Annotated in this window: 80 protein-coding genes and 1 pseudogene (2 of these 81 running past the window's edge); 36 read left to right on the top strand and 45 right to left on the bottom strand. The window is 60.4% G+C overall.

The window, feature by feature from the left end; translation table 11 throughout:
• The 3 genes from ACLH0I_RS00660 to ACLH0I_RS00650 all read left to right on the top strand — a co-directional run.
• Window positions 1-974, top strand: partial view of an IS110 family transposase gene (locus tag ACLH0I_RS00660; RefSeq protein ID WP_411384783.1) — the 3' portion only. 358 nt of this gene lie to the left of the window's left edge; 974 of the gene's 1,332 nt are visible here — the last part of the coding sequence; its start codon lies beyond the left edge, outside the window; it ends in the stop codon at window positions 972-974.
• A 180-nt stretch (window positions 975-1,154) separates the two neighbouring features.
• Window positions 1,155-2,348, top strand: a complete 1,194-nt coding sequence (locus tag ACLH0I_RS00655; RefSeq protein ID WP_411386014.1) for a DUF3142 domain-containing protein — start codon at window positions 1,155-1,157, stop codon at window positions 2,346-2,348.
• On the top strand, window positions 2,335-4,485 hold the full coding sequence (locus tag ACLH0I_RS00650) for a hypothetical protein (protein WP_411386013.1): 2,151 nt from the start codon (window positions 2,335-2,337) through the stop codon (window positions 4,483-4,485). Before ACLH0I_RS00655 ends, ACLH0I_RS00650 begins: the two co-directional genes overlap by 14 nt.
• A 178-nt stretch (window positions 4,486-4,663) precedes the next feature.
• On the opposite strand, the gene lpdA is transcribed toward ACLH0I_RS00650, so the two are convergent.
• Window positions 4,664-6,064: a dihydrolipoyl dehydrogenase gene (gene lpdA, locus ACLH0I_RS00645; RefSeq protein ID WP_411386012.1), complete on the bottom strand. Its 1,401-nt coding sequence runs from the start codon at window positions 6,062-6,064 to the stop codon at window positions 4,664-4,666.
• A 221-nt stretch (window positions 6,065-6,285) separates the two neighbouring features.
• Here lpdA and ACLH0I_RS00640 point away from each other — a divergent pair, with 221 nt between their 5' ends.
• The 5 genes from ACLH0I_RS00640 to cfaB all read left to right on the top strand — a co-directional run bounded on the left by ACLH0I_RS00640 (window position 6,286) and on the right by cfaB (window position 13,620).
• A complete protein-coding gene (locus tag ACLH0I_RS00640) occupies window positions 6,286-8,247 on the top strand; it encodes an SPFH domain-containing protein (protein ID WP_411386011.1) in 1,962 nt (653 codons plus the stop codon).
• The gene (gene hflC, locus ACLH0I_RS00635) at window positions 8,244-9,284 is read left to right on the top strand and encodes a protease modulator HflC (RefSeq protein WP_411386010.1); all 1,041 of its coding nucleotides are present in this window, start codon (window positions 8,244-8,246) and stop codon (window positions 9,282-9,284) included. Before ACLH0I_RS00640 ends, hflC begins: the two co-directional genes overlap by 4 nt.
• Entirely contained in the window at window positions 9,281-10,333 is a 1,053-nt protein-coding gene (gene hflK / locus ACLH0I_RS00630) for a protease modulator HflK (RefSeq protein ID WP_411386009.1), read from the top strand. Before hflC ends, hflK begins: the two co-directional genes overlap by 4 nt.
• Window positions 10,330-12,249 (top strand): heavy metal translocating P-type ATPase, encoded by a 1,920-nt coding sequence (locus ACLH0I_RS00625; RefSeq protein WP_411386008.1) that lies wholly within the window; start codon window positions 10,330-10,332, stop codon window positions 12,247-12,249. The genes hflK and ACLH0I_RS00625 overlap by 4 nt, the downstream gene beginning before the upstream one ends.
• Window positions 12,250-12,432: 183 nt before the next feature.
• Window positions 12,433-13,620 carry a C17 cyclopropane fatty acid synthase CfaB gene (cfaB, locus tag ACLH0I_RS00620; protein WP_411386007.1) on the top strand — a complete coding sequence of 396 codons (1,188 nt, stop codon included), beginning with the start codon at window positions 12,433-12,435 and terminating at the stop codon, window positions 13,618-13,620.
• Here cfaB and cls read toward each other — a convergent pair.
• Window positions 13,617-15,056: a cardiolipin synthase gene (gene cls, locus ACLH0I_RS00615; protein WP_250965404.1), complete on the bottom strand. Its 1,440-nt coding sequence runs from the start codon at window positions 15,054-15,056 to the stop codon at window positions 13,617-13,619. The two genes, cfaB and cls, sit on opposite strands and share 4 nt — an antisense overlap.
• Window positions 15,057-15,197: 141 nt before the next feature.
• On the opposite strand from cls, the gene ACLH0I_RS00610 reads away from it, so the two are divergent.
• The gene (locus ACLH0I_RS00610; RefSeq protein WP_411386006.1) at window positions 15,198-15,719 is read left to right on the top strand and encodes a DUF3617 domain-containing protein; all 522 of its coding nucleotides are present in this window, start codon (window positions 15,198-15,200) and stop codon (window positions 15,717-15,719) included.
• 93 nt (window positions 15,720-15,812) lie between these two features.
• On the opposite strand, the gene ACLH0I_RS00605 is transcribed toward ACLH0I_RS00610, so the two are convergent.
• The 5 genes from ACLH0I_RS00605 to ACLH0I_RS00585 form a co-directional block, all read right to left on the bottom strand.
• A complete protein-coding gene (locus ACLH0I_RS00605; RefSeq protein ID WP_250965402.1) occupies window positions 15,813-16,688 on the bottom strand; it encodes a metal ABC transporter substrate-binding protein in 876 nt (291 codons plus the stop codon).
• Between the two features lie 11 nt (window positions 16,689-16,699).
• A complete protein-coding gene (locus ACLH0I_RS00600) occupies window positions 16,700-17,566 on the bottom strand; it encodes a metal ABC transporter permease (protein ID WP_411386005.1) in 867 nt (288 codons plus the stop codon).
• Window positions 17,566-18,234, bottom strand: coding sequence for a metal ABC transporter ATP-binding protein (locus tag ACLH0I_RS00595; RefSeq protein WP_411386004.1), 669 nt, complete (start codon window positions 18,232-18,234; stop codon window positions 17,566-17,568). The genes ACLH0I_RS00600 and ACLH0I_RS00595 overlap by 1 nt, the downstream gene beginning before the upstream one ends.
• Window positions 18,231-19,127 carry a GTP cyclohydrolase FolE2 gene (folE2, locus tag ACLH0I_RS00590; RefSeq protein WP_411386003.1) on the bottom strand — a complete coding sequence of 299 codons (897 nt, stop codon included), beginning with the start codon at window positions 19,125-19,127 and terminating at the stop codon, window positions 18,231-18,233. The genes ACLH0I_RS00595 and folE2 overlap by 4 nt, the downstream gene beginning before the upstream one ends.
• A gap of 117 nt (window positions 19,128-19,244) precedes the next feature.
• A complete protein-coding gene (locus ACLH0I_RS00585) occupies window positions 19,245-19,637 on the bottom strand; it encodes a glutamine synthetase (RefSeq protein ID WP_411386002.1) in 393 nt (130 codons plus the stop codon).
• A gap of 143 nt (window positions 19,638-19,780) precedes the next feature.
• Between ACLH0I_RS00585 and zigA the strand changes: the two genes are divergently transcribed.
• Window positions 19,781-20,989, top strand: a complete 1,209-nt coding sequence (zigA, locus tag ACLH0I_RS00580; RefSeq protein ID WP_411386001.1) for a zinc metallochaperone GTPase ZigA — start codon at window positions 19,781-19,783, stop codon at window positions 20,987-20,989.
• Window positions 20,989-21,639 (top strand): DUF1826 domain-containing protein, encoded by a 651-nt coding sequence (locus ACLH0I_RS00575; protein WP_411386000.1) that lies wholly within the window; start codon window positions 20,989-20,991, stop codon window positions 21,637-21,639. The genes zigA and ACLH0I_RS00575 overlap by 1 nt, the downstream gene beginning before the upstream one ends.
• Here the strand turns inward: ACLH0I_RS00575 and ACLH0I_RS00570 are convergent.
• The gene (locus tag ACLH0I_RS00570) at window positions 21,636-21,989 is read right to left on the bottom strand and encodes an NADH:ubiquinone oxidoreductase (RefSeq protein ID WP_411385999.1); all 354 of its coding nucleotides are present in this window, start codon (window positions 21,987-21,989) and stop codon (window positions 21,636-21,638) included. The two genes, ACLH0I_RS00575 and ACLH0I_RS00570, sit on opposite strands and share 4 nt — an antisense overlap.
• A gap of 27 nt (window positions 21,990-22,016) precedes the next feature.
• Here ACLH0I_RS00570 and ACLH0I_RS00565 point away from each other — a divergent pair, with 27 nt between their 5' ends.
• The gene (locus tag ACLH0I_RS00565; protein ID WP_250965396.1) at window positions 22,017-22,982 is read left to right on the top strand and encodes a CobW family GTP-binding protein; all 966 of its coding nucleotides are present in this window, start codon (window positions 22,017-22,019) and stop codon (window positions 22,980-22,982) included.
• A gap of 12 nt (window positions 22,983-22,994) precedes the next feature.
• On the opposite strand, the gene ACLH0I_RS00560 is transcribed toward ACLH0I_RS00565, so the two are convergent.
• Window positions 22,995-23,417 (bottom strand): DUF3301 domain-containing protein, encoded by a 423-nt coding sequence (locus tag ACLH0I_RS00560; RefSeq protein ID WP_250965395.1) that lies wholly within the window; start codon window positions 23,415-23,417, stop codon window positions 22,995-22,997.
• Window positions 23,418-23,536: 119 nt separating this feature from the next.
• Between ACLH0I_RS00560 and pdxY the strand changes: the two genes are divergently transcribed.
• Window positions 23,537-24,409 carry a pyridoxal kinase PdxY gene (gene pdxY / locus ACLH0I_RS00555; RefSeq protein ID WP_250965394.1) on the top strand — a complete coding sequence of 291 codons (873 nt, stop codon included), beginning with the start codon at window positions 23,537-23,539 and terminating at the stop codon, window positions 24,407-24,409.
• A 135-nt stretch (window positions 24,410-24,544) separates the two neighbouring features.
• Here the strand turns inward: pdxY and ACLH0I_RS00550 are convergent, their stop codons facing one another.
• Window positions 24,545-25,030 (bottom strand): acyl-CoA thioesterase, encoded by a 486-nt coding sequence (locus tag ACLH0I_RS00550; protein WP_041023987.1) that lies wholly within the window; start codon window positions 25,028-25,030, stop codon window positions 24,545-24,547.
• 277 nt (window positions 25,031-25,307) lie between these two features.
• Here ACLH0I_RS00550 and ACLH0I_RS00545 point away from each other — a divergent pair, with 277 nt between their 5' ends.
• On the top strand, window positions 25,308-27,071 hold the full coding sequence (locus ACLH0I_RS00545) for a cation:proton antiporter (protein ID WP_186728409.1): 1,764 nt from the start codon (window positions 25,308-25,310) through the stop codon (window positions 27,069-27,071).
• Window positions 27,072-27,084: 13 nt separating this feature from the next.
• Here ACLH0I_RS00545 and ACLH0I_RS00540 read toward each other — a convergent pair whose 3' ends face one another.
• From ACLH0I_RS00540 to uvrD, 3 genes are all read right to left on the bottom strand, one after another.
• Complete coding sequence (locus ACLH0I_RS00540) at window positions 27,085-27,492, bottom strand: SMI1/KNR4 family protein (protein ID WP_003187120.1); 408 nt, start codon at window positions 27,490-27,492, stop codon at window positions 27,085-27,087.
• Window positions 27,493-27,632: 140 nt separating this feature from the next.
• Window positions 27,633-28,508: a Tim44 domain-containing protein gene (locus tag ACLH0I_RS00535; protein WP_411385998.1), complete on the bottom strand. Its 876-nt coding sequence runs from the start codon at window positions 28,506-28,508 to the stop codon at window positions 27,633-27,635.
• A gap of 304 nt (window positions 28,509-28,812) precedes the next feature.
• Window positions 28,813-30,996 (bottom strand): DNA helicase II, encoded by a 2,184-nt coding sequence (gene uvrD / locus ACLH0I_RS00530; RefSeq protein WP_411385997.1) that lies wholly within the window; start codon window positions 30,994-30,996, stop codon window positions 28,813-28,815.
• 261 nt (window positions 30,997-31,257) lie between these two features.
• Between uvrD and ACLH0I_RS00525 the strand changes: the two genes are divergently transcribed.
• The gene (locus ACLH0I_RS00525) at window positions 31,258-34,128 is read left to right on the top strand and encodes a putative bifunctional diguanylate cyclase/phosphodiesterase (protein WP_411385996.1); all 2,871 of its coding nucleotides are present in this window, start codon (window positions 31,258-31,260) and stop codon (window positions 34,126-34,128) included.
• Between the two features lie 76 nt (window positions 34,129-34,204).
• On the opposite strand, the pseudogene ACLH0I_RS00520 reads toward ACLH0I_RS00525, so the two are convergent.
• Window positions 34,205-34,518, bottom strand: a pseudogene (locus tag ACLH0I_RS00520) (hypothetical protein).
• A gap of 443 nt (window positions 34,519-34,961) precedes the next feature.
• On the opposite strand from ACLH0I_RS00520, the gene hexR reads away from it, so the two are divergent.
• Window positions 34,962-35,828, top strand: a complete 867-nt coding sequence (hexR, locus tag ACLH0I_RS00515) for a transcriptional regulator HexR (RefSeq protein WP_003187110.1) — start codon at window positions 34,962-34,964, stop codon at window positions 35,826-35,828.
• Between the two features lie 256 nt (window positions 35,829-36,084).
• Window positions 36,085-36,294 carry a PA3496 family putative envelope integrity protein gene (locus ACLH0I_RS00510; protein WP_080675527.1) on the top strand — a complete coding sequence of 70 codons (210 nt, stop codon included), beginning with the start codon at window positions 36,085-36,087 and terminating at the stop codon, window positions 36,292-36,294.
• Here the strand turns inward: ACLH0I_RS00510 and ACLH0I_RS00505 are convergent.
• Window positions 36,236-37,198, bottom strand: coding sequence for a LysR family transcriptional regulator (locus ACLH0I_RS00505; protein ID WP_411385995.1), 963 nt, complete (start codon window positions 37,196-37,198; stop codon window positions 36,236-36,238). The genes ACLH0I_RS00510 and ACLH0I_RS00505 overlap by 59 nt on opposite strands.
• Before the next feature lie 187 nt (window positions 37,199-37,385).
• Here ACLH0I_RS00505 and ACLH0I_RS00500 point away from each other — a divergent pair, with 187 nt between their 5' ends.
• The gene (locus tag ACLH0I_RS00500) at window positions 37,386-38,801 is read left to right on the top strand and encodes an acetyl-CoA carboxylase biotin carboxylase subunit (RefSeq protein ID WP_003187105.1); all 1,416 of its coding nucleotides are present in this window, start codon (window positions 37,386-37,388) and stop codon (window positions 38,799-38,801) included.
• Window positions 38,802-38,813: 12 nt separating this feature from the next.
• The gene (gene oadA, locus ACLH0I_RS00495; RefSeq protein ID WP_186710765.1) at window positions 38,814-40,622 is read left to right on the top strand and encodes a sodium-extruding oxaloacetate decarboxylase subunit alpha; all 1,809 of its coding nucleotides are present in this window, start codon (window positions 38,814-38,816) and stop codon (window positions 40,620-40,622) included.
• A gap of 63 nt (window positions 40,623-40,685) precedes the next feature.
• On the opposite strand, the gene ACLH0I_RS00490 is transcribed toward oadA, so the two are convergent.
• The 3 genes from ACLH0I_RS00490 to ACLH0I_RS00480 form a co-directional block, all read right to left on the bottom strand.
• Entirely contained in the window at window positions 40,686-42,815 is a 2,130-nt protein-coding gene (locus ACLH0I_RS00490; RefSeq protein WP_411385994.1) for an autotransporter domain-containing protein, read from the bottom strand.
• A 524-nt stretch (window positions 42,816-43,339) separates the two neighbouring features.
• Window positions 43,340-44,173: an amino acid ABC transporter permease gene (locus tag ACLH0I_RS00485; RefSeq protein WP_250965139.1), complete on the bottom strand. Its 834-nt coding sequence runs from the start codon at window positions 44,171-44,173 to the stop codon at window positions 43,340-43,342.
• Window positions 44,170-44,991: an ABC transporter substrate-binding protein gene (locus ACLH0I_RS00480; protein WP_411385993.1), complete on the bottom strand. Its 822-nt coding sequence runs from the start codon at window positions 44,989-44,991 to the stop codon at window positions 44,170-44,172. Before ACLH0I_RS00480 ends, ACLH0I_RS00485 begins: the two co-directional genes overlap by 4 nt.
• A gap of 113 nt (window positions 44,992-45,104) precedes the next feature.
• On the opposite strand from ACLH0I_RS00480, the gene ACLH0I_RS00475 reads away from it, so the two are divergent.
• The 3 genes from ACLH0I_RS00475 to ACLH0I_RS00465 all read left to right on the top strand — a co-directional run bounded on the left by ACLH0I_RS00475 (window position 45,105) and on the right by ACLH0I_RS00465 (window position 56,634).
• A complete protein-coding gene (locus ACLH0I_RS00475) occupies window positions 45,105-46,001 on the top strand; it encodes a homocysteine S-methyltransferase family protein (RefSeq protein WP_411385992.1) in 897 nt (298 codons plus the stop codon).
• Between the two features lie 265 nt (window positions 46,002-46,266).
• Window positions 46,267-51,162 carry a dermonecrotic toxin domain-containing protein gene (locus ACLH0I_RS00470; RefSeq protein ID WP_411385991.1) on the top strand — a complete coding sequence of 1,632 codons (4,896 nt, stop codon included), beginning with the start codon at window positions 46,267-46,269 and terminating at the stop codon, window positions 51,160-51,162.
• Between the two features lie 159 nt (window positions 51,163-51,321).
• The gene (locus tag ACLH0I_RS00465; RefSeq protein ID WP_411385990.1) at window positions 51,322-56,634 is read left to right on the top strand and encodes a dermonecrotic toxin domain-containing protein; all 5,313 of its coding nucleotides are present in this window, start codon (window positions 51,322-51,324) and stop codon (window positions 56,632-56,634) included.
• 48 nt (window positions 56,635-56,682) lie between these two features.
• Here the strand turns inward: ACLH0I_RS00465 and ACLH0I_RS00460 are convergent, their stop codons facing one another.
• The 3 genes from ACLH0I_RS00460 to ACLH0I_RS00450 are packed head-to-tail and all read right to left on the bottom strand — an operon-like array spanning window position 56,683 to window position 58,452.
• The gene (locus tag ACLH0I_RS00460) at window positions 56,683-57,351 is read right to left on the bottom strand and encodes a GNAT family N-acetyltransferase (protein ID WP_411385989.1); all 669 of its coding nucleotides are present in this window, start codon (window positions 57,349-57,351) and stop codon (window positions 56,683-56,685) included.
• 10 nt (window positions 57,352-57,361) lie between these two features.
• A complete protein-coding gene (locus ACLH0I_RS00455; protein WP_411385988.1) occupies window positions 57,362-57,808 on the bottom strand; it encodes an N-acetyltransferase family protein in 447 nt (148 codons plus the stop codon).
• A gap of 2 nt (window positions 57,809-57,810) precedes the next feature.
• Window positions 57,811-58,452 (bottom strand): FMN-binding negative transcriptional regulator, encoded by a 642-nt coding sequence (locus ACLH0I_RS00450; protein ID WP_411385987.1) that lies wholly within the window; start codon window positions 58,450-58,452, stop codon window positions 57,811-57,813.
• Between the two features lie 97 nt (window positions 58,453-58,549).
• On the opposite strand from ACLH0I_RS00450, the gene ACLH0I_RS00445 reads away from it, so the two are divergent.
• On the top strand, window positions 58,550-60,094 hold the full coding sequence (locus ACLH0I_RS00445; RefSeq protein WP_411385986.1) for a PLP-dependent aminotransferase family protein: 1,545 nt from the start codon (window positions 58,550-58,552) through the stop codon (window positions 60,092-60,094).
• A gap of 41 nt (window positions 60,095-60,135) precedes the next feature.
• Here the strand turns inward: ACLH0I_RS00445 and ACLH0I_RS00440 are convergent, their stop codons facing one another.
• The 8 genes from ACLH0I_RS00440 to ACLH0I_RS00405 form a co-directional block, all read right to left on the bottom strand.
• Window positions 60,136-64,740 (bottom strand): dermonecrotic toxin domain-containing protein, encoded by a 4,605-nt coding sequence (locus tag ACLH0I_RS00440; RefSeq protein WP_411385985.1) that lies wholly within the window; start codon window positions 64,738-64,740, stop codon window positions 60,136-60,138.
• Window positions 64,741-64,874: 134 nt separating this feature from the next.
• On the bottom strand, window positions 64,875-65,975 hold the full coding sequence (locus ACLH0I_RS00435) for a polyamine ABC transporter substrate-binding protein (RefSeq protein WP_411385984.1): 1,101 nt from the start codon (window positions 65,973-65,975) through the stop codon (window positions 64,875-64,877).
• Window positions 65,976-65,986: 11 nt separating this feature from the next.
• Window positions 65,987-67,018, bottom strand: a complete 1,032-nt coding sequence (locus ACLH0I_RS00430) for a histone deacetylase family protein (protein WP_122567621.1) — start codon at window positions 67,016-67,018, stop codon at window positions 65,987-65,989.
• A 165-nt stretch (window positions 67,019-67,183) separates the two neighbouring features.
• Window positions 67,184-67,777: a hypothetical protein gene (locus tag ACLH0I_RS00425; RefSeq protein ID WP_411385983.1), complete on the bottom strand. Its 594-nt coding sequence runs from the start codon at window positions 67,775-67,777 to the stop codon at window positions 67,184-67,186.
• Window positions 67,778-67,841: 64 nt separating this feature from the next.
• A complete protein-coding gene (locus ACLH0I_RS00420; RefSeq protein ID WP_411385982.1) occupies window positions 67,842-68,861 on the bottom strand; it encodes a hypothetical protein in 1,020 nt (339 codons plus the stop codon).
• 73 nt (window positions 68,862-68,934) lie between these two features.
• The gene (locus tag ACLH0I_RS00415; RefSeq protein ID WP_411385981.1) at window positions 68,935-69,495 is read right to left on the bottom strand and encodes a hypothetical protein; all 561 of its coding nucleotides are present in this window, start codon (window positions 69,493-69,495) and stop codon (window positions 68,935-68,937) included.
• Window positions 69,496-69,941: 446 nt separating this feature from the next.
• Complete coding sequence (locus ACLH0I_RS00410) at window positions 69,942-70,301, bottom strand: DUF6124 family protein (RefSeq protein WP_411385980.1); 360 nt, start codon at window positions 70,299-70,301, stop codon at window positions 69,942-69,944.
• A 617-nt stretch (window positions 70,302-70,918) separates the two neighbouring features.
• A complete protein-coding gene (locus ACLH0I_RS00405; RefSeq protein WP_411385979.1) occupies window positions 70,919-71,497 on the bottom strand; it encodes a plasmid pRiA4b ORF-3 family protein in 579 nt (192 codons plus the stop codon).
• Window positions 71,498-72,191: 694 nt separating this feature from the next.
• On the opposite strand from ACLH0I_RS00405, the gene ACLH0I_RS00400 reads away from it, so the two are divergent.
• A complete protein-coding gene (locus tag ACLH0I_RS00400) occupies window positions 72,192-77,258 on the top strand; it encodes a hypothetical protein (protein ID WP_411385978.1) in 5,067 nt (1,688 codons plus the stop codon).
• Between the two features lie 203 nt (window positions 77,259-77,461).
• Here the strand turns inward: ACLH0I_RS00400 and ACLH0I_RS00395 are convergent, their stop codons facing one another.
• The 5 genes from ACLH0I_RS00395 to tssI all read right to left on the bottom strand — a co-directional run bounded on the left by ACLH0I_RS00395 (window position 77,462) and on the right by tssI (window position 86,742).
• On the bottom strand, window positions 77,462-77,821 hold the full coding sequence (locus ACLH0I_RS00395; RefSeq protein WP_411385977.1) for a DUF6124 family protein: 360 nt from the start codon (window positions 77,819-77,821) through the stop codon (window positions 77,462-77,464).
• 1,125 nt (window positions 77,822-78,946) lie between these two features.
• Complete coding sequence (locus ACLH0I_RS00390; RefSeq protein ID WP_411385976.1) at window positions 78,947-79,570, bottom strand: hypothetical protein; 624 nt, start codon at window positions 79,568-79,570, stop codon at window positions 78,947-78,949.
• A gap of 5 nt (window positions 79,571-79,575) precedes the next feature.
• A complete protein-coding gene (locus ACLH0I_RS00385; RefSeq protein ID WP_411385975.1) occupies window positions 79,576-83,988 on the bottom strand; it encodes an RHS repeat-associated core domain-containing protein in 4,413 nt (1,470 codons plus the stop codon).
• A gap of 381 nt (window positions 83,989-84,369) precedes the next feature.
• Window positions 84,370-84,792 (bottom strand): DcrB-related protein, encoded by a 423-nt coding sequence (locus ACLH0I_RS00380; protein ID WP_411385974.1) that lies wholly within the window; start codon window positions 84,790-84,792, stop codon window positions 84,370-84,372.
• Window positions 84,793-84,810: 18 nt separating this feature from the next.
• Window positions 84,811-86,742: a type VI secretion system tip protein TssI/VgrG gene (gene tssI / locus ACLH0I_RS00375; protein WP_411385973.1), complete on the bottom strand. Its 1,932-nt coding sequence runs from the start codon at window positions 86,740-86,742 to the stop codon at window positions 84,811-84,813.
• 274 nt (window positions 86,743-87,016) lie between these two features.
• On the opposite strand from tssI, the gene ACLH0I_RS00370 reads away from it, so the two are divergent.
• The 3 genes from ACLH0I_RS00370 to ACLH0I_RS00360 are packed head-to-tail and all read left to right on the top strand — an operon-like array spanning window position 87,017 to window position 89,035.
• Window positions 87,017-87,451: a DcrB-related protein gene (locus tag ACLH0I_RS00370; protein WP_411385972.1), complete on the top strand. Its 435-nt coding sequence runs from the start codon at window positions 87,017-87,019 to the stop codon at window positions 87,449-87,451.
• Between the two features lie 35 nt (window positions 87,452-87,486).
• The gene (locus ACLH0I_RS00365) at window positions 87,487-88,752 is read left to right on the top strand and encodes a PAAR domain-containing protein (protein ID WP_411385971.1); all 1,266 of its coding nucleotides are present in this window, start codon (window positions 87,487-87,489) and stop codon (window positions 88,750-88,752) included.
• Between the two features lie 19 nt (window positions 88,753-88,771).
• On the top strand, window positions 88,772-89,035 hold the full coding sequence (locus ACLH0I_RS00360; protein ID WP_186710278.1) for a hypothetical protein: 264 nt from the start codon (window positions 88,772-88,774) through the stop codon (window positions 89,033-89,035).
• Window positions 89,036-89,241: 206 nt separating this feature from the next.
• On the opposite strand, the gene ACLH0I_RS00355 is transcribed toward ACLH0I_RS00360, so the two are convergent.
• The 11 genes from ACLH0I_RS00355 to tssA all read right to left on the bottom strand — a co-directional run bounded on the left by ACLH0I_RS00355 (window position 89,242) and on the right by tssA (window position 102,199).
• Window positions 89,242-91,182, bottom strand: a complete 1,941-nt coding sequence (locus ACLH0I_RS00355; protein WP_411385970.1) for a type VI secretion system tip protein VgrG — start codon at window positions 91,180-91,182, stop codon at window positions 89,242-89,244.
• A gap of 160 nt (window positions 91,183-91,342) precedes the next feature.
• Entirely contained in the window at window positions 91,343-94,033 is a 2,691-nt protein-coding gene (gene tssH, locus ACLH0I_RS00350; protein ID WP_186729959.1) for a type VI secretion system ATPase TssH, read from the bottom strand.
• Window positions 94,026-95,075 carry a type VI secretion system baseplate subunit TssG gene (gene tssG / locus ACLH0I_RS00345; RefSeq protein WP_198796199.1) on the bottom strand — a complete coding sequence of 350 codons (1,050 nt, stop codon included), beginning with the start codon at window positions 95,073-95,075 and terminating at the stop codon, window positions 94,026-94,028. The genes tssH and tssG overlap by 8 nt, the downstream gene beginning before the upstream one ends.
• On the bottom strand, window positions 95,039-96,898 hold the full coding sequence (tssF, locus tag ACLH0I_RS00340; protein WP_250962943.1) for a type VI secretion system baseplate subunit TssF: 1,860 nt from the start codon (window positions 96,896-96,898) through the stop codon (window positions 95,039-95,041). The genes tssG and tssF overlap by 37 nt, the downstream gene beginning before the upstream one ends.
• Window positions 96,895-97,407, bottom strand: a complete 513-nt coding sequence (gene tssE, locus ACLH0I_RS00335; protein WP_039593609.1) for a type VI secretion system baseplate subunit TssE — start codon at window positions 97,405-97,407, stop codon at window positions 96,895-96,897. Before tssE ends, tssF begins: the two co-directional genes overlap by 4 nt.
• Entirely contained in the window at window positions 97,401-97,838 is a 438-nt protein-coding gene (locus tag ACLH0I_RS00330) for a hypothetical protein (protein WP_250962945.1), read from the bottom strand. Before ACLH0I_RS00330 ends, tssE begins: the two co-directional genes overlap by 7 nt.
• Entirely contained in the window at window positions 97,838-98,287 is a 450-nt protein-coding gene (locus ACLH0I_RS00325; protein WP_207966139.1) for a type VI secretion system amidase effector protein Tae4, read from the bottom strand. The genes ACLH0I_RS00330 and ACLH0I_RS00325 overlap by 1 nt, the downstream gene beginning before the upstream one ends.
• A gap of 81 nt (window positions 98,288-98,368) precedes the next feature.
• The gene (locus ACLH0I_RS00320) at window positions 98,369-98,857 is read right to left on the bottom strand and encodes an Hcp family type VI secretion system effector (protein WP_250962946.1); all 489 of its coding nucleotides are present in this window, start codon (window positions 98,855-98,857) and stop codon (window positions 98,369-98,371) included.
• A 223-nt stretch (window positions 98,858-99,080) separates the two neighbouring features.
• A complete protein-coding gene (gene tssC / locus ACLH0I_RS00315; protein ID WP_122567584.1) occupies window positions 99,081-100,577 on the bottom strand; it encodes a type VI secretion system contractile sheath large subunit in 1,497 nt (498 codons plus the stop codon).
• Between the two features lie 2 nt (window positions 100,578-100,579).
• Window positions 100,580-101,086, bottom strand: a complete 507-nt coding sequence (gene tssB / locus ACLH0I_RS00310; protein ID WP_003177230.1) for a type VI secretion system contractile sheath small subunit — start codon at window positions 101,084-101,086, stop codon at window positions 100,580-100,582.
• 81 nt (window positions 101,087-101,167) lie between these two features.
• Window positions 101,168-102,199, bottom strand: a complete 1,032-nt coding sequence (gene tssA, locus ACLH0I_RS00305) for a type VI secretion system protein TssA (protein WP_411385969.1) — start codon at window positions 102,197-102,199, stop codon at window positions 101,168-101,170.
• Between the two features lie 416 nt (window positions 102,200-102,615).
• On the opposite strand from tssA, the gene tagH reads away from it, so the two are divergent.
• From tagH to ACLH0I_RS00260, 9 genes are all read left to right on the top strand, one after another.
• Window positions 102,616-104,091: a type VI secretion system-associated FHA domain protein TagH gene (tagH, locus tag ACLH0I_RS00300; protein WP_411385968.1), complete on the top strand. Its 1,476-nt coding sequence runs from the start codon at window positions 102,616-102,618 to the stop codon at window positions 104,089-104,091.
• Between the two features lie 68 nt (window positions 104,092-104,159).
• Window positions 104,160-104,666 carry a type VI secretion system lipoprotein TssJ gene (gene tssJ, locus ACLH0I_RS00295; protein ID WP_411385967.1) on the top strand — a complete coding sequence of 169 codons (507 nt, stop codon included), beginning with the start codon at window positions 104,160-104,162 and terminating at the stop codon, window positions 104,664-104,666.
• Window positions 104,667-104,681: 15 nt separating this feature from the next.
• On the top strand, window positions 104,682-106,016 hold the full coding sequence (gene tssK, locus ACLH0I_RS00290; RefSeq protein WP_411385966.1) for a type VI secretion system baseplate subunit TssK: 1,335 nt from the start codon (window positions 104,682-104,684) through the stop codon (window positions 106,014-106,016).
• Between the two features lie 6 nt (window positions 106,017-106,022).
• Window positions 106,023-107,333 (top strand): DotU family type VI secretion system protein, encoded by a 1,311-nt coding sequence (locus ACLH0I_RS00285; RefSeq protein WP_411385965.1) that lies wholly within the window; start codon window positions 106,023-106,025, stop codon window positions 107,331-107,333.
• Window positions 107,330-110,830, top strand: coding sequence for a type VI secretion system membrane subunit TssM (tssM, locus tag ACLH0I_RS00280; protein ID WP_411385964.1), 3,501 nt, complete (start codon window positions 107,330-107,332; stop codon window positions 110,828-110,830). The genes ACLH0I_RS00285 and tssM overlap by 4 nt, the downstream gene beginning before the upstream one ends.
• A complete protein-coding gene (gene tagF / locus ACLH0I_RS00275) occupies window positions 110,827-111,480 on the top strand; it encodes a type VI secretion system-associated protein TagF (protein ID WP_411385963.1) in 654 nt (217 codons plus the stop codon). Before tssM ends, tagF begins: the two co-directional genes overlap by 4 nt.
• Window positions 111,481-112,212 (top strand): PP2C family protein-serine/threonine phosphatase, encoded by a 732-nt coding sequence (locus tag ACLH0I_RS00270; RefSeq protein ID WP_186710243.1) that lies wholly within the window; start codon window positions 111,481-111,483, stop codon window positions 112,210-112,212. It abuts the gene before it with no gap.
• Complete coding sequence (locus ACLH0I_RS00265) at window positions 112,209-115,310, top strand: serine/threonine-protein kinase (protein ID WP_411385962.1); 3,102 nt, start codon at window positions 112,209-112,211, stop codon at window positions 115,308-115,310. Before ACLH0I_RS00270 ends, ACLH0I_RS00265 begins: the two co-directional genes overlap by 4 nt.
• Window positions 115,310-115,343 carry the beginning of an ABC transporter ATP-binding protein gene (locus ACLH0I_RS00260; protein WP_411387569.1) on the top strand. It continues 683 nt past the right edge of the window, so only the first 34 of its 717 coding nucleotides appear in the window; its start codon is at window positions 115,310-115,312; the stop codon falls past the right edge of the window. The genes ACLH0I_RS00265 and ACLH0I_RS00260 overlap by 1 nt, the downstream gene beginning before the upstream one ends.

The raw sequence follows: 115,343 nt of genomic DNA, 5'->3' as shown, positions 1-115,343 counted from the left end.
TACTCAGAGGTGCTTTCCGACCCGCTGATGATATTTGCTCGATGCGATCATTGGTTCGCCAGCGGGCCATGAAGGTTCGTGATCAAGCCAAGACCATCAACCGCATGCAAAAAGCCCTGACGCAGATGAATATTCAGTTAGCCAATGTCATCAGCAATATTGCTGGCGTGACAGGGATGAAAATCATCAAGGCCATCATCGATGGCGAGCGTGACCCTCAAGTCTTGGCCAACTTCCGAGACGGCCGTATCAAGGCCGATCACCAAACCATTGCCCGCAGCCTGCACGGTAACTGGCGAGTCGAGCATCTGCATGCTTTGGCTCAGGAGGTGGCTGCTCATGATTTCCTTGAGAAGCAGATTGCCGAATGTGATCAGGCCATCACTCAGGCACTTGATCGACTCCCAGTGCTGAACCATGAGCCCCCGCAACCCACCAAGCCACTGCGTAGCCCGCATCGCTCGGCAGATGAACAGGCCAGCTTGCACCAGGCACTTGTGAGAATCATGGGCGTGGACCTGACCGCGATTCCCACCATCGGAATCGAATCTGCCTTGGTTCTGGCGAGCGAAGTCGGACCTGATTTGTCGCGTTTTCCGACTGAGCAACATTTCAGTTCTTGGTTGGGGGTAGCGCCCTCAACCCGAATATCGGGGGGAAAACCCTTGCCCGGTCATGTCCCCAAGGTATTTAACCGGGCGGCACAAGCGTTGAAGCAGGCGGCCTCTAGCGCCCGCACCGATAAAAGTTTTATCGGTGCCAGTCACCGCGCCCGATTGGCTCGCATGGATACGGCCTGCGCCATTAAGGCTACGGCTCACCAGCTGGCCCGCCTGATCTACGCCATGCTGACCAAGGGACAGCCTTACGTGGCGCAGGATATGGACGAGTACGAGGCCAAAAGTCGTGATCGTCAGCTTAGAGCCTTACAGCGTAAGGCTACAAAGCTGGGTGTTCGATTGGTCGCGGCTTAAAAAGCTTTGGAGAACAAGGGGATGGATTTTGTTTGATGAGAGCTTGCTCCCGCTGGGTTGCGAAGCGACCCCCATTCGGTGGGCGCTGCGCACCCAAGCGGGAGCAAGCTCCCTCGCCACAGATATTCGCCAGGATCCGGGGGGCGTAATCTGCCAGACTTTTATGGATGGTAAGGCTTCATGACGTTTCTTTCCCGGCTCACCCTGGCCCTCGCCGCGTTGCTTCTAGGGGGCTGCGAACAATCCCCGGCGCCGGCCCTCGATCAACAACTCTATATCTGGCAACGCCAATGGACGCCGGCCCACGGGCTGGCGCTGCGCCAAAGCCAGGGTGACTTTTCCACGCTGCGGGTGCTGGCGTTGCAGGCGTTCCCCGGGGCGGGCTGGCGTCGTGCGCGGATCGATCCGGCCTTGGTCAAGGCGGACGGTCGTCCGCTGATCGCCGTGATTCGCCTGGACGGCCAGCTCAAGGCCCTGGACCAGGACGAAGTCATCGGGCAAATCCAGCAAGTGCTGGGCGATTGGCAAGCCCAAGGCCTGACCCCGGTGGGCGTGGAGATCGACCACGATGCTGGCAATGCGCGGTTGCCGGCCTATGGACAATTCCTCGGCCAACTGCGGCACAGCCTGCCGGCCAATCTGCGGCTCAGCATCACGGCGCTACCGGCCTGGCTCGACAGCCCCGCATTGCCGGGGTTGCTGGAAGCGGTGGACAGCAGCGTGCTGCAGGTCCACGCGGTGAGTGATCCACGGCAAGGCCTGTTCGATCCGAAACAGGCCCGACGCTGGGCACAACGCTGGGGTGAACTCACCTCGCGACCGTTTTACCTGGCCCTGCCGGCCTACGGCGTGGCGCTGCTGACCCAGGAGAGCGGCATGCCGGTGGTGGAAAGCGAAGTGCCGATCGATCGCGGCGGCGAGCGTCAGGAGTTGCTGGCCGATCCGCAACAAGTGGCCGGGCTTGCGGCAGATTTGCGGGCGGACCCGCCGCAACATCTTGCCGGGCTGATCTGGTTTCGCCTGCCCCTGGCCGGGGACCGACGGGCATGGAGCCTGACCACCCTCGGTGCTGTCGCTCGGGGCGATCATCTGGACAGTCGCCTGGCGTTGCAGTGGGAGCAGCAGGACGGCTTGTACGATATCCGCCTGGTCAACCAGGGCAATCTTGACAGTCCCTGGCCCCAGCGCCTGACGCTGACGGTCGGCGCCTGTGACGGTGTCGATGCCTTGGCCGGTTATACGTTGCAACAAACCCCCGGACTGCTTACCTTCACCCGCATTCAGGAAGGCCGCTTGGCGGCGGGTAGCCAACGGGCAATCGGCTGGGCGCGCTGTACGAAAATCGACCAAGGAGGTTTCAATGTTTACCCGTGAGTGGCCTCGTCATCTGCTGTGCCTGAGCCTGTGCCTGCCGTTGGGCCCGGCGCTGGCCTGCGGGCCGGATTTCCCGATGCGCCTGCTGGATAACCGCGCCCAGACGCTGGCGGAATTGCCCGAAGGCAGCTTTCGCTTCGAGGTCAGCCGTCTCGGCCAGGCGATTGCCGGGCTCAAGCCGGCCACCGAGGCGACGCGCAACCCGGACTACAGCTATGACGACCTGCCTTCCTACGTGGAGCAACGCACCAAGGCCGAACAGATTGGCCTGACCCCGCCGCAACAAGCGGTGGTGGAGCGCTTGCGCGCGTTGACTGACATCGACCAGGTGGCGGCTGAAGCGGCGAATCTGCCGGACGAGCTGCGCCTGTATGCGCTCGGCGCGGCGGCTTTTAATGTCGGTGAACATCAGCGCGCCGTGGAGGCCTTCCAGCAATTGCTGGCATTGCCCGCTGATCAACGTCGGTTGCGCAGCACCTGGGCCGCGTATTCCCTGGGACGGGCCTTGTTCGCCGTGAGCACCGAGGCGGGCAGTGGCGACCCCGTGGCCTTGCAGGACCAGGCGCGCGCAGCGTTTCGCCAGGCCCGGGAAATGAGCATTGCCGGCTTCAGCGATCCGTTGGAACTGGGTATTGCCAGCCTCGGTGAAGAAGCCCGGGTGGCCTACACCGCAGACGACTGGGACAGCGCCATCGGCCTGTACGCGATCCAGAACCTGCAAGGCTCACCGGTCGGCTACAGCTCGTTGCTGCAATTGGCACAAGGCTTGAGCGTCCAGCCAGATGAACGCTTGAGTGAATTGCTCAAGACCAAGTCGGTGCAACGGCTGGTCACCGCCTATCTGCTCAGCCGCGTCGGCTGGTGGGACGGTGAAGAACCTTCGGGTGAGAAAAGGCTGGTCAAGCTGTTACAGGCCAACGCTCGGGACAACCTGGACGATGCCGACCGTTTGGCGGCGGTGAGTTACCAGCACGGCGATTACGCCAGCGCCCAGGCATTTGTGCAAAAGGCTGCCGACACAGGCCTGGCCTGGTGGGTGCGCGCCAAGCTGGCCTTGCGCGAAGGCGACAAGGTGGCCGCGGCGGCAGCTTATGCCAAGGCTGCCCAGGCCTTTCCGAACGATGAGTCCTGGGGCAACCGTCGCACACCGGATTGGAACTACGAGTCGGTGCAACCCAAGTGCCGGGTCGAGGGTGAAAGCGCAATCCTGGCCTTGCAGCGCGGTGATTATCTGCAAGCCTTCGATCAGCTCTATCGCGGCCAGGGCAACTATTGGTATGACGCCGCCGCCGTCGCTGAGCGGGTGCTCACGGTGGAGGAGCTCAAGCAGTACGTCGACGCCCAAGTCCCGGCGCCACCGGCGTTGAGCCAGGCGGATCGAGACAACTACGTGCCGCTGCCCGTGGCCGCGAGCCTGCGCAATCTGCTGGGTCGGCGTTTGCTGAGGGAAGGGCGCTTTGATGAGGCGCCGGCTTATTTCGATAACCCGGACCTGCAGAACAAGGCCCGTGCCTATGGGCAGTTGCGCCAGGACGCGGAGTCCAAATGGTGGCCAACCCGGCGGGCCGAGGCGTATTTCGATGCGTCCCGGATGGCGCGTAAATGGGGCATGGAACTGCTCGGCTATGAGATGGCGCCGGATTACGCCAGCCTGGGCGGCAACTACAGCCTGGAACCGGTCGAGCTGAAGGTCGGGCCGCTGGTGGCCGAAGGTGAAGTGCAACGCCAGCAGGCCAGCGCCGCGCAGCCGGACGTGCGTTATCACTATCGGTTTGTCGCTACGGCGCTGGCGAGCCAAGCGGCGGATTATCTGCCCCATACCAGCCAGGCGTTTGCGGCGGTGCTGTGCAAAGCCGTGGGATACAACTCCAGCCTTGAAGAGCAAAGCGTGTTGTACCAGCGTTATGTGAAGGACGGTCCGTATGTGGTTTGGGCCGGGGATTTCGGCCATCAATGCCAGGAACCGGATTTCAGCTCGGCGAACAAACGCTACGTGACCCAGGCCTTGGACCCGATCCGCTCGACGCTGCGGCCTTACAAGGTTTGGCTGCAAGTGGGCGGGGCCGTGCTGGTGGTGGCGATGGCGTTGGGGCTGATCAGCCGGCGCCGGCGCAAGGCGCGGATGTCGGCCAGCTAAACTAACGGCCAGCCGAGCACAAATTGTGGCGAGGGAGCTTGCTCCCGCTCGGCTGCGCAGCAGCCGTCATTTTGCGAGTCCGCTGCCTGACCTGGGAAACGATGGGGAGCGCTTCGCGGTCCAGCGGGAGCAAGCTCCCTCGCCACAAAAGATTGTTCGCTCCAGCTTTGCGTTGTTCCTACATCTGCGTCGCCATCCCCTCCACGTTCATGGCCGCCTGGCGCAACGCCTCCGAGCGGGTAGGGTGGGGGTGGCAGGTCAGGGCAATATCCTCGGCCGAGGCGCTGAACTCCATGGCCACGCAGTACTCACCGATCATCTCGCTGACGCTCGGGCCCACCAGGTGCACGCCAAGGATTTCATCGGTGCGTTCATCGGCCAGGACCTTGGCGAACCCTTCGGTCTCGTGGTTGATCTTGGCCCGGCTGTTGGCGGTGAACGGAAACTTGCCGACCTTGTAGGTCCGGCCTTCAGCCTTGAGTTGTTCCTCGGTCTTGCCGACGCTGGCCAGTTCCGGACGGGTGTAGATGACGCTGGGGATCAGCCCATAATTGACCTCGGCGGCCTTGCCGGCGATCTGTTCGATGCAGGCCATGGCTTCGTCTTCAGCCTTGTGGGCCAGCATCGGTCCGGCCGTCACGTCGCCAATCACCCAGACGCCGGGCGCTTCGGTGCGGTGACGCTGGTTGGCGAGCATGCCGCGTTTGTCGGTGCTCAACCCGACGTTCTCCAGTCCCAGCCCTTGCGTGTAGGGCCGACGACCGATGGCGACCAGCACATAGTCGGCGTCCAGGGTCTGTGCTTCTCCGCCTGCCGCCGGTTCGACCTGCAATTGCACGCCGCTGGCCGAAGAAGCGGCGCCGGTGACCTTCGCACTCAACTTGAATTGGATGCCTTGTTTAGCCAAGGCCCGTTGCAAGGTCTTGCCAGCTTCGGCGTCCACGCCCGGGCAGATGCGATCCAGGTATTCCACCACGGTGACCTGGGCGCCCAGGCGCCGCCAGACCGAGCCCAGTTCCAGGCCGATCACGCCGGCGCCGATCACCACCAGATGCCGGGGCACCTCACCCAGGGACAAGGCACCGGTGGAGTCGAGGATGCGTTGGTTATCGATGGTCACGCCCGGCAGCGACATGGGCTCCGAGCCGGTGGCGATGACGATGTCCTTGGCGCTCAGTTCGGTCTTGGTCCCATCGTCAGCGGTGACGGTCACCTTGCCCGGCCCGTCGATGTGGCTCCAACCTTTGATCCAGTCGACTTTGTTCTTGCGAAACAGAAACTCGATGCCTTTGGTCAGGCTCGCCACGCTGTCGTCTTTCTGCTTCATCATTTGCGCAAGGTTGAGGGTGGGGCTGACCTCAATGCCCAGGTTGGCGAACTCCGCGCCCGTGGCCGCTTCGTACAGTTCCGAGGCATGCAGCAGCGCCTTGGAGGGCATGCAACCAACGTTCAGGCAGGTGCCGCCCAGGGTGGCTCGACCTTCGACGCAGGCGGCCTTCAGTCCCAACTGCCCGGCCCGAATCGCCGCGTTATACCCGCCAGGGCCGCCGCCCAGAATGACCACGTCGTAGTTGCTCATCGCTGTTCTCCCGCTTGGCCTGATAAAAAATTATGGCTGTAATATGAGCGTTTCCAGAGATTTCGGTCAAGGCTTAAGTCAAGCGGCCAGCGGGGGCCTTGCCATGAAGAATTCAAAACGGAAATTTCACAGCAATCGTTATAAGGTAACGACCTATAACAGCGTGTCGGTGGCGTCTGCCCACGGGCCCGGATTTTGATCGCCACAAGAGCTGGGGTGGTATGCAAGTCGATCTAGCTATCGAGGGGGCACAAGTCGCCGAATGGCCGCGTTTTCAGCGAGCGTCGTTCCAAGGGCGCCGCTTGAAACGGATCGCCTTCGCCTTGGGAAGCGTGGCGGGCGTGGGCCTGGTACTGGCGTTTTTTATCGGGGTGTTTTCGCCGCAATCGCTATGGCCAGCCTTGTTGGTCAGCCAAAGTGCGGGGCTACTGGTGCTGGTGGCAGGCTTGCAATCGGCCTGGTGGGTAACGTTATGGCGCAGCAAAGCGCTGTTGCCGGTTGTGGATAACCTGCCGATTGAAAACGTGCCTGTTGATAACCTGGGTTGGTATGAGCGGTTGCTGGACCGCATCGGCGCACGCTCGGTCGGCCTGCTCAAGCAAATCGGTGCGCCTACGCTGTGGCTGGCCGGTTGGGCGGTGCTGGCATTATTGAGCCTGGAGCAAGCCTGGGACTTGCAACTGCCCGCCGCCGTCCTCGGGGTCTCGGCCAGTGTGGGGGCGGTGCTGTCGTTGTTGTTGGCGTTCGGGTTATTGGTATTCGAGCGGCAATTGGCTCAGCAATCCACGGCGCAATGGCCGGAAGCGCCGGCGCTGGCGCAACTGACCCGAGTGGCGATCATCGTGCTGGTGCTCGGCGCCTTGTGCTTGCTGTTCGCCACCGAAACGTCGCTCTGGCCGATGCGCCTGGCGGTACTGATGGGGCTATTGCCGGGGCTGGTGGCGGCGGAGTTGTTGCTGCGCGCGGTGCTGTCCTTATTCATTCCGCGCCGGGACAGCCTGGAACCGACGCTGTTGGGGCGCAGCGTCATCGCCGATCTGCTGCGCTGGCCGCCGCAACCGTTGCTGGCCTTGCAGCATGAGCTGCACAACCGTTTTGGCATCGACCTGCGCCAGATCTGGGCCTTCAGCTACATGCGCCGGGCTTTTTTGCCGGTGTTGGCGCTGGTGGCGCTGGTGGGCTGGTTGTTGACGGGCGTACATGAGGTGCCGCTGCAAGGGCGGGGCATCTATGAGCGTTTCGGTAAACCGGTAGAAGTATTCGGTCCCGGTTTGCACGTCGCGTTGCCTTGGCCGTGGGGCAGGGTGCTCAACGTCGAGAACGGTGTTGTGCATGAACTGGCGACCAGCGTCGCGGATAACCGGGCGGTGGTCGAGGCTGCGCCGGCGGAAGGCCCGGCGCCGGCCATTGCCAATCGGTTGTGGGACGCCAGCCATGTGAACGACAAGTCCCAGGTCATTGCCAGCCGTCGTGCCAACCAACAGAGCTTCCAGATCGTCAACATGGACGTGCGGTTTGTCTATCGCATCGGCCTGACTGACGCCGCGGCATTGGCGGCGACCTACAACAGCGCCGATGTGCCAACGCTGATCCGCAGCACCGCTAGCCGCATCCTGGTGCATGAATTTGCTTCGCGCACGTTGGATGGTTTGCTGGGTGCGGACCGTGTCAGTCTGGCCGACGAAATTGGTCGCGCCGTGCAGGCGGATTTGCAGTCGCTCGACAGCGGTGTGGAAATCCTGGCGACGGTGGTGGAGGCGATTCATCCGCCGGCCGGTGCAGCCAATGCCTACCACGGCGTGCAGGCAGCGCAGATCGGCGCCCAAGCATTGATCGCCCGGGAGCGTGGTGCGGCGGCGGAACAGACCAACCAAGCGCAGTTGCAGGCCAGCATCGCCCATGACCAGGCCACTGCCACCGCCCAGGAAATCAACGCGACCGCCCACGCTGCCGATTTGCGTTTCAGCGCCGACCGCAAAGCCTACGCCACGGCGGGGCACGCTTTTATGCTGGAACACTATCTGAGCCAACTGAGCCAGGGCCTCGGCAATGCCCAGTTGTTGATTCTCGATCATCGCCTGGGCGGCAGCAGCAACGCGCCGACCATCGACTTGCGTACCTTCACGCTGCCGGCCGACCCCGCGTCGCCGCGTAACCCTGCCTCACCAGGAGCTGCCCATTGAGCCAGTCCTCTTCACACGGTCACCACGACCACGCCGGTCACGATCACGGCCATGGCGGTCATCACCACGGCCATCATCACCACCATCACGGCGATCCGCAGCAAGCCGGTCCGTTTCCTTGGCGACGGATGGGCTGGGCGGTGTTGCTGGTGACGTTCGCCGTCGCGGCCGCGAGCCTGGTGCAGGTGCGTTCGGGGGAGGCCACGGTCATCACCCGTTTCGGTAATCCGGCCCGGGTGTTGCTGCAACCCGGCCTGGGGTGGCGCTGGCCGGCGCCGTTCGAGGCGGCGATACCGGTGGACCTGCGATTACGTACCACATCCAGCGGCCTGCAGGACGTCGGCACTCGCGACGGACTGCGGATCATCGTCCAGGCGTATGTGGCTTGGCAGGTGCAGGGTGATCCGGACAACGTGCAGCGTTTCATGCGCGCAGTGCAGAACCAACCGGACGAAGCGGCGCGACAGATCCGCACGTTTGTCGGCTCGGCGCTGGAAACCACGGCCGCCAGTTTCGACTTGGCGAACCTGGTCAACACCGATGCCAGCCAGGTGCGCATCGCCGATTTCGAAGCCCAGCTGCGTCAGCAGATCGATCAACAATTGCTCACTACTTACGGCGTGCGTGTGTTGCAAGTCGGCATCGAGCGCTTGACCTTGCCCTCTGTGACACTGACCGCAACGGTGGATCGCATGCGAGCCGAGCGCGAGACGATCGCCACCGAGCGCACCGCCATCGGCAAGCGGGAAGCGGCGCAGATTCGCTCCGCCGCGGAACGTGATGCCCGCGTGATGCAAGCGGATGCGACGGTGAAAGCTGCCGATATCGAAGCGCAGTCCCGGGTAGAAGCGGCCGAGATTTATGGTCGGGCATACGCTGGTTCCCCGCAGCTCTACAACTTGCTCCGTTCGCTGGACACCTTGGGCACCATCGTCGGCCCTGGCACCAAGCTCATTTTGCGCACCGATGCCGCGCCATTCCGTGTGCTAGTGGACGGCCCTGCTTCCGTGGAAGGCAAAGGTGGAACACAACCATGAGTGTGGTTCCACGTGGAACAAACGAGTTATCCAGTCCGTGGATCCAGGCCGGGCGCCTGGCGTTCCTGGCGCTTTACGCCGTGACGGTGTTGGCGGCGTTGGCTTGGGTCTTTTCCAATGTGCGGCAAATCGATCCGCAGAATCGCGCGGTGGTCCTGCACTTTGGCGCCTTGGATCGAGTCCAGAATGCCGGTCTCTTACTGGCGTGGCCGCGTCCCGTGGAACAAGTGATCCTGCTGCCTGCCGCGGATCGGGTGCTTGAGCGGCGGGTGGAAAATCTGCTGCGCTCGGATGCGGCCTTGCAAGCCGATCGTGTCGCCAGTTTCGCCACGCCGGTCAGCGATGCGTTGGCCGGTTCTGGTTATTTATTGACCGGTGATGCCGGCGTGGTGCAACTGGATGTGCGCGTGTTTTACAAAGTCACCGACCCTTACGCTTTCGTCTTGCAAGACGAACACGTCCTGCCGGCACTGGATCGGCTGACGACTCGCAGTGCCGTGGCGCTGACGGCGGCCCGGGACCTCGACACTATTCTGGTGGCTCGCCCCGAACTGATGGGCAGCGATAACCAGGCCGCCGAACGGCGCGAGCGCTTGCGGGGTGATCTGGTGCAAGGCATCAACCGACGCTTGGCTGATTTGGCGGCGACGGGGCAGGGGCTGGGTATCGAAGTGGTGCGGGTCGATGTGCAATCGAGTCTGCCGGGACCGGCGGTGAGTGCGTTCAACGCGGTCCTGACCGCCAGCCAGCAGGCCGACAAAGCCGTTGCCAACGCCCGCACCGAAGCGGAAAAACTCACCCAGGCCGCTCGCCAAGACGCAGACCGTGCCGTGCAAGTCGCTCACGCCCAGGCCAGCGAACGGCTCGCCAAGGCTTCGGCCGACACGGCCACGGTGCTCGGCCTGGCGAAGACCCAAGGCAGTGATCCGCAAATGCTGCTGCGCCTGTATCGCGAACGCATGCCTGCCATCCTTCGACAGGCCGGTTCTGTGACCACGGTCGACCCGAAAGACGATTCTCGTCTGATCATTCAGGGAGCTGGCCAATGAGCGCCCAAACCCCCGCAGCACCGATATTGTCCTCGGCGGAACAACGCACCGCTGCTCGGCAATTGACCTTGGCAATGGTCGCCCTCGGCTTGCTCGCATTGGGCCTGGCATGGCGCGGCTGGTCGCCGGAGCAGAGCGGTGTCAGCCAACTGCTGTTGGGGGTCGCCTCGCTGCTGGTGGCCGTGCCGGTGATGCGTTCGGCCTGGTACAGCTTGCGTTACCCAAGCCTGCACGGGATCACTGACCAACTGATCGCCCTGGCGATGCTCGGCGCCTGGGCCACTGGCGATCTGCTGACGGCGGCGTTACTGCCGATCATCATGATCTTCGGTCATGTGCTGGAAGAGCGCAGTGTCATTGGTTCCCAGGAAGCGATCCATGCCCTTGGCCAATTGACCCGCAGCCAAGGTCGCAAAGTGCAGGCCGATGGCTCGATCATTGATGTCGACAACGCGACTCTCCAGCCTGGCGATGTCGTCGAGGTGCGCGCCGGCGACCGAGTGCCGGCCGATGGCCGGGTATTGTCCGGCCAGGCCAGCCTCGACACCGCGCCCATCACCGGTGAATCGGTGCCGCTGGAGGCAGTCGTTGGCACCGAGATCTATGGCGGAGCGATCAATCTGGACGGCCTGCTGCGCCTGGAAGTGACCCGCACCGGCGAAGCGTCCACCCTGGGCAAAGTCATTGCCCTGATGCAAAACGCCGAACGTTCCAAGCCACCCATTACCCGTTTGTTGGAGCGCTATGCCGGCAGCTACTTGGTACTGGTGCTGTTGCTGGCAGCCGTGACCTGGTTCGTCACCAACGATGCCCAGGCGATGTTGGCGGTATTGGTGGCGGCGTGTCCTTGCGCGTTGGTGCTGTCGGCGCCAGCCACGGCCATTGCCGGCATTGCGGTGGCGGCGCGCCACGGGATTCTGATCCGCAGCTCGGCCTTCCTGGAAGAGCTGGCGGACCTGACCTCATTGGTGGTCGATAAGACCGGCACCTTGACCTACGGCGTGCTGCGCCTGCAATCCATCGAACGTGCCCAGGATGCCCACGCATCGTTGTTGCTGCCATTGGCCGCCAGCCTGGGTTCGGCCAGCAGTCATCCGGTCAGTCGTGCATTGGCGGGGTTGGTGGAACAGGAAAACGGCCTGCCGCTGTCGGATATCCGTGAGCGCCAAGGGTTGGGTGTGGTCGCCATGACCGCACAGGGTGAAGCGGCCCTCGGTCGGCCGGAATTGTTTACACAACTGGGCATTCAAACATCGGCGATCCCTGAGCACGACGGTCCGATTGCCGGGCTGGCCTTGGACGGGCAATTTCTTGCCTGGCTGTTGCTGGCCGACAGCGTCAAGCCGGAGGCGCAGATGGCCATGGCTGAACTGCGGGACTTGGGTCTGGGCCGCCAGCTGCTGTTGACCGGCGACCGTCAGAGCGTGGCTGCGACCCTGGCCCGGGACGTCGGCATCAGCGAGGTGCAAGCCCAGGCCTTGCCGGAAGACAAACTTGAACGGGTCATGGCTGAAATCGACCATGGGTTCCGCCCCATGGTGGTAGGCGATGGCATCAACGATTCCCTGGCGCTCAAGGCCGGGGTGGTAGGTGTGGCCATGGGCGCGGGCGGTGCCGACATCGCCCTGGCGTCGGCGGACATCGTGTTGATCGGCAGCGACCTGCGGCGCCTCGGCACCTGCGTGCGGTTGAGTCGCCAGTGCCGTCGCACGTTGCAGGTCAACGTGATCATTGGCTTGGGTTGGACGTTGGCCATCGTTGCGTTTGCCGCTTTCGGTTGGCTTGGCGCGGCGGGGGCAATGATCGCAGCGTTGCTGCACAATTTGAGTACGCTGCTAGTCTTGGGTAATGCCGGGCGCTTGCTGCGCTTCCATGAGCCATTGCTCAAGGTCCAAGCGAAAGGCACCGTTGGATAGCTCCAGGCGAACTGTGCGTTCCACGCGCAGTCTGCTGTTGGAGAGGGCATACCGCCGCGGGACTTACCCGTCACAGGGAGTGTTATGGGACAGCGATAGAAAAAGGCTATAAATTCGATAGCCAGCTATTTTTCTAACATGGTCTACCCTCATTTCAGACGTCTGAAACAAGGGGGATTATCCATGCTCGCGCAACTTCCACCGGCCTTACAGAATCTGCATCTCCCGCTTCGGCTGCGGCTCTGGGATGGCCATGAATTTTCATTGGGTGCCGATCCCAGCGTCACGATTGTGGTCAAGGACCCACAAATGGTCGCGCAATTCACCCACCCCAGCCTGGACGCATTGGGGGCGGCGTTTGTCGAAGGTAAGCTGGAACTCGAAGGTTCGATCCACGAAGTCATTCGGGTCTGCGATGAATTGAGCCAGGCATTGGTGGCGGATGATGCCGGTAACCAGCCGGTACGTTCGGTCCACGACAAGGAAACCGACGCCAAGGCGATCTCCTACCACTACGATCTTTCCAATGCGTTCTATCAGCTGTGGCTCGACAGTGACATGGTCTATTCCTGCGCTTACTTCGAGACGGGCAGCGAAACCCTCGAACAAGCCCAGCAGGCCAAATTCCGTCATCTGTGCCGCAAGCTGCGATTGCAGCCAGGCGATTACCTGCTGGATGTCGGCTGCGGCTGGGGCGGTCTGGCGCGATACGCCGCGCGGGAGTTCGGTGCCAAGGTCTTCGGTATCACCCTGAGCAAGGCGCAGTTGGCCCTGGCCCGGGAACGGGTCAAGGCCGAAGGCCTGGAGGGTCAGGTCGAATTGCAACTGCTGGATTACCGCGACCTGCCCCAGGACGGCCGCTTCGACAAAGTGGTCAGCGTCGGCATGTTCGAGCATGTCGGCCATGCCAACCTCGAGCAGTATTGCAAGACGTTGTTCGGCGCCGTGCGAGAGGGCGGGTTGGTGATGAACCATGGCATCACCGCCAAGCACACCGACGGGCGTCCGGTCGGTCGCGGCGCTGGCGAGTTCATTGAGAAGTACGTATTCCCCAACGGTGAGTTGCCGCACCTGTCGATGATTTCCGCGCAGATCAGCGAAGCCGGGCTAGAGATTGTCGATGTGGAAAGCCTGCGCATGCACTACGCACGCACCCTCGATCACTGGAGTGAACGCCTGGAGGACAACCTTGAGGCGGCGTCCAAGGAAGTGTCGGAGCAGGCGTTACGGATCTGGCGACTGTACCTGGCCGGCTGCGCCTACGCGTTCGCCAAGGGCTGGATCAATCTGCACCAGATCCTGGCGGTGAAGGCGCACGCCGACGGCAGTCACGAGTTGCCCTGGACCCGGGACGATCTCTACGTCCCTTAAAGAATCGGCGAAATAAGCCGGGCGATCCGCATGCCGATCTTCTGCAGGCGGTGGGTCTCCCGGCTTTCCTGTTTGTCGATTTCCTGGGCCTGGGCGAAGTCTTCTTCAAGCATCTGCTCGACCTCGCTGGCGAACGGAATATCCACGGTGAGCAGCATGACTTCGAAGTTCAAGCGGAACGAACGGTTGTCCAGGTTCGCACTGCCGATGGCGCTGATTTCCCGGTCAATCAACACCACTTTCTGGTGCAGGAAACCCGGCGCATAACGGAACACCCGCACGCCGGCCCGAACCGCTTCAAATGCATACAGGCTGGACGCTGCGTAGACGATCTTGTGATCGGGCCGCGAGGGCAGCAGGATGCGCACATCCACGCCGCGTAGTACCGCCAGGCGTAAGGCGGCGAACACGGCTTCATCGGGGATGAAGTATGGCGTAGTGATCCACACGCGTTCGCTGGCGGCGTGAATGGCCTCGACAAAAAACAACGAGCAGGTTTCATAGTCATCGGCCGGGCCGCTGGCTAGCAACTGGCACAGTACGCCGTCGTCTGGGTAGCTGTCTGGCAGGATCAATGGAGGCAGCGAACGGGCCGCCCAGAACCAGTCTTCGGCGAACGACTCCTGCATGCTTGCCACCACCGGCCCGCGCACTTGGATGTGGGTGTCGCGCCACGGCGCCAAGGGTGGTTTTTCGCCCAGGTATTCGTCACCGACGTTGTGCCCGCCGACGAACCCCAGCACGCCGTCCACAACGACGATCTTGCGATGGTTGCGAAAGTTGACCTGGAACCGATTGAGCCAGCCACTGCGGGTGGCGAACGCTTTTACATGGACGCCGCCGTCGCGCAAGGCTTGCACATAACGGTGGGGCAGGGAGTGGCTGCCGATACGGTCGTAGAGTAGGTATACCGCCACGCCTTCGGCGGCTTTTTTCAAGAGCAGTGTTTGCAGGCGTTGACCGAGGCGGTCGTCATGGATGATGAAAAACTGAATCAGCACGGCCTGTCGTGCCTGCTCAATGGCCTGAAAAATCGCTTCGAACGTGGCATGGCCGTTGACGAGTAACCGCACCTGGTTATTCGCCAGGCACGGTGCGCGCCCCAGTTTCGGCATGGCCCGCAATGAAGCGTAGGCCTGGGAGGCGCGAGCGGTCAGGGCTTCTTCGACCCACGGTCGCCAGTTCAGCTCGGAGATCGCCTTGCGCATTTCCTCGTTGGCTTGCCGGCGCGCCTTGATGTAGCCATCGAAGGTGCTGCGGCCGAACACCAGATAAGGAATCAACGTCAGGTAGGGAATGAAGGTCAGCGACAGGGCCCAGGCAATCGAGCCTTGGGCGGTGCGCACCGTCAGTACAGCATGGACAGCGGCGATGGAACCCAGGGTGTGGAGCAGCGCGATCAGGTAACCGAAAACATGCGGGCCGAAATAATCCATGGGGCAGCCTTGCTCCTGAAGTTTCAATGCTTAACAGACCATGTTCCAAGGTGAATGTCGCTATTTAATTCACAGGTCTTGGCCCTGAACCGAAGCCTGTCGGTGGCGTCTAACGGCCACTTGTCCTCTGGAGTTTGTGCAATGAATGTTCGTCTGCTGGGTGTGGCCTTGGCGATGGGTTTGTCGGTTCCGATGGCGGCTCAGGCGCAGATGCTCCAGCCGGGTTTGTGGGAATTGACCACTAGCAACATGAAGGTCGATAACCAGAACCTGCCGGACCTGCAACTGATCCTCGGCCAGTTGCAAACCCAGATGACCCCGGAGCAACGGGCGATGCTGGAAAAGCAGGGGATCACCATGGGCGGTCAAGGCATTCGCGTGTGCCTGACCCCGGCGCAGGTGCAGACCAATGATATTCCGCTGCAAGACCCGCAATCGGGTTGTAAACAGGAGATCACCGAGCGCACCGGCAATCAGTGGAAGTTTCGCTTCAGTTGCCCGAAAGCCAAGGGGAATGGGGTCGCTACGTTCCAGAGCGATCGTGAATTCACCACCAAGGTTAACGGCACCTTTAACGCCACCGGCATCCAGCAGAACGGCAGCCTCGACACGCGCGCGGTGTGGCTGGGGCAGGATTGCGGAACGGTCAAGCCGAGGGCTTGACCATTTCAGGCGACAGCAACCCTGTGGCGAGGGAGCTTGCTCCCGCTGGGCTGCGCAGCAGCCCCCATGCTCCCCACCCATTACACAACCTGATCACGGCCGACTCAGCGCTCCATACAACGTATTGAGGTTGTACTCGAACAGGCCAGTGAACGTACTGGCCGGTCCGCTGGCGGCGAGTGCATCGGAGTACAGCGTGCCGCCGATGTGGGCGCCGCTCTCGTCGGCGATCTGCTTGAGCAGGCGGGCGTCCTTGATGTTTTCCATGAACACCGCTTTGACCTTCGCCTGACGAATCTGGGTAATCAACGCCGCGACTTCTGCCGCCGAGGGTTCACGCTCGGTGGACAAACCCTGGGGCGCCATGAACTCGATGCCATAGGCCTGGCCCAGGTAACCGAATGCATCATGGGACGTCACGATCTTGCGATTACCGGCAGGCAATGCGCCGAGCTTGGCCTTGGCTTCGGCGAGCAGGGCGTAGATCTTCTTCAGGTACGCCTGGCTGTTGCGTTCGTAATCGGCTTTGTTGGCCGGGTCGGCCGCTTCCAATGCCTTGGTGATGTTGCTGACGTACAGCTCGGCGTTCGCCAGGTTGTGCCACGCGTGCGGATCGGGAATGGTCTCGCCATCCTCATCCAACGACCGCGGGATAACGCCGCGGCTGGCGCTGATCACCGGGGCGCTGGTTTCGGTGCTGGTCACCAGGCGGTCCAGCCACGGCTCGAAGCCCAAGCCATTCTTGATGATCAGTTTTGCCTTGAGCAATGCCTTGGCGTCGTCTGGCGTGGGTTCGTAGGTGTGTGCATCGGCGTCCGGCCCGACCATGTTGGTGATTTGAATATGCTCACCGCCGACCTGCCGGGTCATGTCGGCGAGGATGCTGAAGCTGGTCACGACCTGGAGTTTTTCGGCGGCGGACAGGGACATGGACAGCATCAGACTGAGTAGCACGAGCAGAACGCGCATCGGGAGACACCTCATTGGGATGTGAGCAAAGGCGGGCGGCGCAGCAAACCGTGCACCGGACCGAATACCACCGACAACAGATACAACACGCCTGCCACCAGAACGATGGACGGCCCGCTGGGCAGTGAGTAATAGAAGGACAGCAACAGGCCAAGCCAGACTGAGAGGCAACCGAGCAGTCCGGCGATGAGCATCAGCAGCGGCAGGCGACGGCTCCAGAATCGCGACGCGGCGGCCGGCAGCATCATCAGGCCGACCACCATCAGTGCGCCGATGGCCTGGAAGCCGATCACCAGGTTCAGCACCACCAAGGTCAGGAACACGCCATGGGCCAACGGGCCGAGACGACTCACGGTTTGCAGGAACAGCGGGTCCAGTGTATCGAGCAGCAACGGTCGATAGATCAACGCCATCGCCACCAGGCTGGCGCCGGAAACCCACAGCATGCCGTTGAGCGTCGGGCCGTCCACCGCCAAGGCCGAGCCGAACAGCAGGTGAAGCAAGTCCAGGCGTTTGCCCGCCATGCCAAGGATCAGCACACCCGCGGCCAAGGAAATGGGATAAATCGCCGCGAGGCTGGCGTCCTCTCGCAGGCCGGTGCGGCGGGTAATCCAGGCGGCGAGTCCGGCCATGCTCAAGCCCGCGCCCAGGCCGCCGATGGTCAACGCTGGCAGGCTTAGTCCGGCAAACCAGAAGCCCAAGGCAGCACCAGGCAGGATGCCGTGAGCCACCGCGTCACCGATCAAGCTCATGCGCCGAAGAATCAGGAACACACCCAACGGCGCCGTGCTGCACGCCAACACCAGGCCGCCCAGCAAGGCCCGACGCATGAAGACAAACTCCAGGAAGGGTTGCCAGAAATGCGTGGCTGTGAGCATCAAGCCACCCACGTTTGGGGTTGTTGGGCAATCAAGTCGATACTGCGGCCCAGCACGCAGCCAGTGTTTTTGATCAGCAGCGTATGGGGGACATGTTGGCGTACCGCCGCCAAATCATGACACACCACCACGATCGTTCTCCCCGCGGCATGCCAGCGTTGAATGTGTTTCCACAGTAGCGCCTGGCCTTGTTCGTCGAGGGCGGCATGGGGTTCGTCGAGCAACAGCAAGGGCGCTTCGGCCAGGCTCAGGCGAGCGAGCAGGGCGCGTTGCAACTCGCCCCCGGACAACGCCATCAATGGACGATGTTCAAGGCCGCTCAGTGCCCAATCCTTGAGTACGGTTTGCAGCAACTGTCTTCGCATCGCAGGCGTGTGCCGATTGCCCCAGGAGCCGGCGGCCACCAGTTCTTGCAAGCTGATGGGAAATTGCCGATCCAGATGTTGCTGCTGTGGCATGAATGAAACGCCACCACGTCGTGGAACATTCAGGGTGACCTTGCCGGAGAGCGGTTTTTGCAGGCCTGCGAGCACTTTCAGCAAACTGCTTTTGCCCGAGCCGTTGGCACCGATGATGGCTGTGAGGCTGCCTTCCGGCCGCTCCATGGCGAGCGGCGGCGTGAGCGGTTGGCCGGAAATGCCCCAGCGCAGTGCTTGGCAGTTGATCATGATGGGTCTCGGGTCCAGCGGCTTTGAGCCACGGCGTCATGGGCATGGAGGCTTTCGGCATGAACGACGCGTACCTCCAGGGCAGTGATCCCGGGGGACCGGGCCAGGGCCGTGCTCAGTCGCCGCGCAGCGTCTTCGCAGAACATCAGGTTCTGGCCGTTGGCCAAAGCGAATGCTTGTTCATCGGCGCGTTTGACGGCGGTCTGCACAGCGGTGCCGAGCGCTGCTTCGGCTTCGTCGATGAACGACTGTAGAGGCAATTCCTCAACATCGGCGTCCAGGCGCAGGGTCAGGGTTGCGGTGCTGCGCTGGCTATGTGGGGTGGCGACGATGCCCTTCGATGAACCCAACCAAGCCAGGATTTCAGCGTGCTCGAGTTTTTTGTTGGCGAAGTCGTCGACGAATTGCTGCTGAATCAACTGCCGGGAAAGGGCTGCCGAGCATGGGCAAGTCGAGGAATAGGGAATCTGGATTTTCAGTTCCACGTGGAACATTGTGTTTTTCAAGCGAGCTTCAACGCTCACCGGATAGCCTTTCCAGCCCATCAACGGGCTGATTAACGCCGGACGCTTGAGCAGCAGATCGGTGTGCACGCTGAGCGAAGCCGCAACGGACAAACCTTCATGACTGTCGAGAAATTGCTTCAGGATTTGGCGCATTAGCGATGGTGAAAGTGGCCTTTCCTCAAGCAACCCTAGCGCCAGGTATAAACGTGACATGTGGATACCGCGCGCTTCACCGTCATCAAGGCTGACGCCGGCGTCGGCCGTTGCACTTAGACGCTGACCGTCAATCAACACCGGTGTGGAGATGCCGCACATACCCACCCAATCAAGGGGCAGGGTTTGACGTGAAACCTGCGCAGCCACGTCGGGCAGCGTTAACGCATTCATGGTTAAGGCCCATCGAAGGTTCAAAATTAGATGTTATATTATAACAGTAAAATTAAAGAAGCCTTTTTCCATGAAAGGAGTTTCATCTTCCTAAACGTTCACGTTCCACGTGAAACATCAGCGCGATAAGTCCTCGCAACCTTTCATGCGACCGCATGTAAATGCGCCGACGCTCCCGCCCGAACTTGAAAAGCGATTGAGCGTGGTCCAGCCCACACGCCGACTGTAGCCAACCCAACTCTCTCCATCCGAGGCCAAGCCGGTAAAGAACGTGAGCTGGCCGTAGCGACTGTTCGTTTGCGCCCAATAGCGGCGACTGACGGCTTCAAAACCGCGTAAATAAATCGTATTTCCCGCCGTTGCGACGCTGTAGGCATTGCCTTGGCCATCCACACAGGTCAGCAAATTCGCGCTTCGGGTGCAGTTCGCCAATAGTGGACTTTGGGCCGCCGCACTCAGCGCCCATAGCAAAAGCGGACCCGCCAAAACAAATTTCAGATGGTTGCGCATGGATTGATCTCGGGCCAATGAGAGCCGGCGGGGCTGGTTGAATAGTGTTGTTATACTATAACATAAAAAGAACCAGGCCCTGAACCCAGCCAAACCCTGGAAACGAGCCGTCGTCGAAGCGGCCGCCCGATGAGGATATACCGATGCCCAATCGCCTACCCGTAACCGTGCTTTCCGGATTTCTCGGTGCCGGTAAAAGCACGCTGCTCAACCACGTCCTGCGTAATCGCGACAATTTGCGGGTCGCCGTAATCGTCAACGATATGAGCGAAATCAACATCGATGGCAGCGAAGTCCAGCGAGATGTCACCCTGAGTCGTTCCGAAGAGAAATTGGTCGAGATGAGCAACGGCTGCATCTGCTGCACGCTGCGTGAGGACTTGCTTGAAGAAGTCGGGCAGCTCGCCAGGGAAGGGCGTTTCGATTACCTGTTGATCGAATCCACGGGAATCTCCGAGCCGTTGCCCGTGGCGGAAACTTTCACGTTTCGTGATGAAGAAGGCCGAAGCCTGGCCGACGTGGCGCGACTCGACACCATGGTCACGGTGGTTGATGGGGTGAACTTCCTGTTGGATTACCAAGCTGCCGAAAGCCTGGCCTCAAGGGGCGAAACCTTGGGAGACGAGGATGAGCGCTCGATCACCGATTTGCTGATCGAACAGATCGAGTTTGCCGACGTCATTCTGATCAGCAAAATCGACTTAATCAGCCAACACGAGCGGGAAGAGTTGAGCGCGATTCTGCGGCGCCTCAACGCCCAGGCACAGATTATTCCCATGGTCATGGGGCAGGTGCCCCTGGGCCGAATTCTCGACACGGGGCTTTTTGATTTTGAACGCGCCGCCCAGGCGCCCGGCTGGCTACAGGAACTGCGTGGTGAGCATGTGCCAGAAACCGAGGAATATGGCATCGCCTCGACTGCCTACCGTGCCCGCCGGCCGTTCCATCCCCAACGGTTCTTCAGCTTCATCGACCGTCCGTGGCCCAACGGCAAGCTCCTGCGCTCCAAGGGTTTTTTCTGGCTGGCCAGCAAGCCTGAGGAGGCGGGCAGTTGGTCCCAGGCGGGAGGCTTGATGCGGCATGGTTTCGCCGGGCGCTGGTGGCGGTTCGTGCCGAAGAATCAATGGCCGCAGGATGAAGAGAGCACGGCGACAATCATGAAGAACTGGCTGGCCACCACGGGCGATTGTCGCCAGGAACTGGTCTTCATTGGCCAGGACATCGATTTTGCCCAACTGACCGCTGAGCTGGACGATTGCCTGCTCACCGATGCGGAGATGGCCCTCGGCGCCGAAAGCTGGCGGCTGTTGCCCGATCCGTTCGGCCCATGGCATGAAGAGGTCGCAGCGTGATGCTGGCGCCGACTCTGAAAAGAATGATGCAGATCCGGCAGGTCCAAGGCGACACGCCAGGCATCTTCACGAAGATCCTGCAGGACGGCACCAACCTGGCGGTCTGGCAGCGGCAGCTTCCTGCACACATCGGCGATTTTGCCGCCATGGTGCTGGCGATGGACCAGCCACTGGCCGAATCCCGTGTGCTCGACTTGCCAGAGGAAGACACCCAGCCGGCGCTGCACGGCCTGGCTGCGGGTTTCAGCGACCTGCAAGGCTATGAAGGCTTTATCGCCGATGTTTCCTGGCTCGTCAGTGCGTTTGCCTGCCTGCTGGGCGCCCAACGTGTCGGTTTGCGTCTACGCACCTTGGATAAGGCCATGTGCCCGCGCTTCCATGTCGACCACGTGCCGGTGCGGTTGCTGACTACCTATGCGGGTGTCGGCAGCCAGTGGCTCAAGGAGGAAGCCATGGACCGCCGGCGCCTGGCACAGCCTGAAGCCGGGCCGGTTGATCCGCGCGTGATCCAGCAGTTTGGTTGCGGTGATGTCGGCTTGCTTAAAGGCGAGAAATGGCACGGTAATGAGGGGTTTGGCCTGATCCATCGCTCGCCGGAGCCCGCGCCGGGAGAGCGTCGCCTGATTCTCACCCTGGATTGGCTGGTTTAAGGCTTGAACCAGGTTCCCTGGCTTTGCCCTTCGCAAAATGGCTGCAGGTAAGCGGCATCGGTCGCCACGCCGTAATAGTGAATATCCTGGCGGTAAGGCATATTGGCGACCTGGGCGTTGCTGCACACGCCGAACGCGCCGCCAGGACATTGATCGACGTATTGCACCTCGACTTTCTGACCGGCAAGGTTTGGCTGGCAGAAACCGTCGGCAAACAGCTTCTGCGGGATGTTGCGGTTCTGCTGGCAGACTTTCACATCCAGTCGTTCCGCCTGGCTGTGGACCACGCAAGCCTGGGCCAATGCCTGGTTCGAAGTCAGTGCCAGTAACAACCAACCGATCATTCGCATCTTCACCTCCATCGAAAGTCGTCGATTATGTTGCAGCACATTCCCACCCATGTCATCGCCGGTCCCTTGGGCGCTGGCAAGACCAGCCTGATCAAGCATTTGCTGGCCCAACGCCCGGCCAATGAGCGCTGGGCGGTACTGATCAATGAGTTTGGCCAGATCGGCCTGGATGCCGCGCTGCTGACCCAGGCTGGCGATGGTATCGCACTGGGCGAAGTGGCCGGCGGCTGCTTGTGCTGCGTCAACGGCGCGCCGTTTCAGATCGGTCTTGGGCGTTTGCTGCGCAAGGCCAGGCCCGATCGGCTGTTCATCGAACCTTCGGGCCTGGGTCATCCGGCGCAGTTGATGCGGCAGTTGAGCGAGGCGCCATGGCTCGGCGTGCTGGCGGTGCAACCCTGTGTGCTGGTGTTGGATGCCCGGGCGATGTTGGACGGCAAGCCCTTGCCCGATGCACAGCAACAAGCCTTGGCGGATGCCGGACTGCTGGTGCTGAACAAATCCAACACCCTCACCCAAGCCGACCGCGAACGGTTGACGGCGCAACTGCCAGGGCGGGCGTTGTACTGGACGCAACACGCGGCATTACCGATCGAGCGATTGCCAGGCCTGATGGCGCTGGGCCACGGGGCTGTGGATAACTTGACCCTGCCCAAGCGCTTGGGGCAGATACCGGCCATCTGGTCCGACCCAACTCAGCCAATCTGCCTGCATCAGCAACAGGAGGGTGGCTGGAGTATCGGTTGGCGCTGGCACCCAAGCCAACGACTCGATGCAGCGGCGCTGACACGATGGCTACAGGGCCAGGACTGGAAACGGGCCAAGATGGTTATCCACAGCCTCGACGGTTGGGTTTCAGCCAATGCGTTGGAAGGGACGGCGCTGGGCTGGCAGGCCAGCGAATGGCGCCAGGATTCCCGGATCGAGCTGATTTTCGATCAGCCGCAAGACGTCGATCACCTGCAAGCCGGACTGGCGAACTGCCGGTGTGCCTGAATCAACCCTGTTTCAAGGCTTCCACTTGTTGTGTTCCTGGCGCCACTGGCTCAACTCGATGACTTCGGCCCTGGGCCTGGTCTGGACCGGTTCAATAGGGGTTGGTGGTGTTTCTTCGAACGGCATCGGGTAGGGCGCCAGTTCTATGTGGGCGCTGTGGGCACCGAACTGAGTGATGGTGCCCGAATGGCGGCTTTCGCCGGTGACGGTGAACTCGAAGGTGTAGACGCGAGCCAGGCGTCGTCGACCATTGGCGTCCTTTACGAAGCCGATTTTTTTCAGCGCCACGTTGCCGTCCAGCAGCTCGATCTTGAGGTTGGCGCAATGCTGCATGACCCTCGCCAACGCCCGTTCGCGCAAGCCATGGTTGTGCCACAGCCAGGCGCCGCCGCTAGCCAGCAGCATCAGCACGAAAATGTTTCCAAGGGTCAGCATGAACGAAGTGCTCCGACAAGTTGCTGTCAGCTTAACTGTCTCGCCGGTCTGTCGTACAGGCTGCGTTTAGTCGCATACTGCGCGGCTTGAATTTCAATCGTTTTACGGAAACTTCCCGCATGAAACGTACGCCTCATCTGCTTGCCATTCAGTCCCACGTGGTGTTCGGGCACGCCGGCAATAGCGCCGCAGTGTTTCCGATGCAGCGGGTCGGCGTGAACGTCTGGCCGCTCAATACCGTGCAATTTTCCAATCACACCCAGTACGGCCAATGGACCGGCGAGGTGCTGGCGCCCGAGCAAATACCCGCATTGGTAGAAGGCATCGCCGCCATCGGTGAGCTGGGGCATTGCGATGCGGTGTTATCCGGTTACCTGGGCAGCGCGGCCCAGGGGCGGGCGATTCTGACGGGCGTGGCGCGGATCAAGGCGGCCAATCCAAAGGCGCTGTACCTGTGTGACCCGGTCATGGGGCATCCAGAGAAGGGCTGTATCGTGGCGCCCGAGGTGAGCAAATTTCTCTTGGAAGAAGCCGCTGCCGTGGCGGATCTCATGTGCCCGAACCAACTGGAACTGGACAGTTTTTCCGGGCGCAAGGCGCAGTCGTTGCTGGACTGCCTGGCGATGGCTCGCGCGCTGCTGGCCCGTGGGCCGAAAGCGGTGCTGGTCAAGCACTTGGCCTACCCCGGCAAACCCGATGACAGCTTCGAAATGCTGTTGGTGACCGCCGAGGGCAGTTGGCACCTGCGCCGTCCACTGTTGGCGTTCCCGCGCCAGCCGGTGGGTGTGGGTGACCTGACCTCGGGGTTGTTCCTGGCACGGATACTGTTGGGGGACAGCCTGGTGGCGGCGTTCGAATTCACCGCCGCTGCGGTGCACGAAGTGCTGCTGGAAACCCAGGCCTGCACAAGCTATGAACTTGAACTGGTCCGTGCCCAGGACCGGATCGCCCATCCACGGGTGCGGTTCGAGGCGGTGCCGATCAGCCTCTGATCGCCCCTGTGGAAATGCTGCAAAACCCCTGTGGGAGCGAGCTTGCTCGCGATAGCAGCCGATCAGTCAATACTGATGCTGACTGACACACCGCCATCGCGAGCAAGCTCGCACAGTTGATTTTTCATTGACCGATCAAGGCCCGTCTGCCTTGATCTCCTGGTAGCGCTTCTCCAGTTCCTGGCGAATCTGCCGCCGTTGCTGGGCTTGTTCGTAGCGGCGCTTTTCTTCGCTGTTTTGCGGCTGCAAGGGCGGCACGGCAGCGGGTTTGCGCTGGTCATCCACCGCAACCATGGTGAAGAAGCAACTGTTGGTGTGACGCACCGAGCGTTCGCGAATATTTTCGGTCACGACTTTGATGCCCACTTCCATCGACGTGTTGCCGGTGTAGTTCACCGAGGCCAGGAAGGTCACCAGCTCGCCGACATGAATCGGCTCGCGGAAGATCACCTGGTCAACCGACAGGGTCACCACGTAGCGCCCGGCATAGCGGCTGGCGCAGGCGTAGGCGACTTCATCGAGGTATTTGAGCAAGGTGCCGCCATGGACATTGCCAGAGAAATTGGCCATATCGGGGGTCATCAACACCGTCATCGACAGCTGGGCGTTTCCGGGTTCCATAACGTACTCACGGTTCAAGGCAGTCATTCGGGAGTGCACCTCTGCGGATGCTGGAGAGTGGCCTGCAAACAGGTCACCCCGTTTTAAAACCACCGATATCGGGACGCTGCGCCTGTGCTTGCCGTCACGCGCCGATGGATCTGTTTCCATATATTGCACCGTCTTTTTGTCGGAAGTCGCGGTGTTACCCTTCAAAAGCCCCTTGTGAGGGCAATTCCTACAGCGGAAACGGATTTCTCCAGCTCGGCAGTGCGTCATTTGAACAGGGAGCCCCGACATGCATGCCATCAGTTTCATCCAGGATCTGGCGATCATCATGATGGCTGCGGGGCTGGTAACCGTACTCTTTCATCGTTTCAAACAACCGGTGGTACTGGGCTATATCGTGGCCGGCTTCATCATTGGCCCGCACACGCCGCCGTTTGGTTTTATCCACGACGAAGACACGATCAAGACCCTGGCCGAGCTCGGGGTGATCTTCCTGATGTTTTGCCTGGGGCTGGAATTCAGCCTGCGCAAACTGTTCAAGGTCGGCGCCACGGCCTTCATCGCGGCGTTCCTCGAAATCGTGTTGATGATCTGGATCGGCTATGAAATCGGCCGCTGGTTCGAATGGAGCACCATGGACTCGCTGTTTTTGGGCGCGATCCTGGCCATTTCCTCCACCACCATCATCGTCAAGGCCCTCAACGACCTGAAGATGAAGAACGAGCGCTTCGCGCAGTTGATCTTCGGGGTGTTGATCGTCGAGGACATCCTCGGTATCGGCATCATCGCCTTGCTGTCGAGCATTGCCGTCAGCGGCACCGTGAGCTCCGGCGAGGTGTTTTCCACCGTTGGCAAGTTGTCGCTGTTCATGATCGTCGCGTTGGTCATCGGCATTCTGCTGGTGCCGAGGTTGCTGGCCTACGTGGCGAAGTTCGACAGCAACGAAATGCTGCTGATTACCGTACTGGGCCTGTGTTTCGGCTTCTGCCTGCTGGTGGTGAAGCTGGAATACAGCATGGTGCTCGGGGCGTTCCTGATCGGTGCGATCATGGCCGAGTCCCGGCAGTTGCTGAAGATCGAGCGGTTGGTGGAGCCGGTGCGTGATCTGTTCAGCGCGATTTTCTTCGTCGCCATCGGACTGATGCTCGATCCGGCGATATTGCTGCAATACGCCTGGCCGATTGCGGTGATTACGGGCGCCGTGGTGCTTGGCAAGATGTTGTCCTGCGGCCTCGGTGCCTTTATCGCCGGCAACGATGGACGCACCTCGTTGCGCGTTGGGATGGGGCTTTCGCAGATCGGTGAATTCTCCTTCATCATCGCGTCGCTGGGGATGACCTTGCAGGTCACCAGCGATTTCCTCTACCCGGTAGCGGTCGCCGTTTCGGTGCTGACCACACTGCTGACGCCTTACTTGATCCGGGCCGCCGACCCGCTGTCCGTCAAGTTGGCAACGGCCATGCCGCAACGGCTGACGCGAGTGCTGGGGATGTATGGCGAATGGCTGCGTAGCATCCAGCCCCACGGCGAAGGCGCGATGCTGGCGTCGATGATCCGGCGGATTCTCCTGCAGGTAGGCGTCAACCTGGCGTTGGTCATCGCCATTTTTGTCTCGGGGGGATATTTCGCCGAGCGGATGTCGGCTTACCTGCAAGCCTGGATCAGCGATCCGAGCTGGCAAAAAGCATTGATCTGGGGCGGAGCGTTACTGCTGTCGCTGCCGTTCCTGATTGCCGCTTACCGCAAGCTCAAGGCGCTGTCGATGCTGCTGGCGGAGATGGGCGTGAAGCCGGAGATGGCTGGCCGCCACACCCAGCGCGTGCGCCGGGTGATCGCCGAAGTGATCCCGATTCTCTCGCTGCTGGTGATTTTTCTGCTATTGGCAGCCTTGTCGGCCAGCATCCTGCCGACCAACAAGTTGCTTGTGCTGATTGCCGTGGTGGCGACTGCCGTGGCGGCACTGCTCTGGCGCTGGTTCATCCGCTTGCATACGCGGATGCAGGTGGCCTTGCTTGAAACCCTGGACAACCACAAGGAGTCGTCCGGCCATTGACCGGCGGCGGGGCTCAGCTTTCCAGCCAGACGTCCCGGGCCCAGTGCCAGACCGATTCCCAGGTTTCCTCGGCGATCAGTTCTTCCTCGGCTTGCCACAACACCACCGTGCCGTCCTCTTCGACGCAGTAATAATCATCGCCGTCCTGGCAGATCGGGATCAGGCTGCGGTCGACACCGGCATCCCAGGCATTGGCGGCCACATCCGGCAGGTAGGTGTGGGACTGTGGATCGGTGACGGTTACCGGTTCCAGGCTGCCGTAGACGACGTCGCTGACGGTCAGCAAAAACTCCCTGAAGACGAACGGGATATCGATGAACAGCTGCTCTTCGATCTCTACCAGCAAGTCTTCGTCGGGCAATTCCAGCGGGACCGGTACGGGCTCGTTGGCTTCACGCAATTGTTCGATGATTTCTTCCACGTCCGGGGATCCTCTTTCTCGATGGCGCGGTTTTATATGGAGCGGTTTATACAGTAGCTCGCTATAGATGCAACCGCGAAATAGAAAACCCCGGCCTGAGCCGGGGTTCTTTTATTTCAACATGCAAAACCGGTAAAGGTTCAACCGTTCTGGCGGATACCGGCCACCAGCCAAGGCTGGTCATCGCCCTGGGCACGTTCCATGTTCCAGCTTTCGCTGAACGCTTCGCCCTTGTCGAAGCGAGAATCCTTCGACAGACCGCTGAAGGTCAGGGTGGCGATGGTCTTGTCGGCGCGATCGTCGACACCATCCAGTTGCACCTGGAGGTTGTCGATGTAGGTGGACTGGAAGCCGTCACCCAGCTCGGCCCGCTCGCGCTTGAGGAATTCCAGCAATTGCGGGGTGACGAACTCGGAGATCTTGTCCATCTCGTTCGCGTCCCAATGTTGCTGCAGGGCCATGAAGTGGTTGCGCGCGGCTTCGATGAAGCGGCCTTCGTTGAACCAGGCCGGCGCATTGATCACCGGACGAGCGGCCACAGGCGCTGCCGAACCACCGAAGATCGAACCGCTGGCAGGCTGCTGGTTGAACACTTCACGCTGCATCGGCGCGTGGCCAGCTGGAGCGAGTTGCTCCTGCTGCTTGCGACGACGAGCGGCAATGAAGCGGAAGACCAGGAAGGCGATGACCGCCATGATCAGGATGTCGAAGATCTGCATGCCCTGGAAGCCGTCACCCATGAACATGGAGGCGAGCAGGCCACCGGCAGCGATGCCGGCCAGGGGGCCGAGCCAGCGCGACGCGCCGCTGGCCTTGGTGGCAGCGCCCGCGGCACCGGCCGCGCCTGCGGTGGCAGCGGTAGAGCCGGCGGCAGAAGACGGCGCCATCTGGCTGGTCTGGTGAGTCGGGGCTGCTCCCGAGCTTTTACCACCGCCAAAGCGCTTGGCGGCATTGGCGTCGATGGCCATCGTCAGGCCGATGCACAACGCCATGGCGATGCTAAGAAAACGTTTCATATAAAGGCATTCCCATTTGTGGATAGCACGCGCGCCATGTTGCACAGCAGAACTGTTGCTGGCTAGCAGCAGAGTGTTTCGGGCTTTTGCGTGACAGGTGAGGTTCAGCTTCAGCTGCGCAAGAAAGCTTGTTCGCTTTGGGCTGTAGGAAAGGGGAACAAGTTCTATCGGAAATGTTTGGCGTCCCCAGAACAACCTGTGGGAGCGAGCTTGCTCGCGATAGCGGTGTGTCAGTCAGCAACAATAGTGACTGATCCACCGCTATCGCGAGCAAGCTCGCTTCCACAGAGTTCCTGCAAGGCCTTTAGATCGCTTCGAGCTTGGCATATCCCAGCATCAGCCACTTGCTGCCTTCGCTGAAATTCACCTGCACCCGGGCCTGGGCGCCGGCGCCTTCGAAGTTGAGGATAACGCCGTCGCCGAATACCGAATGCCGCACGGTCTGGCCGAGGCTGAAGCCGGTTTCCGGGATATCGCTGCCGCCAAACAAGCTGCTGGTGCTTTGTTGCTGGCCGCCGCCGAACGGCCGGCTGACACTGTTGGACAGCCGCACTTCCTGGATCAAGCCCTTCGGCACTTCACGTACGAAGCGCGACACTTTGTTGTAGGTCTCGCTGCCATACAAGCGTCGGGTTTCGGCATAGGTCATGACCAGGTTCTGCATGGCGCGGGTGATACCGACATAGGCCAGGCGCCGCTCCTCTTCCAGGCGTCCCGGTTCTTCCAGGCTCATCTTGTGGGGGAACAGGCCTTCTTCCATGCCCACGAGGAACACATAAGGGAATTCCAGGCCCTTGGCGCTGTGCAGGGTCATCAACTGGATGCTGTCTTCATGTTCGTCGGCCTGGGTGTCGCCGGCCTCCAGGGAGGCGTGACCGAGGAAGGCCGACAGCGGCGAGAGGTCTTCGTCTTCTTCGGTGTTCTCGAAGTTGCGCGCGGCGCTGACCAGTTCCTCAAGGTTTTCCACCCGGGCCTGGCCTTTCTCGCCTTTTTCCGCTTCGTGGTAGGCGATCAGGCCGGACTGTTCGATGACGGTCTGGGTCATCAAGTGCAGAGGCATTTCCCCGCACTTGGCGGCCAGGTCTTCGATCAGGTCCATGAAGGCCTTCAGGGCGCCGGCGGCGCGACCGGTCACGCCTTTGTTGGTGACCAGCTGGCGCATGGATTCCCACATGGACACATGGCTGTGGCGCGCGTGATCGCGAATCGCCTCGACGGTTTTCTCGCCAATGCCCCGCGTCGGCACGTTGATGACCCGCTCCAGGGCCGCGTCGTTGCCCCGACCTTCGATCAGGCGCAGGTAGGCCATGGCGTTCTTGATTTCCGCACGTTCGAAGAAGCGCTGGCCACCATAGATGCGGTAAGGGATCCGTTCGCGCAGCAAGGCCTCTTCCAGCACTCGCGACTGGGCGTTGGAACGGTACAGGATGGCAATGTCGCTACGGGCCAGGCCGGTTTTCAGCGCACTCTCGATGGTTTCCACCACGTAGCGGGCTTCATCGTGTTCGTTGAAGGCGGCATAGAGGTTGATCGCTTCGCCTTCGCCGCCATCAGTCCACAACTCTTTGCCCAGGCGCCCGGTGTTGTTGGCGATCAGGGCGTTGGCGGCTTTGAGGATGCCGGCGGTGGAGCGGTAGTTCTGTTCCAGGCGGATGACTTCGGCGTCGGGAAAGTCCGCCGAGTACTGGTGAATGTTCTCGATCTTGGCGCCGCGCCAGCCGTAGATCGACTGATCGTCGTCACCCACCACCATCAGGCTGTCGCCGCCCTTGGCGAGCAAGCGCAACCAGGCGTATTGCACGGCGTTGGTGTCCTGGAACTCGTCCACCAGTACATGCCGGAAGCGCTTTTGGTAGTGAGCCAGCAGGCCCGGGTGGTCGCGCCACAGGTCCAGGGCCCGCAGCAGCAGCTCGGAAAAGTCGATTACCCCGGCACGCTGGCACGCCGCCTCGTAGGCTTCGTAGATGCTGCGCATGGTCGCCAGGAACAGGTCGCCGCTGGCCTGGATATGCTGCGGGCGCAGGCCTTCGTCTTTCTGGCCGTTGATGAACCATTGGGCCTGGCGGGCCGGCCAGCGTTGTTCGTCCAGGCCAAGCTCGCGGATCACCCGCTTGACCAGGCGTTGCTGGTCGTCGCTGTCCAGGATCTGGAAGGTCTGGCTCAGCCCGGCCTCCTGCCAATGCGCCCGCAACAAGCGGTGCGCCAGGCCGTGGAAGGTGCCGACCCACATGCCGGCGGGGTTGATGCCCATCAGTTGTTCGATGCGATGGCGCATCTCGGCCGCGGCCTTGTTGGTGAACGTCACCGACAGGATCGAATGGGGCGAGGCGTTCTCGACCTGGATCAACCAGGCGATACGGTGCACCAGCACTCGGGTTTTACCGGAGCCGGCACCGGCCAGGACCAACTGACGACCCACGGAGGCGGCTACGGCCTGGCGTTGGGCATCGTTGAGGGAGTTCAGCAGAAGGGAGAGATCATCGCGCATCGGAGCATTCTAGGGTGCAGCGTCACCCCGGGCAAACCGAGCTTTGCATCGGCCGATAAAAGACCGTTTGGTGATGACCGGCGAGTCACGGGCTACAGGCGTTGGCGGGACTCGCTCGGGAGGGGCGCCATCCAATGGAATAGCGACTTTTTTCAATGTTTTTATGAGCTGGGGCAGTGTGGGATGGCCCATGGCTTGTGTATGCTCGGCGCTTGTTTCGGGTTCTCCACGCTCCTCTCTATAAGAACAAGAACAGTGCCAATGACCCTCAATTCCGATCCGGCGGGCCCCTGTGTGGAACCGCGGGTCATCTGCAAGCAGTACGCCACGGAGATGGCGGTCGAGCGCACACGTCTGCTGTATCAGGGCTCACTGCTTCCTACATTGTTCATGCTGCTCAACGGTCTGGTCTGCGCCGCACTGTTATGGGAGCCGCGGCGCTATTTCCTGGTCAGCGTCTGGCTCGTCTGGTTGTTGTCACTGGTGGCGTTGCGGGTGATCCAGGTGGCGGCTTTCGATTCGGCAATGCCAAGCCGCCAGGCCCACCCGATCTGGTTGCGTATGTTTTTGCTGGGCTCGGCGATGACCGGCCTTACGCTGGCGGGGGCCGGCATCGCGTTGGTCCCGGCCGACAGCTTCCAGCAGCAGGCCTGGGTGTTCGGCCTGATTGGCGCGGCCGCGTTGTCGGCCAGCGTGGCCTATGCCGTGAGTCTTCCGGCGTTCCTGTCCTTTGCCTTGCCCTGCCTGTTACCGGCCATCGGCTATCTCTTCTGGGGCGGCGATGAGCAGCAGCGGGGTTGGGGCTGGCTCGGGCTGATTGTGTTGGTTTCCTTGAGTGTGGTGGCTTGGCAAGTCAATCGCCTGATCCAGAATGGCATGTTGCGCCGTTTCCAGAACCAGGCGTTGATCGAGCACCTGCAGCAAACCCAAACCCGCGGTGCGATGCTCAACGAGGCGCTGGGCCGGGAGGTTGAGCAACGGCGCTCGGCCGAGGAAAAATTGCGAGCGGCCCAGGTGGGCCTGGAGGCGCGTGTCGCGCAGCGCAGTCTTGAACTGGAGGCCGCCAGCCAGGCCCTGAGCAAAAGTGAGGCGCGCCTGGCCCTGGCCCTCAAGGCCAGTGAGCTGGGGTTGTGGGATTGGAATCTGCAGACTGACGAAGTCCATCACACCCAGCTCAAGGAGCTGTTCGGCCTGGAGCCCGAATACGTCACGGCGATGCTCAGCCATCTCACCCCGCGCCTGCACCCTCAAGACCTGCCGGCGCTCAAGCGGGCCCTGGTCGAGCACCTCAAGGGCCGCAGCGAGGATTACCAGATCGAATACCGGGTGCGGCACGGCGATGGCCATTGGGTCTGGATCGAGGACCGTGGCCGAGCCGTGGAGCGCAGCGCCAGCGGACGGGTGCTGCGCATGGTCGGGACCCGGCGCGACATCAGCGCGAGCAAGGAACTCGAGCAGCAACGGCAGCTGGCGGCCACGGTGTTCGAGGCCGCCAGCGAAGGGATTGTGATTTTCGACCCCAATTATGTGCTGCTCGCGGCCAATCAAGCGTTCACGCGAGTCACCGGTTTCAATATCGATGACATGCTCGGGCGCAATGTCGTCAACCTGCCATGCAGTCGCGACGCGCGCCGGCACTATCCCATCATCCGCCAAGCGCTCAAACAGCATGGCACCTGGCAGGGTGAGCTGGTGGAGGCGCGGGCCAACGGCGAGTTGTACCCGCAATGGCTGCAACTGAACGTCGTGCGCGATGCTCGGGGAAATATCAGCCATATCGTGGGCTTTTTCGCCGATCTTTCGGCGCGCCGCGAATCTGAAGAGCGCATGCGCTACCTGACCCATTACGACGAACTGACCGGGCTGGCGAATCGCTCGCTGTTCCGTGAGCGCCTGAACGAAGCTCATCAGCGGGTGCGCCAGGGTGGACGGCGTAGCCTGGCGTTGCTGCATATCAACCTGGACCGTTTCAAACTGCTCAACGATAGCCTGGGCCATGACATCGCCGACCAGTTGTTGCAGAAAATGGCGCGGCGCTTGATCAATGCACTGCCCGAGGCCGACACCATTGCCCGGTTATCCGGCGATGAGTTTGCGGTGTTGTTCGATGCCTACGGCAGCCTTTCCAGCCTGGCGCGGGTGGCGACCCGGCTGGCCGCCAAGCTGCGCGTGCCGTTGACCATCGAAGGTCATGAATTGGTGCTCAGTGCCTCCATCGGCATCAGCTTGTTGCCGGACAACACGCGGGAAATTGCCACGCTGGTCAGCCAGGCGAACATGGCCATGCAGCACGCCAAGCATCTGGGGGGCAACAACTTCCAGTTCTACACCGAGAGCCTCCAGGCCAGCACGCTGGAGCGCCTGCAACTGGAAAACCAACTGCGCAAGGCCTTGGAAGAGCAACAACTGAAAGTCTTTTATCAGCCCAAATTGTGCCTGGCCACCGGTCGCCTGAACGCCGCCGAGGCGCTGGTGCGTTGGGATCATCCGGCCATGGGCCGAGTCCCGCCGGGAGATTTCATTGGCTTGGCTGAAGAGACCGGGCTGATCGGACCGATTGGCGAGTTCGTGTTGCGCCAAGCCTGTTGGCAGGCGTGCGAATGGCAGCGCCAAGGGCTTGAGCCGATCAGGGTGTCGGTCAACCTGTCAGTGCATCAGTTGCGCCAGGGCAAGCTGGTCAGCCTGGTGCGACAAGTGCTGGAGGAAACCGGCCTGGCGCCCCAGTACCTGGAGCTGGAGTTGACCGAGAGCCAGTTGCTCGACAGCGTTGAACACATCATCGCCACGTTCCAGCAATTGCGCGACCTTGGGGTCAAGCTGGCGATCGACGATTTTGGCACCGGCTACTCATCCCTGAGCTACCTCAAGCGTATCCCGGTGGACTACGTGAAGATCGACCAGGCGTTCATCCGCGGGCTGGGCGAGGGCAGCGTGGATACCGCCATTACCCGGGCAATCATTGCAATGGCCCATGGCTTGTCGCTCAAGGTAGTGGCTGAAGGCGTTGAGCGTCAGGAGCAGCTTGAGTTCCTCAGGAACGAGGGTTGCGATGAGGTGCAGGGGTATCTGATCAGCCGGCCGGTGGAGGCAGACGGTTTGGCCGGGTTGTTGCGGGCGCAGCACCTGGGTTGAATTAACCTGAACGACGACGATAACTTCCCGGTAGACGACGAGCGCGTCTGCCGGGAAGTTGTTTATGGGCGAATGCTTAGTGGGTGATTAGAACTTCATCAATGTGGTGCAGCAACTCGCCTTCGAAAAAATACTGACGCCCGTGACGTTGGATTCACCCAGTTTTTTGTATTCGACAATCTTGTCTGTGAGCACTTGTAGTGAAACCCCGTCGGAGTTTTGAAGTATCAACTCCAATCGTAGATCAAGAGATTTGTCCTGATTGGCGCTCCGGACCAGCGTCGGGATAACGCCGGAATTTGCTACGGTTACGGTGCCAAAGGTGCGGAAAGATGCAGTGCCCGGCATACGATCGATTTGTGCGGTCCAACCTTTAGTTGTGATTTTCATAGTGGTAACTCCTTTAGTTAAAGTTGATTGCTTCCTGCGGGAGCCAATATAACGGCTTTGACTTGATGGTGTTAGTTAAGTGGCGGCTGGGATTGTAAGGAGAAATGAACTTTCAATGGCCTACTTGGTTTTGGCTTGAGAGCTACTGCCTAGGGTTGTAGGGATATATATTGTTAAGGGCTGCAAGTTATCGAATGTTTGGCTCATTGGAAATAGGCGCTATTGCCTACGTTGGAAGCTCTGGCCGGGTCAGGAAGTCAGGCGATCGACAGCGCAGAGGGTTTGCGCTACGGCCCAGGCTGCTACATCGGGCAATCCTCGGCCAAAACAAAGGGGCAGCGAGGCAATCCAGTTACGTTTTGGACGGGCAAAGCGCCAATTCTTGTAGTATAACTACAAGCTTGCTACATCCCGGCATCTGCCCATAACAAGAGTCCAGCCCCTTGAACCTGTTGCAACACATCGCCCAGTCACGCCACTTGCTGCGCAAGTCGGAGCTGAAAGTCGCCGATCACGTACTGCTTGATCCCGCGGCCGTGATGCATAGCTCCATGGCCGATCTTGCCCACAGCGTCGGCATCAGCGAACCGACCATCGTGCGCTTCTGCCGGGCCATCGGTTGCTCGGGTTTCCAGGATCTGAAACTCAAGCTGGCGCAAAGCCTGGCCGCCGGCGCGAGCTTCGGTCAGTTTGCGATCCATGAAGATGATTCAGTGGCGGACTACAGCCTGAAAATCTTCGACACGACCCTGCATACGTTGATGGAGGTTCGCGAGAAGCTCGACCCGGTGGCGTTGCAAAAAGCCGTCACGGCCATGTCCCAGGCCCAGCGAGTCGAGTTTTATGGCTTCGGCGCCTCGGGCGCAGTGGCGGCCGATGCCCAGCACAAGTTCTTCCGGTTGCTGCTGACGGCAGCAGCCTATTCTGACCCGCACATGCAGGCCATGTCGGCAGTGACCTTGAAACCCACCGATGTGGCGATCTGCATTTCCCAATCGGGGCGCTCCAAGGACCTGCTGATCACCGCGAACCTGGTGCGCGAAAGCGGTGCTTCGCTGATCACCTTGTGTCCGAGCCAGACCCCCTTGGCGGAGCTGTCCACGGTGAACCTGGCCATCGATGTGCATGAAGACACTGAGATCTACACGCCGCTAACCTCGCGCATCGCCCATCTGGTGGTGATCGACGTACTGGCGATGGGCGTCGCCATGGCCCGTGGCCCGAGCTTGGTCAACCACCTCAAGAGCGTGAAGCGCAGCCTTCGCAGCCTGCGGCTGTCGCCCAAGTCGGTGAAGGCGCTGGACGACTGAATCCCAAGCCCTGAGGTCGAGGGGCTTTTGTGGCGAGGGAGCTTGCTCCCGCTGGGCTGCGAAGCAGCCCCCAACGATTTTTCCAGATACACCGCATTGGCTGGTTTGCGACTGCTGCGCAGCCGAGCGGGAGCAAGCTCCCTCGCCACAAAGTGTCATTTCCCCCTGAATTCATCGTTCTGTAACGCACGCGCCGCCAAACCGTCATCCCTCATCGTCATCGTAAAGCTCCCGTATACGTCTTGGGAGTCTCGACATGACCCAGTCCTACGAAGAACGCAGCGCCGTCAAAACCCGTCGTCAGCAGGAAGACCAGCGCCGCATGGCGTTCCGTCGTGCAATCGAAGACCGCTATGAACAGCGTCAGCTTCTGGCCGAGATCAGCGAGTTTCCTGACGCGGTAGAGTTCAATTACTGGCAGGCAACGCCGGCGGCTTCCCGTCGAAACGCTCAACCAGGCCGATGATCTGAGCGCGCTCGCCGCGAACGAAGGCCAGGAAGGCATGGGCCACCGGTGACAGGCGCTTGGCCCTGGCCTGCACCAGGCACCAACTGCGGTACAGCGGCAATTCCTCCACCGGCAACTCGATGAGTGCGCCGGACGACAATTCCCGGCTCGCGGCGTGACGTGTCAGCAGCGCCACGCCCAGCCCGGCCACTACGCATTCGCGCTGGGCTTCCGCCGACGCCACTTCCAGCGTCTGGGTGAAGTGCACCCGTTTCTCCTTGAAATATTCCTCACAGGCCAGTCGCGTGCCGGACCCCGGCTCGCGCAACAGCAGCGTGTAGGGCTCCAGGTCCTGCAAGCGCAGCGGACCCAGGTGGCACAGCGGATGGTCGGGCGGCGCCACGGCGACGATCGGATTGTTGAGAAAGGGCAGGAATTCCAGGCCCATGTCCTGGGGCACCATGGACATGATCACCAGGTCGTCGCGGTTGTCCGAGAGCCGGCGGATGACCTGGCCGCGATTGACCACCGTGAGGTTGAGGTTGACCTCCGGATGCTGGCGCTTGAATGCGGCGAATAGATGCGGGACGAAGTATTTTGCGCTGGACTCTACCGCCAGCTTCAGTTGGCCTTGCAGCGAACCCTGCATGTCCGAGAGCTGCATATCGAGGTTTTCCAGGCGCCCGAAGATGTCGCGGCTGGCACGTTGCAGGGCTTCGGCGGCTTCGGTCATGTAGAGTTTCTTGCCGACATACTCGAATAACGGCTGGCCAATCAGCTCTTCCAGAGATCGAATCTGTAGGCTAACGGCCGGTTGTGTGAGAGACATTTCGTCGGCTGCACGGCTGTAGGACCTCAGGTCGCACACCTCGTTGAAAATTTGCAATTGACGCAATGTCATACGCATCAACGACTTACGCATCTTTTAAGTACTCTGGTGTGGGACGGGCAGCTCAACTATAAGTCTTTGCTTATGCATGACCCAATAATTATTCATTTTTGTTAATCCACAGCCAGGACTAGTGTGGAGCTGCGACCAATTGTTACATCTGGTCACGCGTCGGCCTGGATCCCAGGCCGTGGTATCACCGGCTCAAGGGAACCTCCAATTGATAACAAAGATCCTGATCGCCAACCGTGGTGAGATTGCCGTCCGCATCGTGCGCGCTTGCGCCGAGATGGGCATTCGCTCGGTCGCGGTCTACTCCGACGCGGACCGCCATGCGTTGCACGTCAAGCGTGCGGACGAGGCCCACAGCATCGGCGCCGATCCGCTGGCCGGCTACCTCAACCCGCGCAAACTGGTGAACCTGGCGGTGGAAACCGGCTGTGATGCCTTGCATCCTGGCTACGGGTTTCTCTCGGAAAATGCCGAACTGGCAGACATCTGCGCTGAACGCGGCATCAAATTCATTGGCCCTTCGGCGGAAGTCATTCGCCGCATGGGTGACAAGACCGAAGCGCGTCGCAGCATGATCAAGGCCGGTGTGCCGGTCACGCCGGGCACCGAAGGCAACGTGGCGGGCATCGAAGAGGCCCTGACCGAAGGTGATCGGATCGGTTACCCGGTGATGCTCAAGGCCACCTCTGGTGGCGGCGGTCGCGGTATCCGTCGTTGCAACAGCCGTGAAGAACTCGAACAGGCCTTCCCGCGGGTGATTTCCGAAGCCACCAAGGCGTTCGGTTCGGCGGAAGTGTTCCTGGAAAAATGCATCGTCAATCCCAAGCACATCGAAGCGCAGATCCTGGGCGACAGTTTCGGCAACGTGGTGCACCTGTTCGAACGCGATTGCTCGATCCAGCGCCGTAACCAGAAGCTGATCGAAATCGCCCCGAGCCCGCAATTGACCCCTGAGCAGCGCGCCTATATCGGCGACCTGTCGGTGCGCGCGGCCAAGGCCGTGGGCTACGAGAACGCCGGCACCGTGGAGTTTTTGCTCGCCGAAGGCGAGGTGTACTTCATGGAGATGAACACCCGGGTGCAGGTGGAACACACCATCACCGAAGAAATCACCGGTATCGACATTGTTCGCGAACAGATCCGCATCGCCTCCGGGCTGCCGCTGTCGGTCAAGCAGGAAGACATCCAGCACCGGGGTTTTGCGTTGCAGTTCCGCATCAACGCCGAGGATCCGAAAAACAACTTCCTGCCCAGCTTCGGCAAGATAACCCGCTACTACGCCCCGGGCGGCCCGGGTGTGCGCACCGACACGGCGATCTACACCGGCTACACCATTCCGCCGTTCTACGATTCGATGTGCCTGAAACTGGTGGTCTGGGCGTTGACCTGGGAAGAAGCGATGGACCGTGGCCTGCGAGCCCTGGATGACATGCGCCTGCAGGGGGTCAAGACCACCGCCGCGTATTACCAGGAAATCCTGCGCAATCCGGAATTCCGCAGCGGCCAGTTCAACACCAGCTTCGTTGAAAGCCATCCTGAACTGACCAACTACTCGATCAAGCGCAAACCCGAAGAGCTGGCCTTGGCCATCGCCGCCGCCATTGCCGCCCACGCAGGCCTGTAAGGAATCATGACAATGTCCAAGAAGATCCACGTTACCGACACAATCCTGCGCGACGCTCACCAATCGCTGCTCGCCACGCGCATGCGCACCGAAGACATGCTGCCGATCTGCGACAAGCTCGACAAGGTTGGCTATTGGTCGCTGGAAGTCTGGGGCGGCGCAACCTTCGACGCCTGCGTGCGCTTCCTGAAGGAAGACCCGTGGGAGCGCCTGCGTCAACTGCGCGCGGCGCTGCCCAACACGCGCCTGCAAATGCTCCTGCGTGGCCAGAACCTGCTGGGCTACCGCCACTACAGCGACGACGTGGTCAAGGCCTTCGTGGCCAAGGCCGCCGTCAACGGCATCGATGTGTTCCGCATTTTCGATGCGATGAACGACGTGCGTAACCTGCGGGTCGCTATCGAAGCGGTGAAAGCTGCCGGCAAGCACGCCCAGGGCACCATCGCCTACACCACCAGCCCGGTGCACACCATCGACGCGTTCGTGGCCCAGGCCAAGCAGATGGAAGCCATGGGGTGCGACTCGGTGGCGATCAAGGACATGGCCGGCCTGCTGACCCCATATGCCACTGGCGAGCTGGTGAAAGCGCTGAAGAGCGAGCAATCGTTGCCGGTGTTCATCCACTCCCACGACACTGCCGGCCTGGCCGCGATGTGCCAACTCAAGGCCATCGAAAACGGTGCTGACCACATTGACACCGCGATCTCCAGCTTCGCCTGGGGCACCAGCCATCCGGGCACCGAATCGATGGTTGCGGCCCTTAAAGGCAGCGAGTTCGACACCGGGCTGGACTTGGAACTGTTGCAGGAAATCGGCCTGTACTTCTATGCCGTGCGCAAGAAATACCACCAGTTCGAAAGCGAGTTCACCGCGGTGGACACTCGCGTCCAGGTCAACCAGGTGCCGGGCGGGATGATTTCCAACCTCGCCAACCAGCTGAAAGAGCAGGGCGCGCTGAACCGGATGAACGAAGTGCTGGCGGAAATCCCGCGAGTACGTGAAGACCTCGGCTTCCCGCCGCTGGTGACCCCGACCTCGCAGATCGTCGGCACCCAGGCGTTCTTCAACGTGTTGGCCGGTGAGCGCTACAAGACCATCACCAACGAAGTGAAGCTCTATCTGCAGGGCGGTTACGGCAAGGCGCCGGGCTCGGTGAGTGAGAAGCTGCGTCGCCAGGCCATCGGCAGCGAAGAAGTGATCGACGTGCGCCCGGCCGATTTGCTCAAGCCGGAAATGACCAAGCTGCGCGGCGAAATCGGTGCACTGGCCAAGTCCGAAGAGGACGTGCTGACCTATGCCATGTTCCCGGACATCGGTCGCAAGTTCCTCGAGGAGCGCGAAGCCGGCACCCTGACCCCGGAAGTGCTGCTGCCAATTCCTGAGGCAGGCAGCGTGAGCTCCGCGGGCGGTGAAGGTGTGCCGACCGAGTTCGTCATCGACGTGCACGGCGAAACCTATCGCGTCGACATCACCGGTGTGGGCGTCAAGGCCGAAGGCAAGCGTCACTTCTACTTGTCCATCGATGGGATGCCCGAAGAGGTCGTGTTCGAACCGCTCAATGAATTCGTCGGCGGCGGCAGCAGCAAGCGCAAGCAAGCCACTGCGCCAGGCCATGTCAGCACCACCATGCCGGGCAACATCGTCGATGTCCTGGTCAAGGAGGGCGACGTGGTGAAGGCCGGCCAAGCGGTTCTGATCACCGAAGCCATGAAGATGGAAACCGAAGTCCAGGCGGCCATCGCCGGCAAGGTCACCGCCATTCATGTGGCCAAGGGCGACCGGGTCAACCCGGGCGAGATCCTGATCGAAATCGAAGGCTGATTCCAACAGCCTCGATGCAATGTTTTACCTCGGGGGAGCAGGTGCTCCCCTTTTTTTCGCCCGTCAGAACATCATCCGCCATTGCCCGGTCAACGCACCGTTATGGTTGTCCTGGCCCGTTTCCGCGCTGTAATTCAACCCTAGGGTGTGACCTGGCGATACGGCCAGTTCCAATCCCGCTTGCAAGAGCAAGCTGTCACGGTCCAGTTCGACGCCTTTGATGGTGTAGGTATTGCCGCCATTAACCAAGCGTTGATGGGAGCCGCCCCTGATGTCGCCGTATAGGTGCTTCCAGCCGACATCGACGCGTGGTGTCAACCGCATGCCTTGGTCGAACACAAAAGGGCGAGCGAGGCGCAAGCCGAGGTCGCTGCTGTAGTGCTCCTGCGCCTGGCCGTTGTACCGCAATGCAGCATCGTCACCTTTTTCTGAATAGGCATCGCGTTGATAGCGCTGGTAACCCACTTGGGCATAGGGTTCGATATCGAAATGACCGACGTCCAGGTTGTAGCCAACCTGTCCAAAGACCTGTTGCGTCGTGGCGGCGTAACGACCCTTGAGGTGATCCTTGAAACCATTGAACGCGACATGGCGCTTGGTGCTGCCGTCATGGCTGCCATGGACGGCACCCAGGCGCAGCGCCAGCGGTCCTTCCTGGCGCACGGCATAGGCGCCTACGAGCCAACTGTCGAGCGCTCCCTCGAATTGATAGCTGTCCAGTCGTGTCTGGGTCTTGCTGCCGATGACACCCAACCGCCAATTGGAGCTGACAGCCCAATCGGTTCCCAGCATCAGGCCCTTGGTGGAATGCTTGAGGGCAAAGTTGCCCAATTGCTTGGCGAGGCTGCCGTTGTTTCCGATGGCCTGGACCCAGACCTGGTCGTTGCCATGTTCGCCCTCAGGTGTATTCAGGCTCATGGCGGAAAGCATTCCCGAGCTGATCGGTGCGACGCTGCTCAGGGTGGCATTGCCTAGATCTGCAGTGTCGTAGCCGCCCAGTTGGTCGATGGCATCGGCGGCTGTGGCCATGTTGGTGCCGAGTAGGGCAGCGATGGCGGCGTTGGGTTTTGGAGCTGGCTTGGTGGCTGTCGATTGGGTCGCTGGTTTTAGTTTGGCGCTGGCAACGATTGGAGATGCGGTGGGTTTTGATGCAGGACGTTCGGCTGGCGACTCGACGGTCGGAGGTTGCATAGCCGTGGCCTCGGATTCCAGCGGCGTTGGTTTGGCCAGTTTCGGTCCAGGCAGACTCTCTACAAACTCTTCAGCGTTTTCGTTGGTCGCGGCAATTTTTAATGGAATGTTGTTACGTTCGAAAATCAGCCCTACTTCTGTTTCTGTATAGTCAGGTGTTGCTGTCAGGAAGACGAGCTCATTTTCGATCTTCCCAAACTTCCCCACCACCTTACCCGCGTCGATCACGACTCGCCTGTTCGTGTCGACGAATTCACCGGGTATGGCGGGGATTTTCAATGTCGCATTGCCCAGCGTCGCGGTACCGCCAACCTTAATCGTGGCGCTGCCTTTTTCCGCGTCAATTCCGTAAACCAGCGTCGCGCTCTTGAGTAGCTTGAGATCATGGGTAACCGAAGGGGCGCCAACGTCTGGACCGACCTTCATCAAGCCGGTCACATCCAGCGCGTCGACCGTCCCGTTGCCGCTGAACGTGGCGTTTCTTCCAACGAACACGGGACCGGCCACGGTACCCCGGTTATCGAATACACCAAGCACGTGCACCGCACCCGCAATCTGACCGGTGTTGGTCAGCTTGGCCTTCGAGTCGACCAGGCTCGCACCGTTGAAAGCGACGCCGCTGGACCATTCGCCTTGCTTGAGATGCAGATCGGTAACGTTACTTATCTGATTGATCACGCCTCCCTTGGCGATATCCAATTGCAGGACATTAGTCCCGCCGCCTCCGTCAGTAAGCCCGAAAAGATCGCCTTGCTTGCTGACAATCACCAGGTCGTCGCTGTCGCCCATCGACAGGGGCGCTTCCTGAACTTCGGTGACCCTCTCGATCTTTGTATCCGGTGCCGCCGCGAACGTCTTGAGCCTCGCCTGCATCTTGGCGGTCGTTTCAACGGGGCGGGCTTCTCCGGTAACTGACTGAGCCATTGAAACCTCGGCACAGCCAAGCGCCAAGGTTATTGCCAGTGCGAGGTGTTGGGGCAGGAATACGTGTTGGGTAGGCATCGAATGTGACCTCTGATGAAAGAGGTCGCACTTTAAAAATTTCACCCTGTGCGGCGATGCCAGCCATCTCCTCGCCATGGGAAAGATTCGGCGGATGAAATTTGTAGGCTGCTCGTGCTGCGATCAGCGTGTTGGTTCGTTGGCTTTCATGGTCCGGAGCTTTGCCCTACGGGCCTTTCAGAAAATGGAAAGCGTCTTTTTAAGGTCGGTGTGTATCACCGTTTCTGCGGATCTTGGTGGGATCGTGTTTCTCCTGTGGGATATGAATTTTGTGTCCGCTGAAGATTGAATGTGGGAGCGAGCCTGCTCGCGATGGCGGTGGTTCAGTCACGTGGATGTTGGGCTTGCCGGCCTCTTCGCGAGCAAGCTCGCTCCCACAGAGGGGCTGTGTTGAGCATAAGTTTTATGTTCATTGAAAATCGAGTGTGGGAGCGAGCTTGCTCGCGATGGCGGTGCGAAACCGCCAGCCGCCATTACCGCAGCAAGGGATCTACACGCTGCCCTCAAAGGCACCTCGGAACAGCTCAACGATTATTCAGATAAGCCTTCCCATAATGCCGCTCCATCCGCGCCTGGATCAGCTCCAACGCAATGGACATCAACCAGTAAATAATCGCCGCCGTCGTCAGCATCTCGATATACCGATAACTGGAACGCCCATAAGACTGCGCCAGAAACATCACCTCCCAGACCCCCATCACCGAGATCAGCGAGGAATCCTTGAGCATGGAGATGAATTGGTTGGTGGTCGGCGGGATGATGGTGCGCATGGCCTGGGGCAGGGTGACGCGCCAGAAGATCACGGTTTCCCCCAGGCCCAGGGCGAGGGAGGCTTCGCGTTGGCCGTGGGGGACGCCGAGGATGCCGGCGCGGAAGATTTCGCTCAGGTAGGCGCCGTAGTTCAGCGACAGGGCGATGATCCCGGCGGCGATGGCGCCAGGGACCACGCCCAGTTGGGGCAGGCCCAGGTAGATCAGCAAGATCTGGATCAGCAGCGGCGTGCCGCGAAAGAACGACGCGTAGAAGCTGGCGATGCCGAAGGCCACCGCACTGCTGGACAGTCGCGCCAGGGCAGTGATGAAACCCAGCAACGATGAGGCTACGATCGAACACAAGCACAGGAACAGCGTCAGCACCGCGCCCTGTAAAAAGCCATTGGGGGCCAAATGCAGCCCCAGCAGGTTTGGCAGTTTGTCGAGGATGATCGAGAACTTCAGGTCGAAGCTCAGGAAAAAACTCGCGAACAGCACCAACATCGCCGCCCAGGTCAGGTACAGCCGAGTGCGAAAACCGAAGATTTTCTGCAGGCGTGATTCAGCCACCGATGGCGGTGGCTGAGGGGGTGGAAAAGAAGTCATTGAGTGATGTCGGCGCCGATCCATTTCTGCGAGAGTTTGCTCAAGGTGCCATCCTGTTTCAACTGGGCAAAGACTTCACGCACCTTGCTGTCCCACTGCGCGTCGCCCTTTTCGATGGCCACCGAGTTCGGTTCGGAGTAGAGCGCATCGCCGGCCAGCTTGAAGCGCTTGTCTTCGGTCAGGCGCGGCTGGGCGGTCACCAGGTTGGTCAGCACCGCGTCCAGGCGCACCCCGGCGCCCAGGCCCAGGTCCTGGAACGCCACGTTGTCGGTGTCGTACGGAGCGATCTGCACTTCCTCGAACGGATAACTCAGTTGGGTATCCTCGGCGCCTTCGATCACCAGGTTCTTGTTCAGGTAGCTCTCGTAGCTGGAGGCGCTGGTGAGGCCGACTTTCTTGCCGCTCAGGTCCTTGGCGCCGTGGATACGGTCGTCCTTGGCGTTGACCACGATCACCGCGGGCGAAGCGTAGTACTGCACCGGGAAGTCGAACACTTCGGCGCGGGCCTTGCTCGGCGTCATGGAGCAGATGCAGATGTCATAGCGCCCGCTCCAGTGACCGGCCGCGATGACGTCCCAGGACGGTGTTTCCAGGCGCAGCTTCACCCCCAGTTTCTGCGCCACGGCCTTGGCGACGTCCACATCGAAACCGTCGAGCTGGTTCTGATCGTTGAGGAACGAGAAGGGCGGATAGCTTTCCATCAGCACGCCAACCAGCTCTTTTTTCTGTTCGATGCGGTCCAGCGTGGCACCGGCAAACGCTTGCGGAGAGGCAGCCAGCAGCGTAAGGCCCAGGGCCAGCAATCGTTGTAATTTCATGTGAGGGCCCTGTTAGAAAAATAAGTTGTAGTTCTCTGAATGGTGCGTATTAAATAGTTATAAGAACAACTCCGGTAGTGAGTATTTTTCATAAGCTTATGAGTGAATCGCATATGGGCGTAGCAACAGTCATTCTCGATGGCGGCATGGGCCGTGAACTGCAACGCCGTGGCGCGCCGTTTCGACAACCCGAGTGGTCGGCGCTGGCACTGAGCGAAGCGCCCCGGGCCGTGGAAGATGTTCATGGGGCCTACATCGCCAGCGGTGCCAATGTGATCACCACCAACAGCTACGCCGTCGTGCCGTTCCATATCGGTGAGGCGCGTTTCGCCGCCGAAGGCCAGGCGCTGGCGGCTTTGGCCGGTGAGCTGGCGCGGCGGGCTGTGCAGGCTTCAGGCAAGGCCGTACGAGTGGCCGGATCGCTGCCGCCGCTGTTCGGCTCCTATCGTCCCGATCTGTTCGATGCGTCTCGCGCCGCTGAACTGCTGACGCCCTTGGTGGCGGGCCTGGCACCCCACGTTGACCTGTGGCTGGCGGAAACCCAAAGCTCAACGGTCGAGGCACGAGCCATACGTGCCGGGATCCCGCAGGATGGCAAGCCATTCTGGCTATCGTTCACCTTGAAAGACGAGGACACGGATGAAGTGCCGCGCCTGCGTTCCGGTGAACCCGTGGCGGATGCCGCGGCAGTCGCAGCGGAGCTGGGCGTCGAGACGCTGCTGTTCAACTGCAGCCAGCCGGAGGTGATCGGTGCGGCCATCGATGCCGCGCGGCAGACGTTCGAGCGCCTGGGCGTGAAAATCCACATCGGTGCCTATGCCAACGCATTTCCGCCGCAGCCCAAGGAGGCGACCGCCAACGACGGGTTGGACCCGTTGCGTGAGGACCTGGATCCGCCGGGGTATCTGCAATGGGCGGCGGACTGGCAAAAGCGCGGGGCCAGTCACTTGGGCGGCTGCTGCGGAATCGGGCCGGAGCATATCGCCGTCCTGGCGCAACAATTGGGTTGAGTGGCGTGGCGGTTGGCCGAGGCATCGGCCGACCACCTGTTCATCCCCGCTTACGATTTTTACCCAAAGCGACAGCGATGCCATACATATGTATGGCCGTGCTGCGTGACTGACGCGTTAGGTTTCCGGACTTTCCAATCAACCCTTGGACAGTCCGATGCCCTCTGATTCGACAAATCAACCCAACCCCCTACCGATACCCAGCGCGGCGCCATTGAGCGGTGACCGCCAGCCGTCCTGCGAGCCTGTACCAACAGAAACGCCCATGCCAGACGACGACCTGAGCGCCGCCGGCAAAGAGCAGCTGCGACAATTGAAGCTGCTGGACGCCAACCAGAAGAGCCTGGCGCTTCTATTCGCCGGCCTGCCAACTTTCGATTCGGTGATCAATAATCTGTTGGTCAGCTCGATCAAGAAAAAAATACCCGAGCGTAAGCTCCGTCCATCGCTGCTTGAACATATCGACCCTGATCATTGCTACGTGAATCACTTCGCCATCGATTCGGATGGCGGGCGCACGTTGACGCACTCGCAGAGTTTTACCGACGTGATGCGTAGCAGTTTGAAAACCGATACGCCGCCCACCTATACGGCCGGTGGCGTGGGCTTCTACATTCGCCCGGATACCGTGGACGAAGCTGACAGTATTTTTTCCAGCCCTGCGGATAGCAAAATCCTACAAGCGATGGAGTCGACGTTTTACATAGCCGGCCCGACGACCAACGAGACGGTGAGGCAGCAATTGCGTGACGACCTCCGTCTCTTTCGCAACAGCGAGCGCTGGGCGGGCATCCTCGACAAGGCCGACTCATCGACGGCGCAAGCGGTCTTCGTTCATCTGCTTTCAAGGCGCTTCCTGCATCTTTGCAACCTGTACAAAGCCGACCGCAAGCCGGCTGTCTCAGCGGGTGAGCGAACGCAACGGGCCGAGGATGACCGCCTGTTGGACATCATCAGCACTCACCCCTCCATGCTCGACAGGGGACGCTTGCAGCGAGCGCCCATCCCTCATGTTTATGCGGTCATGCTCGATACGGGGCGCGCAACGCCGCAGCAGTGGCCCGCCGCAATGGTGATCAAGCAAACCGAACGACAACGGCTGTTTTTGTATTCCCTGGAAGGCGGCCTGCAGCGCTTTCCGTCCTTTGAGGCGATGACCGCTGCGGTGAGCCCGCTGTACCAAGGGCAGAAGAGCAGGATCCGGGATATTTCCTCCGAGCTGTCGGGGCATGTATTTGAGGTGGCGGCCTCCGATCTTTTTCAGCTGCAAAGCGCGGCGCTGGAGAAAGTCCTGAGCGCACCCACCGGCGAGACGATGACCCTGGAGGCGTTTGCCCAACAAACAGAAGATGTGCTGAGTTTGCCAGTGCTATCGCTTTCAGGGCCGTTGGCGATGCGTCGGCTGACCCGAGTGGAAAACAACCGCCCAGCCTTTTACGCGTCCGCAACACCTTCGGAGCAGGCGAACTATCGTCGTCTGGAAGCGCAGGTGTACCAGGGGGTTTATGAGCTGAGTGGTCGTGTCCAGACGCTCGCGCAATTCACTCAGGAGAAGATCAAGCAGTACCTCAAGCAAACGTTGCACCCGGCCATAGAGCCCGATCCGGACCGGACCCAGGTCACGCTGTCTTTTGGCAACAAAGCCAACCCAAGGCAGTCGCGCACCATCAGCCTGACCCAGCTGATGCTGGACAATCTCCGCCCGCCGCACTATCCGGAGGCGATGAGTGAAGTGTCGACGGTCTATCTTGTCGATCAGCACTGCCGGCGTATTCGACATCCGGTTTCTGGCTTTTCCATCACGTTGGCTGGGAGTGAACTTGCCCGCATGGCCGTGGGAATCGATGCCGGCGGCAACTATGAAATCCTGCTGCGAGAGGAGATGAACAAACCGCAATACAAGGCGGCATGGCAGGCGGCGTATCTGGCGAACTTGAAGTTCAAGGGCTACGAGGCCGGGCTGAGGGGCGACAGCGTGTTCAAGGCTACTGGCCTGGACAAGACCGGCAACCCACCGAAGCTGCAAAAGCGGGTGCCTCTCTGGTTGGCCGCCGTGTTGAAGTCTCCGGTGGCGGAGGCTCGTGCCCAGGTCTTCGGGCGAAGAGTGCATGTCCATGGCCTGCTGCTCGGAGGAAGCGTGGGCGCAGGAGGGCAGCATGGGGCGATGGGCAACGCCCTCAGTGTGGATGGCGCACTGATTTTTACCGATCAGCTCGGACCGGAAATCAAGGGCCCCGTCGGGGTGTACTTTCCAGACAGCCCTGAGGGCGACGACTTCCAGGAATTTTCCGATCTGGGTGAGGGCGTCGGGGCGCTTCTGCTGCAAGAAAAATGGCAGGCGTATTTCCGTTCGCGAATCTCCGCGCCCGATGCTGACGAATTGAAGGGTTTATCAGCGCAGCGACGCGGTCGGCCGCTGATTCGTGGTTCCTTGATTACCGGTGACTTGTTGGAAACGCTTCATCGCGCCTATGTAAATTTTCACAGCGCCCATGCCGATCACTTGTCCAACAGCAACCTGGACGTCCGGCGTCACCACGCTGCCCGGGTGTTCATGGTGACGGTCGATATTCTGTTGGAAGTGGCAGGTGTGCTGGCGGTGCCGGGTGTCCAGCTACTCAAGCGAGCCGTGAGAACCGGCTCGTTCGTGCTCAGGAGCGGTGTGGTTCCACGGGACCTTGATACCTTGGTCTTCATCGACAAAGTGGCTAACCGTCTTGGACAGGGCAGGGCCCACGGCTGGACGATTCCATCACGGGGCCAAGCCTCGTTTCTAGCGGTGAAAGCTCGTCAACATGCAGGCGAAGCGTTGGCCGGATTGCCACTGGAGGAAGCGATCTATCATCGTTACGCCGTTAAGGATACGGCGCCGATCCGAGGGCTGGCCCCTGATGCCCAAGGCTTCTATCGTCCCAGGCTCAACAATGACGGCACGGCACAGGTCTATGTGCGGCAACCCGACGGGACGGTTTTTCGCGTGCACGATCACACGAAAATGACCGCCATCGAGGCCACGATCGTCGATCCATTAACGGGTCTGAACATCCGTTCCAGTGGTGTGATGAGAAGTACCGTGGCACGCATGCCCAATGGCGAATGGCGCGCCGTGGGATTCGGCCAGGGCGGGGGTAAACGGCCTTCCCAGACACCGCCTCCGTCGGACCCTTCCAAGCCCAAGGTGCCTGCCCTGACTTCCCCGGATATCTCCGACGCTATCCGTACCTTGGGCAACTGGGACAACGAGGTCATGGACCTGGTCCCCTCCATCATCACCCGGCTGCCGAGTTGGCCGCGCAATCGCAGCTTATTGATCATCGATGAGATGTCCGCTGGGCGCGCATGGTCAGTGCGCTACACCCCAGGGCGGGATGAGCGTGTCTACCCCAACAGTGTTCATCCCGACCGGGCGAGCACCGATATTGTCCTGCGGCGCACGGGTCAGAGTCATTACAACCTGATCCTGGGCAATCGCATGATAGACATCCCTGCTAATGGCGACTGTTTTTTCAACGCCGTCGCCCGTGGGCTGAATGAAGGGCGGCCCCAGGGGGACTTCTCGGTACGAGGGTTGCGAGGTGCCGCTGCCGATTACATCGATCAGCATCCGGAAATCCGCAATTACCTGGCTCCCCAAGCCTCCGGGATGCAGCAAGCGCTTCTTGATAACGCACCGACGTTGCAACAATTGCTGGGAAAGGCGGCAGTGCTTGACCTGACCCAGATCATATATGGAGGCCCCAACCCGCACCGATTGTTTCAACCGATCATGAACTACTTACGCTCATATGCCGATGCCTCGCTGCGTGACTACCTGCTACAGGCACAGTCCATGACACTGCCCCCGGAAATGCTTCAACACATCGGGCGCCATTTATCGCCACGCCCTCCCGGTCGGTTGATACAGAGCGAATTTCCTTTTTACTTGGTGGAAGAGGAAGCGCTGATCAAGTTCTTCGAAGACATGTTGTTGGGCCCGGTGGTCGCTCGACACATTATCGAGCTGATCAACAACGAGTACCTCATGCTTTCCCAGGACGTGCTACACATCATGCTCGAATACGGCCTGAAAGCCCGTGAGTTGACCGACCATCATCCAAGAAACCGGATGGCCTACGTCAAATTCGATCAAGCCGTGCATGGCGACCTCAGTGAGGACGAATTGGATGATTTGTTGGGTGACGCTCACTTGGTGGATCAGGGCGACCTGAAAGGTGTCCAGCGCAGACTTGAGCGCGAGACAGGCAAGTTAGTAAATGACGATTCGGAACTGATGGATCAGTTCATTTACTACGACCGCGCGGAAGACCTTGTCGATTTGCTCACGGTAGCCCTCCAGCGTTTTCCCGATTTATTGAGGCGAGCCAACATCCTTCTAAAGTCCCCCGTCATTTCTTCGCATCTGGGTGGCATGCTTCCATTGAGCGCAATGTCCCAGTGGATACGCGACCCAAGCCTGACCGATGAGCGGGTTCGCCACATCGCCGCCTACACCGTCACTCGTTATACCGAAGTCGTGATGACCGGCGACATCGACATCAGCTGGATGCGAGCGTTCGACGACGATAACCTGCGCGACATTATTTTCCGCCAGCAGGTATTGATGAGTTTCATGCGATTCATTGGCGGTGTTCGGGGGAATCTGGTGGATGTCGATCTACCTGCCGTCGCCAGACTGTTCAGCGCCCCAGGACAGCCTCCCTCCAACACCCGTGTCGCTTTGTTGTTACAACGCCCTGGTGTCTGGAGCTCGATTCACAATATGTCCGGAATTACAGCCGAGGGTGCCAGAAGTGTCTGGGACGATCTGATCAGCGTGCAATACAGCGACGACCTGATTCGCGAAACGCTCCAGCGGCCTGGTGCGCTGGCGTCTGAGTCGGCTTTCGCAGGCGCACTGGTGGACAGTTTGCTAAGCGAGGAAAGGCAGGCGCACCAGCTGCTTCTGGGGACTTACGCGGTGAGCCAAGTAGAGGCCCAGCAATTCCTGCGGCGCTTCAGGTTTTCGGGCAACCGGGCGGAGCACAGCCGCCTGAGCTTCGCGCGCTACGTGAGTCATCACGGCGGAATACCCGAATGGGCGTGGCAGTATGCCAACGAGGGCGTCACACCCGAATCACTCAGGCGATTTCTTGCCTCGAGACGACCACCAAAAGCGGAGTGATCCGATCGCCATCGCGTGGCTGGCACGCGATGGCAACGCTGCGGAAACACGCATTCACATATGCATGTGGCCGCCCAAGGTTGCCTATATATATGTATCGCTCCATGGCGGCGACGGAAGGATAGGGTCGGGCTTCGTCAATAAACAAACGGACCCCCCATGACCTTATTTCTTAACGATGAACCAGGCGTGCCGCTCCAAGCGCCTGGCATCACGCTAACGCCTATTCACTCACTACCCGACGGCCATGCATTCGAGCCGCACCCGTTCGCCGATCAGTGGTTGCTGGCGGTGGGACTGCCCGGCGATGCACCGCTTCGTGTGACTTACCGGGAAGTTGGAGCCGCTGGTTCGGCTGCTGAAGATAAAATCGCATCGGTTCCCTTGCGTGCCGCTGTTACGCAGGGTTTTCTCAAGGCTTATCAAAGCAAGCCTATTGCTTCCCTCGCGGCGTTCAACCGATGCGAGGATTGGATCGAGTATCCCCACAGAAGCCATATGAAGCTGGACTTTTCGGCACTTCGTATCGACGGCTTTGTGCTTCCAAGAAGCCTGTTGCAGAAGTTGCAGGCAGGCGTGCCGCCGGGCTACAGGGGGCCTGGACTCGCTTTCGAGACCGATTCCGTCAGTCAAGATAACCCGCTCGCCCCTCAAGAAGCGGCTCGCCACAAACATCTGACACGTCTGGCCGCCCATAAGGCCGATCTGGATCGTTTGTTCGCAGGCTTGCCCACGTTCGACACGGCGCTGAAGAACTTGCTGGTCAATTCGATCAGGGAAAAGATCAAACCGGACAAATTCCGTGGCGCAGCGCTACTGGCGATCGACCCGGACAATTGTTATGTGAATCACTTCACGACAGATTCGCTCGGGGCGCGCTCATTGGTTTCTTCATTGAGTTTCAGCGAAGTCATGATGGACTGTTTGTCCACTGATGAGCCTCCTGTATACGCCCAGGGAAGCGTAGGGTTCTTCACTCGCTCGGACACGGTGCAAGAGACCGAAAGCCTATTTGTCGACCCGGTGGATGCCCATATCCTGGCGGCCATGACGTCGGCGTTCCATATCGAGAACCCGACCACCCATATTCACCTGAGGCGTCAGTTCCTTGATGATCTGGCCGCATTTCGCACGAAGGAGACCGTGAGAGATGCCCTCGACCCGGTTATCCCCTCCACCGCGCAAGATGAGCTGGTGCTCAGGCTTTCCCAACGATTCCTGTATTTATTCGATTTATACAAAGCCGATCGAGACCCCGCTGCACGGCTAACCGAGGCAGAGCGGAACCTGCGCAATGACGAGGATCGCCTGCTGGGCATCATCACGACGCACCCTTCAGAGTCGGCCAGGGGAAGTTTGATGAGGCAAGCGCATCGTCCCCATGTGTACAAAGTCATGCTTGAAATGGACGGCGACCTGGTTCAGAAGTGGCCGGCTGCGATGGTGATAAAGCAAAGTGATCAGCCGGTTTTATTCCTGTACTCCATGGAAGGAGGCATACAGCGGTTCGATGAGTTCCGCGAGTTGGTGAATTCGGTAAGCCCGGTCTATCAAGGGCAGCAGCGCAAAATCAAAAGTATTGACCAGGCGCTTCCCGAACATGTCTTCGAGCAGGCAGCAAAAGACCTGCTTGATCTTCAGTACGCGGCGTTACAAGCCGTTCTGAAAGCACCGGAACGGGTTCAGTTCGATTTGGCCCGCTTTGCCCTGGATGCCGAGCAAGCGCTGGAATTGCCGATGCTGGCGCTCGACGGTGTGCTGATCGCCCGAAGCGAAACCTTGTTCAAGAACAGCCGTCCGAGCGCCTACAAAGTCGCGACAGTTACAGAGAAGCGCATCTATCGCTTCCTCGAAGAGGAGGCGCTGACAGCGGAAGGCGAAATTGCCAAAAGACGCGTTCAGACACTATCGGAGTTCACTCGCGAAAAAATCGTCGCTTATCTCCAGGAGCATCTGCACCAGGACATTGATCCGGATCCAGACCGGACGTTGATTACCCTGTTTCAAGGGCGCGCGTGTACCTCGAAGGACTCGCGGGCCACCAGCCTGACCCAATTGATGATCGAGAATACGCGCCCTTCACAGTACCCCAATGCAATGAAGGAAATCCGGCCTGTCTATCTGGTCGATCAGGACGGCCAACCCATCAGCCATCCCCAGACCCGTCGTTTCATTCCTTTGAAGGGGCCTGAGCTTGCCAAGATGGCGACAAGCCTTGATATCGGTGGCCGCTACGAGACGTACATCAGGGAAAAAATGAATGCGCCGGATTACAAGGAGGCCTGGTGGGACGCTTACCTGGCCAATATGACTTTCAAGGGCTACGAAGCCGCCCTCAAGGGTGATGATGTACTCAAAGAGACCGTGACGGATGACACTGCCCATCCAGCGCGCACCGAAAAACGGGTCGTTCTCTGGCAGGATGCGGTGATCAAATCATCGCTGGCAAAGGATCGCACGAGGGTTCAGGGAAGGGAGGTACATGTTTACAGTCTGCTGCTCGGTGGAGCGGTAGGCGCTGGAGGCCAGCATGGCACCTTGGGCAACGCAACCAGTGTCGACGGTGTGTTGATTTTTTCAGATCAGGACGGGCCGATAATACAGGGCACCGTTGGCGTCTATTTTCCGGACAGTCCCGGTGGCGATGATCTCCATGAGTTTGCCAATCTCAATGATGGTGTTGCGCAGCTTCTTCAACAGGAAGAATGGCAGGTCTATTTCTCCTCCCGCATCGCCACTGACAATCCTGAAGAACTGAAACAAATCTTCGGGACGCGAAGCGGTCGCCCCTTGGTCCGTGGCGCGTTGATCAGCGGTAATTTGTCTGAAGCGCTGCATGAGGCGCACGTGAGATTTCGAATCGCCCATGCCGATCATCGTTCCAACAGCAACCGCAACATCCTGCACCAAACCATTTTCAACCTGACCGTGATGGCGTTCGAAACGCTCCTGGACGTGGTTTCGTTTGTAGCCCCTGGCTATGCCGCTTTGCAGATGTACTTGAGGGTAGCCAAGACCGGCCAAATCCCGCTTCACCTGAACATCGTCAAATACTTGATCCGCGCCGGCATCGCGCCGCGACCTGTCGGTGGCGCGATGGGCACCTCACGAAAGACATCGTTCTCCCTAGCGGTATTGGCCCGTCTAAGCCAACAGGGAACATCCCTTGGGCTGCCATTGGAACAAGCGGTCTACAGCCGCTACGCGGTACAGGATGGAACGGTTCTACGAGGGCTGAGCCCGGATGCTGGTGGGTTTTATCGCGTTACAGTCCGGGATGCAGCCACAGGCACTGTCACCGCTCGCCCGGTGTATGTGCGACAACCGGAGGGAATGGTGCTCCGGGTGCACGACAGTACAAAGCTGAACGCAACCGAGGCGACCTTGGTCGACCCCGTTTCAGGGGCGAGCATCCGCTCCAGTGGCGTGATGAGAAGCACCGTGGCGCGGATGCCTGACGGGGAGTGGCGAGCGGTGGGGTTCGGCCGGGGAGGTGGCGGGGACCGTCCAACGCGGCAGTCCTCGCGGCCGGGCCCGTCAAGTTCGGGCACTGCTGGCCAGACGCTCGAAGACATGATCGCTGTGCTGGAACAGCCCGGCCAATGGGATTTCCTCCTGATGGATATCGTTCCGGAACTCGTGCCCCGTATTCCGAACTGGCCGCAAAACCGCGGCCTGGTCATCATGGATATCAGGCCCGGAAGGCTTCCTTCCACCCTGCGGTTCTCGCGCCAGGCAGGCCCGGAACGTTTGTCGAGCAGTCCGGATTACGCCACGGACGTGGTGGTGAGACGGTCGAGCGACAGTCACTATGATTTGATCCAGGCAGGTCGTGTCATTCCAATCCGCAGCCTCGGTGACTGTTTCTTCTCGGCGGTTACCCAGGGCTTGGACGAACTTGAGGGGAGGGTTGTTTTCTCCCCGACGGAGTTGCGCCTGGCGTCGGCAAGATACATTCGCGAAAACCTTGAATCGTTTCGCCACCTGGAAGTCCAGGACGCCCCCCGCCGAATGCGGCCGTCGGATAGCCAGGGGGAGGAGGCGGTGGCGAAGGCGGGGCAGGTGTTTGTGAAAACGGAGACCACGCTTGAAAATCTTCTGGGCAGGGAGACCCTGGATGTTGTAACGAGGCTGCTCGCTGGCGCGCCTAACCCGTATAGGTTGTTTAGATCGCCGCGGGTACGCCTGTCGCTGCGTGCAGGTTTGGCTGCCGTCGGTTTCTCGTCGCAGCTCTGGAGACAAATCGAGCAGTTGGCGCCGGTCCGGCCTTTGTATGGATTGGCAACCTCATTCACGCCCTACACGCCCGCCCAGAGAAGCGTTGTCGAAGAGCTCCTGGATATGACGCTGGTCGGCAACGAAGGTGGGCGAACGATCGATCTCCTGGCCAGGGATGGCTATTTCCAGTTGAACCGGGATTCGATTCATATCTTGCTTGAGTACGGCGTCGGTATTGATGAATGGTACAAGTTTTATCCCAAGAGCCCGACAGCCTATATTCCGAGCAGCGAGGCGGGTGCCGGGGATGTGCGGGGGCTCCTTAACGGCAGGGAGCTGGTGCATCCACATCAGTTGGCCGAGCTTGCCAATACACTTAACCTAAATCCCGGCCTGGGAAGCCCGATCAGCGGAATGATTGAGTTATTCCGCTATAAGAAAATGACCGGACGCACCGTTGGGTTACTTCGAGGTGCCCTGCGCAATAAGGGTCGGTTGGTGGCCCGGGCTGAGCGGGTTCTAGCCTCTCGTGTGATCGAAACCAATCTTGGCGGTGCGTTGCCCGTATCGGTATTTTCAAGGTGGATAAGTCATCCAGCGCTCAGTTCGGCGAAGCTTGAGTTTATTGCCAGGTATGCCGAAACCCGTGTGCAGGAGATATTGGATACCGGCGATATCGATATCCAATGGATCCACGGGTTCACAGACAAGACGCTGAGAACCATCGAAATGCATTCAGCATCGCTAGCAGCTTTTGTTCGCTTCCTGGAACCACAATCGGGAAGTGCTACGGATATCGGTATGGCGGCCATCGCCAGCCTGCTAACCGGCCCCGATGGCGTTCCGTCGAACTCCAGAACTATTATTTTGCTCGATGTCCCTAACTTGTTGGCTAATCTGACCAACAATTTTACCCGCGAGGAAGCCAGGAGTATTTGGACAGAGTTGATCAGCCCTTACTACAGTGACCTGAACATCTACGACGCGCTTGGGCAGGTCCGCCCGTTGAACTCCGAAGCGAATTACACATCGGCATTAATCAATGCTCTCCAGCAGGATGTGGCACGCGCGCACCAGCTGATTGACCGTGTCTTTGCCGATCCCACGACCTCGGCGCAGGTACTGAATCACCTGTATCGCTTTGACTTTACGGCGAATCGAGCGGAACACAGCCTTTTGATGTTCGCCGAATACGTGAGTTGTTTTAACCGAATACCGGATTGGGCATGGCAATACAAAAAACATAAAAACTGATGGAACGATGGCTATCGCGGGGCTTCCCGCGATAGCCATCTTTTCTATTTAACGGCACGCCGCCAAGTTTCGGACCTGCCCGCCTTCGCGTTGATTCTCTTCGCTCAACCATCGTTCAAATGCTGCTCCGATCGCCGGCCATTCCGAATCGAGCATCGAATACCACGCCGTGTCGCGGTTCTGGCCCTTGACGACCATGTGCTGGCGGAACACGCCTTCAAACGTGAAGCCCAGTCGCTCGGCGGCATATTTGGAACGGGCGTTGCCGTTGTTGCATTTCCATTCGAGGCGCCGGTAGCCGAGGGCAAACGACTCCTTGGCCAGCAGATAAACCGCCTCGGTGCTTTTCGGCGAGCGCTGCATTGGCGCGCCGAAGGTGACGTGGCCGATCTCGATGCGGCCGTGGGCCGGAACGATGGACATCAGGCTCAGGATACCTTGCACCTCGCCGCTGGCCCGGTCGATCACGCTGAAGAAATACGGGTCGATGTTGGAGGCGTGGTTGTCCAGCCAGGCATCGAAGGCGCCCCGGTCCTTGAACGGACCGTAGGGCAAATAATCCCAGAGTTTCGGATCGGCGCCGGGGCCTTCGAGGGCTTGCCAAAGACCCTCGGCATGACGCGCCGGGTCGAGTTTTTCCAGGCGGATGAATCGCCCTTCGAGCAAGCGCGTAAAGGGCGCCGAGACACCTTTCCAACCGGTCAGCGAGGTCGACATGCTGTGCTCCTTACAGGGCTTTGCGAAATTGAATGAAACCTGGGCGTTCTGCAATGCGTTCGTAGAGTTGGATCGCCGTCGCGTTGGTCTCGTGGGTCAGCCAGTGGACTTTGCAGCAACCGTCGGCCTTGGCGGTGGCATAGACGAATTCGATCAATTGCCGACCGACACCGGTGCCTCGACTTTGCTCGGTCACCAGCAAATCTTGCAGGTAACAGGAATTCTCGATGCTCCAGTTCGAGCGATGATAAATGAAATGCACCAGGCCCACCGCCGTGTCGCCGTGCCAGGCGAGGGCGCCGTGGGTCGGTTCGCGGTCATCGAGCAGGCGCTGCCAAGTGCTCTGGGTCACCGCCTCCGGCAGTTCGGTGTTGTAGAACCGCAGGTAGGCCTGCCATAGCGGCAGCCAGGCCGCGTGATCTTCGGCGGTGACGAGGCGGATCTCGGTGTGGCTCATGTTCACTCCTTGGCGGATGCGTCGGGGATCAGGCGTGCGAGCGCCTGGTCTTGGGGGTCGAGGCTGGCGGCCAGGCCATTGCGCACCCCGGCGACATCTTCGGGGCTGCGGTTCTGGCTGAGCTTGCGTTTACCTTCCAGGCGTTGGATGGGCAGCGAAAAGCCGACGATGGCCTTGAGCATCGCATCGACGTACTCGGCCGGTGCGTCATCGAGTTTCCACGGCTGGGCGCGGCCGGTTTCGTGTCGATAGGTGAGGGTGCTGACCAGCTCGCGCAGGCGAGTCGCGTCGCTGAAAACGTCGGCAGTGCCATAGGCGTGTACGGCCAGGTAATTCCAGGTCGGCACGACTTTGCCGTGTTCGGCCTTGCTGGGGTACAGACTCGGGCTGACATAGGCGTCGGCGCCGGCGAATATCACCAGGGCCTCGGCACCGGCTTCCAGGTCGCGCCATTGCGGATTGGCCCGGGCCATATGCCCGTGCAGGGTTCCGTGGAGGCCCTGTCGCGTATCCAACAGCAGCGGCAAGTGGCTCGCCTGCAAACCGTGTTCACCATGAGTGACCAGCACGGCCAAGCGGCACTCGTTCATCATTTGCTGTAGCTGGGGGAGATCCTGGACGGCAAAGGCTTTTGGGTTGTACATGGAGATTTTCCTTGGCGAATGCCAGCATCCTAGGCAGGCTATTGGTCTGTTGTAAGAGCCACTCCAGACCAATTCGATAGGTCCATTCGAGACTGCGATGAATACCAACGCGCTGCCCCTGTCGTTCAACCCCGCCGGAATCGAACTGGATCGCCGCCATGGGCTCAGTCGGCAGCTGTATCAGGCATTGCGGGCTCGCGTCCTCGATGGGCGCCTGACAAGCGGCACACGCCTGCCTGCCAGCCGCGACTTGGCGGCGGCCTTGTCGATCTCGCGCAACAGCGTGGTGCGTGCGTATGACCAGCTCTACGCTGAGGGTTTCATCGAAGGGCGAGTCGGTGACGGGACTTATGTGGCGAATCTGTCCTCTACGGCATTGCCCTTGAAAAAATTATCCACAAAACCATCCACAGGCTTTTCAACAGGCTTACCCACAGGGTTATCCACAGAATGGCTCGATTTACCTGTCGGTCCATCCAGTAAAGTTACCCACAGCAACGCTTTGCACCGTGTCGAAAAACATCATTTGGCCCAGCCTCCAGCGGGACCTCCCCGGGCATTCCGGGTGGGCGTGCCGGCCTTTGACCTGTTCCCGTTCGAGGTTTGGGCCAAGCTGAATGGGGCTTTCTGGCGCAAGCCCGATCTGCAGCAGCTATGTTATGGAGACTCCCAAGGCGATGCGCGGCTGCGAGGCCTGATCGCGGCTTACCTGCGCAGTTCCAGAGGGCTGCACTGCACGGCTGAGCAAATTGTGATCACCAGCGGCGCGCAGCAGGGCATCAGCCTTTGTGCACAGCTGCTGGTGGACCCGGATGACGTGGTGGCGGTGGAAAACCCTGGCTATCGCGCTGCCGGGCATGCGTTCGCGGTGGCCGGAGGCGACGTCAGGGGCGTGCCAGTGGACAGCGATGGGTTGGATTGCGCAGCGCTCGCGACGTTGAGCCATTGTCGGCTGGTGTATGTCACGCCATCCCACCAATACCCGACCGGGGTGGTGATGAGTCTTGCGCGGCGCCTGGAGTTGCTGGCCTGGGCCGAACGCAACGACGGCTGGATCGTCGAGGATGATTACGACGGCGAATACCGCTACAGCGGCGCGCCGCTGGCGCCCTTGGCTGCGCTGGATCGCCAGGGGCGGGTACTTTACGTCGGCACCTTCGGCAAGGTGGCGTTCCCGGCCCTGCGCCTGGGTTACCTGGTGCTGCCGCCGGGCCTGGTGGACGCCTTCGCCCGACGGCGCGCGGTGGATGTGCGTCATTCCGAAGTCAGCACCCAGGCCGTGATGGCCGAGTTCATGGCCGCCGGGCATTTCCAGCGGCATATCCGGCGCATGCGTCGAGCGGCCCTGGCTCGGCGGGATGCGTTGCTGGCGGGTTGGCCGAAGGCTGTGGCGGGTGTCGGTGCGATGCCCACGGTCGTCGCTGGGTTGCATGTCACGGTCCCCGTGGACAGCGTCGAGCGTGAACGTGAACTGATTGCCCAGGCCTGCGGCGTAGGCGTGGAGATCAACGGCCTGAGTGGCTATTGGTTGCCTACCACGCCTGCGCAAGTCCGCGCTGGGCTGGTGCTGGGGTTTGCGGCGGTCCCGCCGGCGGCGATCGGCACCGCGCTGGCGAGCCTGGCAAAAGCCTGGGATGTCTGACGGCCCGCGGCCGGGACATCAATCGCAGGCCAGGTTCGGCTTCATGGCCGTTTCTTTGGAAAGAACACCTGTATGGCCTGATCCACGGCAATTTCGCTGCGGTAATGATCAATCAGTTGACGTTGGTTCAATACATCCAGGGGAACGTCTGTGATGGCTGACTTGACCTGTTCCGGCGTTCTCAGGTGCCCCGAAAGAAACTTGAGATCGAACCCCCAAAAGGTGGAGTAGTGAAAGTCCGCAAGCCAAAGTGGTTTGCTGCTTGATTTGTCCCGGATTTCATATCGGTCCAGGTATCGCTTTCCTGCCGGCGTGTTGATGCGTTTCCGGTTGATTCGTTTAACGACGTGGATGAGGTTTCGTTCGTTTAGCCAAGTGACGCCGCTCATGTTGGGCGGGCTTCGTTTGATGAGCCCCAGTACGGCCTCGTATTCCTCTGCGCGTAGGGCCGTCGCTTCGTTCTTGAGCTGCAATCGCAAGGATTCGGCCGAGCCCTGCGCTTCTTTCGGCTGTTCCAGTGTTTCGTTCTTGGCCCGGTCCAGTGCCTTTTTGATTGCAGCCGCGACGGTATCCATCCGGCTGGCATGGGCTCCCATAATGAGGGATATACCGGAAGCGGTACGGCCTGGCTGTTGTAAGTCATTTTGGATGTGTGTTCTGAAGGCCGGGAGTCCCTTGATCAGGGCTTTGCCTTTCTGAACGCTGGTTTTCAGGGCTGGAACCGCCGGGGATACGTTGGACATAATATGGGGGATCCATTCACCGGTTTCCTTACGGTGGAATAAAGCGATCAAGTCACCGGACAACGGATTCGTCACCTCGACCCAACCCGTTTCTTCGTAGGCGCTGGACAGGCGAGCTACACCGCTGACGACGCCCCAGAAGCGGCCTCTGATGAATCTTCTCCTGGAGCGCGGGCGTTCTTCATAAAGGGTCAGGGATTGTCGTTGATCGCTTCGCTCATCAAGGGCCTTGGCCAAATGACGCAAGGCTCTTTCCTTGGAATCGGTTATTCGATCACGCAAGCGCTTGAGTTGCTGGGCGTTGGTACTGTCCTGGTATTCGCTACCCATGTAGTCGATGTGCTCTTCGATAGCCGTGAACTGTTCCGTCAGGCTGCCGAGTGCATCGATTTGTTCGTCCAGCCGGATCTTGGTTGTTTCATCGATCGCGTCGCGCAAGGTTTGAAAGGCCACTATTGCATTGTCGACCAGTTGGTCAATTTCCAGCCAGCCTTCGGGCATCGTTTCGATACTTTCAAGGGGTAGGCACAGGTGGCGATACATTTCCAGTTGAAGGAGTCGTAGACCGTCGCTGGTGTAGGAGGGCAGTTTCCTACGGTAATCGCGCACGAGCTCGAAGCCGCCGAGCCCCAGTTTCTTGAGCCTGGAAAAGCGCGTCTCCATATACTCCAGGCGCTCGATCATGGTGTCACCGAGCTGAATCATGTCGTTGGCTGCATCGACGTGTCGTTGTTGTCGCACTTGGAAGCGAGGTTTGATCATGTCCTGCGCCTGCTCCAAGGCAGGAAGAAATCGTTCTCGTAATATGTCCATGTCCGCGAACGTGAAATTTATCTGCGCGTTCAAATAACCAGCGCTCACGCGGGGAGCATCCGGCCTCGACTGGAAGACCGGCCATTCAATCAAAGCGCTCAGCGCGCTTTCATAGTTTTTCTGCTGTGTTTGCAGGGTCTGCCTATAAACGTCACTAAATAATTGCCGGGTATCGACCGAGGCCTGCTCCATGTTGTGGGCGTCGTCATTGAGCTGCCATTCGTTATGCGTTCTGCTTTCTTCAAACTTCCTGAGTTCAGCAAGCAATTCGATGTTGCGCCGTTGTGCCTGGGCGACAACATGCTGCCGGACGCCTTTGGATCCGCTGCCCCTTAATCGCAAGCGGCTGTCGATCCGCCACTGGCCACGCTCATCCCGGACCAAGGGGGGGCCGGAGCGTGTGTCCTTGATGATGCTGACCTGCTCACCCTCGATGCTGATCTCGAAGCACTGGCTCGCCAGCTTTGCGTACCACTTCCCGTCTTTCTGGTAGAGGCCTTCGAGCGCGCCTTCGCTCTCGGGTTGTCCGAGGTTATCGGGCACATCGATGCTGAAGTGATCGAGAAGCCCTGCGTAATTTTTGGTTTTACCCATCAAGGCGCCGAAGGTATGGATGACCTCGTAGTGCTCCTGTGGCCATTCTTCCCGGGTGATTGGCGCGAGTCTCTCGATGCTCAGTTTGGGTACGGGCGCGGGTACATCTTGCTTCGGGACAATGGCAGGCGCCTCTGTCGGACGTCCGCGGCTGCCGGCTTTTGAACGTTCGATGGCGATGTTGACCACGCCCAACGCCACGTTCAGCAGCAAGTCGACGACGATCTCCCACTTGGGCTGGGCTTTGCGCTCTGCATCGTCCTGGGCCAATCGTTCCAAATCCTCCAGTATTTGCCAGAGCCAGATCGCGGTGTTCGCCGTGGTGCCAAGATAGGGCAATGCCAGGTTGAAAATCAGCCAACCCGCCTGTTTGAAAGACTCCCAGCGGCTCTCGCTATTGGAAACCGACTGTCTATCGGCGAGTGTGACCAAGGCATTGGCGTTGGCCTTGAACAACAGCGGCATGAAATCGGCTCCCAGGGATTCATCGCTGAGGGTGACGGGCCCCGCGTCGGCTATTGATGTTATTGGGTTCGCCACGAACTCCGCGACGGCCCAAGGCGAAGGCAGGGCGCCCGGAAAAACCAGTCGGTTGTAAGTTTCCCGCACTCCGTCGGGCAGCCACGCCAGCACCGATTGGCGCAAGGTGGCTGACTGCTTGATGGCATACAGCAAGTTGCTGAACGAGGGGAACTGGCACAGCTGAGGTTCGAGCAAGGGGCGGTACAGCAGACAGGGCCCGGCGCTGGGGGGCTGTGGCCCGATCACGAACATATTGGCGACGATGTCCTCGGCAATACCGAGTTGCAACTCTGGCACGAACGCCAGTTTGCGCAGCACGATAGTTTGCCCGTCAACCTTGCGGTCGGCTTCCAGCGGCTCCATCAGCGCGAAGACATAACGACAGCCGCGCTCATCGATATCGCCTAGCCCCCTCAATTTGCACTCCAACGCAAGTAGGGGCAGTTGTATGCGTAGCTGTGAGCTGTACAGGCCCTCTCGGCGGGTCGACTCCTCTGGATCGTCGAGCAGTTTGCGTTTAATCAGCTCGGGATAAACCCGACCGATATCGACTTGGCTAATAAGCCGCTCGAGGTAGTCCACTGTCACCCCTTCGGGGAGCTCGGTCCCGTCCAAGGACTTCACGGTCTTGTTGCCCTGTGGAAGCGCCACCAGGTTTTGCAGTGCGAGATCGACTAAGTTGAACTCGGTCGTGTCGAACTTGAACGGAACGACAAAGGTCCCCCAGACGACCGGGCTTGTTATCTCGATTACGATTTTTTCCGGGTCCAGAGTCGAACCATCACCATGGTCAGATTGCATCTGGGTTTTCAAGGCATTTGACGCGTAGTCCTTGATGGAAGGGATACCGTCCAGGTAGGTTTTGCCGGCGTGTGAACTGCCCAGCGCGGACAGGTTTTTCATGTATTGAGCGAACAACGTCTGGTCGGCTACTGACGCGTTGCGTAGCCAATCGGGTATTTGTTGCTTGAACCAAGCCTCGTCAGGTCCGACCTTCAGGGCGCTGAGGGATATTTCGGACTCAGGCGAGGATGGGTCTGACTCTGCTGCAGGCTTTCCGAGCAACTGGATCTTCAAACCAATAAGGCCACAGGCCTTGCTGTCAAAAATGTTTCCGCGCGGCTCATAGAGCTGCCACCGTATCCCGGTGGTGGGGTGAGAGAGAATCAGATGGTCGGCAATGGACTGGCCCAATGCATCTCGTGATTCGAATTTCTCATAACCGTTGTACAGCGAGTGCGTAAGGATGACTTCCTTGTCGTCGACATGGCCGATCAATACGATCAGCGAGTTTTCGTTCAAGCGAGCGACCCGATCAACGGCGATTGCATCGACGTCGACCAGATACGCGTGGCTTTGGAATTGATCCTTGCGGTCTTGTGCGTCGGGGTATAGGTAAAGCTGCCTGGCCATGGCGCATTCGTTCGCCGTCCAGCCCTCGATTTGCCGGACGTCCCAGAACTTGCGAAATGTGGCGGACAATTCGTGCCAGCGGGGACCGTAGTTGCCAAATGGCATATTCCAATAAGCGAGTTGTTGTTCCTGGCTGGCCTTCAACATCGCGGGCGCCAGCTCATTGATCAACCTTCCGATTTGTTCGATGCGTACCGGCAAGTGCACTTCGGGCTCGGTAATCGGCAGTCGGGTCAAGAAGTGAAAGCCTTCAATCAATAAGGTCGGACGGCCCCGGTCTATGTGATCGGCCAGCAAGTTGCTCAGTGGTTCATAACGGGTAGGCAGCGCTACGATTTCGCCGCCGATAATGTCCCAGGCCGGTTCGGCGAGGACGGTTGTGTAGGGATCGAGGTCCAATGACGGGTAAAGCTCTTTGAGCGCATCTCGCAGGAGTACGGCGGCCACTTCAAGGTCGGAGGGGCCTGCAAGCAATTGGTTGAGCAATGCTGCCTTGATGCTTGCCTCTGAGGTCGGGTCTGTGTCGGACGTGGGGTCTGTGTCGGTCGAGTCGAGTGTCATTTGCGTGTCCCTCCTTGAACATGAAAAAAACCGAAGCCGAACGCTTCGGTTTTTTCATGCTAAGGAGGCACGGACTGGGGCAGGTGGTAACTATGTATAGGTCGACGTATGACCTTGGCGCCGATACGACGCGGTCACTGGCCGGATTTGATTCGTGTCCAGGCCCGCGTGCGTGCGCGTTCGGCGTCCCTCGGCAACGGTTGCAACGTGTACAGCGAGGCCATGGCCGCTTCAGTCGGGTACAGGTTGGGGTTGCCGCGAATCGCCGGGTCGACCATCTCGGTGGCGTCCTTGTTCGGGTTCGGATAACCGACAAAATCACTCACCGGCGCGATCACCTGGGGTTGCAGCAAATAGTTGATGAAGGTGTAGGCGTCGCCCGGGTTCTTCGCCCCTTTGGGGATGGCGAGCATGTCGAACCAGATCGGCGCGCCTTCCTTGGGCAGGCGCATGTCCACGGTCACGCCATTCTTGGCTTCCTTGGCGCGGTTGGCCGCCTGGGAGAAGCTGCCGGAATAACCGACGGCCACGCAGATGTCACCGTTGGCGATATCCGCCATGTACTTGGATGAATGGAAGTACGTGATGTAAGGCCGGATCTTCAGCAGCAGCGCTTCGGCCTTGGCATAGTCCGCCGGCTTCTTGCTGTTGGGGTCCAGGCCCAGGTGCTGCAAGGCCAGGGGCAGGATCTCCGACGGCGAATCGAGCAGCGCCACGCCGCACTGCTTGAGCTTGCTGATGTTCTCTTCCTTGAAGATCAGGTCCCAACTGTCCACCGGCGCGTTGTCGCCCAGCGCGGCCTTGACCTTGTCCGGGTTGAAGCCGATCAGGATGGTGCCGTACATGTAGGGCACGGCGAACTTGTTGCCTGGGTCGTTGGCTTCGATCAGCTTCATCAGCTTGGGGTCGAGGTGGTTCCAGTTCGGCAGCTTGCTGCGGTCCAGGGGCTGGAACACCCCGGCTTCGATCTGCTTGGCCAGGAACACGTTGGACGGCACCACCACGTCATAGCCGGAGTTACCCGTCAGCAGCTTGGCCTCCAGGGCCTCGTTGGTGTCGAAGATGTCGTAGACCAACTTGACCTGGCTGTTCTGCGCCTTGAAATCCTCCAGGGCCTTGGGCGTGATGTAATCGAACCAGTTGTAGACGCGCAAGGTGCGCTCCTCGGCCTGGACAGCGCCGCAAAGCAGCGCGGCGCACACGGCTGGAGCCATTAAACGCTTGAGTCTGTTCATGCTGTGATTCCTCATGGTGCGCTTTGGAAACCTTCAAGAACGTTCACGGCATTGATGCCGATTTCGGCCACCGCGTAACCGCCTTCCATCACGAACAGCGTCGGCTTGCCGAGCGCCGCGATGCGCTTGCCCATCGCCAGGTAGTCCGGGCTGTCGAGTTTGAATTGCGAAATGGGGTCGTCCTTGAACGTGTCCACGCCCAGGGACACGACGATGACATCGGCGTCGTAACCCCGGATCTGCCCGCAGGCCTGCTCCAGCGCCGCGCTCCAGGTGTCCCAGCCTGAGCCTGCTGGCAAAGGGTAGTTGAAATTGAAGCCCTCACCTTCGCCCTCGCCATGCTCATCCGCATAACCCAGGAAAAAAGGAAACTCCGCCTCCGGATGGCCGTGGATCGACGCGAACAACACGTCGCTGCGCTCATAGAAAATCGATTGGGTGCCGTTGCCGTGGTGATAATCCACATCCAGGATCGCGACCTTCTTGTGGCCCTGGTCGAGAAAGGCCTGGGCGGCGATGGCCGCGTTGTTGAGGTAGCAATAACCGCCCATCAAGTCCCCGGCGGCGTGGTGCCCCGGTGGGCGGCACAACGCAAAGGCACTGCGCGCACCACGCTGGATGTCCGCCTGGGCGGTGAGGGCCACTTGCGCGGCGCTGTAGGCCGCCTGCCAAGTGCCAGCGGTGATCGGCGCGCCGGCGTCGAAACTGTAATAACCCAACTGACCGTGCAGGCTCGTGGGGATGACCGTGCGAAAGGTCCGCGCCGGCCAGGTGAAGGGCAACAAATCGCCCTCGCGGTTGTACTTGGCCCAGCGGTCCCAGGCGCCTTTGAAAAATTCCAGGTACGCCGCACTGTGGATACGCTGGATCGGCCCCAAGCCAAAATCCTGCGGCGCCTCCACCGGCCCCAGCCCCTGCGTCTTGACTCGCTCCAACACATGATCGGCCCGGGACGGCATCTCGAAACAGGGCATCAGTTGCCCGTCCATCAACTCACAGCGGCCGTGGTGCAGGTGGTGATCGTCTGAGTAGATCGTCAGCATTTTTTTGTTCTCCGCAAGGCTGGTCGGTTTGAATACAGTCTTGCGGCGGAAGGCGTTTCAGAGAACGGCAGGAGAGGCCAAAAGGGGATCGAAATGGCCAAAAGGTTTGACCGTAAATCGCCCCTTGGTGGCGCGGGTTTGCGCCGGGGGGGCATAGGGACGGTGTTAATCAGGTAAGAGATTATGGGTATAGCCGCATTTCTTTTTTGATTTTGAGCAATAAGCCAGGTCGATTTTAAAAAGAGCGCGGACATGGGCTAACTGTTCTTTAAGATGAGCTTTGGCCATGCCTTTAGTATCTTCAGAAAACATAAGATGGTAAATGGCGGGCCAAGTCACCGCTGCGTCCGAAAAGTATATTGCCTTGCGAGGGCCCACAATTGAGATGCATTCTGTAGTAGAAAAAAGTGCAGATAAAAATTTTTCATGGATCATGGAGCAAGCGGATAAGAAGAGACGACGTTTCTTCAGGTGAGGTGCCAGGATTTTTGCAAGATCTGTATAACTCACCTTGTCCTGATTGGTGGTAAATAATCCATGTTTGTTCCCGTGAGCTGAGATGTGTAAGTACCGATATCTCGATTTTCCGAACTCTGTAACAGCTTCGATGAACTGACCCCGCGTCCTGACATAGCAGTATATTGGCTTTTTTTCGTGTAGCCTCAAGACTGAAGAAATAACGCTGCCTTCGAAGCGACCATTGCCTTCATCGTCAGGGTTTAATGTTTCAATAATGAAAACGTCAGGGACAGTGGCCATTTACAGGTACTCAAGTGGTCTTGCTTGTCATTGATAATGTCTTGGTCACGTAAGGGCGCATGACTCAGCTCTGTCGAAAATAAAAAACACTGTTGGCCTTGAATTTGTCGGCGTACCAAGCAACGCCAAGGATGCTCTTCATTGCTTTTTGTTCTCCAGAAGGAACATCTTCCTGGCTCTTCAGGTAGTCTTCGAATTTTATGTTGTGGTTGGGGAATATTTTATTTAGTTCACTTAGCTTTTCTCGTCCGTTTTCAACGGATATAGACTTGCTTTTTTTTGAGAATCTATTTGGGTACAGTAAATTAAAAGAGGAAGAGAGTCTCCAGTGATTGGATACCCTCGGATCATTGAAATATTGGAAGTGCCTGTTATAAGTGTTGGTGAATAGAATGAAATCTACTTGATCGAATCGTTCGTGTCCTATTGGGCTGCTTTCAGTAAAGAATCCCCCCTCTCCAAATAGGTACCCGCGCCACAGCTGCATGTCAATTTCGTCGTGACAGCATACGATTAATATGTTGGTATCGTCTGTTTTGCATTGTTTGACTTTTTCTTGGGTGGACTCAAGAAAATCTTTCATTACGTTATCTAGATTTTTCCCTTCTTTGACAGTTTTGCCTTTCGACATCAGGCGCTCACCCACCTCTCCAAGCGCCTGTTCGCGGATTGGCATTCTATTTGAAAAAGTAAGCGTCACTTCGTCAGGGAGGCGTGTCTCATCTTTGTAAGAGGCACATTTTACTTCCAGATTATATTTTTTTCCCTCGACTGTTACGCTGAAGTCAACGTCTTTAGGAGGAGTGATTTTATCTTCGTAGACGAATGCCGCATCTGGATAGTCGATGAGCTCACTCATGGCTGTCAGCTCGCAAGCGGCCTGTATATATTGACTCTCGTTAAAAGCTCCGGCGCGAACTTGTAATTTATCTCGGATGAGACGGTTGATTTTCTTCTCGCCTATTTTAGCCTGAAGAGCGGTGAGGATTTTATTTAGCGAGTGCAGGTATTCGTCGTAGTGAATGCTTGTTTTTACAAGGTAGTGTTGGCTGTCGGTAATTTCACTAAGGTGGTCGAGTAGCATGCGTCATAGTTCCTTGTTCATCCGTTAGGTGAACGAAATCAGCAGGGTGAATGAGGTGTAGCCCTGGCATTGGTTATTCAGGCTTGATAGCGGAAAGCGAAAGGGCTTTACGAATGTCGTTCACGTATTCGTAGAAGTTCTCACTGATTCCGAACAGCCCTTTGTGAATCTTGCGAACAAGCGCCTCATCTTGCTTGGCGATTTCGATGAACAAGGCAAACGTCAAAGAGATGCCCCGTGGCAGTTTCAGGTAACCCTTGTCTACCAGCTGCTTGGCGCGCAATTCAAGCAATGGAAGGTTCCCCTTGAACACAGCATCCACCTTATCGATGCTGTCCAATTTAAGTTCGGTACTGAGGTAGCGGTCGTACTGGATGGTGTGTTCGCTTTCATACCATTCCGAAAGAATCTCGATTCCGAATTTTTTCGCCAGCTCGGCATCCATCGCCGAAACCAGCAAATTCGACCGGGCATAGGTGGAGATGTAGTTGTAAAACTCCCGCTCCAAGGTTTCAAGGATCAAGGCGTTTTTTGATTTGCCAAGCGTATTAGCCACAGCGGCGATGGTCTTGTCCAAGCTGCTGCTCAGGTTGCGCAGGGTGTAGGAGACCGTTTCGGCCTTTTCATCGCTCATAGGGAACAACTCTGGTAGCGCTCCTCCGAAGCAGAGGAGATGAAATCATCCTGCTCCATAAAAACCAAATTATCAATAGTGGTTCATAAAATATGATATGGTTCTTTTCTGGTTGAGTGAATCTCGGCTGATTGGCGACGTGCTTTATTCCAAGGCACGTAGGGCTTCGCGGAGCCACTCACGGCAAAGGTCGAAGTGATCACAGAGTGGATACCCACCACCAATCCCCTGTGGGAGCGAGCTTGCTCGCGATGGCGGTAGCACGTTATATGCCCGGACTAAGGGTGTACACGGTCCGTGGCGAGGGAGCTTGCTCCCGCTCGGCGGCGCAGCCGTCGTAAACCGGCTGATGCGGTTTTTCCGGAGAAATGCGTCAGCCTGTTTTGGAGCGGCTTCGCCACCCAGCGGGAGCAAGCTCTCTAGCCACGGGGGTGGTGGTATAGCGGCTAGCGTGGATCGACGTTATCCAACACTCGGTTCGCCAGCAATGAACTCATCTCGATCAATTGCTGAATGCCGAGGGCGATGTGGCGGCGGGGGCCTTCCAGGTCGAAGGCCAGGTTGCTGATCATCGCGTCGGCGGATGCCAGGTTTTCGCTGAGGTTGGCGAGCAGGCATTCGTTGTCGGCGTTTTTTGCCACGGTGAATAGCTGGCCCGGTTTGGATGAATCTTCGGATTTTTCCGGCTTCGGATGCAGGTAATAATCCAAGGCGCGCCTTTCTGCTTCGTCTTGTTTCTTCGTTTTGGATTTGGTGGACGCAGAGGTGCGATCTGCTTCGGGGGGATTCGGTGTTGGCTTGAACATGTGCTGATACTCCATGGTTAAGCCGCAACCTCTTCCCTACTAAAAGAAGGGTGGCGGCTGTACGCAGGTTAGTAGACCGGGGAGATCAGCATTGCCGGCGCGCCGAAGCGCCCTGCGCACAGCCACCATCAAGGACAGGTTAGGAACCTGCTTGGATGGAGAGCTCATGCATCCTACTGACACAACCTCGGGCTACTAAACCCGACCACTGATGGGCAGTGGCAGGGAAACGATAGAACCCATGGGCAAGGCGCACAAGCGGGCGGATTCTGGCGTAGTTGTAGGCAATGGCGCAAGGATTCGTAGCTTGGTGGAAGGGGGGCGGAGGGAGAATAAACAAGCCTTCGTAATGCCCAGGATTCGGGGCGAGGAAGCGTGCTCTCGCCCGGTGGCGCAGCGGTTTTTCTGTAGGAATGCGCCGGCCTTTATGGGGCTGCTGCGCAACCCAGCGGGAGCAAGCTCCCTCGCCACAGGTTGAGCGGCGTTGACCATCCCGAGGTGAACACAGAATGAGCGCACACCGCCAATCCCCTGTGGGAGCGAGCTTGCTCGCGATGGCGGCAGCACGTTACCTACCTCATCTGAGAGTAAGCGCCCAAACTACACCCGCCTGCCACTCAAACCTTGATCTGTTTAAACCATTGGTTCACGCGTTCGCAATCAAAGAACGTCGGGTCGAAGATCTCCCCGTACCACTCCACCGTAGCGTCGTGCTCGGGATGTTCGGGGTTGGTCATGGCCTCTAAAAACACTTCGTAACCCGGCCCTCCACCCACGTCTTCCGGTGGGCAGGCATTGGCGCCCTCAATGCAGTACGGCACTTGCGGACAGGCAATAGCGGGTAACGTTTTTTCGACCTTGATACGGTGATGCCACTCATCACCAAAGTCATAGAGATAATTGAATGTCCGCTTTCCATTCAGTGCCTTGATCAGTGTTTTACGAGCTTCCGGATGCACCGGCGGTCCCCAGCCATCAGGGTCGGGCACGCCGTAATTCTCACCGGCGATTTCAAATTCATGCAGATGGTAGTCGCCCCAACCCATTACGATCTGGATCACGTGATGCAACCTGCTCAAGGTAATGTTTTCAGGCACTGCGAACCGACGCCAAATCGTTGGAGTCATCCACTTCAGCTCGATGTGCAGTAGCAACAAGTCACGCTTGGGCTTTGGCGAGCGAACAGTTTTAGCCATGGGTCAGGTAGCCTCGCGGTGTTTTGTGAGTGTGAGAGATATGTTCCGGGGCAGCAATGGTGGACAGCCTGAGTCAGGCCACTGATAAGGAAAACTTCCTGCATGAGCAAGAAGTTAGCTAAAAATTCGTATTTAGCTGAGCAGCTAAACATGCCAAATAAGCTAATAATCGATCATTTTTTGATCTGTTGAAGCTCTGGCGAGGAAATTGTAGCTGGTAAGACTCAGGAGATTAACCGCTCCAAGGTCGGACTATCGGATGGACCGTGTGGCATAGCTGGCGTCGCCAATCTATGTTGAGGGAGCATGTTCGAGAAGGCAGTAGAGCTACATACCAATCTGAAGGTGTACGCGGTCCGTGGCGAGGGAGCTTGCTCCCGCTCGACGGCGCAGCCGTCATAGATTGATCGATGCTATATGGCTGAAAGCATTCGTCGAGTCGGTTGTGACGGGGATCCGGTGGAAGTAGCCCAACTGGAAAGCAACTGATCGCTAACGGCTGTCAGTGTCATTGATAAGTTTTGGTGGGCGGTCTGCTACTGGCGAGCTCCGGACATTCGGCCCCGCAGCTCAAAAATTCAGTCGCGATCATGACCACTCACTTAACGGACTGATCGCGAAGCTGGGTCGTTATTCTCTGCAGAACCATTTATGCTCATTAATGAGGCACCCAGCGGCGCGAGAGCATTTCACGATGAGCATGGAAGACAGGCCTGAACGCGCGCCTCTTCGGGGCACCCAAGTCATGAGCACCGTTGCAACTGGTGGCGGCGGTGGCGTATTCCAGGCGCGGGTTGGAGCCCTGTACTTGGCGAACATGCTGACAGGGGTGCCGAGTAGCTTCGGTCTGCACGGCGCACGGGTCGAGGTTCTTCGTTTCGAGGCGCGTTACATAGGCGCTCACACTGATGATATTTATTGCCAGCTAAGAGACAAAGAACGCTCCTATCGTCTGTTCATCCAGTGTAAGCGAGGCCTCAATGCTTCGGCTGGCGACAAGGATTTCATTGATGGGTTGCAAGGAGTTTGGCGAGACTTCCTTGGAGTGGAAAGCAGCCCATTTGATTGCACTTGTGATGTACTGGTCCTCGCAACTTTGGCACCAGCGACGGCGGCCAACCAAGCAGCCAAGCGGCTCTGTGAGTTATCTCGGTCTTCACTGAACTTGGCAGACTTCCTTCAGAAGCTTGATTCCAAGCTTTTTGACGCCCAGCATCGACGCACTTGGAATGCCTTTAAGGAAGTCTCTAGGGGCACACTGACCGAAAAATATACAGACGAGCTCGTTTTTGACCTCCTAAAACGGCTGCGCGTCGACATACATGACCTAGGCAACGAGCGCTCGCAAGAACTGAGTCTCGTCCAAGCCTTGTTAGCCTCAGACCACCCCGGAGACTCCGGCGAACAGGTATGGAATGGCTTGTTTTCGTATGTTTTGGAGCAAGGCATTAATGTAGGCACTGTTACTCAGGAAACCTGGAGAGCGACGGCACAGGTCGGTATCCAAGAGGCCGTTGACCGTCTTGTTGGTCAAAGGGGCCTTAGCAACATCGCTGAGCGCTTTAATGATCGAGCAAGCCTCCAGCTCTCACTCATTTCAACGAAGCTTCCCAACGGTATGCACATTTCTCGCGGCCAATGCGTTGCCCAAGTGCTGATGGGCTTCGATGAACGGCAGCTCGTCATTGTCACCGGTGGTCCGGGCGCAGGTAAGTCTGCGGTCATCGCCGAACTCGCACCAATGCTTCACGAGTCCGGCACGATATTCTTCTTCCGAGCCGACGAGCTCGACGAACCAAGCTTGGCTGCAGTTCAGTCGCTCAGCGGCATGCCTGACGCGGCGCTCGGTATGGCGCACCTCTTGTGCAGGGGGAGACCAACTGTCGTCATCGATTCACTGGAAAAGGCGCTCGAAGCAAGAAATCCGGGCGCCCTTGAGGAGCTGCTAGCGCTTGTTCGTCAGAACAAAAGGGTCAGGCTTTGCGTTACTACCCGTTCCTATGCTCTAAACGCGGTCTACTCGCTCTTCCTCTCCGGTTTCTCGTATCAAGTCATCGACATCCCTTTACTGACAGACGCAGAGATTTCTGCAGCGGTGGCCGGGACAGGCCTTGAAGAAATTGCCACCAAGGACGGCGGCGTGCGAGAAGTTTTTCGAGCGCCCTACTACCTGCGTCTTGCCTTCAACTACACCGAGGCCGGAGTGACTCTGCCTCAGGCTGCTGGAAACGACTTGCGCCTGCGGCTGTGGACAGAGCGAGTTGCCCCAAGCAAAGGTTTGCCAGCAGGGTTAGCAGCACGCCGTCGAGTAGCTTTCGACGAGGTCTGCTATGCGCGTACGGAACGCTTTGCTCAATTTGTCGAAGCACCAAATGACGCCGAGGCGGTGGCCTCGCTCGCTCGCGACGCGGTGCTCGCTAAGGATGTGACGGACCGGGTAGCTCCCGCTCACGACGTCTTGGAAGACTGGTCACTCTTCTTCAGGGTTGAGCGGGAGGTGCGGGGAGCCGAACGCGACTGGTGCGCACTCTTCAGCAAGCTCGGCTCACACGCCGGAATGCGCAGGGCATTACGCGCATGGACAGCGCAGCGTTCAGCCGAAGGAGATGAAGATGCTTTTTTGCTACTCGAAGCTGCTCTTAGACAGGACTCGACCATACCGCAGCTATGGCGAGACGAGATAGCTATTGGCCTCCTACGCTCAGAGCGAGTCAATGAGCTCGTTACAAAGCTTGGTAAAAATGTCTCCTTCAACAGCACCTGCCTCCTTCAGCGCCTGAGTCACTTGCTGCGTGTAGCTTGCAAAGGGCCAACCTCTATCGACTATTCCAGCATGGCGGACGACTCTGAAGACAAGGAGATCGTGTTACGACTCGGAATGGCTGCGCCGGTTGGCAGTGCCTGGGACGTAGTGATCGGATTGGTTGCAAAAGCGTTCCCGAGCATGCCTCCAGAGTGTAACTCCTGGATTGTCCAACTCGCTGAAGACGCCACTTCTCATGATGAGGAATGGCACAAACCTACCCAGAGGGTGCTCAACGTATTCAACATTGCTGAGCACTTCTGCCGGGACGATCAAGAGAGTTGGTATCGCGAGCAATCTATCGGCAAACGCTTCTATGCGCTTTTGTGTCGCTGTGCGGGTTCGGACCCTGACCGATTTGTGGATTTTATCGAGGCACTTCTGCAGCGTCTCTTGATTGGCACAGGAATGCGCGACTCCAATGCGGAGGAGCGTCTCGAGTTTCTGGTCGACGTCAAAAATTGTCGCGAGGTGAGCCTCTTCACCCCAGATTTGGTATGGAAGGTGTTCTGGACCCTCTATACGAAGCCTGAATCGGGAGTTGACGGAAACTTCGGTATGGGCGAGTGGGAAGCCGAACTTGGATTAAGCGATCGCGCAGTTCACAAATTCTTCCCACCGTCGGTTTTGCAGGGCCCGTTCCGGTCATTGCTGCTCTACGCTTGGCCAAAGAGCGTGCGTTTCGTGCTCGACCTATGCAACCACGCGGCCACCTCTCTTGCGACAACGAGTGCGAACGAGGTGTCGATCATTACGCCAGAACAAAGCCCTAACGGTCGACCGCATATCCACGACTTTCACCTGTGGACTGCTTATCGCGGACACTCGGTCACCAGCTACGTTCTGAATGCGGCCTTGATGGCGCTCGAAGAGCGCCTGCTCATCGAGGTCAAGGCGCAGCCAGAGTTCATCTCGCAGGTACTGGAGGTAATCTTGGAGCAGGGTGAGTCGAGCCTCACTACAGGAATGGTGGCAGGGATCTTAATGGCCCACCCTGAGCTCGTAACCGAAAAGCTGCTTTCCATCTTCAAATGTCCACAGTTTTTTTCCGACGACTTTGTTCGCAGTACACAAGAGCCAAATGCGCTGGCTATTCACGGAGGCAACGACGGGCTGGACCATGTCAGGCAGCGGGAACGCCAAGCAAGCAATCAGTTGCCGCATCGGCGGCAGTACTTGGAAGGGCTGGCTCTTCAACTGCAATTCAACCGGCCAGACCTCTGCGGGGCTATCTATACGATTTTGGACAACCACTTAGAAGCATTGAAGGGGGCAGGGGAGGTGCCAGACGGCTGGCGCATAGCGCTCAAGCGTATGGATGCCCGTGGCCTAAGGCTCGGAGAACCCCTTGGTGATGGAAAGTGGACTGCCCTCAAGATTGCCAACCTTGAACCCGAACTGCAGCAAGTTAGCGACGAGGCTCAAGCTCGCATGCAGCGGATGAGTCGGATCGCTATCGTGAGGACTTGGGCTTCTACGGTCACGGGACGGTTCTCAGCAGCGAAGCCTGATTCTGCGGAACGTTTCTTGTTGCCGTCTGAGCCCTATGAGGAATTCTCTCGTCTCTGCGACGAGATTGAAGAAGGAGAGGTCGGCATCCTTGCCAGTATGGAAGACGAGCTTGCTTGCGCCTTGATTTGCAAGTGGCCCACCGATACCTCTCCGGCGCTTCAGTGGGCCCGAACTCTCTTGCTTGAGCGCACTGCGGTTTGTGAAGAAAGAGATGCATGGTTGTGCAGGGACCTTTCGATGGGTGAACTACGGGCACGGACGGTCATCTTGCTTGCCGCCGTCGATCCATCGCTACCTAAGATGGTTGAAGCATTAATTAACATCGTGATCGAACCGACATGGAAGCTACGGCGGGCTGCGGCCAAGGCGATCTCTGACGAACTAAGGCCAAAGCAGCCTGCCATGGCTGAAGTCCTCACCACTAGTCTTGCGCAATACGCCGAAGAACTGGAGATAACAATTAAGCGTCCGAATGGATGGAGTCGTGACCTCGTCGATGACGCTCGGACAACTACTGCCAAGGCTCTTAACAACGCGTTGCGAAAAATGCAGCCCAGTGCGCGTTCTTCACCAAGGAGTTTGGCTGCCATCAAGGAGTGGACGATAGCTCTTGATGCTGCGCGTAGCGAGACGCCCGACACCTGGCGAGTCCAGTCGCTCATGACAATGGCTAGGCTCGTGGCGGACCAAGAGGGGGGACACAGGGTTCAGCGGCACGACCCCGACTATGTTGATTTTGAGGCACGGTGGGAGTTGGGTGACTTGATTGCAGCTGAACTTATGACGCAGTCAGGTGAAGGCTCACGACTCTTCGAGACTTTTGACCATTGCCTAGAGAACGCGCCTGAGCTCAGCGAGAGGATTCTAGAGTCTGTAATTGGCGAGTTTATGAAGCAGGAGTTCGCGAATTCTGCGATTTTTTGGCGTGTATGGGACCGCGCCACGGACAAGGTCTTCGGCTACGACTCGTTAAGAACCAAGAGCCGAGGATCGTACAGTCGCTTCCACAACGTCCTGAAGACGCTTTTGTTATGTTCGACGCCCTGGCCCAAGACTTGGCAGGACATGGAGTTTTTCCGGTCACGTCCAAGCTTCATCGCAAACTGCCTGACCTCCGTTGGCGATAGTCGAGCAGGCTTGGAATACCTGCTGCAGCTGATGGCTGGCATTGGCAGAGTGTCCGCGGTGCCATCAGCTTTACCCCAGTTGCGCAATGCGCTCCACGGAGCACCGCCTGATTTCTTCGACGATGGGAATAGTCTGTGGCACGCGGAGACGATTTGCCGAGTGGCTGTTCATGAACACCGAGAGACCTTGATTCGAGACGTCAACTTACGCAGGGCAACACTCGACATACTCGACCGGCTCGTCGAGGCCGGATCTTCGCTCGGGTTCCAGCTTCGCGACTACTTGGCGACTTCGCCTCCAGCGACTTTTGAAAGTTGACGATACCAGTCACTTTGCCTGCGTCGCTTTATGGCGGAGGTTGATCGCATCCGAGAAAACCACCGCACCGAACGCCCCCTTGGAGGTGACCCCGGACAGCTCGATGAAATTATCGGAGGGTGGTATAGCTACCCCCGCGAGAAGCACGGATTAAAAAGGCATATTGCTATGAATCAATATGCCTTTTTCTTTGCCCTTGGTTGCTATCGTGGGTCGACGTTATCCAGCACTCGGTTCGCCAGCATTGAACTCAGTTCGATCAATTGCTGGATGCCGAGGGCGATGTGGCGGCGGGGGCCTTCCAGGTCGAAGGCTAGGTTGCTGATCATCGCGTCGGCGGATGCCAGGTTTTCGCTGAGGTTGGCGAGCAGGCATTCGTTGTCGGCGTTTTTTTTCACGGTGAAGAGCTGGTCCGGTTTGGATGCATCTTCGGACTTTTCCGGTTTCGTTAGCAGGTAGTGATCCAAGATGCGTTTGGTGGTTTCGTCGTGCTGTTTGTTTTTTCGACTTGGATGAGGAGACGTTGAGTCAGTTTCAGGAGGATTTGGAGTAATTTTGAACATCGTTGCGTTACCTCTAATGAGTAGGCCGCAACCATCTCGCTACTAAACGAAAGGAGGCAGCTGTGCGCAAGTTAGTAGACCGGTAGAGGTAACGGATCCCGGCGCGCCCGAAGGCGCCATGCGCACAGCCACCATCGAGTGCAGGCAATGCCTGACTGATGAGACTCATGCAACCGTTACTACTTCCGGGCTACTAAACCCGACCACTGATGGGCAGTGGCAGGGAAACGATAGAACCCGGGGGCAAGGCGCACAAGCGGGCGGATTCTGGCGTAGTTGTAGGCAATGGCGCAAGGATTCGTAGCTTGGTGGAAGCATTGCGGAAGGAGAATAAACAAGCCTTCGTAATGCCCAGGATTCGGGGCGAGGAAGCGTGCTCTCGCTCGGTGGCGCAGCGGTTTTTCTGTAGGAATGCGTCGGCTTTTTTGGGGCGGTTTTGCTGCCCAGCGGAATTGTGGTGCTGCGGCTAGGGGGGCGGCGACATTATCCGGGATTCGGCTCGTCAGCAGTGAATGGTTTGAGCAGTCGTTGGACGCCGGGAGGGGAACCGTGCGGTGAAAATCCTTGACGTTCTACAAGCCCATCCTAGCTAGGCTCAGAGTCTTGATAGATCAAAAAAAGATCGATTATTAGCTCTAACGGCATGTTTAGCTGTCCAGCTAAACATGCCGTTAGAGCTAAGGTATTGCACGTATGGGATGTTTTGCTGCCGTCTCTGAACCAATCCGTATTTTGGTAGGGATCTTCGGAACGACTCCTCGACCCGCACGTACCAGCGGAGCTCATGATGAAATTTTTAATTTTCTGCTCTAGGCGCAGTTTTTCTTCAGTGCGCCAAGAAAATCTTCATTTGAGCTGGTTTTGCGGATTTTTTCTTAACTCGCAGCACACCTTAAGGAGTTCGGGCTGGGCTTCACAATGGGGAGCCTGGCGCCAATATTTGTGGACGCGAGCTTGCTCGCGAAGGCGGCATCATCTACCAGGCTTCAAGGTGTATGCAGACCGTGGCGAGGGAGCTTGCTCCCGTTCGGTGGCGCAGCGGTTTTTCTGTAGGAATGCGCGGGTCTTTTTTGGGCGGCTTCGCCGCCCAGCGGGAGCAAGCCCCCTCGCCACGAGGATTTGTGTTTAACCTGCGCCTAGCAATTTTTTTGCAAGCGCCAAGTCGAACTGCTTGTTCCCAAATATTGATTTAGTCGCCAGGGCTTTCTTGAGCACATCCGAATCCAGGCTCAGATTATTTTTGTGCGCTGCAAAGACAATCGTCAGGAATGGAAACGCATAGTTATCCGGCTCGGCCAACACGTCATCGATTAATGCGGGGGAGCCAAGAACGCTGTGTTCTGCCTTGGGCAGGTAAAATTTTTCGAGCCGTTCGCTTATTTTTTTGACGGTTGCGCTGATGGCTTGAGGGGACGGGGTTCTGATGATGCCGCCCAGCTCGTCACCGAATTGCTTTGCTTCCTCCGACAAGGAGCTCTTCGACAAAAACGATGCGTTCAACAGCCGGCTCTCGTAGGGCGGGGATTGCTCTTTGCAGAAGCTAAAGGCCTCGCAGGTATAGATCTCCAACCCGGCGTAATAACCATCGGCCTTGGTCAGGTGTTGAACGTAGATTTCCCCAAGTTTTTCCTTGGCAGCGAGCAGGCCAAGTTTGTTTTTGCTGGCCTTCAGGTCCAAGTGGGGTGAGGTGATTTGCTTCAGCGCCGCCAGTAGTTCCACTTCCACGTTTTTGCGAATTTCTTGGCTCATGGTAGTCACTTATAAATTAGAAGATTGAAGGTGGCGTTGTGCTGTGCGCCTTTGCCGCCTAGCGGTACGCCAGGCTTGCCTTTGGTATCAACCTTGAACGATCCCTTCGTACCGGCGGAGGGTTTGATCGTGCCTCCACCCAGATGTTGCGTGGTGTTGGCCGGCTTCGTCATGTCGAAGACTTTGGAGTCGGTCTGGTTGGGGGTGAGTTTCCCGGTGCCGTGCTTGACTTCAAAGACGTGCAGTTTTCCGCGTTGGTCTCTGGCGACGAAGTCGGCGCGAATGCGTTTCCCATTGACCTTCATGGTGACTTCCTCCGCGACGATCTTGAATTTGTTGCGCTTGAGATCGTTAAGCGCCTTGGTTCGGCCTTTATTGCCACTGACCGCGCTTTTGCAGGCCCATCCCCATGGGTCAATCCAGGTCAGGGGGTTCGGTGCATATTGGTAAAGGTTTAATCCGCCCAGCAAGCCAATCGGATCCGGCGTAGTAAACCGCCCCACATCCGGATCATAAAACCTGAACGTATTGAAATGCAGCCCCGTTTCCCGGTCCAGGTACTGTCCCTGGAACCGCAAATTCTGCTCTTCGATGTAATACGGCTCGCGCACCTCTTCCAGCGTATTGCCCCACACCCGATACGTCGCTTGCCAAACGTTGTGCCCGTCGGGTTCGGTGAGTTGTTCCGGCAGGCCGTTGAGGTCGTTGTGGTAGTAGCGGATCTTTTGCAGCGGGCCGCTGCCGTCGACGCGGGCCAAGGGTTCGTAGCCGTCGTCTTCGTAGAGGTACAGGCTGGTTTGCTGGTGGCGGTGTTCCTGCAACAGGCGAAGGCCGTCCCAGGTGAAGCGGGTTTCGCCCAACGGGTAACCATTGCTGTCATGTTCGGTTTTTTCGATGCGCCTGCCCAGTGGGTCGTAGGTCATATTGACCACGCTGCCGTCGTCGTTGCGCACCTCGATCAAGCGGCTTTCGGCGTCATAGGCGAAGTGCTGCACGCCACGTTTGGCGCTGCGTTTTTCGATCATCCGGCCAAAGGCGTCGTAGCGGTAGCGCTTGTCCTGGTAGGTCAGCAGTTTGTTGTGCACCACCAGCCCGGCGCCGGGGGCCGGGCCGTCCAGCAGGTTGGCGGCGGCGTCGTAGGTGAAGGTTTCGCGCTGGCCGTGCAGGCTGTCCTGGCTGGCGATGATGCGGCCGGTGGCGTCGTAGTGCAGGAGCTGGCGCTGTTGCGCGGCGGGTTGCTGGTCGAGTTTGCCGATGAGGTTATCGGCGGGGTCGTACTCGAAGTGTTTTTGCACCGCCGCCGGCAACAGCGAGGGTTGGCTACTGTGGCGGCGTTGTCGCGTGCGCAGGCGGCCGCTGCGGTCGTATTCGCTGCGGGTGCTGATCTGCCCTTGGGTGCGCAGCACTTCGCGGTGCAGGCGGTCGCGTTCGAAGTCGCTGATGACCTGGCCGTCGAGGTTGATCTGGTGCAGGTGGCCGCTGCCGTAGTACAGGCGGTTGACCCAGCGGCCATCGGGCAGTTGGCTCTGGATCAGGTTGCCGAGTTCGTCGTAGTGGTGTTGCAGGCTGCCGGCGGCGCTGTTTTCGGCGAGCAACTGGCCGAGGGCGTCGTAGGCGAAACTCAGGGTCTGGGCGTTGCCTTGCAGGTCGGTGAAGGTGACGGCGGTGAGTTGGTCCAGCGGGTCGTAACTGTATTCAGTGCGGCCATCGTCGGTGACTTTGGCGATCAACCGGCCCACGGCGTCGCGTTCCAGGCGATGGACGATGGGCGTCGGCGGTGCTTCGGGAATAATCGCCAGGCCTGTGCCGTAAGGCGCGGGCATCGCCGTTACTGCCGCGACGTTGTCGAGGCGGTCGTAGTCGTAGCGCTTGGCGCTGCCATCCAGATCTTGTTGTTCGATCAACCGATCGCCGATATCCCAGGCAAACCGGTAGCTCTCGCCATTCTCGTTGGTCAGCGCTTGCAGCCGGCCGAAGCTGTCGTAGGCAAACTGCACCTGCCGGCCCTGGGCGTCGGTGCGTTGGCGGACCTGGCCGCGGCGGTTGTGTTGGTAAAGCGTGGTGTGCCCGGCCGGGTCGGTGTAGCCGGTGAGTTGGCCGGTGGTGTCGCGCTGGTAATGCTCGGTGCGGCCGTCCGGCAATTGGCTGCCGAGCAGCCGGCCTTGGGCGTCGTAGCTGAATTGGGTGCGCTCGCCGAGGGCGTCGGTAATGGTGTGCAGGTAACCGCGCGCGTCATAACTGAAGCGCGTCGGGTAACCCGAGCAATCGACGTGTTCCACCAATTGGCCGAACGGGTTCCAGCGCAGCTTTTTGCTTTTGCCGGTGGCGTCGATGATTTCCACGACCTGGCCGTGGGCGTCGTAGCGGTAGCGGGTGATGTGGCCCAGCGGGTCGGTTTCCGCTGTGCAGTTGCCGCGCTGATCGTAGCGGTATTTCCAGCTGTGGCCGGCGGCGTTGGTGTCCGCCAGCGGCAGGGCCCAATGTTCGAGCCATAGGGTAGATTCGCTGCGGCCCAACGGGTCGGTTTCGCTGATCAGATTGCCGGCGTCGTCGTAGTTGAATTGATACTCGCCGCCCTGCGGATCGGTAGCACCGAGCATCTGGCGCTCATCGTTCCACTCGAACAACCACGTCTGGCCTAGGTTGTCGCTGAACCGGGTGATCTGATGCTGGCTGTTCCACTGCCGAATGCTCACGCGTTGCAGGCTGTCGCTGATGCGGGTGATGCCAGCGGCAAGGTCATAGTCGAACTGGTAGGCGTCGCCTTCGTCGGTCCAGTGCCGGACCACGCGCCATTCCTGGTCGTCGATCAGGGCCCATTCGTAGGAGCAGTGCAGGCCGCTGGGCAACTGGTGCTCGACCATCCGTTGCCCGGCGTCGTAGCGGAAGCGCCGTTGGACCTGGCCGGTGGCGTCGCGCACTTCGGCGAGGGTGTTCGCCGCGTCGTAGGCGTAGCTGACCAGTACCTCGCGGGTTTGGTCGGGGTAGAGGCGCTCGATGTGGGTGACGCGTTCGCCTTCGCGAATCAGCTCGACTTGCACCAGGTCGAAGGTGTCGCGCAGCCGCACCAGGTGTCCGGCCTCGTCGTAGTCGAGGTGGATGCGGTTGTCGTTGCGGTCACCCAGTTGGCTCAGGCGCAGGTGCGAAGGGTTGGCGGGCGAAGGTTCGAACAGGCGGTACAGGCCGTCTTCGCTTTCGATCAGCAATCGCCCATCCACGTGGCGGCGCACGGCCAGGCCTTCGCCGGCGCTGAACACCGCGCCGCCCAAGGGGATGGAACCCATGTCGATGGGCCGGCCTTGTTCGTCGGTGTAGACCAGGGTTTCGCCGCCCTCGGGGTGGGGCAGGATCTCGACTTGGACTTCGTAGGCCACGCTCCAGCCGGCGCCGAACAAGGTATCCCGGCGTTCATCGCGGCTGTTGTACACGCGCTGCCAGTCGATGGGCAGGATGCCGGGCAAGACGAAATCCAGCTCCTCGTCACCGCCCAGCACTTTGGCCCCGGTGGCGGCATGCACCGGGTTCGACGACCCCATGGCCGCATTGGCCGCTGCGTTCGCCGCGCTGCTGGCGGCCATGGACACCGCGCCGCCCACGAGCATGCACGGCAGTTTGCTGAAGAACTTGCCCTTGCCGCCCTTGAGCATCAGCAACGCTGTGACTGCCAGGCCGACGCCCGGGGTCTTGCCGCTGCGAATCTCGCGCACCACCACCGAACCGCCGCCGATGGTCACGTCGGGCGAGATCAGCCCGGCCGACACCACCGTCGCATCGCAGGTGCTGCGGTCGCCACTGCGCACGGCGGGCTGGCCGTTGATGGTGACCTTTTCCGAGCCTTCGGCCATGAATTGCGGTGGCATCGGTGGGTGCTTGGTGCAGATCACCAGGTCTTCTGGCCGGGTCTCCGTACCGGGGGCCGGCGAGGCGACCGTGGGGCGCCACATCTGCGAAAAGAATTCCCCGGCCATGTCCAGGTAACTGGTTTCGGCTTCTTCTTCCGGCTCGGGCATGTCCAGTTCGGTGCCGGCCGGTGCGACGTGGGACACAACAGCGCCAGCGGCGCGGGCCGAGGGGATGTTGTTGGTAAAGGTGTCTTTGGAGCCGGTGAGGATGTTGGCCTGCACCGTGGGCGGAAAGAGGGCGTTGCCGATGCCCTCGCATATATTGCTCAAGCCTTTGTCGGCCCCGGTCTTGCTCATGGCCAGGCCGACGATGGTGCCCACCACCAGGCCCAGGACGAAGCAGCCCAGGCCGCCGGTGACCACGGTGATGCCCGTGGCCGCGACCACGGCGGCGGTCGCCAGGGCGGTGATCGCGATGTTCGCCGCCACTTCCAGGACGCCGCCGAGGATGTCGGCCATCATCGAGGTGTGGTTGAGTGCATCGCCCAGGCGGGCGGCCCAGAGCGCGTCAGACATGCAAGTCGCTCAGGTGGACAGGGTGGCTGTGGAGTGTGTGTTCAAGCAATTTGATGCCTTCCATTGCGCCGGTGTCCTTGTGGGTGACGGCATGCTGATTGATGCCATTTCTGGCGCTTGATCCGCTTTGGTTTGCCCCTGTGGGAGCGAGCTTGCTCGCGATGGGGCCCGTTCAGTCAACCTCATCAGTGCCTGACCCACCGCAATCGCGAGCAAGCTCGCTCCCACATTTTGATCGATGATGCCTTCCACTTCCTGATCACCACCAAACCCTGTGGGAGCGAGCTTGCTCGCGATGGGGCCCGTTCAGTCAACCTCGTCAGCGCCTGACCCACCGCAATCGCGAGCAAGCTCGCTCCCACAGTCGATTGATGGAGGCCATCAGAACACCAGCGAACCCTTGATCGTCGCCCAATGCGCCGCTTCGGCATCGCCCAGTTTCTCGGCTTTCACGTAACTCAGGGCCAGCATCTTGCGGGTGCCGGGCAGTACCAGTGCGAGCTGATACTGGAAAACCTTTTCATTGCCCTTGTTGAACTGGCTGCGCAATTCGATGGCTTCGACTTCCTGGTTGGCGCCCACGCGCACGGTGGCGCCCGGCTGGCAGCGCAGTTGCTGGACCTGTTTTTCCAGGCGCTTGAGCTGGTCGTCGAGGTTGCTTTGCAGGGTCTCGCCTTCGGCCAGCAAGCTGCGGCTGACGATCAGGGAGGTGCCCAGTTCAGGAAACTTGAGGATATTGATCGTCGCGTCCAGCAACTCGCTTGGCGGCAGCTGGAGCTGGAATTCGTTGAGGCGGTAAGTCATGGCGCTTGAATCTCGAAGTTAGCCCTTGGGGAACGCGGCGCTGATGTTGGCATCGATTCTGCCTTTGACGCCCTGGCCGTCCGGCGTGGCGCCCGGGCCGCCACCGTTGTTCAGGTGCAGCACGCCGCCGGTGTTGAACTCGGCATCGCCGCTGGCGTAGAAGCTGATCTGCACGCCGGTCAGGTTGATCTGGCCGCTGGCGTTAAGCTCCAGGATGCTTTCCCCGCACACCAGGCGCAGGTTCTCGCCCACTTCGATGACGTAGCTCTGGCTGATGCTGTCGGTCTTGCGCTGGCCCACCGAGAGGATGTCCTCCTGCTTGACGATGCGCAGGCGGTTGTTGCCGATGGTCACCGTTTCGTTGTGGCCGATGCTTTTGTTGCGGTCATGGCCCACCGAATGGCTCTCGTCCACCTCGACCACGATGTCCTGGTTGCGCTCGGCATGGATGTACAACTGCTCGGCGCCTTTCTTGTCTTCCATGCGGATTTCGTTGAAATTCGCCGGCGTGCCGCCCTTGCTCGAACGGCTTTTCATGCCGCTCTGGGTCGCGTTATCTGGCAGGTCGTAGGGCACGGTCTGTTCGGCGTTATAGACGCGGCCGGTGATGATCGGGCGGTCTGGATCACCCTCGAGAAAGCTCACGATGACTTCCTGGCCGATGCGCGGGATTTGCATCGAGCCCCAGTTTTTCCCGGCCCAGGATTGCGACACACGGATCCAGCACGAGCTGTTCTCGTTGGACTGGTCGTGACGGTCCCAATAGAAATGCACCTTCACTCGGCCGAACTGATCGGTCCAGATTTCCTCGCCCTTGGGCCCGACCACCAGCGCGGTTTGCGGGCCTTTGACGATGGGGCGATGAGTAATCGCCAACGGACGATAACTCTGCTGGGCGTCGATGCAGGTCAGGCTGCTTTCGAACTGCGCGGTTGGCGCGCCGCCACCGGTCTCGCCGCTTTCCTGGGAGAGGTAATAGCGAGCGCCGACGATCAGGTACTCGCGGTTCTGGTCCTGGCGGCTGAAACCCGTGAGGCTGAACAGATGCCCCGAGCCCAGGCCCCGGGCATTGCCCGCCAGTTCGACTTGCTCGTGCAGGGTCTGCAAGGCCTCGATGCGGGTGCGGGCGTAGTGTTCGCCGTCCTCGCTTTGCACATAGGTGCCGGGATAGTCGTAGAGCGGATAGTCGCCGGCGGTGTGCGGACGGGGCATGGCCGAGCGCACGTCGATGCGCGCGCTGGGGCGTTGGAAGTCGTAGTCGTTGAGTTCCAGCGAACCCGGTTGGACTTCCTGGGCCAAGTGCCAATCATGAATATGATCGCGCTCGCGCTGTTGCTCATTCTTGGGGTAGTAGGGCACCGAACCGTAGCCGGGTGCCGTGGTGTGGGCGCCATAGGCATCGGCCAGCACCAACACGTGACGGCCCTGCTCGTGACGGAAGAAATAGTAGATCCCTTCCTGCTCCATCAGCCGGCTGACGAAATCAAAACTGGTCTCGCGGTACTGCACGCAGTATTCCCACTCCCGATAGGGGTGGCTCAAGGCGTCTTCGAAATCGGAAAAACCCAGGTCGCGGAACACCTGCTTGATGATCTGCGGGATGGTCAGGTTCTGGAAAATCCGGCAATCGGAGGTGCGGGTCAGCAGCCAAAGCCACGGGCGCAAGGTGGCCTGGTAGCTGGCGAACTGGCCCTGGTCGACGTTCTGGCTGCAACGGGCGACGATGCCATGGAAGTAGCGCTCGCCACCGCCATCGAGTTGCAGGCTCACGCACATGGGCTTGCCGAGCAATTGGTTGAGGTCGATGGCGTTGTCCAGCGAATGCAACTGCAACTCGTAGTTGAACAGCCGCCCCAGCTCTTCACCGCCGCCCATGTCCTTGAGCAGCAGAACCTCGGGCCCGAGGGGGCTGGTGATCTTGGCCAGGCGTGTGGCTTGGTTGAATAACATCAATTATCCCTTGTTGATGCCTTGCATCCTCGTAGGAGCTGTCGAGCAACGCGAGGCTGCGATCTTGCCCAGACCCTTGAGTCTAAAGCGAAAGATCAAAAGATCGCAGCCTTCGGCAGCTCCTACGGGGCGCTTGATCGCTAGAGTAGTGACGCTGATCGCATAATGTAGTTTGTTACGCGGGGCAGAGGAACCCGGTTCTTGATTGTTCCCAGGCATTACTTGAATATCTGCTCCTTCGCGCGTCACCTCACGTCCATGGAAAGCGATTACTGTGACCTCTTACCGCATTCAAGAAGCCGATCTCGAAATTCCCGATGCCTGGCAGGACCAGAGCATCAATATTTTCAAGCTGCCGGCCGTCGGTCCCGCTAAAGAAGCCAGTTTTGTAATCAGCCGCGATGCCACCCAGGGCGACTCGCCCTTTGCCGAGTACGTGGACCGCCAGCTCAAAAGCGCCGAGCAGCAACTGCCGGGCTTCAAGCTGGTGCAGCGCTGGGACACGGTGCTGCAGGGGCTCACCACCACGTTGCTGGATTACACCTGGCAACGCGAGGGGCGTGAACTGATGCTGCGCCAGGTGTTCATCGAGCGTAAGCCGGCGGTGCTGATCACCACCTTGACCACTACACCGAACGATTTCCCTTATCACGAGCCGGCCTGGAAGCTGGCGATGCATTCGTTCAAGCCACAGCCTCCGATTGCCTGAGCATCGACACGTCCCACTGAGTACTCATACACATCATGGATGCACAGGCTGCAGCACGTCTGGGTGATGAAATAGCCCACGGGTTCGGGTTGGCCGCGATGGTCGCCGGAGCCGTGGCCGGCGCCTTGATTGGCGCCGCGGTCGTTGCCGCGACGGTGGCCACGGGCGGTGTGGCGCTGGCGATCATGGCCGGCTCGATTGCCGCTGGCGGCTTGTCGATGTTCCAGATCGTCAAAGGCCTTTCCACCATCTTCAACCTGCCCGAACCCACCACGGGGGCGTTGATCATGGGCAGCTTCAACGTCTACATCAACGACCGCAATGCCATGCGGGCGGGCGAAGACGTTTCGTCGTCCTGCACCGGGCTGCCGATGAACCACCCGATCTGGCCCTTCCCGGTGTTGATCGCCGAAGGCAGCGCCACGGTGTTCATCAACGGCAAACCGGCGGCGCGCCTGCACAGCAAAATGGTCTGTGGCGCTCACATCAAGACGGGCAGCCCGAATACCTTCATCGGCGGGCCGACGGTGTCGGTGGCGTTTGTCCTGGACCTTGAAGGGTGGATGCATTCCGGGTTGGAAGTGTTGGGGCTATTGGCGGCAGGTGCTGCGTTGGTCATGGCCGCCATGGCGGGTATCGCCGTGCTCGTCGAATTCGTGGTGGTGGGCGGGTTGATCGTGGGGGGCATGGAGCTTCTCGGCGATTTAGGTGACCGCCTGGGGCCTGGCTATCGGGACCTGCTGCAAGGTGTCGCCGGCATGGCCATGCTGGGGCTGAGCCCGAAAATGGCCAAGGCCGCCAAGCCTGCCGAACTGCCGCCGCCCAAGTACAAGCCTGGCGTCACCGAGGCCGATATCCTGGCCATGCCGAAAGGCTCGCGACCCGACGCCGACAAGTACTTGTCACCCCAGTATGTGAAAGAACACTTGGCCCAGTTCGAAAACGGCGCCTCACGCTTCACCACAAAGGCCAACCTGGACAAGTACGGCATCGCCCAGCGCGATGGCACGACATTCCTCATGCCCAAGGCTGAAGCCGATCAATTGGTTGCCAATGCCAAGGGTGACAAGCGGGCGTTGGAGAAGGCGCTGGGGCTGCCAGAAAACACCTTGGAAAGTAGTACGCTGGTTCGGGTCGATATTCCCGCGCCTAAAGACATGAACCTGCGGATTCCGTCAGGTAACGAGGCCGGCGCCAACGAATTCTGGATTCCTGGCGGCAAGCTGCCGACCGGTGCCAGCGAGGCGGTCATCGATGCCGGGGGCATTTCGCCCAAAGACTTCAGTTGGACGCCATTATGATGGTAGAGGTAGGCAAGTTATGAAATTTCAAGATGTTCTGGTCAGTCGCGAGCACATGTTTTCCGTGGGTATCGAACAAGATTCGGGTCGGTTCTACGTGTCCATACCGGTCAGCAATGGCATGGCCGACTACGAGGAATACTACGAAATCAATCAGGCGACCTTCGAGCTGTTCAAGCGTGACCCGGACGCCGCGCTGCCGTTTGTGGCCCGCTGCAAAAAGCGTGAGCTGGATGAGCTGTTGATTGTCGCGCCGGGAACGAATCGCGGCACGGCCATCTGATCGTCGAAAGGGCCTGTGAGGCGGCACTGCTGTTCACGTTGAGGCTGTAGATAGACCCCGTGGCGAGGGAGCTTGCTCCCGCTGGGCTGCGTAGCAGCCCCTTTGGTGAGCGCTTCGCACTCAAGCGGGAGCAAGCTCCCTCGCCACGGGATCATCGTTTACTTAAATGAGCAGCGTTGCAGCCAGGGTTGCTCCGGCGATGAGCCTCAGTGTTTGGCCCTTGCTGGGAACAACGCTTTTACTGCCGCATCGATAACGCCCTTGATGCCCTTGCCCTTGGCATCCACTTCGCTGGCGCCTCCGGAGTTCAAGTCCAAACGGCCGCCGGTGTCGATGTTGCCATTGCCACTGGCGTAGATGTTGAAGGCGGTGCCCGAGATGTTGATCTCGCCACTGGCATTGAACTCCAGCACGCTTTTGCCACACACCAGTCGAATCTGCGAGCCCGCTTCCACGAGATATTGGGTGCTGATGCTATCGCTCTTGGTGCCGCCGACGACCAAGGCATCGTTGCGCTGCACGGCCCGCAGTCGGTCTTGGCCAATGCGTACGGTTTCGTTGTGGCCGATGCTTTTATTGCGGTCGTGGCCTACCGAATGGCTCTCATCTACCTCGACCACGATGTCCTGGTTGCGCTCGGCATGGATGTACAACTGCTCGGCGCCTTTCTTGTCTTCCATGCGGATTTCGTTGAAATTCGCCGGCGTGCCGCCCTTGCTCGAACGGCTCTTGGTGCCGCTCTGGGTGGCATTGGCGGGCAGCGCATAGGGCACGGTTTGTTCGGCGTTGTACACGCGACCGGTGACGATGGGCCGGTCGGGGTCGCCTTCAAGGAAGCTCACGATCACTTCCTGACCAATGCGCGGTATCTGCACCGAGCCCCAATTCTTGCCGGCCCATGCCTGCGACACCCGAATCCAGCACGAGCTGTTTTCATTGGATTGGTCGTGACGGTCCCAATAGAAATGCACCTTCACCCGGCCGAACTGATCGGTCCAGATTTCCTCGCCCTTGGGCCCGACCACCAACGCAGTCTGCGGGCCCTTGACGATTGGGCGATGGGTAATCGCCAAGGGGCGATAGCTTTGCTGGGCATTGATGCAGGTCAGGCTGCTTTCGAATTGTGCTGAAGGCGCGCCGCCACCGGTCTCGCCGCTTTCCTGGGAGAGGTAGTAGCGAGCGCCGACGATCAGGTATTCGCGGTTCTGGTCCTGGCGGCTGAAGCCGGTGAGGCTGAACAAATGCCCCGAACCCAGGCCCCGGGCGTTGCCCGACAACTCGACTTGCTCGTGCAGGGTCTGCAAGGCCTCGATGCGGGTGCGGGCGTAGTGTTCGCCGTCGGCGCTTTGCACGTAGGTGCCCGGGTAGTCGTACAGAGGATAATCGCCGGCGGTGTGCGGGCGCGGCATGGCCGCACGCACATCAATGTGTGCACTCGGGCGCTGGAAGTCGTAGTCGTTGAGCTCCAACGAACCCGGTTGGACTTCCTGGGCCAGGTGCCAATCATGAATATGATCGCGCTCGCGCTGCTGCTCATTCTTCGGGTAGTAGGGCACCGATGCGTAGCCGGGTGCAGGGGCGTGGGCGCCATAAGCGTCGGCCATCACCAGTACATGACGGCCCTGCTCATGGCGGAAGAAGTAGTAAATGCCTTCCTGTTCCATCAAACGGCTGACGAAATCAAAACTGGTCTCGCGGTACTGGACGCAGTATTCCCACTCGCGATAAGGCCGGCTCAAGGCATCTTCGAAATCCGAAAAGCCCAGGTCGCGGAACACCTGCTTGATAATCTGCGGGATGGTCAGGTTCTGGAAGATCCGGCAATCGGAGGTGCGGGTCAGCAGCCACAGCCACGGGCGCAAGGTGGCCTGGTAGCTGGCGAACTGGCCCTGGTCGACGTTCTGGCTGCAACGGGCGACGATGCCATGGAAGTAGCGCTCGCCACCGCCATCAAGCTGCAGGCTCACGCACATGGGCTTGCCGAGCAATTGGTTGAGGTCGATGGCGTTGTCCAGCGAATGCAACTGCAACTCGTAGTTGAACAGCCGCCCCAGCTCTTCACCGCCGCCCATGTCCTTGAGCAGCAGAACCTCGGGCCCGAGGGGGCTGGTGATCTTGGCCAGGCGGGTGGCTTGGTTAAATAACATCGAATGTTCCGTGCAAATGGTAGTAACTGAAGGAACCCAATACCCACTGTGGGAGCGAGCTTGCTCGCGATAACGGTATGTCAGTCAACATGGATGTTGAATGTGACTGCGCTATCGCGAGCAAGCTCGCTCCCACAGGGTTATGCGGTGTTACTTCGGGTCAGGCCGCGTCGCTGAAATCGTACTTCAGTTCGTTGTCCACGGCACTGATCCGCACGCCGGCCAGGGCCTTGCCTTCGAGCATGCGGGTCAGGAACTCGCGGCTCATGTCCGGCAGCAGGCTGTTGGTCAGGATGGTGTCGATCATGCGCCCGCCGCTTTCGGTTTCGGTGCAACGCGAGACGATCAAATCAATCACCGCATCGTCGTAGTCGAAGGCGACTTTGTGGGTGCTTTCCACGCGCTTCTTGATGCGGTTGAGTTGCAGGCGGGTGATGGCCTTGAGCATCTCATCGCTGAGCGGGTAGTACGGGATCGTCACCAGGCGGCCGAGCAAGGCCGGCGGGAAAATCTCCAGCAGCGGCTGGCGCAACGCCTTGGCGATCTCTTCCGGCTCGGGCACGTTCTGCGGGTCCTTGCAGACCTGGGCGATCAACTCGGTGCCGGCGTTGGTGGTCAGCAGGATCAAGGTGTTCTTGAAGTCGATCACCCGGCCTTCGCCGTCCTCCATCACGCCTTTGTCGAACACCTGGAAGAAGATCTCATGCACGTCCGGGTGGGCTTTTTCCACCTCGTCCAGCAGCACCACGCTGTACGGTTTGCGCCGCACGGCTTCGGTCAGCACACCGCCTTCGCCGTAGCCGATGTAGCCCGGTGGCGCGCCCTTGAGGGTGGACACGGTGTGGGCTTCCTGGAACTCGCTCATGTTGATGGTGATGACGTTCTGCTCACCGCCGTACATGGCTTCGGCCAGGGCCAGGGCGGTTTCGGTCTTGCCCACGCCGGAGGTGCCGGCAAGCATGAACACGCCAATCGGCTTGCTCGGGTTGTCGAGGCCGGCGCGGGAGGTCTGGATGCGCTTGGCGATCATCTGCAAGGCATGGTCCTGGCCGATGATGCGTTTTTTCAGGTGCTGGTCGAGGTTGAGCACGGTTTCCAGTTCGTTGCGGGCCATGCGGCCCACGGGGATACCGGTCCAGTCGGCGACCACCGAGGCCACGGCCTGGTAATCCACGGTCGGCAGGATCAACGGGGTTTCGCCTTGCAGGGCGGTCAGGCGCTGTTGCAGGTCCACCAGTTTCTCGCGCAGTTGGTGGCTTTCGTTGTCAGAAGCTTCGCTGTTGTCTTCGCTGTCCACCACGCCGACGCGTTCGCGCAGGGTCGCGCGGGTTTCCAGCAGTTCGTCCACCAGGGTTTTCTCTTCGGCCCAGCGGCTTTCCAGCTCGGCCAGGCGCTCGCGCTCGGCGCTCAGCAGGCTTTCGCTGTGGGTCTGGCGGGTGCCGATGACCACGCCAATCGCGTGCTCACGGGCGATGATTTGCAGCTCGGTTTCCAGCGCTTCGATGCGCCGCCGGCTGTCGTCCACTTCGGCCGGCACGGCGTGCAGGCTGATGGCGACGCGGGCGCAGGCGGTGTCCAGCAGGCTCACGGATTTGTCCGGCAACTGGCGCGCGGGAATGTAGCGGTGGGACAGCTTGACCGAGGCTTCCAGGGCTTCGTCGAGGATCTGCACCTGGTGGTGTTTTTCCATGGTCGAGGCCACGCCGCGCATCATCAGCAGGGCCTTGTCTTCCGACGGCTCGGCCACTTGCACTACTTGGAAACGGCGGGTCAGGGCCGGGTCTTTTTCGATGTGCTTCTTGTACTCGGCCCAGGTTGTGGCGGCCACGGTGCGCAAGGTGCCGCGGGCCAACGCCGGTTTGAGCAGGTTGGCCGCATCGCCCGTGCCGGCGGCGCCACCGGCACCCACCAGGGTGTGGGCTTCGTCGATGAACAGGATGATCGGCTTGGGCGAGGCCTGGACGTCTTCGATGACCTGGCGCAGGCGCTGTTCGAATTCGCCTTTCATGCTCGCGCCGGCCTGCAACAGGCCCACGTCGAGGCTGCGCAATTCCACGTCCTTGAGGGCCGGTGGCACGTCGCCGGCGACGATGCGCAGGGCGAAGCCTTCGACCACAGCGGTCTTGCCCACGCCGGCTTCGCCGGTGAGGATCGGGTTGTTCTGCCGGCGGCGCATGAGGATGTCCACCAGTTGGCGGATCTCTTCGTCACGGCCGACGATCGGGTCGAGCTTGCCGCTGCGGGCCTGCTCGGTGAGGTCGACGGTGAAGCGCTTGAGGGCTTCCTGCTTGCCCATGGCGGCAGGGGCCATGGCGCCGCTGGCTTCGCCCGGCACGGCGCCGGCATTGAAACCGTCGCTGGCGGTCAGGGCGTTTTCCGGCGAGTCGCCGACGTATTCGTCAAAGCGTTCGCTCAGGGCTTCGACCTTGACCTTGTCGAACTCCGACGACAGGCCAAGCAGCGCGTGGCGCAGGCTTGGTGTCTTGAGGATGCCCAGCACCAGGTAACCGGTGCGCACCTGGCTTTCGCCGAACATCAGGCTGCCATAGACCCAGCCGCGTTCCACGGCTTCTTCCACGTGGGAGGACAAGTCGGTGATCGACGTCGAACCCCGTGGCAAACGATCCAATGCCTCGGTCAGGTCACGGGCCAGGCGCGCCGGCTCGATGTTGAACTGGCGGATGATGCGGTGCAGGTCCGAGTCCTGCAGTTGCAGCAACTGGTGAAACCAGTGGGCCAGTTCCACATAAGGGTTACCGCGCAACTTGCAGAACACGGTGGCGGCTTCGATGGCTTTGTAGGCCACGCTGTTGAGTTTGCCGAACAACGCGGCGCGACTGATTTCACCCATGCTCATGGCTCCTTGAGGTCTGTGAGGTGTTGGCCTGTTCGGCGTAATGCCGGGCCAGTATTAAATCGTTGGCATCTTTTTCAGGACGTCCCAGCCAGGTGTTGAAGCCCAGGCGGAAACGGCCATTGAGTTGTAGTGCGGGCACTTCGGGCTGTTCCAGGACCAGGTTCAGGTCCCAGTCCAACTCGTGGCCCAGGTATTCGGCAACCCAGGCCACCAGCTCGTTGAACGGTTGGCTGCCGGGCAGCATGCCCATGTAGTCAACGAGCTTGAGTGGCCCCAGGCGAATGCGGAATTTGTGCTGGCGATCCCACACGAAGCGGCCCAGGCAGAAGTCCACGCCTAATTGCGCGTTGACACCGACGCGGCTGCGCTCGGGCAGTTCCAGCCATTGGCCGACGTATTCTTCGATCTCCACCGGCAGGCCGAAGTACTCGCTGAGGATCGCCTTCAAACCGTCCGGGTAGCGGGTCTGCGCCGACAGGTGGCCGCTGTAATGCAGCTTCGCCGTGTCGGGAATCAGCCCCTGGTTGAGCAGGCTCGGCATGCCCCGGCCGCTGAGTGCCGCCAGGCGCGCCGACCAATAGTCATCGTCCGGACGGTCATGGCTGACCGTCGGCCGCGCTTCGGCCCAGGCCCGGTAGAACAGGCTGAGCAGGCGATGGTGGAACACATCGAGAAAGCGCTTGCTGGTGCTGTCGCCATTGTTGCGCTGGCGCTCGCGCACGTATTCGGTGATGTGCAACGGCATCGGGCCGTTGGGGCCGCCGAGGCCAAAAAAGAATTGCTCCAGGCGCGCCGGCGTACCGTCGCCGCCCGGTTGCACCGAGGCGAGGGTGGCCGGGGCGAAGGTGCAGTCGGCCTGTTGCCCGAGGCGCAACGGGTCATCGGCCAGGCGCAGGGAATGGCCCAGGCGCGGCAGCTCGGGGGATTCGCACTCGATGCGCCGCAACGCCTGGAAGAAGTCGTATTCCCAGGGTTCCTGGTGCATCGCCTCCAGGGTACTCACAGGGTCGGACGACGTCCGGGCTTGGCTTTCCATCGCATGATCTCGCCGCGTTCGGTGGTACGGATCACCGTCTCGGTAAAACTGTTGATCGACACGTAGCGTGCCAGGAAGCGCTCGAACACCGCACCGAGCAGGAACACCCCGGTGCCGCGAAACGCGTTTTCATCAAATTCCAGGGTGATCTCCAGGCCTCGACCGAACACGATCGGGCCGGGCATCGGCAAGCGCCGGGTGCAGGCCTTGCTGCTGACTTCCCGCAGGCCTTCGATCTGCAATTGCAAGGCCGCGTCGTTGCTGTCGCCGTACAGGCGCAGCAGTTCGCGCAGGGCGGCGGCGCCTTGGCCTTGTTCGCTCAACGACAAGTAGTTCAGCGACAACTGGCTGATCAACCGCCAGGCCTTGGCATCGTGGGCATGGCTGGCCCGGGGTCGACTGGGTCCGGCCACGCAGCGCACGGCGCCCACCGGGGCACTGTCGGCCAGGGTGAAATCGGTCTTGCCGTTGCCCACGCTCATGAACAGCGGCAGGTCGCGGTTGGTGCACAGCGCGGTCACGCCGAGTTGGCGCAGGTCGTGGCGGTAGGGCGCTTGCTGGCTGTCCACCAGGCTGACGAAGGTTTCGCTGCCGATGTAGGTCGAGCGCGGGCCGTTGCGTCGTTGGTCGCTGGACAGCACGCGCGGTTCGCGCCGCACGGTGTAGTAGGCCAGGTCGCGGCCATAACGGGACGGATCGCGCACGGCGTAGAACGGCAGGAACGGTTGCTCCGGCCCGGTGCCGTGGCCAGTGAGGCCACTCAGGGAATGCACTTCGAAATCCATCGGCCGGGTGCGGTCGGCGATCACGTGGTGTTCGTTGACCCGTTCCGACAGGTGGATGCGATCCAGGCGCTTGGGAAACAGGTTGATGGCCGGGGTGCAGAACGGTAGGAACTGCGAAGCACCCACGCTGCCTTCCAGGCTCGGATCGTGACGGTCGAACAACACGATCAGCTCCAGTTCCTGGCCGTCGCAGCGCTTGACCGCACGGCCCAACTGAGTGAAGTCGACAAACAGGAAGCGGTGGGGCAGGGCGAAGTATTCCTGCAACAGGCGATAGCCCTGGAAGGCCCGCGACACCACCGGCAACGCGGCATCGGCGTCGTCGAAACCACGCGAGCGCAACGCATCCTGGGGCAGCCGCTCCACCCAGTCGCCGCCGGGCTTGCGGGCGAACACCGCGCAGGCATTGCCCAGCAGTTGTTCGTAGAGGCGGAAAGGCTGCTCATCGGCGCCGCTCAAGTACAGCGGCAGGTTGTCCAGGGCCAGGCTGTTGAACGGCAGTTCGGCGCCGGTGCGCAGGGTCAGGCGCAGGCCGGCCTTGGCTTTCGGCTCACTGGCGGCCAGGCGCCCGAGCACGGCGGACGGGTTGCCGAAGTATTCGGCCTGGCTGACCTGCAACGGCCACAACGTCACCGCGTGGGCGGTGCGGTACTCGCAGCAGGTCTGGGTTTCGCGACCCAGGGCGGCGCGCAGGACGGTGTCGCGGGGCAGCGGGAAACCACTGCTCAGCGAGCCTTCGTCCGGGTCGGCCTGCATTTGCACCACGGTCATCGACGGCGTCGGCGCCAAGTAATGCGGGTAGGCGATTTCCAGCAGGTTGTGGGTGAAGGTCGGGTACTCGGCATCGAGCTTGAGCTGAACCCGGGCCGTCAGGTAGGCGAAGCCTTCGAGCAGGCGCTCGACATACGGGTCGGCGCAGTCCATGCCGGCCAAGGTCAGCCGACTGGCGATCTTGGGGTATTCCTTCGCGAACTCCGCCGCGCTTTCGCGCACATGGTGCAGTTCCTGGTTGTACAGCTCCAACAGGCGCGGGTTCATGGGCGTCTCCGCTGGTCTGCGTTGACCACGCGCACATGGCCGGTTTCCAGGTCCAGATCAGTTTGCAGCATCAGCCGCAGCGGCACCGGCTGGGCCCAGAGGTCGCCTTCGATCTCGAAACTCAGCGCGTTGTGGTTCATCTCGGCCGTCGCCCGGGCCCGCACCCGCAGGGTGTGGCGCAGGATGCGCGGTTCGAAGGTGGCAATGGCCTGGTGGATCAAGGTTTCCAGGGCCGAGACATCGACGTTCGACGCGCTGTTGCCGGCCAGCGCCGGCAACCCGAAATTCACCACCGAAGTGCCCGCCGGGGTGTGCAGCGTGGCATCGGCGTCGAGCAATGACGTGGTGTTGAGCAGCCACGCCAGGTCACGCAACACCGAGGCTTTCAATTGGGTCAGGGAGAGCACGCGCTTGTCGGCGCTTTCCTTGGGGTTGGTCGGATCGTCGTCGGTCAACCGGTCCAGCAGGGACGGTTGCAGGCGATCGCGGGTGGCAATTTCGGTTACCACCGAAAGAGCGCCGTATACATTTTTTGATCCCATTGGCCAGGGCCGCAGGAGGCGAACTGACTCACATCCGAGACTTCCAGTGTTTCCTTGATCAGGCGTACTGCTTGAATTTTGGTCAAGCAATCGCGGCTGGGAGCGGGCATGTGTTCGCTGCGTTCGACCAAGAAAATCGGCACTTGGTTGAACGTCTCCACACGCAGTTGCTTGTCCGGACCCAGGCTGAACTGGCAAGGCCATTCCATATCGAGCGTCTGGTGGCTTTGGTCAGGTTTAACGAGCGTGCAGCGACCTTGAACGTCAGTCAGGCTTACTGGATGCCCGACGAAGACCGCTTGAATTGGGGCTGGCGCAGTGGCTGTTTCCTGCCCGGCGCACGCGCTTAGACTGACGAGGCTTGCCGCCAGCGCCGCAAGAAACAAAGGGCTGCGCATCACGAAAGCTCCCAGAACCAGATGGCCTTGGATCTTGAGAACAGATCACCGCTCTTGGTCAGGCCACGGTTCCACAGGTCGATGTGATCACCCGTAGGTCGGCCGGCAGTGTCGCTGTTCTGTTGGTAGCAGTCTTTGAAGAAGATGATTCCAGTCTTGCCCATCAGCGTTGTGCGATCTGCCACGCTGGTGGTGTAGACCTTCGGCGCGCCGAGGCGGTTCTTCTTCCATAGCCAGTTGGCCAATGACTCCGCGCCTCGGGCATGTCCATGGGCGCATTTGGGATCCAGCGTATAAGTCGAAGTATTGACCGGTAAGGTCTTTTCCCCACACAAGGCGATGCTCATACGAATAGCGCACTGGTTGATATAGGGACCGTCACAAGCCGGAGTGGCGGACGGGTAGGGCGGATAGCTGTTCCACAAATTGACAAACGAAGGCTTGGCCATGACTCAGATACCACGTGGGAAAGGGTTGGATTCGAGCAAGCACCAAATACCCCCGGCGCGTGGCACCGGGGGCGTGTTCGATTACACCTTGATGTTCTGACGGATGTTCCAGCCGAACTTGACCGGACCGCCTTCCTTGGTGCCGTCGGCTTTCTGTGGCTGGTAGTCCACCAGCACCTTGGCGAAGTTCAGGGTGACGTTTTCGGTCAGGCGATCATCGCTGCCCGAGCCGCCAGTGCTCAGGGACGTGACCAGCACTTCTTCCAGGTTGATGATCATGTACTCGACCTGGCTTTCACCGCCGGCCTTGCGCACGGTCAGCTTGACCTTGTCGATGTGCTTGCCGCTGGCGCAGTGCATCATCAGGTTCGGCGACGCCTTGTCGACGAACTTGGTCAGGGACAGGTCCTGGACGTTGACCTTGCCCGCACCGCCGCCGCTGCCCACGTGCATGTTGCCGGACTGGGACATGCCCCAGCTCCAGTTCAGGACATCGATCTCGTCCTTGTGGGCCTTGTCCATGGACTCGCCCTTGATGTCGCCAATCTTGATGAAAATATCAACAGCCATGTTTTCTCCCTGTGTGGTCTTTACCACATTGTTTGGTTGACGCTGACCTTGCGAAATTACTGCTGTTGAACGTTACGCAGGCGATCTCCAATCCACTGAAGATCCCCTGTGGGAGCGAGCTTGCTCGCGATAGCGGAGTGTCAGGCATGCTCATGACAACTGATCCACCGCCATCGCGAGCAAGCTCGCTCCCACATTGGCCCTTGTACCGCTCAGTAAAGCTTTACGCGCCCTTGGCCGAAGGCAGTTTCGATACCAGGCGCAGCGACACGGTCAGCCCTTCGAGCTGGTAGTGCGGGCGCAGGTAGAACTTGGAGTTGTAGTACCCCGGGTTGCCTTCGACTTCTTCGACGATCACTTCAGCAGCAGCCAGTGGATGCTGGGCCTTGGTGGTCTCGGTGGAGTGCGCCGGGTCACCGTCGACGTAGTTGAGGATCCAGTCCTGCAACCAGCGCTGCATCTCGTCCTTCTCTTTGAAGGAACCGATCTTGTCGCGCACGATGCACTTGAGGTAATGGGCGAAACGGCAGGTGGCGAACAGGTACGGCAGGCGCGCGGCCAGGTTGGCGTTGGCGGTGGCGTCCGGGTCGTCATATTCGGCCGGTTTCTGCAGCGACTGGGCGCCGATGAAGGCCGCGAAGTCGGTGTTTTTCTTGTGCAGCAGCGGCATGAAACCGTTCTTCGCCAGTTCCGCTTCACGGCGGTCCGAGATGGCGATTTCGGTCGGGCACTTCATGTCCACGCCACCGTCGTCGGTCGGGAAGGTGTGGGCTGGCAGGTTTTCCACTTCGCCGCCGGACTCCACGCCACGGATGCGCGAGCACCAGCCGAAGTGTTTGAACGAACGGTTGATGTTCACGGCCATCGCGTAGGCGGCGTTGGCCCAGGTGTACTTGGAGCTGTCGGCGCCGTCGGTGTTTTCTTCGAAGGCGAAGGCTTCCACCGGGTCGGTCTTGGCGCCGTACGGCAGGCGCGCCAGGAAGCGCGGCATGGTCAGGCCGATGTAGCGCGAGTCTTCCGATTCACGCAGCGAGCGCCAGCCGGCGTATTCCGGAGTGGTGAAGATCTTGGTCAGGTCGCGCGGGTTCGACAGTTCCTGCCACGAGCCCATGCCCATCACGGTCGGCGAAGCCGCAGCGATGAATGGGGAGTGCATGGCCGCGCAGACTTTCGACAGTTCGCCCAGCAGTTCCACGTCTGGTGGCGACTGGTCGAAGTAGTAGTCACCCACCAGGCAGCCGTAAGGTTCGCCGCCGAACTGGCCGTATTCTTCTTCGTACATCTTCTTGAAGAGCGGGCTCTGGTCCCACGCGGTGCCCTTGAATTTCTTCAGGGTCTTGTGCAGGTCGGTCTTGGAGATGTTGAGCACGCGGATCTTGAGCTGCTCATCGGTCTCGGTGTTGTTGACCAGGTAGTGCAGGCCACGCCAGGCGCTTTCCAGTTGCTGGAAGTCCGGGTGATGGATGACCTGGTTGACCTGGGCGGTGAGCTTGGCGTCGATGGCGGCGATGATCGATTCGATCGACTTGATGGCGTCGTTGGACACCAGGTCGGTCTGCGCCAGGGCCTGCTCGGCCAGGGTGCGCACGGCCGTTTCAACGGCTTCGCGGGCACGCTCGGTCTTGGGCTTGAATTCTTGCAGCAGCAGGGACGCAAACTCGCTGGTTTCTTGGGTGGCGCCCAGGTTCTGCACGCCTTCGCGGGCGGTATTGTCAGTCATGATCATTGGTCCTGTGCTGGCTTCGGCGCGCTCGCCAGGGCCTGCAACAGCGCTGGGTCCTTGATCGCCTTCATGATGATTTCTTCGGCACCGGTCTTGCCGTCCATGTAGGTCAGCAGGTTGGCCAATTGGGTGCGCGCTTCGAGCAGCTTGTTCAGCGAGTCGACCTTGCGGGCGACGGCCGCCGGGCTGAAGTCGTCCATGCTTTCGAACGTCAGGTCCAGGCTCAGGTTGCCTTCGCCGGTCAGTTCGTTAGGCACATGGAACGCCACGCGCGGCTGCATGGCCTTGAGGCGCGAGTCGAAGTTGTCGACGTCGATCTCGAGGAACTTGCGGTCGGCCACCGGTGCCAGAGGCTCGGCGGGCTTGCCGGCGAGGTCGGCCATGACGCCCATGACGAAGGGCAACTGGACCTTTTTCTCGGCGCCGTAGAGCTCGACGTCGTACTCGATCTGCACTCGAGGCGCGCGGTTGCGCGCGATGAATTTCTGAGAACTTTGCTTCGCCACGTTGCTGCTCCTGGTCGCTTGAGCGACGGTGTTGGCGTCATCGGGGGTGCCGGTGACGTGACTGCGTGATCCGCTCGCTTTTTATTCGCTGTCTGGGCCGCGCAGGTTTTCAAATTGGCTCATGCCGTCGGGAATCAGGTTGCGCACGATGGCCGCGAAGTCGGCGTGCACCAGATTCTTGGCCCGGTTCAACAGCACCGGCAGCGGGCTGGAGGGCTCATGACGGGTGTAGTAAGCGAGAATCCGGTCCAGGCTGCGCAGCACGTCGTCGCGGTTGTTGATGTCGCCGCTGATGGTGCTGGTATTACGCTGTGCGCTTGTGACACTTGCATGTTCGGTGGGCGCTGCGCTGTCGTCGCTGACGGGCTCGGCCTGGGCGCTGTCGCCGCTCTGCGGGGCGAACTGACCGAGAATCTGCAGGGCCATTTTCAACGGTTGCTTCAACGGGCCCAGGTCCACGCCTTGGGCGGAACCGACCTGGTCGCTGACCTGCTGCTCGATGGCTTCGGCGGCGCTGCGCGCTTCCAGCAGGGCGGCACGGGTGATCTCCAACTGTTCGGGATCGCTGTCGAGCAGGGCCCCGGCGAGCTGTTCGGCGCCGAGGTTTTCATCCGGGAAACTTTGCAGGCCGCTGGCATTGGCGGCGGCGCGCAGGCTGACGGCACCGAAGGTGCGCGAACGGCTCAGGATGCTTTCGCGCAGCAGGCGGATGGTGACATCGGACGTCAGGCCGGCGAGGGCATTGATGCGCACGGTGGGGTCGTTGTCGTCATCGGCGTCCAGGCGCGGATGCAGTTCGGCCCAGTATTGCTTGAGCAGCTCGCTGATCAGCGTCAGCACACGGGCCATGCCCGGCAGGCCTTCGAGGGCCAGTGAGCTTTGCATCAGGTAATGGGTGATGCGCAGGTCTTTGCTGCGCGCAAGCAAGTCCAGGCTCTGCTGCTGGATGCTGCGCCATTCAGGCGGTTCGGCAGGCAGGATCGAGTCGCCCATGCTGCGCTCGGGTTGGCCTCGGGAGTCGCGCTCCAGGCGCAGGAAATCCGCGTCATATTCCAGGTCTTCACCGCACGGCGAAGTCGCGGAAACGGCGGCGAGCAGCAAAGGCACATCCACTTGGATCGATCTCCCTATCACCCGCTTGAAGAAGTCGGGCAGTTCACACGCAAGTTTCGGATGAAACTCCACATGTTCCTTGAAGGTAATGGCCCTTTAGATCTGCGATGATTTTAAAGTGCCATCATGTATATTCAAGAAGTTGTGCATTTTTGGTGTAGTACTTATCGCTTGTCAAGGTAAGCTATTTCGCCTGTGTATGCCCTATGTAACAGTTGTGATGCGCTTAACAGCCTGCCCGACCCACCGGTCGAAGCGGCAACTGACGTGGGGTTTTTGTCACGCAAGCCGGTTATGATCAGCAATCATGCTGGCAAAAAGCCGTTCCCACGGTTGTTGGCAAGGTTGCCGGCGGGTCGTCAGGGCCTCAAACCCTCACTCCCGCCCGCGCGCGAAGTATTCAGCAAGGAGGCAAGATGCCGCTGTGTTTGACTATCACTAGTTATCACAAAATTACCCCAGGCCAGTGTTCTGAAAAGTCCATGGACCAGGGGGTGATGGCAATTGGCCGCAATTCCGATAATGACTGGGTATTACCGGACCCCGAGCGTCTGGTTTCCGGTAAACATTGCGTTATCCAATACAAAGACGGGCGTTATTACTTGACCGATAACAGCACCAATGGTGTGGAATTGGTCAAGGCCGGCGTGCGCCTGCGCAAGGGCAACAGCGAACCCCTGCAAGACGGCGAAGTGATCCGCATCGGTGATTATGAAATCCAGGCCCGCGTGGATTTCAGCCTGCCGGTCACCGACAGCAACCCGTTCGCCGAGTCCCCCAGCAGTTTCGAGGCCTTGATGGGGCAACAGAGCGCGCCGGTGTATTCGCCGTCGCCGATCCCCGGACCATCGCCGGTCCAGGTGCCTGCGCATTTCCAGGGTGTGTCGGCCATGGACACCCTGCCGGACCTGTTCGATTTCTTGGCCCCGAGCAGCGTCCCGCCGGCCACCCAGCCTGACCATGTCCCGGCCGAGCAACACAATTTCCGCCCGCCGACGCCGATTACCCAGCCGAGCCCGCCGCCGGTGATCGAGCCGGTGATAGCGCCGTCCGCCTCGGTGATTCCGGACGACTGGGACCCGTTCAGCGACAAGCCTGCGCCGGTGGTCGAGCCAGTCGCGACGCCTGTTGCGCAGCCGCCGCTCGCCGACATCTTTGCTGACATCATTGCACCGCCGCCGGCCCCCGTGCCTGAAGCGTCGGTCACCCGCGTCGAGCCCCCGGTCGCACCGCCAGTTGCGCCAGTTGCTCCGGTTACCCCGGTGGCTCCAGTGAGTCCGACTGCTCCGGCCGAGTCTGCCCAGCCCGACTTGCTGCAAGCCTTCCTGCGCGGTGCCGGGCTGGATCAGTTACGCCTGGACAAGGCCAACGCCGAAGCGCAGATGGAAAGCATCGGGCGCAGTTATCGCTTGATGGTCGAAGGCCTGATCGATGTCCTGCGCGCCCGCAGCAGCCTCAAGGGTGAATTCCGTATCCAGCAGACGATGATCCAGCCGGTGGAAAACAACCCGCTGAAGTTCGCCCCCAATGTCGATGAAGCCCTGTTGTTGCTGTTGCGCCACGGCAACCAGGCGTTCATGGCCCCGGACGCGGCGGTGCGCGACAGTTTCGATGACTTGCGCGCCCACCAGCTGGCGGTGATGGCCGGTGTGGAGGCGGCCATCAAGCATTTGCTGGGGCGCTTCGAGCCGTCGCAACTGGAAGAGCGCATGGCCAAGCCTGGCGGACTGTCGGGTATTTTCAGCGGCTCGCGACAGGCTCAGTACTGGCAGCAATTCACCGAGCTCTACAGCAACATTTCCCGGGAAGCCCAGGAGGATTTCCAGGACCTGTTCGGTCGCGAGTTCAGTCGCGCCTACGAAGAACACAGCACGCGACAGCGACGCCGTTGAGCGGCGTCGCCTTATAACAATACTGATAAGCCCACAACGGATAGCTCAAACGTCATTGAGGACGCAGGATGATTCCCAGGTTTTTACTCGCAGTCGCCACCGCGCTTCTGCTGACGGCGTGTGCCAAGGATGCGGCCAATCCCCAGCCCGAAGAGGCTGAGGCCGACACCGCCGCTATCGAGCTGCATTTCCACGCCATCGCCGGCCTCAACCCCGGCGCCACCGGCCAACCGGCCCCGGTCCGGGTGCGCATTTTCGAACTGAAAAATGCCGCGACCTTCGGCCGCTCCGATTATTTCGCCCTGGCCGAACGGGCCCAGGCCACGCTAGGCACCGACCTGATCGACCAGGACGAGGTGCTGATCCAGCCCGGCCAGCAATTGAGCCTGCAACGCGACCTCGACCCGGCCACGCGGCACATCGGAATACTGGTGGGCTATCGCGAGCTGGACCAGTCGCTGTGGCGCACGGTGATGAATGTCCCGGCGCGCGAATACACCGAATACCAGATCAGCCTCGATGTGCGCGCCGTGCGCAGCGCCGTCGTCGTTCCCCCATCCAGCCCTGCCCAATAAGCAATCGGAGCCCCCATGTCCTGGAACAATCGCGTGGTCTGGTCGGAAGGCATGTTCATTGGAACGCAGCACTTCCAACAGCATGACCGTTACCTGGAAAACCTCATCGACGCCCGCAGCCGCCCGTTGTCGGCCGGCGCCTGGGGTTTTTCCGAATTGCTGATCGACCAGGGCCTGCTGGCCCAGGGCAAGCTGGCGATCATTTCGGCGCGGGGCCTGTTGCCGGACGGTACGCCGTTCAATATTCCCCAGGATGACCTGGCGCCAACCCCGCTGAACGTCGATGACAACCTGCGCGATGGCCTGGTGTACCTGGCCTTGCCACTCAAGCGTGCCGGTGCCCGCGACACCGTGGATGAAGGCGAAGACCTCGGCGCTGCGCGGTATGTGAGCCAGGTCTGCGAAGTGCGCGACGACAACGCACCGTTCGAAAACCGCGCGCCGGTGGCCCTCGGCTCCCGGGCGCTGCGGTTGTTGACCGAACAGGATGGCATCGGCGACTACGCCGCCATCGGCGTGGTGCGCATCAAGGAAAAACGCGCCGACCGTGCGCTGGTGCTCGACGACAACTACATCCCGCCGCTGCTGGACGTCATCGCCTCGAAACCGCTGGCGGCATTCCGCAGCGAACTGCTGGGCCTGTTGCACCAGCGTGGCGAAGCCCTGGCCGGGCGGGTGGTGGCGTCGGGTGCCGGTGGCGCCTCGGAAATTGCCGACTTCATGCTGTTGCAACTGGTCAACCGCGCCCAGCCGCTGATCCAGCACCTGAGCCAGTTGAGCCCGCTGCACCCCGAGCGTTTCTACAGCGAACTTGTGAGCCTGGCCGGGGAGTTCTCCACGTTCACCGCCTCCGGGCGACGACCGCAACAGTACCCGCCTTACCAGCACGATGACCTGGCGCTCAGCTACGCGCCAGTGATGCAGGCCCTGCGCGAAGCCCTGTCGATGCTGATCGACAGCAAGGCGACGCCGATTCCGATTGTCGAAAAAGCCTACGGCATCCACGTGGCGATGCTGGCCGACAAGACCCTGCTCGACAGCGCCAGCTTCATCCTGGTGGTACGCGCCGACGTGCCGGCCGAAACCCTGCGCAGCCGCTTCGGCCAGCAGAGCAAGGTCGGGTCGGTGGAGCACATCCGCGACCTGGTCAATCTGCAATTGCCGGGCATCGGCCTGTTGCCGTTGCCGGTGGCGCCACGGCAGTTGCCGTACCACGCCGGTTCCACCTACTACGAACTCGACCGGGGCAGTGACCACTGGCAGCAGTTGAGCAACTCCGGCGGCTTTGCGTTCCACATCGCCGGCCAGTTCCCAGGGCTGAACCTGGCGTTCTGGGCGATCCGAGGATAAACCGCGATGAGCAACGACGATCGTACCCAGTTCATGCCGACGCCCGGTGGCCGTGGCGCCGATCCCTTTCGCCCGGACCCTGGCCGGCCCCAGCCTGCGCCGGCGTCCGCGCCGCTGTCGATGCCGGCCGCGCCGGTCCTGACCGGCAAGGCCCAGGGCCTCAACCCGCTGGAAAGCGCCGCCGGTCCGTTGCTGGCCCTGCTGACGCGCCTGCGCAACACCATCGCCCACCCGGCGCCGGCGAGTTTGCGTGCGCAACTGCTGGCCTACCTGCGCCAATTCGAAGAGCGCGCCGAGGCCGCCGGCGTGGTGCGCAACGATGTGTTGCTGGCCCGCTACGCCTTGTGCACCGCCCTGGACGAAGCGGTGTTGAGTACCCCATGGGGCGGCACCAGCGACTGGGGCAAGCAAAGCCTGCTGATCACCGTGCACAACGAAGCCTGGGGCGGCGAGAAGGTGTTCCAGTTGCTGGAGCATTGCCTGCAAAGCCCCCGCGAGCGCCTGTACCTGCTGGAGCTTTTGTACCTGTGCATGTGCCTCGGTTTCGAAGGGCGCTACCGGGTAATGAACGACGGTCGCAGCCAACTGGAAGCGTTGCGTGAGCGCACCAGCGCGGTGATCCGCAGCGCCCGGGGCGACTACGAGCGCGAGCTGTCGCCGCACTGGCGCGGGGTCACCGTCGCCCGCGATCGCCTGGCGCAATTCATGCCGCCGTGGATCGCCGTGGCCATCGGCGTGGCCCTGCTGCTGGCGTTACTGTTCGGCCTGCGCATGAAACTGGCCTCCGATGCCGAGCCGGTGTTCAAGAACATTCATTTCCTCGGTGAGATCCCGGTGCAGACCATCGACCGTCCCGTGGTGCAGCCGAAAGTGATCGAGCGCCCACGCCTGGCCGGCTTCCTCGCCGACGAAATCCGCGCCAACCGCATAGCGGTGGAAGATGCCGTCGACCGCTCGGTGGTGACCATCCGTGGCGATGAACTGTTCGCCTCGGGCAGCGCCAGCATCAAGGACGATTTCCAGCCATTGATGCTGCGCATCGCCGATGCGGTGCGCAAGGTCAAGGGTCAGGTCCTGGTCACCGGCCACAGCGACAATCGGCCGATCGCCACCCTCCGGTTCCCGTCCAACTGGGCGTTGTCCGAAGCGCGGGCGCAATCGGTGCTGCAAATTCTCTCGGCCAAGACCGGCCAGCCCGAGCGCTTCAGCGCCGAAGGCCGCAGCGACACCGAGCCGCTGGCGTCCAACGCCACCACAGAGGGGCGTGCGCGCAATCGTCGGGTTGAAATCACAGTATTGGCGGAGGGGGTCGAGTGAAGGCGTTTTTCAGTTTTATGACCCGCTGGGTCATCCCATTGCTGGGGCTGATCGCCCTGAGCCTGATCATCTGGTTCGTTGGCCCGCTGCTCGATTGGCTGGTGCCCGAAGGCCGGCGCTGGGCCTTGATCATCTTGGTGTTCGCGGTATGGATCGCCTACCGATTGTTCCGCATCATCCAGGCCCGCCGTCAGGCCGCCGAAGTGATGCGCAGCCTGGCCGCGCAAACCCCGCCGGACCCGACCAGCATCGCCACCGCCGAAGAACTCGAAACCCTGCGCCAGCGCATGGACGAAGCCTTGGCCTTGCTCAAGAAAGCCAAGCTGGGCGGCGACGAGCGCCGTAACCTCTACGAGCTGCCGTGGTACGTGATCATCGGCCCGCCGGGTTCGGGCAAGACCACCGCCCTGGTCAACTCCGGGCTGCATTTCCCGCTGGCCGCGCAATTGGGCGCCGGTGCCGTGCGCGGTGTCGGCGGTACGCGCAATTGCGATTGGTGGTTCACCGACCAGGCGGTCCTGCTCGACACCGCCGGCCGCTACACCACCCAGGACAGCGACGCGACCATCGACAAGGCCGCGTGGCTGGGCTTCCTCGGCCTGCTGAAAAAACAACGGGCCCGACGTCCGATTGACGGGGCGTTCATCGCCATCAGCCTGTCCGACCTGCTGCTGGGCAGCGACGCCGAGCGCGCCGCCCATGCCGCGGCGATTCGCTTGCGAATCCAGGAGTTGTACACCCAACTGGGCGTGCGCTTCCCGATCTACCTGATGCTCACCAAGCTCGACCTCGTGCCCGGGTTCATGGAGTATTTCGACACCCTGAGCAAGGAAGAGCGCGCCCAAGTCTGGGGCATGACCTTCGCCCTGGACGACGGCAAGAGCAACGACAGCCCGCTGGCGCACCTGCAAAGCGAATTCACCGGTCTTGAGCAGCGCCTCAACGACCGCCTGGTGGAGCGCCTGCAACAAGAGCGTGACCCGGCGCGGCGTGACCTGATCTACGGCTTCCCGCAGCAGTTCGGCGCCTTGAAGGATTGCCTGCAAAGCTTCCTCGAAGGCGTGTTCAAACCCAACGCCTTCGAAGAGCGGGTGTTGCTGCGCGGTGTGTATTTCACCAGCGGCACCCAGGAAGGCAGCCCGATCGACCGCCTGATCGGTTCCATGGCCCAGAGCATGAACCTGGACCGCCAGCACCTGGCGCGCCAGACCGGCACCGGGCGCAGCTACTTCATCGAAAAACTCTTCACCGCCGTGGCTTTCGCCGAACGCGGGTTGGTGGGCGTCGACCCGAAAGTCGAGCGTCGGCGTAAATGGATCGCTCGCGGTGTGCTGGCCTCCACGGTGGTGTTGGTGCTGGTGGTCAGCACGTTGTGGTGGGTCAGCTACCGGGCCAACCAGGCCTACATCGCCCAGGTCGATCAGAAGGTCGCGCCATTGGGCCAGACCGTGCAGAACCTCAGCCCGGCACAACGGGATGTCCTCGCGGTGTTGCCGCTGCTCAACGCCGTGAAGCACCTGGCCGACGACGCCCCGAGCTGGGCCGAAGGCCTGGGCCTGTACCAGGGTGACATGCTTGAAGCCGAGTCCGGCAGCGTCTATCGCAAGCTGCTGATCGCGGTGTTCGCGCCACGCCTGCTGACGCGCATCGAAGAGCAACTGCACAGCGGTGGCAATTCGGATTTCCTCTACGAAGGCTTGAAGGCCTACCTGATGCTCGCCGACACCGAGCATTACGACGCCGATTTCATCAAGGCCTGGATCGCCCTGGATTGGGACCGCAGCCTGCCGCGGGACTTGCCAGCCGAGCAGCGTCAGGCCCTGACCGGGCATTTGCAGGCGCTGTTCGAGCGGCGTCCGCCCCTCGCGCGCCTTGACCCACGCCTGGTCGAAGACCTGCGCCGCCAGTTGCAGCAATTGCCGGTGGCCCAGCGGGTCTATGACCGGATCAAGCGGCAGAAACTGCCCGAAGGCATCCCGGACTTCCGCATCAACGAAGCCGCCGGGCGTGACGCCGCGCTGGTGTTCAGCCGCAAGAGCGGCAAGCCATTGGGCGAACCCTTGAGCGGGTTCTTCACCGTCAAGGGCTACCGCCAGGGTTTCTTGCTCAGCAGCCTGAGCCAGACCGGCACCCTGGCCGAAGAGCAATGGGTGCTGGGCCACGAAGAGGCCGACCAGCAGAACGTCGCCAGCCTGGCCGCCGACGTGCGTCGCCTGTACTTCCAGGACTATCTGCGCCAATGGGACGCCCTGCTGGCCGACATTGACTTCGTGCCGATCACCAGCGTGGCCCAGGCCGCCGATGTGCTGCGGGTGATTTCCGGCCCGACCTCACCGTTGAAAAAGCTGCTGGTGGCGGTGGCGAAGGAAACCGACCTGCAACAGGATGAGCGCCTGCTGGCCGCCCAAGGCGCACCGGTGGAAGGCGGCGTGGACAAGCTCAAGGAACGCCTGGGCAGCTTGCTCGGCCAGGAGCAGGCGACGCAAAACGCACCGGCGCAAAGCGATGACCCGATCACCGCGCACTTCGCCGAACTCAACAGCATCGTCAGCAAAAGCGAAGGCGAGCCGGCAGCCATCGACGGCTTGCTGGCGGACATGAACGCCTTGTACGTGCAGGTCAGCGCCATGGTCGGTGCCAGCGGCGACGCCTTGCTCGGCGAAGCCAAGAACCAGGCCTCGGCCGCCGCCACCCGCGTCAGCCTCAACGCCGAACGCCAGCCGCCGCTGGTGCAGGGCCTGGTCAAGTCGGTGGTCAACTCCACCACCAACAGCATGATGGGCGGGGTGCGCAATCAACTGAACGCCGCCTGGACCAGCGAAGTGGTGAACATCTATCGCCAATCCCTGGCCGGGCGCTATCCGATGTCGCCGGGCAGCGCGCGGGACGCGACCCTGGATGACTTCGGCCAGTTCTTCGGCGTCGGCGGGGTGATGGACAACTACTTCCGCAAGTACCTGCAACCTTACGTCGATACCTCGACCCCGACCTGGCGCTGGCAGCCGGGCGCAGCGCAGAAGCTCGGCATCGCCCCCGGCGTGCTGCAGACCTTCCAGCGCGCGGCGACCATCCGCGACGCGTTCTTCCGTTCCGGCGGCACCCAGCCGATGGTGCGTTTCGAACTCAAGCCGGTGGCGATGGACTCGACCATCACCCAGTTCCTGCTCGACCTCGACGGCCAGCAACTGAGCTACGACCACGGCCCGAGCCGCCCGACCGCCATGCAGTGGCCGAACCCGGGCAGCATTGGCGTGGTGCGGATCTCGATCATGCCGCCGTCGTCCAACGGTCGCTCCGGCATCACCCTGGATGGGCCGTGGGCATGGTTCCGCCTGCTGGAACAATCAGACCTGACCGCCGGCAACTCGCCGGATCGCTTCAACCTGCGGCTGCGGGTCGATGGCGCCAGCGCCTCTTATGAGCTGCGGGCCAACAGCGCCTTCAACCCGTTCAAGAGCCGGGTGCTCAGCGGCTTCAGCCTGCCGGAGCGGCTATGAGTACACCGGGCTTCTACGGCAAGTTGGCCAGCCGCGGTGACTTCGTCAGCCGTGGTTTGCCCCAGGGCTTTATCGGCCCGTGGGATTCGTGGCTGGCGGCGGGTTTGCTCGCCAGCCAGACCAGCCTCGGCGAGCGCTGGCTGGACGCCTATCTGGTCAGCCCGTTGTGGCGCTTCATGGTCGCGCCGGGGGTGTGTGGCCCGGACGCCGCTGTTGGGGTGGTGATGCCGAGCATCGATCGGGTCGGTCGTTATTTCCCGCTGACCATTGCCGTGCTGCTGGAGCCCGACGCGGACCCGGCCTCGGTGGTGGGCGGTGCGGACGAGTGGTTCGAGCGGGTCGAGAACCTGTTGCTGAGCACCCTGAGTGTCGAGGCCAGTTTCGAGGCGTTCAACGAACAACTGGAAACCCTCGGCAGCCCGATGTACCTGCCGCGCACGCCGAGCAGCCGTTTCGCCAGCCTGCATCGCTTCGATGCCAGCGACCCGCAGCGGCGCATGAGCGCCCTGGCCGAGGCGGCCTGTGAAGGCGTGAGCCTGTGGTGGGGCCAGGGATCGGAGCGCATTGCCCCGGGTTTGATGCGCTGCCAGGGATTGCCGGCGGCGGCTGATTTTGCGCAATTTTTGCTCGGCCAAGAAGGTGTTGTGTAGATGCGTCCAAGTGCCGGAAAAGCAATCAAGTCTGCAAGCAAGAGCCATGTCGGGATGGTCCGCCAGGTCAATGAAGACGCCTGCCTGGACCTGCCGGAAAACGGCCTCTGGGTCGTGGCCGACGGCATGGGCGGGCACGCGGCGGGCGACTACGTCAGCAGCCTGATCGTCGACAGCTTGCGCGGCATTGCCGTGGGGCGCTCGCTGGACGAATACGTTGCGGCGCTGCAAAGCGACCTGCTGCGGGTCAACGCCGCCGTGCGGGAAGAAACCGCCAACCGTGGCGTGACGATGATGGGCAGCACCGTGGTGGTGCTGGCCGTCCGCGACCTGCGTGGCATGTGCCTGTGGGCCGGTGACAGCCGTTTGTATCGCCTGCGCGACGGCGTGCTCGAAGGCATCTCCCGGGACCACAGCTACGTCCAGGACTTGCAGGACAGCGGCCTGCTCAGCGAAGCCGAGGCGCGCGTGCATCCACGGGCCAACATCGTCACCCGGGCCATCGGCGTCGAGGCGCAACTGAACGTGGCGCTGACCGAACTGCTGCTGGTGCCTGGCGACAGCTACTTGTTGTGCAGCGACGGGCTGACCAAGACCGTCGAGGACGATGAAATCCGCGAAGTGTTGAGCCACGACGAGCCCGGCGAAATCGCCAGCAGCCTGGTGTCCCTGGGCTTGATGCGCGGCGCGCCGGACAACATCACCGTGGTGGTCGTGAAGGTGCCGTCATGAGCTTGACCTTGAACATTGTCATCCCCGGCTACGACATCGAAGGGCCGATCGGCGAAGGTGCGATGGCCAGCGTGTACCTGGCGACCCAGCGTTCGCTGGAGCGCAAGGTGGCGTTGAAAGTCATGGCCGCCGCCTTGGCCGCCGACCCGACTTTCTGCGAGCGTTTCCTGCGCGAAGGCAAGACCCTGGCGCGCTTGTCGCATCCGCACACCGTCACCATCCATGACATCGGCAACGTCGGTGAGCTGTATTACATGGCGATGGAATACCTGCCCAACGGCACGCTCAAGGAACGCATCGCCGCGGGCCTGACGCCGGAGCAGGGCCTGACCTACATTCGCCAGATCGCTTCGGCATTGGGTTATGCCCACGGGCTGGGTCTGGTCCACCGTGACGTCAAGCCGGCCAACATCCTGTTCCGCGCCGATGGCACGGCGGTGCTCTCGGACTTCGGCATCGCCAAGTCCCTCGACGACCGCACTCAGTTCACCCAGGCTGGTTTTGCTGTGGGTACGCCGAGCTACATGAGCCCTGAACAGGCCCGTGGGCAAGACATCGACGGCCGCGCCGACCTGTATGCCCTGGGCGTGGTGCTCTACGAAATCCTCGTCGGCAAACTGCCGTACACCGGCAACGACGCACTCTCCACGGCCCTGGCGCACCTGACCGAGCCGTTGCCGGAGTTGCCGGTGCATCACGGCCGTTACCAGGACGTGTTGCGCAAGTTGCTGGCGAAGGACCCGGCGGAGCGTTTCCCGGATGCGGCGGCGTTGCTGCGGGCGTTGGATAACCTGCCTGAGGCATCGGCGGAAGCGACGCTGATCCGGCCGTTGTCGTTTGAACTGCCGGCCACGCCGCCGGCGGTGGATGACTTGGCGGGCTTGACGCCTATGTCCATCGACATTCCGAGCGGCCCGGCTTATTCCCCTCCGCCGTCACAACCGCAGTCCAAACCCGTTCCGCCGCCGATAAAACCGACGGTTCAATCCTCGGTGTCGGAGCAGCGCAAGGGGCCGGTGTTCGCCCTGGCCGCCGTCGCGGTCGCCGTGGCGCTGGCGTTGGGTGGCGCGGGTTATTGGTGGTTGGCCGGTGACGATGGCAAGGACGTGAAGACGCCCGTGGCCACGAACACCTCGGTCAAGCCACCGGAAGTGAAGCCGCCGAAGGCCCCGGAAGTGCCGGCGGTCAAACCGCCCGTTGTCCCTGCGGCTCAGCCCCCCGTGGCGACCGAGGCCGATGGCGGCCAGCGTCCGCTCTTGATGGCCGGCAAGAAAACCCTGTTCCAGCGCGTGCTCAGCAAGCCGGGGGCGAAACTCGCCGAGGCGCCGGGCGCCGCACCGGGCAAGGCACTGCCAGCGTTTTCGGTGTTGTATGTGTACCAGCGCAAGGACGTGGATGGCAGCGCCTGGGTGCGCGTCGGCGCGGCCACTGACGGGCGCAGCGACGGCTGGTTGCCCGCTGCCCAGGTCAGCGACTGGAAGCAGAGCCTGGTGCTCAAGTTCACTGAACGTTCCGGCCGTGCGCCGGTGATGTTCCTGCGTCAGCCCGGCGAGGTGGAAAAACTCCTGGCTAACCCTTCGGCGGCCAAGAACGTGCTGCTCAAGGCCCAGCAGAGCCCCCAGGAAGATCAACAAGTGCTGGCCCTGGAACCGGCCGCCAGCGCCGTGCCGCAGAGCCAGTTCTACCTGTTGCCGATCTTCGATTCCCGCGAGAGCCTCGATGAGAACGGCCAGCCGGTGCAGTTGCTGAATGTCGCCTCCATCGACCCGGGCAACACGCCCAGGGCTTCGAACAACAACACGCCGATCACCACTGCCAACGCCGATGCATTCCGCACCGCCGTAGTGCTGGTGGTGGACACCACCGTGTCGATGCAGCCCTACATCGATCAGGTGCGCGATGTGGTCCATCAACTGCAAACCCGCATCGCCGAGCGCGGCGAGTTGGACAGTGTCAGTTTCGGCATGGTGGGTTTCCGCAGCAGCATCCAGAAAACCCCGGGCCTGGAATACGTCGCCAAGACCTTGATCACCCTCGAACAGGGCCGTGACCCGCAACGCTTCATGGAGCTGGCGCGGCAGGTCAAGGCCTCGACGGTGTCGAGCCATTCGTTCAACGAAGATGCGTTCGCCGGGGTCATGCAGGCCGTCGAAGCCATGGACTGGTCCGGTTACGGCGGGCGCTTGATCCTGTTGGTCACCGACGCCGGCGCCCTGCGCAAGAACGACCCGTTTGCCGCCACGCAAATGAACGAGGCCGAAGTGCGCCAGGCGGCGCTGGGCAAGCAAATCAAGATCTATGCCTTGCACCTGCTCAGCGACGCGGGCAAGAAAACTCATGCCGGCGCCCAGAGCCAATACCGGATCCTGACCGCCGACGCCAACCCGCAGATCGGCGACCTGTACATTCCGGTGCCCGGCGCGGATGTGCGCAAATTCGGCGAGCGGGTCGACGAGATCGGCTCGGTGTTCGCCGACCTGGTGCACCAGGTGCGCAGCAATAAGCCGCAAAGCGTGCCGCTGCTCAGCGCCGCGCCGAGCCTGGCCGATAAATCGGCGGCGGTCGGCTACGCGATGCACATGGACTTTTTGGGGCGCAAATCCGCCAGCCAGGCGCCGCAACTGGTCAGCGCCTGGACCGCCGACCGCGACTTGACCAACCCGGCGCTGCCGGCGTTCCAGGTCTGCGTGATGCTGACCAAGCTGCAACTCAACGACCTGCAGCAGTCGCTGAAACTGATCGTCGACGCGGCCCGCAAGACCCAGAGTTCGCCCAAGGATTTCTTCCAGGAAATCGCCAGCGCCAGTGCCTACATGAGCCGCGACCCGTCGGCCCTGCGCAAGGGCGGCAACCTCGCCGATGGCGGGATTCTTGGCGAGTACCTGGAAGGGCTGCCGTACCGCAGCAAGTCGCTGAACATGACCCAGGACTTGTGGCTGTCCTTGAGCGTGGCCGAGCAGGAAGATTTCATCGACGAGCTGGATTCGAAAATCCGCCTCTACGAAACCTTCCACAATGACCTCGCCAACTGGGTGCGCTTCGGCGACGCCGAGCCGGGCGACGCCTTGTACCGCGTTCCGTTGTCGACGCTGCCGTGATGCTGACCCTGAACGCCGTGCACAAAAGCCGGG

The organism is Pseudomonas sp. MPB03, from assembly GCF_046605385.1.
GTDB lineage: Bacteria > Pseudomonadota > Gammaproteobacteria > Pseudomonadales > Pseudomonadaceae > Aquipseudomonas > Aquipseudomonas zanjanensis.
The sequence above is the reverse complement of the archived record's forward strand: the minus strand, read 5'-3'. Positions and strand labels throughout refer to the sequence as shown.

Bases quoted from the DNA above. Each gene is read 5' to 3' on its own strand.
- ACLH0I_RS00455 (WP_411385988.1), bottom strand. From the start codon at position 57,808: ATGAGCCACACCGAGATCCGCCTCGTCACCGCCGAAGATCACGCGGCC.
- ACLH0I_RS00330 (WP_250962945.1), bottom strand. From the start codon at position 97,838: ATGCGCAGCCCTTTGTTTCTTGCGGCGCTGGCGGCAAGCCTCGTCAGT.
- ACLH0I_RS00650 (WP_411386013.1), top strand. From the start codon at position 2,335: ATGTTTACCCGTGAGTGGCCTCGTCATCTGCTGTGCCTGAGCCTGTGC.
- ACLH0I_RS00600 (WP_411386005.1), bottom strand. From the start codon at position 17,566: ATGCTCACAGCCACGCATTTCTGGCAACCCTTCCTGGAGTTTGTCTTC.
- tssH (WP_186729959.1), bottom strand. From the start codon at position 94,033: ATGGGTGAAATCAGTCGCGCCGCGTTGTTCGGCAAACTCAACAGCGTG.
- ACLH0I_RS00545 (WP_186728409.1), top strand. From the start codon at position 25,308: ATGCATGCCATCAGTTTCATCCAGGATCTGGCGATCATCATGATGGCT.
- ACLH0I_RS00655 (WP_411386014.1), top strand. From the start codon at position 1,155: ATGACGTTTCTTTCCCGGCTCACCCTGGCCCTCGCCGCGTTGCTTCTA.
- ACLH0I_RS00625 (WP_411386008.1), top strand. From the start codon at position 10,330: ATGAGCGCCCAAACCCCCGCAGCACCGATATTGTCCTCGGCGGAACAA.
- zigA (WP_411386001.1), top strand. From the start codon at position 19,781: ATGCCCAATCGCCTACCCGTAACCGTGCTTTCCGGATTTCTCGGTGCC.
- ACLH0I_RS00325 (WP_207966139.1), bottom strand. From the start codon at position 98,287: ATGGCCAAGCCTTCGTTTGTCAATTTGTGGAACAGCTATCCGCCCTAC.
- ACLH0I_RS00440 (WP_411385985.1), bottom strand. From the start codon at position 64,740: ATGACACTCGACTCGACCGACACAGACCCCACGTCCGACACAGACCCG.
- ACLH0I_RS00505 (WP_411385995.1), bottom strand. From the start codon at position 37,198: ATGCGTAAGTCGTTGATGCGTATGACATTGCGTCAATTGCAAATTTTC.
- ACLH0I_RS00535 (WP_411385998.1), bottom strand. From the start codon at position 28,508: ATGAAACGTTTTCTTAGCATCGCCATGGCGTTGTGCATCGGCCTGACG.
- ACLH0I_RS00435 (WP_411385984.1), bottom strand. From the start codon at position 65,975: ATGAACAGACTCAAGCGTTTAATGGCTCCAGCCGTGTGCGCCGCGCTG.
- cfaB (WP_411386007.1), top strand. From the start codon at position 12,433: ATGCTCGCGCAACTTCCACCGGCCTTACAGAATCTGCATCTCCCGCTT.
- ACLH0I_RS00485 (WP_250965139.1), bottom strand. From the start codon at position 44,173: ATGACTTCTTTTCCACCCCCTCAGCCACCGCCATCGGTGGCTGAATCA.
- ACLH0I_RS00450 (WP_411385987.1), bottom strand. From the start codon at position 58,452: ATGTACAACCCAAAAGCCTTTGCCGTCCAGGATCTCCCCCAGCTACAG.
- ACLH0I_RS00585 (WP_411386002.1), bottom strand. From the start codon at position 19,637: ATGCGCAACCATCTGAAATTTGTTTTGGCGGGTCCGCTTTTGCTATGG.
- ACLH0I_RS00465 (WP_411385990.1), top strand. From the start codon at position 51,322: ATGACCTTATTTCTTAACGATGAACCAGGCGTGCCGCTCCAAGCGCCT.
- ACLH0I_RS00360 (WP_186710278.1), top strand. From the start codon at position 88,772: ATGAAATTTCAAGATGTTCTGGTCAGTCGCGAGCACATGTTTTCCGTG.
- tagH (WP_411385968.1), top strand. From the start codon at position 102,616: ATGCCGCTGTGTTTGACTATCACTAGTTATCACAAAATTACCCCAGGC.
- ACLH0I_RS00595 (WP_411386004.1), bottom strand. From the start codon at position 18,234: ATGATCAACTGCCAAGCACTGCGCTGGGGCATTTCCGGCCAACCGCTC.
- tssI (WP_411385973.1), bottom strand. From the start codon at position 86,742: ATGTTATTCAACCAAGCCACACGCCTGGCCAAGATCACCAGCCCCCTC.
- ACLH0I_RS00400 (WP_411385978.1), top strand. From the start codon at position 72,192: ATGAGCATGGAAGACAGGCCTGAACGCGCGCCTCTTCGGGGCACCCAA.
- lpdA (WP_411386012.1), bottom strand. From the start codon at position 6,064: ATGAGCAACTACGACGTGGTCATTCTGGGCGGCGGCCCTGGCGGGTAT.
- tssJ (WP_411385967.1), top strand. From the start codon at position 104,160: ATGATTCCCAGGTTTTTACTCGCAGTCGCCACCGCGCTTCTGCTGACG.
- ACLH0I_RS00525 (WP_411385996.1), top strand. From the start codon at position 31,258: ATGACCCTCAATTCCGATCCGGCGGGCCCCTGTGTGGAACCGCGGGTC.
- ACLH0I_RS00445 (WP_411385986.1), top strand. From the start codon at position 58,550: ATGAATACCAACGCGCTGCCCCTGTCGTTCAACCCCGCCGGAATCGAA.
- ACLH0I_RS00395 (WP_411385977.1), bottom strand. From the start codon at position 77,821: ATGTTCAAAATTACTCCAAATCCTCCTGAAACTGACTCAACGTCTCCT.
- oadA (WP_186710765.1), top strand. From the start codon at position 38,814: ATGTCCAAGAAGATCCACGTTACCGACACAATCCTGCGCGACGCTCAC.
- ACLH0I_RS00605 (WP_250965402.1), bottom strand. From the start codon at position 16,688: ATGCGCGTTCTGCTCGTGCTACTCAGTCTGATGCTGTCCATGTCCCTG.
- ACLH0I_RS00390 (WP_411385976.1), bottom strand. From the start codon at position 79,570: ATGAGCCAAGAAATTCGCAAAAACGTGGAAGTGGAACTACTGGCGGCG.
- uvrD (WP_411385997.1), bottom strand. From the start codon at position 30,996: ATGCGCGATGATCTCTCCCTTCTGCTGAACTCCCTCAACGATGCCCAA.
- ACLH0I_RS00470 (WP_411385991.1), top strand. From the start codon at position 46,267: ATGCCAGACGACGACCTGAGCGCCGCCGGCAAAGAGCAGCTGCGACAA.
- ACLH0I_RS00425 (WP_411385983.1), bottom strand. From the start codon at position 67,777: ATGGCCACTGTCCCTGACGTTTTCATTATTGAAACATTAAACCCTGAC.
- ACLH0I_RS00365 (WP_411385971.1), top strand. From the start codon at position 87,487: ATGGATGCACAGGCTGCAGCACGTCTGGGTGATGAAATAGCCCACGGG.
- ACLH0I_RS00420 (WP_411385982.1), bottom strand. From the start codon at position 68,861: ATGCTACTCGACCACCTTAGTGAAATTACCGACAGCCAACACTACCTT.
- ACLH0I_RS00355 (WP_411385970.1), bottom strand. From the start codon at position 91,182: ATGTTATTTAACCAAGCCACCCGCCTGGCCAAGATCACCAGCCCCCTC.
- ACLH0I_RS00610 (WP_411386006.1), top strand. From the start codon at position 15,198: ATGAATGTTCGTCTGCTGGGTGTGGCCTTGGCGATGGGTTTGTCGGTT.
- ACLH0I_RS00270 (WP_186710243.1), top strand. From the start codon at position 111,481: ATGCGTCCAAGTGCCGGAAAAGCAATCAAGTCTGCAAGCAAGAGCCAT.
- folE2 (WP_411386003.1), bottom strand. From the start codon at position 19,127: ATGAATGCGTTAACGCTGCCCGACGTGGCTGCGCAGGTTTCACGTCAA.
- ACLH0I_RS00285 (WP_411385965.1), top strand. From the start codon at position 106,023: ATGAGCAACGACGATCGTACCCAGTTCATGCCGACGCCCGGTGGCCGT.
- ACLH0I_RS00475 (WP_411385992.1), top strand. From the start codon at position 45,105: ATGGGCGTAGCAACAGTCATTCTCGATGGCGGCATGGGCCGTGAACTG.
- hflK (WP_411386009.1), top strand. From the start codon at position 9,281: ATGAGTGTGGTTCCACGTGGAACAAACGAGTTATCCAGTCCGTGGATC.
- ACLH0I_RS00385 (WP_411385975.1), bottom strand. From the start codon at position 83,988: ATGTCTGACGCGCTCTGGGCCGCCCGCCTGGGCGATGCACTCAACCAC.
- ACLH0I_RS00480 (WP_411385993.1), bottom strand. From the start codon at position 44,991: ATGAAATTACAACGATTGCTGGCCCTGGGCCTTACGCTGCTGGCTGCC.
- ACLH0I_RS00430 (WP_122567621.1), bottom strand. From the start codon at position 67,018: ATGCTGACGATCTACTCAGACGATCACCACCTGCACCACGGCCGCTGT.
- ACLH0I_RS00575 (WP_411386000.1), top strand. From the start codon at position 20,989: ATGCTGGCGCCGACTCTGAAAAGAATGATGCAGATCCGGCAGGTCCAA.
- tagF (WP_411385963.1), top strand. From the start codon at position 110,827: ATGAGTACACCGGGCTTCTACGGCAAGTTGGCCAGCCGCGGTGACTTC.
- ACLH0I_RS00560 (WP_250965395.1), bottom strand. From the start codon at position 23,417: ATGCTGACCCTTGGAAACATTTTCGTGCTGATGCTGCTGGCTAGCGGC.
- ACLH0I_RS00460 (WP_411385989.1), bottom strand. From the start codon at position 57,351: ATGTCGACCTCGCTGACCGGTTGGAAAGGTGTCTCGGCGCCCTTTACG.
- ACLH0I_RS00640 (WP_411386011.1), top strand. From the start codon at position 6,286: ATGCAAGTCGATCTAGCTATCGAGGGGGCACAAGTCGCCGAATGGCCG.
- cls (WP_250965404.1), bottom strand. From the start codon at position 15,056: ATGGATTATTTCGGCCCGCATGTTTTCGGTTACCTGATCGCGCTGCTC.
- ACLH0I_RS00550 (WP_041023987.1), bottom strand. From the start codon at position 25,030: ATGGAACCCGGAAACGCCCAGCTGTCGATGACGGTGTTGATGACCCCC.
- tssK (WP_411385966.1), top strand. From the start codon at position 104,682: ATGTCCTGGAACAATCGCGTGGTCTGGTCGGAAGGCATGTTCATTGGA.
- ACLH0I_RS00320 (WP_250962946.1), bottom strand. From the start codon at position 98,857: ATGGCTGTTGATATTTTCATCAAGATTGGCGACATCAAGGGCGAGTCC.
- pdxY (WP_250965394.1), top strand. From the start codon at position 23,537: ATGAAACGTACGCCTCATCTGCTTGCCATTCAGTCCCACGTGGTGTTC.
- tssC (WP_122567584.1), bottom strand. From the start codon at position 100,577: ATGACTGACAATACCGCCCGCGAAGGCGTGCAGAACCTGGGCGCCACC.
- ACLH0I_RS00570 (WP_411385999.1), bottom strand. From the start codon at position 21,989: ATGCGAATGATCGGTTGGTTGTTACTGGCACTGACTTCGAACCAGGCA.
- ACLH0I_RS00565 (WP_250965396.1), top strand. From the start codon at position 22,017: ATGTTGCAGCACATTCCCACCCATGTCATCGCCGGTCCCTTGGGCGCT.
- ACLH0I_RS00405 (WP_411385979.1), bottom strand. From the start codon at position 71,497: ATGGCTAAAACTGTTCGCTCGCCAAAGCCCAAGCGTGACTTGTTGCTA.
- ACLH0I_RS00380 (WP_411385974.1), bottom strand. From the start codon at position 84,792: ATGACTTACCGCCTCAACGAATTCCAGCTCCAGCTGCCGCCAAGCGAG.
- ACLH0I_RS00410 (WP_411385980.1), bottom strand. From the start codon at position 70,301: ATGTTCAAGCCAACACCGAATCCCCCCGAAGCAGATCGCACCTCTGCG.
- tssG (WP_198796199.1), bottom strand. From the start codon at position 95,075: ATGGAAAGCCAAGCCCGGACGTCGTCCGACCCTGTGAGTACCCTGGAG.
- tssF (WP_250962943.1), bottom strand. From the start codon at position 96,898: ATGAACCCGCGCCTGTTGGAGCTGTACAACCAGGAACTGCACCATGTG.
- ACLH0I_RS00265 (WP_411385962.1), top strand. From the start codon at position 112,209: ATGAGCTTGACCTTGAACATTGTCATCCCCGGCTACGACATCGAAGGG.
- ACLH0I_RS00510 (WP_080675527.1), top strand. From the start codon at position 36,085: ATGACCCAGTCCTACGAAGAACGCAGCGCCGTCAAAACCCGTCGTCAG.
- ACLH0I_RS00490 (WP_411385994.1), bottom strand. From the start codon at position 42,815: ATGCCTACCCAACACGTATTCCTGCCCCAACACCTCGCACTGGCAATA.
- ACLH0I_RS00415 (WP_411385981.1), bottom strand. From the start codon at position 69,495: ATGAGCGATGAAAAGGCCGAAACGGTCTCCTACACCCTGCGCAACCTG.